This window comes from Paraburkholderia gardini, assembly GCF_907164545.1.
In the GTDB taxonomy this organism is placed as follows: domain Bacteria; phylum Pseudomonadota; class Gammaproteobacteria; order Burkholderiales; family Burkholderiaceae; genus Paraburkholderia; species Paraburkholderia gardini.
The window spans coordinates 1-114918 of record NZ_CAJQZB010000016.1 but is presented as its reverse complement, the minus strand read 5'-3'; the positions used below and the strand labels follow the sequence as shown (position 1 = coordinate 114918).

At 61.7% G+C, this 114918-nt stretch carries 107 protein-coding genes and 7 pseudogenes (1 of these 114 only partly in view); 42 read left to right on the top strand and 72 right to left on the bottom strand.

Annotated features, from left to right (window positions below; genetic code table 11):
- Nucleotides 1-195: the 3' end of a hypothetical protein gene (locus tag LPA37_RS13635; RefSeq protein ID WP_229012867.1), read on the top strand. The gene continues 222 nt to the left of window position 1, outside the view; only the last 195 of its 417 coding nucleotides appear in the window; the start codon falls outside the window, past its left edge; it ends in the stop codon at nt 193-195.
- A 167-nt stretch (nt 196-362) separates the two neighbouring features.
- Here LPA37_RS13635 and LPA37_RS13630 read toward each other — a convergent pair whose 3' ends face one another.
- The 10 genes from LPA37_RS13630 to LPA37_RS13585 form a co-directional block, all read right to left on the bottom strand.
- On the bottom strand, nt 363-671 hold the full coding sequence (locus LPA37_RS13630; RefSeq protein ID WP_229012866.1) for a hypothetical protein: 309 nt from the start codon (nt 669-671) through the stop codon (nt 363-365).
- 170 nt (nt 672-841) lie between these two features.
- On the bottom strand, nt 842-1309 hold the full coding sequence (locus LPA37_RS13625) for a hypothetical protein (protein ID WP_229012865.1): 468 nt from the start codon (nt 1307-1309) through the stop codon (nt 842-844).
- A gap of 73 nt (nt 1310-1382) precedes the next feature.
- A complete protein-coding gene (locus tag LPA37_RS13620; protein ID WP_229012864.1) occupies nt 1383-2324 on the bottom strand; it encodes a tyrosine-type recombinase/integrase in 942 nt (313 codons plus the stop codon).
- A gap of 14 nt (nt 2325-2338) precedes the next feature.
- Nucleotides 2339-3508, bottom strand: coding sequence for an IS4 family transposase (locus LPA37_RS13615; protein WP_229012863.1), 1170 nt, complete (start codon nt 3506-3508; stop codon nt 2339-2341).
- A 178-nt stretch (nt 3509-3686) separates the two neighbouring features.
- Complete coding sequence (locus LPA37_RS13610; protein WP_229012862.1) at nt 3687-4433, bottom strand: nucleoside 2-deoxyribosyltransferase; 747 nt, start codon at nt 4431-4433, stop codon at nt 3687-3689.
- 237 nt (nt 4434-4670) lie between these two features.
- Nucleotides 4671-7814, bottom strand: coding sequence for an error-prone DNA polymerase (locus LPA37_RS13605; protein WP_229012861.1), 3144 nt, complete (start codon nt 7812-7814; stop codon nt 4671-4673).
- A 5-nt stretch (nt 7815-7819) separates the two neighbouring features.
- Nucleotides 7820-9283, bottom strand: a complete 1464-nt coding sequence (locus tag LPA37_RS13600) for a Y-family DNA polymerase (protein WP_229012860.1) — start codon at nt 9281-9283, stop codon at nt 7820-7822.
- Nucleotides 9213-9908, bottom strand: coding sequence for a translesion DNA synthesis-associated protein ImuA (gene imuA / locus LPA37_RS13595; RefSeq protein ID WP_229012875.1), 696 nt, complete (start codon nt 9906-9908; stop codon nt 9213-9215). The genes LPA37_RS13600 and imuA overlap by 71 nt, the downstream gene beginning before the upstream one ends.
- Before the next feature lie 334 nt (nt 9909-10242).
- Nucleotides 10243-10884, bottom strand: coding sequence for a cation transporter (locus tag LPA37_RS13590; RefSeq protein WP_229012859.1), 642 nt, complete (start codon nt 10882-10884; stop codon nt 10243-10245).
- A gap of 609 nt (nt 10885-11493) precedes the next feature.
- On the bottom strand, nt 11494-12489 hold the full coding sequence (locus LPA37_RS13585) for a LysR substrate-binding domain-containing protein (RefSeq protein WP_229012858.1): 996 nt from the start codon (nt 12487-12489) through the stop codon (nt 11494-11496).
- A 105-nt stretch (nt 12490-12594) separates the two neighbouring features.
- Between LPA37_RS13585 and metC the strand changes: the two genes are divergently transcribed.
- The 8 genes from metC to LPA37_RS13545 all read left to right on the top strand — a co-directional run bounded on the left by metC (nt 12595) and on the right by LPA37_RS13545 (nt 19235).
- On the top strand, nt 12595-13767 hold the full coding sequence (gene metC, locus LPA37_RS13580) for a cystathionine beta-lyase (RefSeq protein WP_229012857.1): 1173 nt from the start codon (nt 12595-12597) through the stop codon (nt 13765-13767).
- Nucleotides 13764-14645, top strand: a complete 882-nt coding sequence (locus LPA37_RS13575; protein WP_229012856.1) for an ABC transporter substrate-binding protein — start codon at nt 13764-13766, stop codon at nt 14643-14645. Before metC ends, LPA37_RS13575 begins: the two co-directional genes overlap by 4 nt.
- Nucleotides 14646-14648: 3 nt before the next feature.
- The gene (locus LPA37_RS13570) at nt 14649-15299 is read left to right on the top strand and encodes an amino acid ABC transporter permease (RefSeq protein WP_229012855.1); all 651 of its coding nucleotides are present in this window, start codon (nt 14649-14651) and stop codon (nt 15297-15299) included.
- Between the two features lie 8 nt (nt 15300-15307).
- Nucleotides 15308-16066: an amino acid ABC transporter ATP-binding protein gene (locus tag LPA37_RS13565; protein WP_407672521.1), complete on the top strand. Its 759-nt coding sequence runs from the start codon at nt 15308-15310 to the stop codon at nt 16064-16066.
- Nucleotides 16067-16258: 192 nt separating this feature from the next.
- A complete protein-coding gene (locus tag LPA37_RS13560; protein WP_229012854.1) occupies nt 16259-17428 on the top strand; it encodes a porin in 1170 nt (389 codons plus the stop codon).
- Nucleotides 17429-17991: 563 nt separating this feature from the next.
- A complete protein-coding gene (locus LPA37_RS13555; RefSeq protein WP_229012853.1) occupies nt 17992-18276 on the top strand; it encodes a type II toxin-antitoxin system Phd/YefM family antitoxin in 285 nt (94 codons plus the stop codon).
- Nucleotides 18276-18617 carry a type II toxin-antitoxin system RelE/ParE family toxin gene (locus tag LPA37_RS13550; RefSeq protein ID WP_229012852.1) on the top strand — a complete coding sequence of 114 codons (342 nt, stop codon included), beginning with the start codon at nt 18276-18278 and terminating at the stop codon, nt 18615-18617. The genes LPA37_RS13555 and LPA37_RS13550 overlap by 1 nt, the downstream gene beginning before the upstream one ends.
- Nucleotides 18618-18965: 348 nt before the next feature.
- The gene (locus tag LPA37_RS13545) at nt 18966-19235 is read left to right on the top strand and encodes a DUF1488 family protein (RefSeq protein ID WP_229012851.1); all 270 of its coding nucleotides are present in this window, start codon (nt 18966-18968) and stop codon (nt 19233-19235) included.
- Nucleotides 19236-19382: 147 nt separating this feature from the next.
- Here LPA37_RS13545 and LPA37_RS13540 read toward each other — a convergent pair whose 3' ends face one another.
- From LPA37_RS13540 to LPA37_RS13530, 3 genes are all read right to left on the bottom strand, one after another.
- Complete coding sequence (locus LPA37_RS13540) at nt 19383-20798, bottom strand: ISNCY family transposase (RefSeq protein WP_229012873.1); 1416 nt, start codon at nt 20796-20798, stop codon at nt 19383-19385.
- Nucleotides 20799-21131: 333 nt separating this feature from the next.
- Nucleotides 21132-21605 (bottom strand): RES family NAD+ phosphorylase, encoded by a 474-nt coding sequence (locus LPA37_RS13535; protein ID WP_229012850.1) that lies wholly within the window; start codon nt 21603-21605, stop codon nt 21132-21134.
- Nucleotides 21602-22030, bottom strand: a complete 429-nt coding sequence (locus LPA37_RS13530; protein ID WP_229012849.1) for an antitoxin Xre/MbcA/ParS toxin-binding domain-containing protein — start codon at nt 22028-22030, stop codon at nt 21602-21604. Before LPA37_RS13530 ends, LPA37_RS13535 begins: the two co-directional genes overlap by 4 nt.
- Before the next feature lie 458 nt (nt 22031-22488).
- Here LPA37_RS13530 and LPA37_RS13525 point away from each other — a divergent pair, with 458 nt between their 5' ends.
- From LPA37_RS13525 to LPA37_RS13515, 3 genes and pseudogenes are all read left to right on the top strand, one after another.
- Nucleotides 22489-22644 carry a hypothetical protein gene (locus LPA37_RS13525; RefSeq protein ID WP_158380673.1) on the top strand — a complete coding sequence of 52 codons (156 nt, stop codon included), beginning with the start codon at nt 22489-22491 and terminating at the stop codon, nt 22642-22644.
- A gap of 362 nt (nt 22645-23006) precedes the next feature.
- Nucleotides 23007-23372 carry a hypothetical protein gene (locus LPA37_RS13520; RefSeq protein WP_229012848.1) on the top strand — a complete coding sequence of 122 codons (366 nt, stop codon included), beginning with the start codon at nt 23007-23009 and terminating at the stop codon, nt 23370-23372.
- Nucleotides 23373-23459: 87 nt separating this feature from the next.
- Nucleotides 23460-23765, top strand: a pseudogene (locus LPA37_RS13515) (transposase); the annotation flags it as partial.
- 21 nt (nt 23766-23786) lie between these two features.
- Here the strand turns inward: LPA37_RS13515 and LPA37_RS13510 are convergent.
- The 3 genes from LPA37_RS13510 to LPA37_RS13500 are packed head-to-tail and all read right to left on the bottom strand — an operon-like array spanning nt 23787 to nt 25764.
- Nucleotides 23787-24026 carry a hypothetical protein gene (locus LPA37_RS13510; protein WP_229012847.1) on the bottom strand — a complete coding sequence of 80 codons (240 nt, stop codon included), beginning with the start codon at nt 24024-24026 and terminating at the stop codon, nt 23787-23789.
- 33 nt (nt 24027-24059) lie between these two features.
- The gene (locus tag LPA37_RS13505) at nt 24060-25001 is read right to left on the bottom strand and encodes an electron transfer flavoprotein subunit alpha/FixB family protein (RefSeq protein WP_229012846.1); all 942 of its coding nucleotides are present in this window, start codon (nt 24999-25001) and stop codon (nt 24060-24062) included.
- A 13-nt stretch (nt 25002-25014) separates the two neighbouring features.
- Entirely contained in the window at nt 25015-25764 is a 750-nt protein-coding gene (locus tag LPA37_RS13500) for an electron transfer flavoprotein subunit beta/FixA family protein (protein ID WP_229012845.1), read from the bottom strand.
- Nucleotides 25765-26955: 1191 nt separating this feature from the next.
- Between LPA37_RS13500 and LPA37_RS13495 the strand changes: the two genes are divergently transcribed.
- From LPA37_RS13495 to LPA37_RS27910, 10 genes are all read left to right on the top strand, one after another.
- Nucleotides 26956-27870 carry a LysR substrate-binding domain-containing protein gene (locus LPA37_RS13495; protein WP_229012872.1) on the top strand — a complete coding sequence of 305 codons (915 nt, stop codon included), beginning with the start codon at nt 26956-26958 and terminating at the stop codon, nt 27868-27870.
- A 76-nt stretch (nt 27871-27946) separates the two neighbouring features.
- Nucleotides 27947-28432, top strand: a complete 486-nt coding sequence (locus LPA37_RS13490; protein ID WP_229012844.1) for a helix-turn-helix domain-containing protein — start codon at nt 27947-27949, stop codon at nt 28430-28432.
- Nucleotides 28363-28983, top strand: coding sequence for an IS630 family transposase (locus LPA37_RS13485; RefSeq protein ID WP_229012843.1), 621 nt, complete (start codon nt 28363-28365; stop codon nt 28981-28983). Before LPA37_RS13490 ends, LPA37_RS13485 begins: the two co-directional genes overlap by 70 nt.
- Before the next feature lie 104 nt (nt 28984-29087).
- Nucleotides 29088-29963 carry an FAS1-like dehydratase domain-containing protein gene (locus LPA37_RS13480; protein WP_229012842.1) on the top strand — a complete coding sequence of 292 codons (876 nt, stop codon included), beginning with the start codon at nt 29088-29090 and terminating at the stop codon, nt 29961-29963.
- A gap of 20 nt (nt 29964-29983) precedes the next feature.
- Nucleotides 29984-31144: an acyl-CoA dehydrogenase family protein gene (locus LPA37_RS13475; RefSeq protein ID WP_229012841.1), complete on the top strand. Its 1161-nt coding sequence runs from the start codon at nt 29984-29986 to the stop codon at nt 31142-31144.
- A 10-nt stretch (nt 31145-31154) separates the two neighbouring features.
- Nucleotides 31155-32333, top strand: a complete 1179-nt coding sequence (locus LPA37_RS13470) for a CaiB/BaiF CoA transferase family protein (protein ID WP_229012840.1) — start codon at nt 31155-31157, stop codon at nt 32331-32333.
- Nucleotides 32334-32357: 24 nt separating this feature from the next.
- Nucleotides 32358-33734 (top strand): MmgE/PrpD family protein, encoded by a 1377-nt coding sequence (locus LPA37_RS13465; RefSeq protein WP_229012839.1) that lies wholly within the window; start codon nt 32358-32360, stop codon nt 33732-33734.
- Nucleotides 33727-34554 (top strand): HpcH/HpaI aldolase/citrate lyase family protein, encoded by an 828-nt coding sequence (locus tag LPA37_RS13460; RefSeq protein ID WP_229012838.1) that lies wholly within the window; start codon nt 33727-33729, stop codon nt 34552-34554. The genes LPA37_RS13465 and LPA37_RS13460 overlap by 8 nt, the downstream gene beginning before the upstream one ends.
- 142 nt (nt 34555-34696) lie before the next feature.
- On the top strand, nt 34697-35428 hold the full coding sequence (locus LPA37_RS13455; protein WP_229012837.1) for an IS6 family transposase: 732 nt from the start codon (nt 34697-34699) through the stop codon (nt 35426-35428).
- A gap of 204 nt (nt 35429-35632) precedes the next feature.
- On the top strand, nt 35633-35776 hold the full coding sequence (locus LPA37_RS27910; protein ID WP_407672520.1) for a multinuclear nonheme iron-dependent oxidase: 144 nt from the start codon (nt 35633-35635) through the stop codon (nt 35774-35776).
- Between the two features lie 180 nt (nt 35777-35956).
- Here the strand turns inward: LPA37_RS27910 and catC are convergent, their stop codons facing one another.
- From catC to LPA37_RS13385, 14 genes are all read right to left on the bottom strand, one after another.
- On the bottom strand, nt 35957-36232 hold the full coding sequence (gene catC, locus LPA37_RS13450) for a muconolactone Delta-isomerase (protein WP_229012836.1): 276 nt from the start codon (nt 36230-36232) through the stop codon (nt 35957-35959).
- Between the two features lie 106 nt (nt 36233-36338).
- Nucleotides 36339-37157 (bottom strand): IclR family transcriptional regulator, encoded by an 819-nt coding sequence (locus LPA37_RS13445; RefSeq protein WP_229012835.1) that lies wholly within the window; start codon nt 37155-37157, stop codon nt 36339-36341.
- 75 nt (nt 37158-37232) lie between these two features.
- Entirely contained in the window at nt 37233-38162 is a 930-nt protein-coding gene (locus LPA37_RS13440) for an SMP-30/gluconolactonase/LRE family protein (protein ID WP_229012834.1), read from the bottom strand.
- 22 nt (nt 38163-38184) lie between these two features.
- A complete protein-coding gene (locus tag LPA37_RS13435) occupies nt 38185-39489 on the bottom strand; it encodes a TRAP transporter large permease (RefSeq protein WP_229012833.1) in 1305 nt (434 codons plus the stop codon).
- A 12-nt stretch (nt 39490-39501) separates the two neighbouring features.
- Nucleotides 39502-40104 (bottom strand): TRAP transporter small permease, encoded by a 603-nt coding sequence (locus tag LPA37_RS13430; RefSeq protein WP_229012832.1) that lies wholly within the window; start codon nt 40102-40104, stop codon nt 39502-39504.
- 1 nt (nt 40105) lies between these two features.
- Nucleotides 40106-41110: a TRAP transporter substrate-binding protein DctP gene (gene dctP / locus LPA37_RS13425; protein ID WP_229012831.1), complete on the bottom strand. Its 1005-nt coding sequence runs from the start codon at nt 41108-41110 to the stop codon at nt 40106-40108.
- Nucleotides 41111-41241: 131 nt separating this feature from the next.
- A complete protein-coding gene (locus LPA37_RS13420; protein ID WP_229012830.1) occupies nt 41242-41856 on the bottom strand; it encodes a cadmium resistance transporter in 615 nt (204 codons plus the stop codon).
- A 19-nt stretch (nt 41857-41875) separates the two neighbouring features.
- Complete coding sequence (locus tag LPA37_RS13415) at nt 41876-43207, bottom strand: MFS transporter (protein ID WP_229012829.1); 1332 nt, start codon at nt 43205-43207, stop codon at nt 41876-41878.
- 108 nt (nt 43208-43315) lie between these two features.
- Entirely contained in the window at nt 43316-44233 is a 918-nt protein-coding gene (locus LPA37_RS13410; RefSeq protein WP_229012828.1) for an SMP-30/gluconolactonase/LRE family protein, read from the bottom strand.
- Between the two features lie 181 nt (nt 44234-44414).
- Nucleotides 44415-45338 (bottom strand): alpha/beta hydrolase, encoded by a 924-nt coding sequence (locus tag LPA37_RS13405; protein ID WP_229012827.1) that lies wholly within the window; start codon nt 45336-45338, stop codon nt 44415-44417.
- Between the two features lie 66 nt (nt 45339-45404).
- A complete protein-coding gene (locus LPA37_RS13400) occupies nt 45405-46865 on the bottom strand; it encodes an NAD-dependent succinate-semialdehyde dehydrogenase (RefSeq protein WP_229012826.1) in 1461 nt (486 codons plus the stop codon).
- Between the two features lie 42 nt (nt 46866-46907).
- On the bottom strand, nt 46908-47816 hold the full coding sequence (locus LPA37_RS13395) for an NAD(P)-dependent oxidoreductase (RefSeq protein WP_229012825.1): 909 nt from the start codon (nt 47814-47816) through the stop codon (nt 46908-46910).
- Nucleotides 47817-47948: 132 nt separating this feature from the next.
- On the bottom strand, nt 47949-49175 hold the full coding sequence (locus LPA37_RS13390; RefSeq protein WP_229012824.1) for an alpha-hydroxy acid oxidase: 1227 nt from the start codon (nt 49173-49175) through the stop codon (nt 47949-47951).
- A 111-nt stretch (nt 49176-49286) separates the two neighbouring features.
- On the bottom strand, nt 49287-50525 hold the full coding sequence (locus LPA37_RS13385; RefSeq protein ID WP_229012823.1) for a porin: 1239 nt from the start codon (nt 50523-50525) through the stop codon (nt 49287-49289).
- A gap of 305 nt (nt 50526-50830) precedes the next feature.
- Here LPA37_RS13385 and LPA37_RS13380 point away from each other — a divergent pair, with 305 nt between their 5' ends.
- Nucleotides 50831-51211 carry a hypothetical protein gene (locus LPA37_RS13380; protein WP_229012822.1) on the top strand — a complete coding sequence of 127 codons (381 nt, stop codon included), beginning with the start codon at nt 50831-50833 and terminating at the stop codon, nt 51209-51211.
- 45 nt (nt 51212-51256) lie between these two features.
- Here LPA37_RS13380 and LPA37_RS13375 read toward each other — a convergent pair whose 3' ends face one another.
- The 7 genes from LPA37_RS13375 to LPA37_RS13345 form a co-directional block, all read right to left on the bottom strand.
- Nucleotides 51257-52135 (bottom strand): TauD/TfdA dioxygenase family protein, encoded by an 879-nt coding sequence (locus LPA37_RS13375; protein WP_229012821.1) that lies wholly within the window; start codon nt 52133-52135, stop codon nt 51257-51259.
- Between the two features lie 42 nt (nt 52136-52177).
- On the bottom strand, nt 52178-53095 hold the full coding sequence (locus LPA37_RS13370; protein WP_229012820.1) for an SMP-30/gluconolactonase/LRE family protein: 918 nt from the start codon (nt 53093-53095) through the stop codon (nt 52178-52180).
- A gap of 18 nt (nt 53096-53113) precedes the next feature.
- A complete protein-coding gene (locus LPA37_RS13365; RefSeq protein WP_229012819.1) occupies nt 53114-54421 on the bottom strand; it encodes a TRAP transporter large permease in 1308 nt (435 codons plus the stop codon).
- Complete coding sequence (locus LPA37_RS13360) at nt 54418-54978, bottom strand: TRAP transporter small permease (protein WP_229012818.1); 561 nt, start codon at nt 54976-54978, stop codon at nt 54418-54420. Before LPA37_RS13360 ends, LPA37_RS13365 begins: the two co-directional genes overlap by 4 nt.
- A 4-nt stretch (nt 54979-54982) precedes the next feature.
- Nucleotides 54983-56002 (bottom strand): TRAP transporter substrate-binding protein DctP, encoded by a 1020-nt coding sequence (gene dctP, locus LPA37_RS13355; RefSeq protein WP_229012817.1) that lies wholly within the window; start codon nt 56000-56002, stop codon nt 54983-54985.
- Nucleotides 56003-56046: 44 nt separating this feature from the next.
- Complete coding sequence (locus LPA37_RS13350; protein ID WP_229012816.1) at nt 56047-57267, bottom strand: alpha-hydroxy acid oxidase; 1221 nt, start codon at nt 57265-57267, stop codon at nt 56047-56049.
- A 316-nt stretch (nt 57268-57583) separates the two neighbouring features.
- Nucleotides 57584-58477, bottom strand: a complete 894-nt coding sequence (locus tag LPA37_RS13345) for an IclR family transcriptional regulator (protein ID WP_229012815.1) — start codon at nt 58475-58477, stop codon at nt 57584-57586.
- A 228-nt stretch (nt 58478-58705) separates the two neighbouring features.
- Here LPA37_RS13345 and LPA37_RS13340 point away from each other — a divergent pair, with 228 nt between their 5' ends.
- Nucleotides 58706-59416 (top strand): 4-carboxy-4-hydroxy-2-oxoadipate aldolase/oxaloacetate decarboxylase, encoded by a 711-nt coding sequence (locus tag LPA37_RS13340; RefSeq protein WP_229012814.1) that lies wholly within the window; start codon nt 58706-58708, stop codon nt 59414-59416.
- A complete protein-coding gene (locus tag LPA37_RS13335; RefSeq protein WP_229012813.1) occupies nt 59358-60428 on the top strand; it encodes a ketopantoate reductase family protein in 1071 nt (356 codons plus the stop codon). Before LPA37_RS13340 ends, LPA37_RS13335 begins: the two co-directional genes overlap by 59 nt.
- Nucleotides 60429-60453: 25 nt before the next feature.
- Here the strand turns inward: LPA37_RS13335 and LPA37_RS13330 are convergent, their stop codons facing one another.
- The 8 genes from LPA37_RS13330 to LPA37_RS13295 form a co-directional block, all read right to left on the bottom strand.
- Nucleotides 60454-61812: an Nramp family divalent metal transporter gene (locus tag LPA37_RS13330; RefSeq protein WP_229012812.1), complete on the bottom strand. Its 1359-nt coding sequence runs from the start codon at nt 61810-61812 to the stop codon at nt 60454-60456.
- 69 nt (nt 61813-61881) lie between these two features.
- Nucleotides 61882-62784, bottom strand: coding sequence for an NAD(P)-dependent oxidoreductase (locus LPA37_RS13325; RefSeq protein ID WP_267478175.1), 903 nt, complete (start codon nt 62782-62784; stop codon nt 61882-61884).
- Between the two features lie 31 nt (nt 62785-62815).
- The gene (locus tag LPA37_RS13320) at nt 62816-63136 is read right to left on the bottom strand and encodes a 2Fe-2S iron-sulfur cluster-binding protein (RefSeq protein ID WP_229012810.1); all 321 of its coding nucleotides are present in this window, start codon (nt 63134-63136) and stop codon (nt 62816-62818) included.
- A gap of 14 nt (nt 63137-63150) precedes the next feature.
- Nucleotides 63151-64392 (bottom strand): NAD(P)/FAD-dependent oxidoreductase, encoded by a 1242-nt coding sequence (locus LPA37_RS13315; RefSeq protein ID WP_229012809.1) that lies wholly within the window; start codon nt 64390-64392, stop codon nt 63151-63153.
- Nucleotides 64393-64461: 69 nt separating this feature from the next.
- A complete protein-coding gene (locus LPA37_RS13310) occupies nt 64462-65895 on the bottom strand; it encodes an aldehyde dehydrogenase family protein (protein ID WP_229012808.1) in 1434 nt (477 codons plus the stop codon).
- Nucleotides 65892-66293, bottom strand: coding sequence for a carboxymuconolactone decarboxylase family protein (locus LPA37_RS13305; RefSeq protein WP_229012807.1), 402 nt, complete (start codon nt 66291-66293; stop codon nt 65892-65894). Before LPA37_RS13305 ends, LPA37_RS13310 begins: the two co-directional genes overlap by 4 nt.
- A gap of 93 nt (nt 66294-66386) precedes the next feature.
- Nucleotides 66387-66740: a Rieske (2Fe-2S) protein gene (locus LPA37_RS13300; protein WP_229012806.1), complete on the bottom strand. Its 354-nt coding sequence runs from the start codon at nt 66738-66740 to the stop codon at nt 66387-66389.
- Complete coding sequence (locus LPA37_RS13295; protein ID WP_229012805.1) at nt 66730-67827, bottom strand: amidohydrolase family protein; 1098 nt, start codon at nt 67825-67827, stop codon at nt 66730-66732. The genes LPA37_RS13300 and LPA37_RS13295 overlap by 11 nt, the downstream gene beginning before the upstream one ends.
- Nucleotides 67828-68191: 364 nt before the next feature.
- On the opposite strand from LPA37_RS13295, the gene LPA37_RS13290 reads away from it, so the two are divergent.
- From LPA37_RS13290 to LPA37_RS13265, 6 genes and pseudogenes are all read left to right on the top strand, one after another.
- Entirely contained in the window at nt 68192-69076 is an 885-nt protein-coding gene (locus LPA37_RS13290) for a LysR substrate-binding domain-containing protein (RefSeq protein ID WP_229012804.1), read from the top strand.
- Nucleotides 69077-69239: 163 nt separating this feature from the next.
- On the top strand, nt 69240-70112 hold the full coding sequence (locus LPA37_RS13285; RefSeq protein ID WP_229012803.1) for an IclR family transcriptional regulator: 873 nt from the start codon (nt 69240-69242) through the stop codon (nt 70110-70112).
- A gap of 264 nt (nt 70113-70376) precedes the next feature.
- Nucleotides 70377-71663, top strand: a complete 1287-nt coding sequence (locus tag LPA37_RS13280) for an MFS transporter (protein ID WP_229012802.1) — start codon at nt 70377-70379, stop codon at nt 71661-71663.
- A 70-nt stretch (nt 71664-71733) separates the two neighbouring features.
- On the top strand, nt 71734-72615 hold the full coding sequence (locus tag LPA37_RS13275) for an amidohydrolase family protein (protein WP_229012801.1): 882 nt from the start codon (nt 71734-71736) through the stop codon (nt 72613-72615).
- A gap of 52 nt (nt 72616-72667) precedes the next feature.
- The gene (locus LPA37_RS13270; protein ID WP_229012800.1) at nt 72668-73447 is read left to right on the top strand and encodes a class II aldolase/adducin family protein; all 780 of its coding nucleotides are present in this window, start codon (nt 72668-72670) and stop codon (nt 73445-73447) included.
- Between the two features lie 43 nt (nt 73448-73490).
- Nucleotides 73491-73682, top strand: a pseudogene (locus tag LPA37_RS13265) (IS6 family transposase); the annotation flags it as partial.
- 92 nt (nt 73683-73774) lie between these two features.
- On the opposite strand, the pseudogene LPA37_RS27975 reads toward LPA37_RS13265, so the two are convergent.
- Nucleotides 73775-73870: pseudogene (locus LPA37_RS27975) on the bottom strand (IS6 family transposase); the annotation flags it as partial.
- A 62-nt stretch (nt 73871-73932) separates the two neighbouring features.
- Here LPA37_RS27975 and LPA37_RS13260 point away from each other — a divergent pair.
- Nucleotides 73933-74079, top strand: a pseudogene (locus LPA37_RS13260) (IS6 family transposase); the annotation flags it as partial.
- A gap of 71 nt (nt 74080-74150) precedes the next feature.
- Nucleotides 74151-75455 (top strand): annotated as a pseudogene (locus LPA37_RS13255) (ISKra4 family transposase); the annotation flags it as partial.
- Here the strand turns inward: LPA37_RS13255 and LPA37_RS13250 are convergent.
- Nucleotides 75409-77520 carry a TOTE conflict system archaeo-eukaryotic primase domain-containing protein gene (locus LPA37_RS13250; protein WP_229012799.1) on the bottom strand — a complete coding sequence of 704 codons (2112 nt, stop codon included), beginning with the start codon at nt 77518-77520 and terminating at the stop codon, nt 75409-75411. The pseudogene LPA37_RS13255 and the gene LPA37_RS13250 sit on opposite strands and share 47 nt — an antisense overlap.
- A 122-nt stretch (nt 77521-77642) precedes the next feature.
- Here LPA37_RS13250 and LPA37_RS13245 point away from each other — a divergent pair, with 122 nt between their 5' ends.
- Nucleotides 77643-78638 carry a site-specific integrase gene (locus LPA37_RS13245; RefSeq protein ID WP_229012798.1) on the top strand — a complete coding sequence of 332 codons (996 nt, stop codon included), beginning with the start codon at nt 77643-77645 and terminating at the stop codon, nt 78636-78638.
- A 33-nt stretch (nt 78639-78671) separates the two neighbouring features.
- Here LPA37_RS13245 and LPA37_RS13240 read toward each other — a convergent pair whose 3' ends face one another.
- The 3 genes from LPA37_RS13240 to LPA37_RS13230 form a co-directional block, all read right to left on the bottom strand.
- Nucleotides 78672-78932, bottom strand: coding sequence for a DUF6429 family protein (locus LPA37_RS13240; RefSeq protein ID WP_229012797.1), 261 nt, complete (start codon nt 78930-78932; stop codon nt 78672-78674).
- Nucleotides 78933-78999: 67 nt separating this feature from the next.
- The gene (locus LPA37_RS13235; RefSeq protein ID WP_229012796.1) at nt 79000-79746 is read right to left on the bottom strand and encodes a hypothetical protein; all 747 of its coding nucleotides are present in this window, start codon (nt 79744-79746) and stop codon (nt 79000-79002) included.
- Between the two features lie 93 nt (nt 79747-79839).
- Nucleotides 79840-81027: a 2OG-Fe(II) oxygenase gene (locus tag LPA37_RS13230; protein WP_229012795.1), complete on the bottom strand. Its 1188-nt coding sequence runs from the start codon at nt 81025-81027 to the stop codon at nt 79840-79842.
- On the opposite strand from LPA37_RS13230, the gene LPA37_RS13225 reads away from it, so the two are divergent.
- From LPA37_RS13225 to LPA37_RS13215, 4 genes and pseudogenes are all read left to right on the top strand, one after another.
- Nucleotides 80929-81867: a cytosine permease gene (locus tag LPA37_RS13225; RefSeq protein ID WP_324251881.1), complete on the top strand. Its 939-nt coding sequence runs from the start codon at nt 80929-80931 to the stop codon at nt 81865-81867. The genes LPA37_RS13230 and LPA37_RS13225 overlap by 99 nt on opposite strands.
- Nucleotides 81864-82193, top strand: a pseudogene (locus LPA37_RS27905) (creatininase family protein); the annotation flags it as partial. The gene LPA37_RS13225 and the pseudogene LPA37_RS27905, both read left to right, overlap by 4 nt.
- Nucleotides 82194-82287: 94 nt before the next feature.
- Entirely contained in the window at nt 82288-82674 is a 387-nt protein-coding gene (locus LPA37_RS27720) for a creatininase family protein (RefSeq protein ID WP_267478173.1), read from the top strand.
- Between the two features lie 327 nt (nt 82675-83001).
- Nucleotides 83002-83331 carry a hypothetical protein gene (locus LPA37_RS13215; RefSeq protein ID WP_229012793.1) on the top strand — a complete coding sequence of 110 codons (330 nt, stop codon included), beginning with the start codon at nt 83002-83004 and terminating at the stop codon, nt 83329-83331.
- 171 nt (nt 83332-83502) lie between these two features.
- Here LPA37_RS13215 and LPA37_RS13210 read toward each other — a convergent pair whose 3' ends face one another.
- The 5 genes from LPA37_RS13210 to psrA form a co-directional block, all read right to left on the bottom strand.
- The gene (locus LPA37_RS13210; RefSeq protein ID WP_229012792.1) at nt 83503-84189 is read right to left on the bottom strand and encodes an MgtC/SapB family protein; all 687 of its coding nucleotides are present in this window, start codon (nt 84187-84189) and stop codon (nt 83503-83505) included.
- 16 nt (nt 84190-84205) lie between these two features.
- Nucleotides 84206-85657, bottom strand: a complete 1452-nt coding sequence (phnY, locus tag LPA37_RS13205) for a phosphonoacetaldehyde dehydrogenase (RefSeq protein ID WP_229012791.1) — start codon at nt 85655-85657, stop codon at nt 84206-84208.
- Nucleotides 85654-86949 (bottom strand): phosphonoacetate hydrolase, encoded by a 1296-nt coding sequence (phnA, locus tag LPA37_RS13200; protein ID WP_229012790.1) that lies wholly within the window; start codon nt 86947-86949, stop codon nt 85654-85656. The genes phnY and phnA overlap by 4 nt, the downstream gene beginning before the upstream one ends.
- A 26-nt stretch (nt 86950-86975) precedes the next feature.
- A complete protein-coding gene (locus LPA37_RS13195; protein ID WP_229012789.1) occupies nt 86976-88280 on the bottom strand; it encodes an MFS transporter in 1305 nt (434 codons plus the stop codon).
- A gap of 179 nt (nt 88281-88459) precedes the next feature.
- Nucleotides 88460-89551, bottom strand: a complete 1092-nt coding sequence (psrA, locus tag LPA37_RS13190) for an iron-containing alcohol dehydrogenase PsrA (RefSeq protein ID WP_229012788.1) — start codon at nt 89549-89551, stop codon at nt 88460-88462.
- A gap of 30 nt (nt 89552-89581) precedes the next feature.
- Between psrA and LPA37_RS13185 the strand changes: the two genes are divergently transcribed.
- Nucleotides 89582-90547: a LysR substrate-binding domain-containing protein gene (locus LPA37_RS13185; protein WP_229012787.1), complete on the top strand. Its 966-nt coding sequence runs from the start codon at nt 89582-89584 to the stop codon at nt 90545-90547.
- Nucleotides 90548-90668: 121 nt separating this feature from the next.
- On the opposite strand, the gene LPA37_RS13180 is transcribed toward LPA37_RS13185, so the two are convergent.
- The 16 genes from LPA37_RS13180 to LPA37_RS13105 form a co-directional block, all read right to left on the bottom strand.
- Nucleotides 90669-92828, bottom strand: a complete 2160-nt coding sequence (locus tag LPA37_RS13180) for a phosphocholine-specific phospholipase C (RefSeq protein ID WP_229012786.1) — start codon at nt 92826-92828, stop codon at nt 90669-90671.
- 75 nt (nt 92829-92903) lie between these two features.
- On the bottom strand, nt 92904-93155 hold the full coding sequence (locus tag LPA37_RS13175) for a hypothetical protein (protein ID WP_229012785.1): 252 nt from the start codon (nt 93153-93155) through the stop codon (nt 92904-92906).
- A gap of 70 nt (nt 93156-93225) precedes the next feature.
- A complete protein-coding gene (locus tag LPA37_RS13170) occupies nt 93226-95307 on the bottom strand; it encodes a LamG domain-containing protein (RefSeq protein WP_229012784.1) in 2082 nt (693 codons plus the stop codon).
- Nucleotides 95308-96342: 1035 nt separating this feature from the next.
- Nucleotides 96343-97779: an aspartate ammonia-lyase gene (locus tag LPA37_RS13165; RefSeq protein ID WP_229012783.1), complete on the bottom strand. Its 1437-nt coding sequence runs from the start codon at nt 97777-97779 to the stop codon at nt 96343-96345.
- A 118-nt stretch (nt 97780-97897) separates the two neighbouring features.
- A complete protein-coding gene (locus LPA37_RS13160; protein WP_229012782.1) occupies nt 97898-98938 on the bottom strand; it encodes a nuclear transport factor 2 family protein in 1041 nt (346 codons plus the stop codon).
- Between the two features lie 110 nt (nt 98939-99048).
- Complete coding sequence (locus tag LPA37_RS13155) at nt 99049-100059, bottom strand: asparaginase (protein ID WP_229012781.1); 1011 nt, start codon at nt 100057-100059, stop codon at nt 99049-99051.
- 263 nt (nt 100060-100322) lie between these two features.
- Nucleotides 100323-101312, bottom strand: coding sequence for a nuclear transport factor 2 family protein (locus tag LPA37_RS13150; protein ID WP_229012780.1), 990 nt, complete (start codon nt 101310-101312; stop codon nt 100323-100325).
- 212 nt (nt 101313-101524) lie between these two features.
- Entirely contained in the window at nt 101525-102679 is a 1155-nt protein-coding gene (locus tag LPA37_RS13145) for a porin (protein ID WP_229012779.1), read from the bottom strand.
- A gap of 282 nt (nt 102680-102961) precedes the next feature.
- Nucleotides 102962-103639, bottom strand: a complete 678-nt coding sequence (gene otnC, locus LPA37_RS13140; protein WP_229012778.1) for a 3-oxo-tetronate 4-phosphate decarboxylase — start codon at nt 103637-103639, stop codon at nt 102962-102964.
- The gene (gene otnK / locus LPA37_RS13135; protein ID WP_229012777.1) at nt 103636-104961 is read right to left on the bottom strand and encodes a 3-oxo-tetronate kinase; all 1326 of its coding nucleotides are present in this window, start codon (nt 104959-104961) and stop codon (nt 103636-103638) included. The genes otnC and otnK overlap by 4 nt, the downstream gene beginning before the upstream one ends.
- Nucleotides 104958-105695, bottom strand: coding sequence for an alpha/beta fold hydrolase (locus tag LPA37_RS13130; protein WP_229012776.1), 738 nt, complete (start codon nt 105693-105695; stop codon nt 104958-104960). The genes otnK and LPA37_RS13130 overlap by 4 nt, the downstream gene beginning before the upstream one ends.
- A 10-nt stretch (nt 105696-105705) precedes the next feature.
- Nucleotides 105706-106521, bottom strand: a complete 816-nt coding sequence (locus tag LPA37_RS13125) for an HpcH/HpaI aldolase family protein (protein ID WP_229012775.1) — start codon at nt 106519-106521, stop codon at nt 105706-105708.
- An 84-nt stretch (nt 106522-106605) separates the two neighbouring features.
- The gene (locus tag LPA37_RS13120; protein ID WP_229012774.1) at nt 106606-107667 is read right to left on the bottom strand and encodes an ABC transporter ATP-binding protein; all 1062 of its coding nucleotides are present in this window, start codon (nt 107665-107667) and stop codon (nt 106606-106608) included.
- A 62-nt stretch (nt 107668-107729) separates the two neighbouring features.
- A complete protein-coding gene (locus LPA37_RS13115; protein WP_229012773.1) occupies nt 107730-108629 on the bottom strand; it encodes a carbohydrate ABC transporter permease in 900 nt (299 codons plus the stop codon).
- A 10-nt stretch (nt 108630-108639) separates the two neighbouring features.
- Complete coding sequence (locus tag LPA37_RS13110) at nt 108640-109536, bottom strand: carbohydrate ABC transporter permease (RefSeq protein WP_229012772.1); 897 nt, start codon at nt 109534-109536, stop codon at nt 108640-108642.
- Nucleotides 109537-109559: 23 nt separating this feature from the next.
- Nucleotides 109560-110927, bottom strand: a complete 1368-nt coding sequence (locus LPA37_RS13105) for an ABC transporter substrate-binding protein (protein ID WP_229012771.1) — start codon at nt 110925-110927, stop codon at nt 109560-109562.
- A 202-nt stretch (nt 110928-111129) separates the two neighbouring features.
- Here LPA37_RS13105 and LPA37_RS13100 point away from each other — a divergent pair, with 202 nt between their 5' ends.
- The 3 genes from LPA37_RS13100 to LPA37_RS13090 all read left to right on the top strand — a co-directional run bounded on the left by LPA37_RS13100 (nt 111130) and on the right by LPA37_RS13090 (nt 114519).
- Nucleotides 111130-112044: a LysR substrate-binding domain-containing protein gene (locus LPA37_RS13100; RefSeq protein ID WP_229012770.1), complete on the top strand. Its 915-nt coding sequence runs from the start codon at nt 111130-111132 to the stop codon at nt 112042-112044.
- A 131-nt stretch (nt 112045-112175) separates the two neighbouring features.
- Entirely contained in the window at nt 112176-113366 is a 1191-nt protein-coding gene (locus LPA37_RS13095) for a cupin domain-containing protein (protein ID WP_229012769.1), read from the top strand.
- 85 nt (nt 113367-113451) lie between these two features.
- Nucleotides 113452-114519, top strand: coding sequence for a LacI family DNA-binding transcriptional regulator (locus LPA37_RS13090; protein ID WP_229012768.1), 1068 nt, complete (start codon nt 113452-113454; stop codon nt 114517-114519).
- 268 nt (nt 114520-114787) lie between these two features.
- Here LPA37_RS13090 and LPA37_RS13085 read toward each other — a convergent pair.
- A pseudogene (locus LPA37_RS13085) lies at nt 114788-114918 on the bottom strand (IS5/IS1182 family transposase); the annotation flags it as partial.

The window sequence follows — 114918 nt, the reverse complement described above, 5'->3', positions numbered from 1 at the left end:
GCCGCTCGGACTGGCGTCACAATCATCCAGCCTGGTGGTCAGACAACACGAATACACGGCGCCTCGGCTGCCGTCGGAAACTCTGTGATCGACGTATTGTATGACGCAGAGAAAGGGACGTTCTCGTGGGTGGTTGACGGGTTCAACCGGACCGTCGATTGGGTGCGCCGGTTCCTGGACAACCGGCGCCGATAGCGCCGCATGCATGACCGGCCCTCGCTCACACCACGCGGGCATTGACGCACTTTCGGAACAATGCGTGTTCCGATGCGAGGGAAAAGCGCATGGGACTTACCTCATTGCCGGAGCATAGAGCGGTACTGCTTCGCCTGTGCCGACCGTCACCCTACCCGGAGTGGCTATTACTGCAACTTACGAACGGGATGTTTGGTGCTTTCTGGCACCAGGGCTTCGACGGCGATTTGTGCATAACGGTGGCCGAAGGCCGCTATCGTGACGGGTGTGCATATCGGTCCCGCGCCGAACAGCGAGTTTTGGAATGGATGAATCGGAATCGACTTGGATAAATCGGGAAGAGAACCATGCGCTACGTCGTTGTCAGTGGTGAACATACGAATAAGGCCGCGGATGCTATCGCCGCGCTTGAGAAGAGTGTCAACACGGCGATTCAGGAGGGTGCTACCGTCTCCGGGGGTGTCAGCGTTGTACATGGACCTTCTTCGCGAAACTTCGGGATGCCCGGCTACCAGGCGTTCCAGGCTGTGGTCTACCCGAATTAAAAAGCAGGAAGAGTTACGACTTGATTCGCAATATGGTTGCGGGAATCACGTAAGCGATATGCTCGGCCGTCGCAACGTTTCCATGGTCGCGACGGCAACGATTAGCCTAGAACGTGAGTCACCTCTTCCGACGCCGGAGACGGCGTAGCATGTACCGTCTGCACACGAGTTCGTCCCGCAATGATGCTCTCGGAACGAATAGAGATGCTTTCACGAACGCGCGAGCCTGCGGCCTTTACCTGGCCCGACTCGTACGGATTCCCCCGACGAATGTAATCATCGATGTCGGCCTCGATCGCGTACTCCACAGCGCCACGTGCGTCCTCGACGACGAGGCGCAGCGCGTTGACGGGTATGCCCGGCAATGCGCTGTCGACGATCCGGTTGAGGATATTGTCGCGCGCGATTGCAGAATCGACGGGACTGGTGAACTCAGGGTCCGTGTGAAGCAGATGAATCACAGCCAGGCGCTCGGTCGTATCGGTGAATGCGATCCGGTAGCGCAGCGCACAGGGCGCGCCGGTTTCGTCCGCGTAGACGAACTCGAAAAATGAAGTTCGAAACGGCATGAGTGCTCCTCATTGGTTGATGATGCCAATTCGGACGAACCGGCAAAATCAGCCTACGGAGCAGGACGGAAAGTCAAGTCGCGAGCAAAGCGTCAGAATTGACAGCGACCTCGGGCTGGATGGTCGCTCGAAGCCGAGTCACCGTGCGGTGGCTGACAAGTCCGAGCAGACGGCTCACATCCTCATTGCTGCGGCCGTCGAGCAGTTGCCGGCGCGCGTACGTGTTGCGCAGGATACGAGGGCTCATATCAGGCGCACGAAAGTCGATCGCATCTAACGCCTCACGAACGATGATTCCGAGGAGCATGTCGTTGATCGGCTTTCCACCCTTGGGAGCCGGGAATAGCAGATGTTCTTCGTCCCATTGCGACACGCGGAGCCATCGCTCCAGCACTGCGATCGAAAACCCCTGTAAGGTCACCTTGCGCTCGGCGCGCGCGCCGCGTTTGGGAATGGAAATGTGCGGTCGTATGTCGTCGATGACGAGGTGGCCAACGTGGGCAGCGCGGATCTCGCCGGCAGTGATACCCGAGCCCGACAGGAGCGCGACGATCGCCCGATTACGCAATTCACGATCGGTGTCCGCGGCCTGTGGCTGAACGTACGACAGGAGTCGTTCGTCGGCGGCCGGATCGAGAAAGAGCGGTTGCGGTTCGTCCTCTGGCCACTGTTCTTTCCGTACGAAGTCGGAAGCGGGATTGGTCCGGCGCACGCCAGATTCCACCAGATGTCGGCATAGCCGATCGACGAGCTTCGCGTAGCGGACGTGCGTCGTTGTCCCAAGCGAGCACCGGTTATCGACGTCAGCGAAAAATGCATCGAGATGAGCGGTGTCGAACGCGGTCAACGTCGTGCCTCGCGCGGTCAGATACCGCAGGAAGCGATCAAACATCGCGGTGTGCTGCACGACCGAACGCGCGGCGAAGCGTCGTCGATCCGCACCGGCGGCATCGTGCGCCTGCCATTCTCTATAGGCGGTGGCCGGATCGTCCAGCCAGTGAGATACCGTATCCATGCAGTAGTGTCCGGTTAAATATCGAACAAATTCATTTGGTTATCGGGTTGAGGCTGATCGGGGCCTGACGGATCAAGCCGCAAAGCGCTTGAAATCTCGGTTTTCTCGAACACAGAGACCGAAAGAATCTGTAGCAATGTGTAGAGTGAGGCATCGAGTTGAAGCTCCTTTTTGACGATGGCGATCAGCACGTAGGTGGAGACGGCGCACCAGATTTGCGTCTTCACTGCGTTCTCGCTGGTGCCGAGAAATCGCTTGATGCGCAGATGCTGCTTGATCCACTTGAAGAACAGTTCGACCTGCCATCGGTTGCGGTAGAGCGCGGCGATGGCCAGAGGTGGCAGCGTCGTGTTGTTGGTCAGGAAGATCAGGCTTTTGCCCGATTCGGGGTCCTTGAAGCGGATGCGCCGCAAATGCTCGGGATAGTCCTGCGCGGAGTAAAAGCCGTTCAGGGCAATGCGTTGATCGCAGATCACGCCGGTGCTGCGCTCGGTCGCCGTCGAATAGACGCGGCGCACGTTCATGTTGCGTTTGGCCCGCGTGACGAAGAACGCGCCCGCCTGATGCAGTTTGAACAGTCGTGCGAAATCCAGATAGCCGCGATCCATGACGTAAAACGCCCCGGCTTCGATGGGCATGAAGTCGAGCACCCCGACTTCGTGCATCTTGCCGTCGCTGATGTGGATGAAGGCGGGGATTGCACCACGCAAATCCAGCAGCGTATGCATCTTGATAGCCGCCTTGCTCGAGCGAAATGGAGCCCACTCGAACAGCGACAGGCACAAGTCGATGGTGGTGGCATCGAGGGCATAGACGGTCGCGTCCAGATCGATGTCCAGCGGCTCGGCTGCGTAAAGTGTTCGGGCACGGGTGATAAGCCGCATGGCCAGCCCGTGATAGATGCGCCAGTCCCGCAGGTTCAGCGCGTCCGACAAGGTCGAGCGCGCAGGCACGTTCTTCAGGCCCATGTGAAACAGCTTGCTCTGGTTCGCCGCCAGACAGGCCTCGATGTCGCGCAGCGATTCGCGCCAGGTCAGCTGGGCGAAGGCCATGATGCGGAACAGGTCGGCGCAGCCCAGCGTGCGCACACCTGCGTCGCCACGATGCCGCTCGATGATGCGGCCGAACGTCTTCCACGGCACAAACTCCATTACTTGCGCAAACAGCGTCTTGCCCACGTTCATGTGCTACCCCGGGTGACCCAAACCCCAAAGGATCGCAAATGCTGAATTTGAAATTCAAATCGTGGACACCCATAAAATCGCTGGAACCTATGTCAACAGGCCACCTCCGGCCTGTCGCATTCAAATAAACCGGACACTACTGGTATCCATGATAAGTTTATATACTGAATTAGCGACATCACCCCGTGCTGCGAATCTCCGATTCGCCGGCCTGTCTATAGGGAGAAGGGGTGCTTCCCATCCCATACTTCGTGGCGATTTCTGTGAGACAAGCCCCGACGTCGCCCGTCACGATACGTGCTGAACATGCGATCATAAGATTCTTTGACAGGCCGAAGTCCTCCACGAGAAAGCCTCGCTCACACACCTCACCGTGTGAAGTGAGCCGCGACGGCACCCGATCGAGGACCGTTCCTTCGTTGGTCGTGTATGCCCAAACGTCCTTTTGAAGGGCCGCGGCGAATCCGATCTCAAAAGCCGTCCCGGAATCCGCCTCGCCGGGCCCGCGGAAGTCGTCGACGTTGGCCATCACGATGTCGCATGCGCGAATAGCCTCGATGTTCGAACGATATATCCTCGCCGCGCGATCGGATGGAGACATGCCGTTCGGCACACTCGCATCGAGCGGATAGATGCCGTCAACACCAAACGACGCGCACAGATCCGCCAGGTAACGGCCGTACTCAACCGCGTTCGTGCGAAAAACGTCGAAGCCTGCGAGGTAAATTCGCCGGCGACTAGCGGCCCGTTCGATTGGCAGTGGGGGAGGGGAGAAATCGCCGCTGCGCACCTTGCGCTGGACCCGGGTCAGTTGTGCGCGGACGGTCCCCGTTGACGTGTTTATATTGGCTGATATTTCTTCGGGAGTCATTCCTCGATCTGCGAGTTCCACCAGACTGGCCTGCTTAACCGTTACGCGCGCCATTCAACCATCTCTCCGTCCCACTGTGCGATGAACGGATCTTAGCCGAAACGGCGCGAAGTCAAGTGTAAGCCGACGACAGTTTTGTGCGACCCGTCCGAGCAGCGTGTCTCCGATCGACCGCATCTGAACCAGGCGAAGCCGTCGCGTGCAACGAAATTTGCGTTGAAGCCATCTCGTTCCAACGCGCTCGCCGGACGCTACCCGGTGCGGTGGCTTCGGCATGCCTGTGTTCGCCCTTCAGCAAAAGCTCCGGCTCACGGTATGCAGCTTTCCGAGAAGTTCCGAGAGGTCGACCAGGCGGTGGGCGATGAGGTATCTCACCTCGCCCTGGCATTGCCATACGCCATACACTGCCAGGAGCGATGCCCCAAGCGCTTCACGCCGGAACTTCTCCAGCACTGACTCCCAGACGATGACGTTGACCGATCCGCTTTCGTCCTCGATCGTCATGAACATGACGCCGTTTGCCGTGCCTGGGCGTTGCCGCACAGTTACGATGCCGCATGCACGCGCCAGCTGACCGTTACGATATCGCGTCAGCACACTGGCGGCCATCAGCCGCCGTTCCAGCAGCCGCGGCCGCAGCAATGCGAGAGGGTGACGATTCAACGTCAGGCCGATTGAACGGTAGTCGCTTACGATATCTTCGCCCTCGGTAGGAGCCGTGAGTTCTGGTATCTCCTCGTCGCGCGTGGTGCCGCGCAGAAGATCCCGATCAGGCACGGCCGCAACCGCACTCCAGATCGCCTGCCGGCGGTTTCCGGCGAGCGCGGCCAACGCATTGGCGTCAGCGAGCACGTGCATGTCATGCCGATTGAGTTGGGCGCGGTTCGCCAGATCCTCCACCGTCGAGAATGCACGAACGGCGCGCGCCGCTTCAATGCGCGCAGCGGCTTCCGCGCGCATGCCGCGTACAAGTGACAGACCGAGCCTCACCGACGGGCGTGAGCTGTCGCCTTCGAGCGCCGAATCCCAGTTACTTACCGTCACGTCGACAGGTAGCACCCGCACCTTATGTCGCTTCGCGTCCTGCACGAGCTGCGATGGCGAGTAAAAGCCCATTGGCTGACTGTTCAACATCGCGCAAAGAAACGCTTCGGGCTCGTGCTGTTTGAGCCAGGCGCTCGCATACACGAGCAGCGCGAAGCTGGCCGCATGACTCTCCGGAAAACCGTATTCGCCGAAACCCTGAATCTGCGCGAAAATGGACTCCGCGAACTCGCGATCATATCCGCGCTCGAGCATGCCGTTCACGATCCGCTCGTGGTAGTTCTGCAGTCCGCCCTTGCGTTTCCAAGCCGCCATCGCACGACGCAGTTGATCAGCCTCGCCGGCAGAGAAGCCCGCCGCGAGCATCGCGATCTGCATGACCTGTTCCTGGAAAATCGGCACACCGAGCGTGCGGGAAAGGGCCTTCTCGACGTCCGGACTCGGAAAGGAAATGGGCTCCAGTCCCTGCCTCCGACGCAGATACGGATGCACCATGCCGCCCTGTACCGGACCCGGGCGCACGATCGCTACCTCGATTACGAGGTCATAGAAGACTCGCGGCCGCAGCCGCGGCAGCATACTCATCTGCGCGCGCGACTCGATCTGGAACACGCCGACGGTATCCGCGCGACAGATCATCTCGTACGTCGCCGGATCTTCGGCGGGTATGTCCTGCAACTCGAACGGCTCGCCGCGCTTTTGCGCGACCAGGTCGAGTGTGCGCCGAATCGCGGAGAGCATGCCGAGTGCCAGAATATCGATTTTCAGCAAGCCAAGGGCTTCCAGATCATCCTTGTCCCACTGGATCACGCTTCGGTCCGGCATCGACGCATTCTCGATCGGCACGAGGCGCGAGAGCTTGCCTCGCGCGATCACGAATCCTCCGCTGTGCTGCGACAGGTGTCGCGGGAAGCCGAGCAGCTGCGTGGCGAGTCTCGCCCAGTGCTGAACTGTCGGCACCTCGGGGTCCAAGTCACTTTCTGCAAATCGCGTGAGCAGGTCCTGACTCGAGTCGAACCAGTGATGCGCCTTCGCCACACGATCAACGATGAGCGGATCGATGCCAAGCGCCTTGCCCGATTCGCGGATTGCGCTGCGCGGGCGATACGTCGTGACGGCCGCCGCGATCGCCACGCGCGTTCGCGTGTATTTTCCGTAGATGTACTGGATGACTTCCTCGCGCCGTTGGTGCTCGAAGTCGACATCGATATCGGGCGGCTCGTCACGCTCCTTGCTGATGAACCGCTCAAACAGCATGCTGCTGCGCGCGGGATCGACCTCCGTCACCCCGAGGCAATAGCAGACAGCGGAGTTGGCCGCCGACCCTCGCCCCTGGCAGAGAATTCCCGTGTCACGGGCGAACCGGACAACGTCGTAGACGGTCAGGAAGTACGGCTCGTATTTCAGGTCGGCGATCAGCGCGAGTTCATGTTCGATCTGTTCCTGCACGCCGTGCGGGATACCTGCGGGAAATCGCCTGTGTGCGCCCGTATAGGTCTCCTGTCTCAGGTAGGCGGTGGGCGTCATACCATCGGGCACCAGCTCGTCGGGATATTCGTATCGCAGTTCGTCAAGAGAGAAGGAACAGCGCCCCGCGACGTTCAGCGTTTCAGAGAGCGCACGGCTCGGATACAGGTTAGCCAGCCGCAGTCGGGAGCGTAGATGCTGCTCGGCGTTCGGTGCAAGATCGAAGCCACATTCTGCGACTGGCCGTCCGACGCGGATTGATGTGAGCGTGTCCTGCAGGGGCTTGCGCGAACGCACATGCATCAGCACATTGCCAGTGGCCACGACCGGCATGTTGTGACGGTTCGCCACACTTTCGACGGTGTCCCGGTGAATATCGTCCATCGCCCGCGCGAGGAGTGTCAACGCTACCCACGCCCGTCCCGCGAACGTCGCCGATGCCCATTCAACCTGCGCATCGAGGCGCGCCTCGGTCGCCGGGAAATCAGGCAGGACGATGACCAGACAGTCAGGCAGTCCGCGCAGATGAGAATATGGCGGTTCGCCGTGGTCGAGATCGCGCGGAGTTAACAGGTAGGCGCCTTTCGTTGCACGCGTGCGGGCGAGCGTGATCAGTTCGGAAAGGTTGCCATACCCTTCACGGTTCTGCGCAATTGCGATCAGGCTGACGGCACGCGTACCATCGGCGTTGGTCAGATGAAAATGAGTACCGACGAGCAGTTTGATCCCCGCTTCCTTCGCTGCAACGTGGGCTCGCACGACGCCTGCGAACGAGCACTCGTCGGTGACGGCGATGGCGTCATAGCCCAGCTGAGCCGCACGCGCCGAAAGCTCCTCCGCATGCGACGCGCCCCGCAGGAATGAGAAGTTGGAGCAGCACTGCAGCTCGGCGTAGCCGGGCAGGCCTGGTGAAGCGGTATCCATGGTCGTTAGCCGAAAAGTCCATGCAGATACCAGCGCGCTTCCTGATCGTCGCGGCTGCCGACCCGTTCACGATAGATCCAGTAACAGACGAAGTCGTCCGATTCGGCAACGAAGTAGTCGCGCGTGACGAGTTCGCCCCCGAACCAGCCCGCCTCGAGACGCTCGCCTGGCGACATCATGCGTAATGGCGTGGCATAGAAAGGCCGGTGTGCCCGCACCAGCAGCTTGACGGGCTCCTCCAGCAGCCACAGCGGCCGCGGTGTGTCGCCGGGCGGCGGTGCCCACCGTGCCGCGTCGGTGAGCGGCACCCAGCGGGCGGCTGCTTCAGGTCGGTGATCATCCGCAGGCGCCGGACGCAGAACGTTTTCTGAACCCAGCCGCGCGACAAGCAACTCCATCAGGCGGGCATGGTCTGCGGGCGACCCACCTGGTTCGGGGAACAGCGAGCGGGATGCAGGAACGGCCGGCTGCACGTCGCGCGCGTCGATCCGGATGGCGATGACTGCGGCGGCCAGTTCGACGCGCGAAAGGCGCTCACGCAGCAGCCGCACAAGATGCTCTTCGTGCCACGTCGGTTCGGCCAGCGCGATATCGATCGTTGTAGGTTCAATTGCCGCGCGGCCGCGCTCGTGCTCAAGCTGGATTTCGAACCGCGCAAGGGCGAGTTGCTGGTTCACGAGCCAGCCGGTCATCTGGACGATGAGCCGACGCGCAGCAAAAAGACAGGACTCGGCATGTCCGATGCGGTCCGGCATCTCCAGCCGCGCGGAGAACGCCGGCGGCAACTCAAGCCAGTCGTATACCTCGGGCGCAGCGCCCGTTGCACGGTCAATCATGTCAAGCAACGCGATTCCGCAGCGCTTTTTTAGTCCCGCGCGCGGTAGCCGCATCAGCTCACCGATCGTCTGACAGCCCACGCCCGCGAACCATTCTGCATATTTTCGTGCGGGCGGCAGTAGCACGACCGGCAGTCGCGACAGTCTTCCCAGGAGTGATCGGTGAGAGAGCGCCCAACCACCGCGCCGGGCAAGCAGCCAGGCACCTTCTCCCGTTGGAGCTGCGGCGAACGATGCAGTCACACCTATTGCATTGGCGACGCCCCTCATGGCACGCAGCAAAGGGCGAATGCCCCCGAAAAGACGGAGGCTCGCCGACACGTCGACGAGGACAGAGTTTTCTTCGGCGAGCGTGATCTGGGGTGAAAACTGCATCAAGCTCGTGGCCAGCGCACTCAACGTGTCCCGCTCCCGATCGACGTCGCGTTCACGAACCTCAGCATCGGGCACAAGCGTCAGAACGCCGGAGCGCCGCATGCCGGCACGTACACCGGCCGCGCGCGCGGCGCCATCGAACGCGACGACCCGCTCCCGCTCGACAACGGCGAACGCCGCGCCGGGTTCAGAGGACCACATCGGCCGGAATACTTCGAGGCACAGCGACGGGAGGTGGACTCCGATCCACAATTGCATGTCGGTTCTGGTTCAGGATAGGCGAAGGAGTAAGCGGCACGAACAGGGGTTCATCGCGCCTCGGTCCGCGACGCTTCACGAATTCCACGTTGACGCCACCTCGTGCTGACCGCAGGGCCAGCCTTAGCGGTGCAGGCGAAGAGTCTGCCGCCGCCGCAAGCGGCCGTACCATTACAAAGAGGGTCTCCGCGGTCTGAGCGGCTAAATGCAGCCGGCGCAACGCCTCTGGCCTCGCGTGACTTTGCCAAAAGACAAGTACCGCGCACGTTCCCGCTCGCAGCACCTGCTCGGCAGACCAGAGGGCATCGGCCGTCGATGTCGCACGTAACACAGTGAGATTTTTCCCCGTCATCCCCCACCACCCGAATGCGCTCAACTGCAGACGATGGGGCGGCTGGATCAAAATGACCGGGCGTGCGTCACTTAGGGCCAGAGCTGGTCTCATCAGCCTCAACTCACCGCATCCGGCTTGTTGTACCAGCAAGTCTGTGAGCGCCCCGACTGGCCAACCGCCACCAGGCAACTCGGAGGCCATCGCATCGTTTCCGCACGGAATCACCCGCGTTCCGCCCGCAGCAAGCTGGGAGCCGCGCCAGAGCATTATTCCCCCCACGCCCGGATACATAGTCGCATCGACCAGAGCATCGATAGAACGTGTCCGCTCGTCTGGCGGGCATATCTGCGCGGTAACGGTGGCGGGGCGGGTCATGGCAACGGCTGGCTGAATACTGTATGGATATACAGTGATTCTAGCGCAAAATTCCAAAGCCGCTGCGGTATTGCGGGAAACGGAATTTGTTGGACTACCGCGCAGTTAGCCAGGGTCGAAGGTCAAAAATTGACTGGCCTGGCTGGAAAGCCCTCTTGCTTCTATGGGACGCCGTCCCCCAACCGGTAGCTCGTCGTCATGTGCGGCGAGCTCGGCGGTACCCGATCAACGCGATGCCTGGACAATCGAGTCATTGCTGCCCGGTGACATTGCTGCCTTCGCGCCAATGGGCCATCCCCTCCGTTATTGCGTAGTAGACAATGACCAGTCCAGAGAGCGGGTCAGCCCACCACCATCCTAGAAGGGCATTCAAGGCCACGCCGACGAGCACGGCACCTGCCAGGTAGGCGTCAATTACGGTCACGCGCGATTCGGCGGTCAAGACCGGATTGTCGAGTTGTCGTCCCGTGACTTTCTTACCCCAGGCCAGGAGCAGCATCGCAAGCACTGTCACGGCAAGCCACACGATGCCGAGAACAGACGGAGCTGGGCGACCACCTGCGATAAGGATGTATACGGTTTGAACGATGACATAGGCTGCCAGCGCGAGAAAGGCTACACCGATCAGGCGCAGGGCAAGCTTTTCGTTATGTCGCTTGCTCTCGGTGAGGTGCCAGACGACGACCACAGACGCAAAGATTTCGATCAGTGAATCGAGACCGAATCCCGCCAACGCCACAGAGCCGGCTTGTAGCGCGGCAACGGCGACTACGACCACACCTACGACATTCCAGCCAAGGGTGACGTATTCGAGGTTAAGGCCGCACCGCAGCAAGCCCGCGCGAGACTGGTTGCTTGCAGCGCAAACATTCGCGGTATCGGGATTGTTCATCGTGGAATCTTTCAATGGGTGGAGTGGCATCACGAATCAAACTGCCGAGACAGTCGATAACTCAGCCGGCCGTCAGGTTTGGAACGAAACTGCTTCAAGGTGAAGTTTGACTTGAAATTGTCTGACACGTGGCGGCTCAACTCTTGGGCTTCAACCTGATAGTTTCGGCTCCGGCGTACGAAAAAGTCCGTCTCTTGAGAGTACCCCAACATAATTAAACAAACGTAGGCATCCGAAATTTATCGGCGGCCGGAATCAATAACGCAACGACCTCTTCGGCAAGTGCTCCGCCTGAATCGCCCTCTATCCGGGAGATCGCCGGTCAGATTGGAGCGACGCTGCGGCGAGCGAAGAAATCGCGGGATAAAGGGGCGGATAGCCCGTCTGACCTTCATTCGGTGCTGTGCTGTGCGCACTGGGGGCGATCTCTTGGGCACGCGCCGGATTGACCCGATAATAACGAGGTACTGCATGTGACCGGCGGGCTGGAATATAGCAACAGTTTATTGACCAGATAGCTTTTGCTGGCGACTGAACAGTGTCCATTGTTTAATTTCTTGTGTTCCTGCCGAGCCGTTTTTGCTCGCCGCATGACGGTTCGTCGTCGTCCTATTTCTTCGCCGCGCTACCGCGCGACACGCTCTTGCGACGTGTCTGGTTCGAAGCGGGGGGCTTCTGTCCCGTCAGATCAGGAGCAGCCATCGCCACCTCCAACGCTTTCTGGTCAAGCCCGAGTTGCATCCGCATCTGACGTAGAAACTGCCTGGCGTTCTCGGCCAGCGGCGTGCCGGGCCTGAACACGAGCACGCCGGTGAAGACCGCTTCGATGTCGATCGGTTTGACGACCAGACCACGTTCAACAAAATCCAGTGCAACGATCGGATGTGCGAGACCGATTCCTACCCCAGCGAGCGCGAGTTCGCAGACCGTATGGGAGTAGGGCGTCTCGACCAGCGGTTTTAGCGCAATGCCCAAGCTGGTCAGTTGAGTTTCCAGCCGCAAGCGCGTGCTGTCTTCGGGATTGAGTGCGATAAACGGCGTATCTACCAACTCTGCCGCCTTGATGGACGATCGCCCCGCGAGCGGGTGTCGCGCGCTCATCACCGCCACGCCGGGCATTCTGACGAACGCGGAATGCTCGAGACCGGCCATGGACATCTCGTCTGACATCAGACCGAAATCCACCTGCCCTGCCGAGACTTTCTCGTGAACCTCGCGCGAGCTCATTACCTGTAGCGAGATCTGCACGTCGCGCGCGGCGGCGTCGAATGCTGCAATGACTCGCGGCAAAAATCCCGTGCCCAATGCGGGTAGCGAGGCAATCGCCAGCCGTCCCAAACCATACGAGCGAAGACTGCGGATGCGGTGCTCGATGACTTCAAACCCAAGGAAATACCGGTCGACGTCGCGCATCAACGCGATGGCTTCCTGGGTTGGCACGAGGCGGCTGCGCACACGCTCGAACAGCTTGAAGTCCGCCATTGTTTCCAGGCGCCGGATCGCCTGACTGACGGCTGGCTGCGAAATCTCTAGCAGACCCGCTGCCTTACTCGTGCTGCCGGCCGTCATGACCGCACGGAACACTTCGATATCGCGTATCCCCATATAACCCCTGCTTATCGACCTAATTATTTCTGATGTTGAGTCAAACCCGCAGGTAAGTAAACTTCATTTCATCAATTTCGCTTCCCAAGGCACTTCAAGACAGCTATGAAAGACATCGACCAGAACCCGCCCGCTCATCAGCCGTTTCGCAGCCTCTCGCCCGCAGTCATGCGCGCCTCGACCGTCGTGTTCGATTCGCTGGCCGACTTCGCGCGCCGCAAGGAGCGGCAGCCGGACGGTTTCAGTTACGGGATTACCGGCACGCCCACCGCGCGTGAACTGGAGCGCCGGATCGCGGCACTCGAGGGTGGGGCCCACTGCGTGGTCACGCCGTCGGGCCAGTCCGCGTTGATGACGACGGTGATGGGCTTCGTTCGAGGCGGCGACCATCTGCTCGTCTCAGCCGCCTGTTACGGTGCGCTGAAGACGTTCGCACAGAACTGGCTGGCCCGATTCAACGTCGACGTGGAACTCTATCCGCCGGCGATCGGCGCCGACATCGAAAAGTATCTCAAGCCGAACACGAAGTTGATCTGCATGGAGTCGCCCGGCACGGTCACGATGGAAATGCCGGACATTCCGGCAATCGTGGCAGTGGCGAAGCGTCATGGTGTGATGACGATGATGGACAACACCTGGGCCAGCCCGCTCGCTTTCCGGCCGCTCGATCACGGCGTCGACTTCAGTGTCGAGGCGGCTACCAAGCTGTTCGGAGGCCACTCCGATTTGTTGCTGGGTTCGATCAGCATGAACGACACGGGCTATTACGCGACGCTGCGTGAAACGCAAAGCATTCTCGGGCAGCAGACGAGCCCTGACGACTGTTTCCTCGTACTGCGCGGACTTGAGACGTTACAGGTGCGGTTTGCCGCGCAGAGTCGCACCGCGCTGGAGATCGCCGAAGCCCTGGAGCGGCAGCCGGTGGTCGACAAGGTATTGTTTCCCGCGCTGGCGTCGGACACAGGCCACGACTTGTGGAAGCGGGACTTCAACGGCAATGGCTGTCTCTTTTCGCTGATTCTCAAGCCCGCACCGGAGCCAGCTTTCACCGCCTTTTTTGACGCATTGCAGCACTTTTCCATCGGTGCAAGCTGGGGCGGTGTGCACAGTCTCGCGGCCTACTACCCGGCGCCGTTGCAGGCGGACCGACCGTTCCCGCTAACCGATCAGCCCATCATCAGGCTTTCGATCGGACTGGAAGCTCCCGGGTTGCTGTTGCAGGACTTGCAGGCGGCGCTCGATGCGTTCGGGCGCGTGGCAGACGGAGCCGGCGCATGACCACCGAACATTCAAACCGAACTTTGGAGGAGAGCAAGATGAACCGATTTAAAAATTGGGTGCGCCAGACCCGATCCGCCGCCTGGCTCGTACTCGGCTTACTGGCCGGTGCGGTCACCCAGGCTCAGGCGGCCGATCTCCTCGCGAGCGCAAAATCAACCGGCGTGCTTCGTGTGGCCAATACGCAAAGCAGTCCGCCGTGGAGCCTGCTAGACAACAGTAACCAGCCTGCCGGATACGACGTCGAAATTGCCAAGGAGTTGGCGAAGCGGATCGGCGTGCCGAAGGTCGTCTTCGTCGCCGACTCGTTCAAGAATTTCGTCGAAGGGCTGAAGTCGGGCAAGTACGACATCGTGATGAACGACCTGACTCCGACACCCGAGCGCAGCAAGCAGGTTGACTTTGGTCTTCCGTACGGCGTGGAAGACTTCCGCATTTTCGTGCGGGTGGATAACACTGACATCAAGGGTCAGCGCGACCTGAAGGGTAAGCGTGTTGGGGTCACCACCGGCTCCAGCAACGAGACCTGGGCGCGGACGCATCTCAAGGACTCGGATATCCGTAGCTACGACAATGGTGGTCTCGTTTTCAGCGATCTGGGCACCGGGCGAATCGACGCGGTGATCATTTCGCACTTCGGCGGCATGAAGTACGCGAACGTGAACCATCTGCCGGTGAAAGAAGTGGGCGAGCCGCTTATCTATCAGTTGTCCGCGCCGGCGCTCGCGAAAAACCAGCCCGCGCTTCTGGCGGCAGTGAATAAGGCTATCGATAACATGATGGCTGATGGAACGGTCGAGCGCCTGGCAAAAAAATGGGTTGGGCCGAACTACGACATGGTCGGCACGATCGCGAAAGCCAAAGAGCAGAAGGAGTAGTCGATGCTGGAACTGTTCGTTCGCTCGCTTCCTTTGCTCAAGAGCGCGGTGCTGATGACCGTTTTTCTGGGACTGAGCTCCTTTGTATTGGGGTCGACGCTCGGTCTGCTTGTGGCATTGGCGCGCATCTCCCGTTTTGCCACGCTGCGCGCTCTGGCCTTTGCTTATGTTTCCGTATTCCGCGGCACGCCGCTGCTGGTACAGATTCTATTGATGTACTTCGGCTTGCCGCGCTACGGGATCGTGCTTGATCCCGTGCCTGCCGCGCTGCTTGCCCTGACGTTGTTTTCGGCGGCCTATCTGAGCGAAAACTTCCGCTCCGGTATCAACGCGGTGGACCGCGGCCAATGGGAAGCGGCGATGTCGCTCGGCATGGGTTACTGGAAAGCGATGTCGCGGGTCATTCTGCCGCAAGGATTGCGCATCGCCATCCCGCCGGTCGGCAGCCGGATGATTGCGCTGATCAAGGACACGTCGCTCGCCTCGACGATCACTGTGGTCGAGTTGACGCGTGTGGCTGATCAGGTCGGTGCCTCGACGTTCCGCTACATGGAGATGTTCCTGATGGTCGGTTTCATCTATTGGCTTATCAACCAGATCCTGACGATTGTGCAAACGATCCTTGAGAACCGCGTGTCGAGGCGCTTCCAGTGAATAGAGATATCAATACGATTACCGTACGAGGGCTCGCCAAATCGTTCGGCACGAACAAGGTACTGCAAGGTGTGGATTTCAGCGTCAGGCAGGGCGAGGTAGTTGTCATCATGGGCCCGTCGGGTTCCGGCAAAACGACGCTTCTGCGGTCGCTGAATTTCCTGGAGATGCCGGACGTGGGGTCCATCACGGTGTGTGGCATTGAAGTCGTGCGTGACGGTACGCCGAAAACGTCGCGAGACGATCAGAAGAAGATCAAGGCAATCCGCCAGCGTACCGCGATGGTTTTTCAATCCTTCAATCTGTTCCCTCATCGCACCGCGCTGGAAAACGTGACGGAAGGGCTGGTCAGCGTCAAGCGCATGAAAAAAAGCGAAGCCGTCGAGCGTGGCATGCGCCTGCTCGACCGGGTGGGTCTGGCGGCGAAGGCACACGAGTACCCGGCGCGTCTTTCCGGCGGGCAGAAGCAGCGCGTCGCGATTGCTCGCGGGCTGGCGATGGAGCCTGAAGTCATTCTCTTCGACGAACCGACCTCCGCACTCGATCCGGCGCTTCGCGAGGACGTGCTCGTGGTGATGCGCGAGCTCGCCAAAGAAGGGATGACGATGCTCGTCGTCACTCATGAAGTGCGCTTTGCGCAGGACGTCGCCGACCGGGTCGTGTTCATGGACGGCGGGGTGGTCGTCGAGGATACGACACCTGAAGCTTTCTTTGGCGGCTCGGGCAGTCCCCGGGTGCGCCAGTTCCTGAATCTCATCGAGATTTAGCGGCCACTTCCGCAGATGCGCCGTCGCGGCCCCAGCGGCTGACGGCGCGCGGGAAAAAAACTGACTACTGGAGAACGACGCGCCGTCCGGCGCGGTGGTTCGTCACGTCCCGCGAAATCGAGTTTAAGCGGTACCTCGGGCAATAGCTCACGCAACACCATAAACAGCAATACGACTCCTGGAGAATCGAAGATGAAACGTACAGTCACATCGCTGATCGCCGTCGGCTCAATGTCGGTCGCGGCCACGGCGCATGCACAAAGCAGTGTCACCCTCTACGGGACCGTCGACGCCGGCATCGCCTACGTGCACAACGCAGCGGGAACGAATGGCGCGAATCAGAGCACATTGGTGAAGTTCTCCAGCGGCACGATGTCGGGCGGCCGTTGGGGGCTGCGTGGGACAGAGGATCTGGGCAATGGCCTGCTCGCGCTGTTTCAGCTCGAAAACGGCTTCAATGCGGGGACCGGCGTGCTGAATCAGGGCGGCCGTGAGTTCGGCCGCAAGGCGGTGGTCGGGCTGAGTGGCGCGAATTGGGGCACGGGTACGCTCGGCCGGCAATACGATCCGGTCGTGGATGTGGTTCAGCCGCTGACCGGCGATTCGTACTTCGGCGGCACCTTTGCGACGCCGGGTGACGCGGACAACTACGACAACAGCCTGCGTGTCAGCAACTCGGTCAAGTACATCAGTCCGACTTATCGCGGTTTGAGCTTTGAGGCTTTGTACGCGTTCGGCGGAGCGGCTGGCAGCGTGGCAGAGGGGCAGACCTACAGTGCGGGCGCCAGCTATACGCAAGGACCGTTTGCGCTGGCGGCCGGCTATTTCTATGCGAATGGCGGCCGTACCGCGACCAACGGTGTGCGCACGTGGACCAGCTCGTCCGATTCGCTGTTCAGCACCGTGGTGAATCAGGGCTATGCATCGGCCAGGTCGATCCAGATTGCGCGAGTTGGTGCGCGATACGTGCTGGGCGCGCTGACCCTGGGCCTGTCATACAGCAATATGCAGTATGGTCGCGACAGCCTGTCGACGTTCGGCGAGACCGAAAAATTCAACTCGGGTGCAGTGCTGGCCGCGTACCAGTTCACGCCGGCTTCACGCGCGGCGTTCGGGTACAACTATACGAAATCGGATGGCGCTGCTTCGGCGAGTTATAACCAGTTCAATATCGGCTACGACTACGCATTGTCAAAACGCACCGAGCTGTATGCGTTAGCGGGCTACCAGAAGTCCAGCGGGACAACGCTGAATAGCTCAGGCCGTGTGATCGCGGCTAATGCATCGATCGGATCGTACGGCGTCAATTCCGGCTCGGATACGCAGGCACTGGCCGCGGTTGGGATCCGCCACAAGTTCTGACGGAAGTGTACTGACGAGGTTCGTGCTACGGCCGCGCCGTCCTTCGAGGGGCAAGGTCGTTCGAACTCGTCTCTCGCCTGGATCGTCAATTCGTCGTGTGGGACATCGGCTTTGCATTGTGCCTCTGGCACCACCGTAGTGTGCCGGTGACAAAAAGCGAAGGCAGCGTGAAGCCGGTCATGATCATGGGGATACGTCGCTCCAGCCAGTTCTTAACCGCTACGCAGCGGATTTTAGCCCTCGAACACATCGGAGTCGTTCGCAATATCTCGTGTGCCTGCAATTGCACCCAAATAGGGGGCGAGTTCTAGCGACTAGACGTGGTTCGCCTGGACTGCGGACAGGTCCTGCCCGAGCAAGGTGACCCGTTAGGCGGGCGAAGCAGGATAGGGCGGCGCATTCTTGGCGACCAATGAATGGCGTCGAGCTGCAGCGTATTTTGTTGATGGGTAAATCGAGCCCCCAGGGGCAGTTCACGAGCGGCCCAGCCTGACTCAGGATTTTGCATAAAAACTGAATTTAGTCTATATTCGGTCTAACTGAGGCGACGAACGGAGGATCAGATGCGCTTGGCAGACCACGTAAAGCCAATCAGCTACCTGAAAAGCGACGCAGCGCAGATTGTCAAGGATTTGACGGCTTCTGGCGAGCCGCTGCTTATCACGCAGAATGGCGAAGCGAAGCTCGTCGTTCAGGACGTGCAAAGCTATGAGGACACCCAGCAAACGCTGGCGCTGCTCAAGATTCTGGCCTTGGGCCAGAAGGACATCGACCAGGGGAAATTCAGGGATGCAGACGCGTTTCTCGCCGAACTCGACGACCTTGACCGGAAGGAGCAGATACGCTGATGGGGCAGACGAAGTTCAAGCTCCTGGTTCTCGGCGAGGCGCAGGAGGATACGAAGGATTTGCGTCGCTACATCCTCAAAAGCTTCGGTGCCGAGACGTGGAAGCAGACGTCCGCGGAATTGACCGTCACGTTTAGCAATATCAGGCAGTTCCCACAGAGCGGTTATGTCCCGGCCGAGCTTGCAGATTTCGGCGGTCTGAATTTCCGGGAAGCCTCGAGCGGACAGAACCGGGTTATCTATGAGGTGCGCGACGACATGATTTACATTCACGTCGTCACCGATACGCGCCGCGATCTCCGAACGCTTCTCCAGAAACGACTATTGCGCTCCCGCTGGTAAATTCAGCCTTATGGGTGTTTTCACGTTGTAGTGTCGGACCACTCGCCAGATGGCGGCACACGCGTACTCCCGGAAAAGCTCACCAAAACGGGGAATGTTGATTTCCAATACGCGACTAACCGGCTATCCCGGCTACGTACACCACAGAACACAAACCCGTCTACAACACAACGGCCGCCTGAAAAATAACGAGCAGACACGTCGCCTGGCGATTAACGATAACGAATACCTGGCGAGGCTGAACCGTTGCGCCATTGACGATTGCGCTGCTTTCAACTTCTGGTAGATTTATCGCTGCGCGGCCCAGTACAAATAGAAACGCCGTGAATCATATCGTCGAGGTGCGTCATGGAAGTTCTTGATCGCGCGCCCGCCGTCTCGCCGGACGGACGCGCCGTGGTTTTCATGCTAGCGATCCGCGGCCGCGAGGTCGAAGGCGCAATTGCGCGTGACGCACTCGAAGAGCATTTCTGGCTACCGCGTAGCGCCGACGCGACGCGCACGCTCAAAACATTTGAAAGCGGCCGCAACCGCATCGTCGCGGTCGCACAAAGAAAGTTACTGGCGCGGCCCGATGAGCCGCTGCGGCTGACCGTCAACGATTTCCTGACCCGGTAACCCGACGTTGGCTGGCGATGACTGTTGGGTTGATGCGCGTCTGATGGCTGCATAAAAAAGCACGATCGTTCATGTCCATGTCGAGGCTGGTTTCAAATGTCCGGGTCTGGACTTTTTAGAAATGTCCGGTTCTGAGGTTCAGAAATCTTATCTGGAAGGGCTTTTAAACACCGAGCCTGCCCGCGTTCCGGCAGTTCTCAGGATCGCCTCATTCAGCTCTTCACGCGTCAGTTCCCGCTGCTTGCGGGTGCCCACCTTGCGCTCCTTCGGTCGCGGCGCTTCGCCCTGATTCGTCCTCGATGGCGAGCCCGATGCGCGCCGGTCATCACGCTGCGCCTGGATCACCTGCGCCATCTGCAACGTGTGTCCCAGCCGCTTGTTGTCGACCACCGCCGCCTGATCAATCTCCGAGAGCCGGTCATACGGCACACAGGGCAGGGCAGCGCCATTGACCCGGACCTCGATGCGCCCGTCCGGATACTCGAACACGTCCAGATAACTGTGAATGAGGCTGCGGTTTGCCACCGTGTCTTCAAGCAGATAGATCACCCGGTCGTACTGCACCGTCAGCACCTTCGACACGCGCCGCGGCACGCGACATGTCAGGATCAGGTCCAGATCGTCTTCCGCACGCAGTGGCCGGTGCGCATCGAATGTGCTCTTCGGAACCTTGCCGAACCGGCCATTAAAGTCAGCGATGAAGTGGGGCGCATAAGCGTTGGCCGCCTCCTTCGTGCTGATGCCGCGTAGCCGCAGTTCCTTCACGAGGCGATCCTGCAACGTCAGATTGGCGCGCTCGACGCGCCCCTTGGCCTGACTGCTGTTGGCGCAGAACGTATCGACATTCAGTTCATACAACGCCCGGCCGAACTGCGTCACGCCCTTGCCAGGCGTCACCGAATGGCTATTGCAATGAAACACGCTCGCCTTGTCGCTATACAGCGCGACCGGTTTGCCATGCTGTTCCAGGTAGCTACGCATCGCCTCAAAGTAGCTGAAGGTCGACTCGGTCGCCGTGAAGTGCAGCGCCATCAGCCGGCTGGTCGCATCGTCGATGAATACCAGCAGCGTGCACGCCGGCGCGCGCTCCTCGAACCAGCGATGATCGCTGCCGTCGATCTGGATCAGCTCGCCCAGGCAGGCGCGGCGGTTTCTCGGCTGGTGGAGTTTCGGCGGCCGCTGTTTGCGTGGGATCCATAGCCCGGCATCGCGCATCCAGCGCCGCACGGTTTCCTTCGCCAGCACCACGCCATGACATTCGGCCAGCTTCTCGCACGCCAGCGTCGGCCCGAAATCCGCGTAGCGCTCACGCACCAGCGCCATGGCCCGTGCCCGGACATCCACCGGCAGTTCGCGGTTACTCGGTTGCCCACGCCGCGCCGATACCAGTCCAGCCGGTCCTGCAGCCTCGTAGCGCCGCACCAGCCGGCTGACCTGACGCTCACACAGCTGCAGCCGCTCAGCCGCCAGCACGACCGTCAGCCGCCGCCGGACGACCGCGTCGATGATCTTCACACGCTCGAGCTCGTGCATGCTGATCGTGATGAATCCACGTCCGTTCATGTCCGGCTCCCGGGCTGTGCTCATGCCGCAGCATGCGCCACAGCCGCCGGCCCGGAGCCGGGAACCGGACATTTCTAATGAGCCAGAACCAGACATTACTAAAAAGCTCTGACATGTCCAAATGTTGATCATAAACATTATGTCAAATCAACCGGGGAATTTAAGAAAAACTGACAGCCGTGTCGGCTTTGGCAACCAGACATGGAGAATACAAGAAGACGCTGCACTGGCCATTGCGAGTGGCGATTGCGAACTAAACTGGAAGCCACGTCGCAGTCATTTCCGTTGAGGAGCAAAGTGTCGAGGCGAGGCTAGCCGAGCACCCATCGTAATCTAGGAGTGTCCGACCGTCGGCATCACAAAGAGGCGTTCATCCCACACCACGGGTTGCGGCTCGGTCACAACAATCCGCGTCGCGTCTGGGTGTGCGGGATTGACCAGCACGTTGAACTCTGCACGGACGACGACAGAAGGGACAATCAGGAGCGCGGTACGCGACTCGGTCAGCCAGGCGTCGCCGAACTCCCTTGCCGCCTGCAGTGCTGCCGCATCCCATCCTCCTGGCAACGATCCGGCCGAATGGAGTTCGACGCGAATATCGTCGGGAACCGCTGCTTCAACCCATCCGTGAGTCTTCGGTACCTTGCCGATGCGCGCATGAACAAGAACCTCGAGCATCGCACCGGCGAAGGTCGACGCGGCGTAGATGACCGGTCGCCCCGGACTATTGAAGCGGCCGCCCACCAGCATCGCACCGGTGCCGCTCCAGACCGTATGTCGAGTGTCGGCGATTCGAAACAACTTCACGCCGGCAATCCATAAAACAGTTTCCAGAGCAGCTCTTCGACCCGGCGCGCGCCGAGTTCGGTCAGCGCAACATCGAGTGGCGCCCGCCCTTCGAGCTCCGGGTGCGGCGTCGACAGGAATTCCCGCGCGTCCTCTTCGTCGTTCCAGACGTAGGCCGTCGTCGCTACGATCCTGGCCAGCCGCTCAGTCTTTTCCGATTCGTCTGGCGTCAGCCGATCGCGACGCCGCTTATAAGTCGCTTCGGGGATGATGCGGGCAAGTAGCGCACGCCGGGCGTCAGCGCCCTGCGTCGCATGTTCGACGCCCGCGCGCAGCGCGGACTTGGGCAGTCCGTCGCGGACAAGTGCTTCGAGTTCCGCGAGCGTGTGCGGGACCTGCCGCAGTTCCATGACTGCGGCCACTGCCTCAGGCGTAATCAGTGCCATGCGACTCCCGACAAAAGTATCAGTTGATACCTAATTATAGCGCAATTGATACTGTCCGCAAACCCGTCTTCAACTAGCAGGCTCCAGCGGCGAGACTGTCGAGACTGCTTCCTCGACATCGTCAATGCCTGCGAATCACCCACATAGCATGACGGCCCGTTACGGCCTGCAGAAGTCCTTCATACGCGAAATGCTCAAGCAATTAAGCATCTGCTCGCGACGGGATGTCGCACCGGGCATACGGATAAACCATTTATAGTGCACTGCACAAGCCCCTGTAATCGGTAGATGCGGTCTAATGGTTGTGTTATACTGCGCTGCACAAATTTCGTTCGGCAAGCGCGATTCGACGACCGCGTCGGGCGTTGCCGGGTTGCGGACCGAGATGCGCTGAAGTTGAGTCGACACTTCTGTCAGCTACGCCCAGTATCTGTCTACATCATCAAAATGAGGTCCTTGTGAAATACCTTACCCGCATCGCCGCGTCTGGAGCACTCCTGGTCGTCGCTCTCGGTATCGTCACCGTCGCCCAGATCAAGTTCGCGCCGCAATCCGCAGACAACAACCCGGTCGCACGGATCGTCCTGAACGTCGAATCGCAACTGAACGGTTGAGAGACTCCACCGCCGTATGTAGCTCGCGCCCGCAGGCAAAGAAAAACCCGCCAGGCTCCGGGCAGGTCGCCAATCGTCAATTCGAGACGCTTCATCGTGGCCTCGTGAGACAGGCAATCTTTCCCCTTCGACGTTTCGATTATCAGAAACTTGAAGAGCGTGTCGCCACACTGATCCAGCGCAAGCCAGCCCTCCCCGCCCTGCGCAAATTGTCACCTGAAGGCATGGGCGAATCCAGAATTTGTGCAGCAGCCTCCTGCACAAATTGAAGCCTCTTTGGCCCGGTAAACATAGGATTACGAATTAAACGTCGATCCCTTTAATTATGTCAAACCGTTTCGCGGAAGGAATGTGAGGCGCAGTTGGTTGAACGGTTAGGAAAAAACGATAAGGTCCGTGCAGAGTTGAAGGCGCAGCACAACGATCAGGCTTTCGTAGACGCGGCGTTCAATCGGCTGGACGTTGTGCGAGAGTTGGACGGGATGAGAGGATCGGCCTTGGCACGAGGCAAACTCGGCGCGTTTTTGATCGCCTGCAAGGTGCTGGCGATTAATGCAGCCGATCCAGATAACGATCCCATGATGCAGATGTTGTGCGCTCGCTTGTTGTCGGCCCGGTTGCAAAAGGCACGCTCGAATCCGGGTTTCTACGATGCGTTTTCGGGATACTTGGGCGAAGTGGAAACGTTGTTTCATGAGGCGATAGCGCGCAATCGCGGTGTCGCCTGAAGCTGCACGTGCGCGGATCATTGCCCGCTAACGCAACGGAAAAGCACTCGCGCCGGTAGCGGGGGCCACAGAGGAAAGTGGAGAACGGACATTCTCGAGCGCAAGCAAATCAATGTCGTCTCCGACATGCTGCAGCAGTGGTGCACCAACGTTATGCGTTCGAAGGTCGAACCGATGAAGGACGTCGTGCGATTGATTCGCCGACACTTCGACGGCATCGTCGCCTGGACCCAGACCCGCCAGACGAACGGCTTCATCGAAGCCATCAATGGACTGTTTCAGGCCGCCAAGCGCAAGGCACGCGGATACGCTCGCTTCGAAACCATGCGAACGGTCCTGTTTCTCATCGCAGGCAAACTCGACTTCTCCGCCTTCAACTCGCATGCCCGCTGAAGGCCGTCACCCACTCCGTTTTCAAAAGAGCCATAATTCTTGCGTGGCTTTCCTCGCGATCCGAATAGCATTGTCGAAGCTATTATCCGTGGCAAGGTGTCTGTTGTCGACGCTCACGAACCAGTTGTCACCGCTGCAGCACCAGCGAATTCGCTTCTCCTCAAGGAGCAGAGCGAACCACCGCCAAATTAAGGCATCTTCGGCGTTAGCGGCCAATGCCGCCACCGCTCGGATATGACCCATCTCGCTCAGATTGCTCACTTGCCACCTCTTTGGACGTTGATTTTTCCCGCACTACACTCGAGACAGTGTTGCCTCGAACTCCGGCACGACCGTGAAGAGATCGCCCACCAGACCGTAATCAGCGACGCTGAAGATCGGCGCTTCCGGGTCCTTGTTGATCGCCACGATCACCTTCGAGTCCTTCATGCCCGCCAGATGCTGGATCGCACCCGAGATGCCCACCGCCACGTACAGTTGCGGCGCCACGATCTTGCCGGTCTGGCCGACCTGATAGTCGTTCGGCACGAAACCCGCATCGACCGCCGCGCGCGAGGCGCCCAGCGCTGCGTTCAGCCTGTCGGCGAGCGGCTGGAGCACCTTCGTGTAGTTCTCGCCACTGCCCAGCCCCCGCCCGCCCGACACGATGATCTTCGCCGAGGTCAGCTCCGGCCGGTCCAGCTTCGTCACTTCGCGGCTCACGAACTGCGACAGGCCTGTATCGGCTGCGGCTTCGATCTTGTCCACCGTCGCGCTGCCGCCTTCTGCTGCAACCGGGTCGAAACCGGTCGTGCGTACCGTGATCACCTTGATCGCATCTTGTGACTGGACCGTGGCGATCGCGTTGCCCGCGTAGATCGGGCGCTCGAACGTGTCGGCGCTGTCTACAGCCGTGATGTCGCTGATCTGCGCGACGTCGAGCTTCGCGGCGATACGCGGCGCAATGTTCTTGCCGTAAGCGGTAGCCGGCGCGAGGATATGCGAGTAGTCCTTCGCGATGTTCAGCACCGTCGCTTCGACGTTTTCGGCGAGACCTTCAGCGAGTTGCGGCGCGTCGGCCAGCAGCACTTTCGAAACGCCCGCGATTTTCGCGGCTGCGTGCGCTGCCGCCTGCGCATTGTGACCTGCAACCAGCACGTGAATATCGCCACCAGTCTTCTGCGCCGCTGCGATCGTGTTCAGCGTCGCGGCCTTGATCGACGCACTGTCGTGTTCCGCTATTACAAGATTCGTCATTTCGTCGGTCTCCTCACAGCACCTTGGATTCGGCCTTCAACTTCTCGACCAGCGTCTTCACGTCCGGCACCTTAACACCCGCCGTGCGCTTCGGCGGCTCGGCCACTTTCAGCGTTTTCAGGCGCGGTGTGACGTCGACACCGAGGTCTTCCGGCTTGAGCGTTTCGAGCGGTTTTTTCTTCGCCTTCATGATGTTCGGCAGCGTGACATAGCGCGGCTCGTTCAGGCGCAGATCCGTCGTAACGACAGCCGGCAACGTGAGCGACAGCGTTTCGGCGCCGCCATCCACTTCGCGCGAAACCGTGGCTTTACCATCGGCGACAACCACTTTCGACGCGAACGTCGCCTGCGGCAAACCCGCCAGCGCGGCGAGCATCTGCCCGGTCTGGTTCGAATCGTCGTCGATAGCCTGCTTGCCGAGAATGACCAGTTGCGGCTGCTCCTTATCGACCAGCGCCTTGAGCAGCTTCGCCACCGCCAGCGGCTGCAGTTCTTCCGTCGACTCGACCAGGATGGCGCGATCCGCGCCGATGGCCAGCGCCGCGCGCAGCGTTTCCTGCGACTGCGTGACACCCGCCGACACGGCGATCACTTCCGTCGCCACGCCCGCTTCTTTCAGACGCACGGCTTCTTCCACCGCGATTTCATCGAACGGATTCATGGACATCTTCACGTTCGCGATGTCGACGCCCGTGCCGTCCGACTTCACTCGGACTTTCACGTTGTAGTCGACCACTCTTTTGACTGGCACAATAATCTTCATGGTTGCTCTCCAATCGGCTTGCACGCTAGTGTGCTTACTCGAACCGAGGGTTGGAATTTGGCATTCTGGAACACAGCATTTCAGCCAGTCGAATGCACGCGCCAGCCAATAGGGAAAGGTATGTGGGTGAATTCACGTGGGCCAAACCCGTTAACTCCAGCCTAATCGCGCATTCCGCAATCAGTAATTGAGCGACGACTTTTGCTGATGCACGCTATCACTCATCAAAGCACGGCAATCGATCAGCCCTGCGTGGCGCGACGGCTACCCGTTTTTATCAACCTACCAAAACTCGTCATCATGTCAGTCAACTGGCCGGGAAACAATCTTCGAGCACTTCAAAGCCGCTGACGTGCGGCAAGTGGCATACGTGCCCGCCGCGGGGCACAAACTTCTTATCGACCTCTGCGAGAGCAGACGCCGAAATCCATGCGGTTCCCTGACCACCGAAGAAGAAGGGGTGGTCATGATGGGGCGGCGCATGGGTCGGTAGCCAGCGCGGCGTACTGCTGCTGCAGTCGAGTGGCGTGGGTAATTGCATCAATATGCTCTCGCTGCAACACGAATGCCGCATGCCCATCGTGATGCTGGTCACCATGCGCGGAAAGTGGGGCGAATTCAATCCTTGGCAAGTCGCCATGGGCAAATCGACCCAGGAAGCCCTTGAATCGGCCGGCGTTAATGTCTGCCGCGCGGATGATGCCGCTGAATTTTACGGAGTTTTGCAGCCTCTTTCGAATTTCGAGTGGGTAACGCGGGTTGTCGGTCGGGAAAATGAGTGGGTCAATGGCGGACGGGACGTCCGGCGAAGCGAACCATTGACGCGCTCACTTTCCCAAACAAGCTCGAGGGCTTGGGGCTGGCAAAGCCTTGCTGCGCCGGCCCCCGAGCCCGTCCGGCGACGAGGACTTCCCCGCCTTGGGGCGGGGTTAGGGGTGGGGCATTGTCACCCACGCACCCCGGAGTGCTCAAAAAGTGTGCAAATTCTTACCCACTCCATTTTTGAAAGAGCCGTTTTGCATAATTAGTAAAATTAGTATCATGCAAGTCATCTGCAATATCCTGCCACTATTCCCGATTCCGATTCCGGAAAATATTTGTGAGAACATCGCAGATACTGATTTGCGGATTTCTGCGATTTGCTACATTCAATCTACGGGGCATCTTTCATTCGGAGCACGTATCATGGCCATGCATTTCGATCTGGTCGATCTTCGTCTCATCACATGTATTGCTGAGACGGATAGCTTGACACGTGGTGCCGAGCGGTTTCATATGTCCGTACCCGCAGCGAGCACCCGGATCAAGAATCTGGAAGAAAGCATGGGAGCCAAACTGCTGTATCGGACCAGCCAGGGAGTTACCCTCACGCCACCGGGTCAGGCGTTCCTTCACCACGCCCGGCTCGTCCTGTCGCAGCTCGAACAGTTGCGTGGCGACATGCAGGAGTACGCGCGCGGCATCAAAGGTCATGTCCGAATCTTCGCGAACACCACGGCTACGACTGAATTCCTACCTAACGACCTGCGAGACTTTCTCGCCGAACACCCCGACGTAAACGTCGAGCTTCGCGAACGGCTGAGCCATGACGTGGTGCGCGCAGTCAGTGAAGGCACTGCGGACGTCGGGATAGTCGCTGGCAATGTCAGGCCCGAATCTCTGCAAGTCCTGCCGTACCGCTCAGACCGGCTCATATTGGCGGTCTCGAATTCGCACCCCCTCGCCAGAATGACGTCCATTCCATTTGAAGAGGCAAGCGGTTTTGACTTCGTCGGAATGCCCGAAGCTAGCGCGATTCATACCTTTCTGAACCGCGTCGCAAGCGACATGCACAAGAAACTTCAGGTGCGAATTGAAGTAGGTAACTTCGAGGCGTTGTGCCGGATGATCGAGGCTAACGTCGGGATCGGGGTGTTGCCTTGCTCGTCAGCGATACGCTACGTCAAAACCATGAACATCCGGCTCGTTGAAATCGAGAACGACTGGGCGACGCGCAACCTGCTGATTTGCGTGCGCAACCTCGACCTGTTGCCGTCTTTCACGCGGGAACTGGTCGACCTCCTTACGCAGAAGTGCAAAACCGATCATGAGCCCCAACTGGCGTGAACGTCAGCAGTTAAACACGACGACATAAATATTGCAGCATGTATGATTGCATGGTCATTTCTTTTGAGAGACGACCATGCGCAAGCTGGAAATTGCAGATGCAGAAATCATGCAGTTGGCGATTCGGCAGGAAATCGAGCGGAGGGAGGAGTCGCGATATGACCATCGGCTGCACGGAGTGCTACTGGTCAGCAACGGGTACTCGTGCACCGAAGTGGGCCAGTTATTGGGTCAGGCCGCCACGACAGTGCAGCGATGGGTGCGACGCTTCGAGCAGGGCGGTTTCGACGGATTGCGGGAAGGCGAACGACCCGGACGTCCGCGTGCGTTGGACGACTCGCAATGGCATCGCATTGAGGCGGATCTGCGCAGGACACCGCGCGACTTCGGATTTGAAGCGGGCCTGTGGGATGGACCCGTCCTGTCCGAACATTTGCGCAAGCGCTACGGGATCAAGCTGGGCGTCGGCAGTGCCAGCGACTATTCAGGCAGATGGGTTTTCGGCTGCGCAAGCCGCGCCCGCAGGTTGCGCAGTCTGATCCTGTCCGCGTTGCGGCGGTAAAAAAACTGCGCCGGCTGGCAAGACGCGAAGACATTGAGCTATGGAGCCTGGACGAATGCCATTTCCAGCAACACGGATCGCGCTGTCGCATGTGGGTTGCGCCGGAGATCCACGATCCGGTGCTGCTGCATGCGCCGACGCGCAAATCGGTGGCGTGCTTTGGCGCCGTCAGCCTGAGCACTGGCCGCTTCGTCTGGCAGGTGTGCCCTGTGTTCAACGCAGAAACGTTTGCGTCCTTTCTGCGCCAGCTACTGCGCCATCGACGTCGCGGCAAGCGCATCGTCGTCGTGCTGGACAACGTCACGTACCACCATGCCATCCTGCTCAAGCCGTTACTGAGCAAGTACAGTTGCCACCTGACCTTGTTGTTCCTCCCGCCATACAGCCCGCAACTGGCGCCTATCGAACGCGTATGGAAGCTGACACGGCGCCTGTCGCGACATAACCGGTACTTCGCCACGCTCGCCGAAGTCCTCTCGGCGGTTGACGCCTGCTTCCAGCACTGGAAGAGACCAAGCGAGGTGCTGCGGAGACCATGCTGTATTATTTAAGACGCTGTGTTTAGTCTGCGTTTAAAGCCCTCTTCTCCAGACACAAATTGTAGTCAGCAGGCCGGTGCGTCAATCTAGCGTGAACGACGCTACCCGACGCTCCCATGACTGCTGAACTCAACTACCTGCGCACCTGGATCGGCCGCACACAGACCGAACGCGAATTCGTCTCGCCACGTCTTGCGCAACAACTCGCTGCGACGCTGAACTATCAGGACATCCCGCGTGTCGGCTCTCCGTTGCCTGCGCTGTGGCACTGGGCGTTGTTTCCTCACATTGTTTCGCAGTCACAGGTCGGCGCGGACGGACATCCGACACGCGGGGGTTTCCTGCCGCCGGTGCCACTGCCCAGACGCATGTGGGCGGGCAGCCGCGTCCAGTTCGAGCGTCCACTCGTGGTTGGCAGCGAAGTCACAAGGACGTCGCAAATTCTTGACGTAGCCGCCAAAGAAGGACGCACCGGAAAGCTCGTTTTTGTACGTCTGCGTCACGAACTGGAAGACCTCGAAGGTCCACTGGTCTCTGAAGAACAGGACGTCGTGTACCGCGAATTCGCGACGACTCCGTACACCGCGGCAACCGGCCCGGTCGCGCCGGCGGAGTTCACCTGGAAGAGGGAGATCGTGCCCGACCCGGTCCTGCTCTTTCGCTACTCCGCCGATACGTTCAACGGACACCGCATTCACTATGACCGCACCTATGCTCAGGAGCAGGAAGGCTATCCGGCGCTAGTCGTCCACGGGCCGTTGACTGCGACATTGTTGATCGATCTCGTCCGGCGCAGCCTTCCCTGTGAATCGATAGCTTCGTTCTCGTTCAAAGCGGTCAACCCGCTGTTTGACCAGGCTCCGTTTCATCTCTACGCGGCCCGCGCCCCCGGATCGGCCGAAGTGAAGCTCTGGGCAGCCAATTCCGATGGCGTGCTGTGCGTCGATGCTAAGGCGATACTCACAGCACCCGCGTATGTTTTTCAAAAATGAACTCTGAGGAGTAGAGACAAGTGCTGGCTAACGTTGACCCCTATCAGGACATTCGCGAAGCCGTTCGCGATTTGTGTTCCAACTTCCCCGCCGAGTATTTCCGCAAGATCGACGAGGAGCGAGCCTATCCGGAGACCTTTGTGCAAGCCCTGACCGACGCCGGTTGGCTGGCTGCCCTGATTCCCCAGGAATTTGGCGGCTCAGGGCTCGGACTGACCGAAGCTTCGGTGATCATGGAAGAGATCAACCGCAGCGGTGGCAATTCCGGCGCGTGTCACGGCCAGATGTACAACATGGGGACACTGCTGAGGCACGGCTCGGCTGAGCAAAAGGCCAGGTACCTTCCGGAAATCGCCAGCGGAAAGTTGCGGCTTCAGTCGATGGGCGTGACCGAGCCGACAACCGGCACCGACACCACCAAACTGAAGACGACTGCGGTTCGCAAGGGTGACCACTATGTTGTCAATGGACAGAAGGTCTGGATCTCGCGGGTTCAACACTCCGACCTGATGATTCTGCTCGCGCGAACCACACCAATCGATCAGGTCGCGAAGAAACCCGAGGGCATGTCAATATTTCTGGTCGACCTGCATCAGGCGATCAAACAAGGCATGACAGTCCGGCCTATCCCGAACATGGTGAATCATGAGACTAACGAGCTCTTCTTCGACAACCTCGAAATTCCGGCCGAAAATCTGATCGGTGAGGAAGGCAAAGGGTTCAAGTACATCCTCGATGGCCTGAATGCCGAGCGAACGTTGATCGCCGCTGAATGTATCGGCGACGGCTACTGGTTCCTCGACAAGGTCGGTAAGTATGTCAAGGAACGCGTCGTCTTCGGTCGCCCGATCGGACAGAACCAGGGCGTGCAGTTTCCGATCGCCCGCGCGCACGTCAACGTCGAAGCGGCGAGCTTGATGCGCTATAAGGCCTGCGAGCTCTTCGACGCCAAACTACCGGCCGGCGCGCAAGCCAACATGGCTAAGCTGCTTGCCGCGGACGCTTCGTGGGAAGCCGCGAACGCTTGCCTGCAGTTCCACGGTGGCTTCGGGTTTGCGAACGAATACGACGTCGAACGCAAATTCCGCGAGACACGGCTCTATCAGGTCGCGCCGATCTCGACCAATCTCATTCTCTCGTACGTAGCCGAGCATCTGCTCGGGCTGCCACGTTCTTTCTAAGGGGAAGGACATGAAACCGCTGGACGGCGTGAAGGTCGTTACTCTCGAACACGCGATTGCAGCACCGTTTTGCACCCGTCAACTTGCGGATCTAGGCGCACGCGTGATCAAGATCGAACGCCCAGGCGTCGGGGACTTTGCGCGTGCCTACGATGACCGCGTGCATGGCATGGCCTCGCACTTTGTATGGTGCAACCGCTCGAAGGAGAGCCTCACGCTCGACGTCAAGGCCCCGCAGGCGCAGGCGATTTTCGAACGCCTGCTTGAGGATACCGACGTGCTGGTCCAGAACCTTGCACCCGGCGCCGCGGCGCGGCTGGGGCTGTCGTATGAGGCGTTGCAAGAGAAGTATCCCCGCCTGATTGTCTGCAACATCTCCGGTTACGGATCCGATGGTCCCTATCGCGACAAGAAAGCCTACGATCTGCTGATCCAGAGTGAGTCCGGGTTCCTTTCGATTACCGGCGGTCCGGACGCACCGGCAAAAGCCGGCTGCTCCATTGCCGACATCGCTGCAGGGATGTATGCCTACACGAACATTCTCTCCGCGCTTCTGCAACGATCAAAAACCGGCTTGGGACGGGAAATCGACGTCTCCATGCTCGAAAGCATGGTGGAGTGGATGACGTATCCCCTCTACTACGCGTTCGATGGTGCATCGCCGCCACCTCGCGCAGGAGCCGCTCACGCGACCATCTACCCCTACGGTCCCTTTCCCGCCGGCGATGCAAAGACCGTCATGCTGGGATTGCAGAACGAGCGTGAGTGGGGAGCCTTCTGCGCGCAAGTTCTGCTGGAACCTGAACTCGCCATCGATGCTCGCTTCAGTTCCAACTCGAAGCGGGTGGCAGCGCGCGAGGAACTGCGCGAAATCATCGCTGCCGCATTCAGCAAACTGACTTCGGAAGAGGTCATCAGTCGGCTGGATAACGCGCAGATCGCCAACGCGCGAATGAATGATATGCCCGACGTGTGGTCGCATCCGCAGTTGAAGGAACGCAATCGCTGGGTGAACATTGATTCACCTGCCGGCTCCATTCCTGCATTGCTGCCGCCAGGCATCAGTACCGCATCCGATGTTCGACTGGACGCCGTGCCCGCGTTAGGCCAGCACACCGAAACCCTTTTGAATGAACTGGGCTTTACGACCGATGCCATCCGCGAGCTTCGCGAAGCCGCCGTAATCTAACTTCCCAGTCAAGGTAATCCTGTTATGAGCAATACTAAGATTCTCGCGTCGTTTGCGGCCAATCTCAAGTTTGAACAGATCCCCAAGGACGTGGTGGCACGCACGGAAGATCTCTTCCTTGACTGGTTCGGATCAGCGCTGGCTGGCCGCGAAGCGCGCCCCGTCGAGACGATCCAGAAGTACGCATTCGAATTCGGACCACAATCTGGTCCCTGCGAAGTACTGATCTCCCGCCGAACCACCAGCGCGCTCTTCGCGGCAATGATCAACGCCGCCGCATCGCACTTCGCTGAACAGGACGACCTTCACAACAGTTCGGTCCTGCATCCGGCAACCGTTGTCTTCCCCGCAGCGTGGGCCGCTGCGCAAGCGCTTGGCAGAAGCGGCAAAGAGTTCATTGCTGCATCTGTCGCAGGCTATGAAGTCGGCATCCGTGTCGGCGAATTCCTCGGCCGGGAACACTACAAGATTTTTCATACTACCGGCACGGTTGGTACGATCGCAGCAGCCGCCGCGGTCGGTAATCTTTTGCGGTTGAGTGACGCGCAGATGGTAAATGCGTTTGGCTCTGCCGGCACCCAGGCAGCCGGACTCTGGGAATTCCTGAAAGACGCCGCTGACTCCAAGCAACTGCATACGGCCAAGGCGGCGGCAAACGGTCTTCTTGCAGCCTACCTCGCAGCCGACGGCTTCACCGGTGCGAAGGACATCTTCGAGGGTGCGAAAGGCATGGGGGCGGGCATGTCCACGCGGACGCATCCGGACAAACTCGGCGAGGCGCTCGGCGAGCGCTGGGCGCTGATTGAAACGTCTTTCAAATATCACGCTTCCTGCCGGCACACTCATCCGGCCGCCGATGCTCTGCTGCAGGTTATTCAGCGCGAAAACCTCATGCCGGATAACATCGAGACAGTGGTGACTCATGTTCACCAGGCCGCGATTGACGTCCTCGGACCGGTAGTCGATCCCCAGACGGTCCACCAGGCAAAGTTCTCCATGGGCACCGTGCTCGCGCTGGTGGCGGAATTCGGCCACGCGGGCGTACGTGAGTTCGACGGCCATTACAATGCAAGCCGGATCGCCCATTTCAGCAAGAAAGTCTCGATGGTCCTCGACCCTGAAGTCGACACTGCCTATCCGTCACGTTGGATTGGAAAGGTCATCGTTCAGACGAAGGATGGCCGCGCCTTCGCGGGCCGCGTGGATGATCCCAAGGGCGATCCCGGCAACACGCTTACGCGTGCTGAACTCGAACACAAAACAAGCACGCTGGGTTTGTATGGCAATGCGGCCACCGAAGACGAACTCAAGCGTTCAATCGCGTCGGTATGGACGATTACCGCTGCAACCGTTGTACCCAGACTGCTCCCCGAATCGAAACTGGAGGCCCAACATGGCTGACCTTGCACCCCGCTCCTATCTCTTCGTTCCTGGCAACCGGCCGGACAGGTTTGCCAAGGCGGCTGCGTCGGGCGTCGATGTTGTCGTGATCGATCTGGAGGACGCCGTGCCGCCCACCGAGAAGAAGATCGCGCGGGCGGCTCTCGCCGAGTGGCTGTCGACAAACAGCACGCCGGTGGCGGTCCGCGTGAACGACGTGAACAGCGAATGGTTTCGCGACGACATCGCCGTATGTCGTGCGCCATCCGTCGCCGCCGTCATGCTACCCAAGACGGAACGCATCGACGATATCTTCCTCTGCGAGTTTGCCGGCAAGCCGACCGTTATCCTGCCGATGATCGAAACGGCCCAAGGGTTTCGGAATGTGGTCGCTATCGCCCAGCACCGGCTGACCACCCGACTCGTATTCGGCAATGTGGATTTCCAGCTCGACCTCGGCATTGACGGCGACGATGAGCAGCTTCTGTACTTCCGCTCACAGATCGTCTTCGCCTCGCGCATCGGCAACCTGCTGCCACCGGTGGACGGGGTCAGCACCACGCTCGACGATACAGAGCAAATCACGCGTGACACGATTCGTGCCAAACGACTCGGCTTTGGCGCCAAGCTCTGTATTCATCCGAGGCAGGTGGCTGCGGTCAATGCCGCGTTCATCCCCAGCGAGAGAGATGTCGAATGGGCGCATCGGGTTGTCGAAGGCGCAGCAGCATCCCACGGCGCGGCCGTTGCTGTGGATGGCCGCATGGTAGACCGGCCGGTCATTTTAAAGGCGCAAGAAATCCTGGCCGAGTCCCAGCGACGTCTGCCCGTTGGCGCCTGATTCCATATCAACTGGAGACGAGAGTCAAGCAACGATTTGAGATGTATATCAACGGCGAATCTTGCCAGTCGACTTCGGGCGAATGGTTCGATACAGAGAACGGCAATGTCAACTTGAAGGCGGGACTAGGTAAAATGGCGAGATGAAAAAGAATACCTCGCCGTATCACGGTTTCCGTTTTTCATCCGCAGTCATCAGCTGCGCGGTGCGCTGGTATTACCGCTTCAATTTGAGCCTGCGTGACATTGAGGAATTGCTGCTCGAACGCGGTGTAGTGGTCACATACGAGTCTGTGCGCAACTGGTGCGACCGGTTTGGTGCGATGTTCGCCTGCCGGGCCAAAGCAGTCCGGCCGCGATCGGGCACGACGTGGCATCTCGATGAAGTGTTCGTGAAACTGCGCGGAGAGCCATACGTGCTGTGGCGCGCGGTGGACGAACATGGGACCGAACTGGATGTGCTGTTGCAGAAGAAGCGCGACAAGGCCGCCGCAAGGCGTTTCTTCAGGAAGGTGCTGCGCTCGCACCCGGTGCCCCGGAAGATCGTCACCGACCAGTTGCGCAGCTACCCGGCGGCAAAGGCCGAGGTGCCACAGCTGGCCAATGTGAAACACGTGTTCGTGAAGGCGTCGGCCCGGGTGAACGACTGGGCAGAAAACAGCCACCAACCGACGCGCCGGGGTGAGCGTCAGATGCAGGGGTTCCGTGATCCACTATGCACACAGCGCTTTCTCTCGAGCTTCGGACCGATCCGGCAACACTTCGCCTTACCCCGTCACCGCATGGACGCTGCTACTCACCGTGCCCAGCTGAAGCAACGTCTCGACAACTGGTATGGCTGGAGCGCAATCGATCTGGTCAGCCACACCCGGTAATCAGAAGGAATCCTACGCACTGCAGATTCGAACGGCCTTCTGCCTTCAAGTTGACAAAGCCGTCTGGTCACCTGTTCCGCGAATGCACCATTCCCGCCGCGGCGATATCTGGGGTATCGCGGGTGGAACGCAGCCACCTAGCGTGGTGACCCGTTAAACCTTGGGCGAATAACCAGCGGGCCGACGGTTTATTGGTGCACTCGTATGAGCCGCCGCACGGGTTGCGGCGTGCAGGTCGATATCAACAATCTTTGCCTGAAAGAATGCAACCACTACGAAGACACGTGGCTCACATTGGCTGCGCTGACGTCCAATATGATTTTCGAATTGCATTTGGGCCTGTCATGAAGTCGATGGCGACGGCGTCGTCGATCACCATGGCGCGCCCGTCGCCGAACCGTTGTGAAAGCTCTGCTCGGAAGCGTTGCGCCGGTGCCGACACGGATCGAACGGCACACGCACTAAAAACGTCGCCGAATCGTTCTGACTCCGCGAAAGGCCCTTCTCGCAATCGTGCTCCAATCGCACTTAGAGAGCCGATGGATGGCGCGCGAGCGGCGTGACCTGAATCGACATGAACGGAAACAGCGGCAGCGACGACAGCAATTGATGCAGCTCGTCGTTGCTGTCGACGTCGAAGATGCTGACGTTCGCGTGCTGACCGACCACGCGCCACAGATGTGGCCATTTGCCCGATTTCTGTATCTCTATCGCCCGTGCCCGTTCGGCCGCTTTGATCGCTTCGACCGTGACGGCATCGAGCGGATCGGGAATGTTGATTTGCATCTCGACGCAATAAAGCATTCACCGCCCTCCTTCGTGATTAAACAGACTGGCTTGTCGAAACCTGGGTCGAGACCGATAGCGAGACCCGCGTCGACTACGTGCCCCTCGCGGCTTCATCACCGCATCACAAGCCGCATTCGTGCGCCGCGGCTTCGAGGCGGGTCTGCACGGCGAGCAACGCGCCATGCACCTCCTCAAGACGTTCTTCGCCATAAGCTTCGGGCGTACCGATGATGCAGACCGCGCCGAACGCGGCGCCGTTCAAGCCTCTGACCGGCACCGCGAAGGCATAGGATTTCGGCACCACATAACCGAAATTGACGCCGAAACCATGACGCTCCGAGCGATCGCGCATCTTCTGCAGCGACGTGAGCCGCGACACGCCATGCCGCTTGATTTCCTGATTGACGTTGTCAATCAGGATCGCGTTGGCCTCCTCGGGCGGCAAGGTCTGCAGGATCGCGATGCCGCCAGCCGACGTGAACAGCGGCCGGCGCCCGCCCGGATAGACCATTGCGCCGGTCATCTGCACGGTGCCCGCGCGGATCGCGCAAACGAAATCGCTACCGCTGCGCAATTGCAGCAGCGCGATGCCACCCATACGCAACGCGAACTCTTCGACGATCACGTCCGCGCGTCGCTGAAACGCTCCGTACTGCGGCAGCGCAAGCCCCAGCTCGTACATGAACGGACCCGGCAGATAGCGGCGATCGCTCGCGCGCTGCTCGACCAGACGTTCCTCGACGAGACAGGCCAGCATGCGGCGCACGGTGGCCTTGTCCTGTCCGCAAGCAATTGCCAGATCGGTGAGTCGCCAGCCGACCTGCGGTCTGGTCGCGATCGTGCGCATCAGGCGAATGCCTCGCGCGAGGCTCTGCGTGCCGAAACGCGAAGACGTGCCCTCATTGCAAGGCGTGATGGAAGCCATGTCGGCGAGGTTCATCTTCAGTTCTCCTTGTACACGGTAGCGCAGCCTGCCCGATGCGATTGCGCGTGTTGCGTGGGCATTACATGGACTTTACGCAGGATTGATTGCCGTATGCGAATACATCTGCCGGCCCGCAACCGGCAGACGCGCGGTGAACACCGTGCCGGTCCGCGATTCGAGCATGTAGAGCGTATGATTGCCCTCCCCGCCGTACGCGCAATTGGTAGTTGCGAGCCCTTCCGGCGCATCGATACGGTAGAGCGGTTCGCCGCGCGGGCTGAACAGCCACACCGCGCCGAAACCGACATGGCAAACGGCCAGTCCGCCCGCCGCATCGAGCGCGATGCCGTCGGGCCCGCCGCCGCCCGACATCTGGATGTACGTGCCGACCTTCGTCGCCGTGCCGTCGTTCAGCAGCGGCACGCGCCAGATCGCGTTGGCGCGTGTGACGGCCAGATAGACGGCGGTTTCGTCGAGATTGAGCACGAGGCCGTTGGGACTCGGGATACCGTCCAGCACCAGGTCGAGCTGCCCCGAAGTCCGCAGGCGAAAGAGCCGGCCGGTCGGATCGTGCAGTCCCGTCTGCCCCTGATCGGTGAAATACAGGTCGCCGTTGGACGCGAAGCACAGATCGTTGCAGCCCTTGAAGCGTTCGAGCCGCGCGCGTTCGAGCAAGGGCTCCACCGTGCCGCGTCGCGGGTCCATCACCATGATGCCGTGGCGATAGTCGGCGATGAATGCCCGCCCGTCCGGATGAAACTTCAGGCCGTTCGGCTCGCCGTCGTACTCGAGCGCGAGCTCGACGTTACCGCGTTTGTCGATGCGAAAAATCCGGCCCCACGGGATATCCGTCACCCACAGATTGCCGTCGAGATCGAACGACGGCCCCTCGATGAACAGGTTCGCCTGTGCGCCATGCAACTGCGTTCGGGTCCAGTCGCAATGCCGGTCCTTGACATGAAAATTCTCGGGAATGCGGGTGAAAACGTCCGCTTTCAATTTTTCCGGTGGTGCAAACATGCGCGTCTCCAAAGACCGGCGTTCAGCCGGCAGCCAGATGGTTGGGCAGCCATAGCGCGAGCTGCGGCCAGAACATGAGCAGGATCAGGAGGACGAACATCAGCGCGTGAAACGGCACCGTGCCGGCCACGACATCGGATAGATTGCCGCGCGAAATGCCCTGAATCACGAACAGATTGATGCCGATCGGCGGCGTGATCTGCCCCATTTCGATGAACATTACGACGACCACGCCGAACCACACCGGGTCGATTCCATAGCTCGCCAGCAGCGGATAAAGCAGCGGCACGGTGATCACGATCATGCCGAGGCTTTCCACCAGCGCCCCCAGCAGCGTGAAAAGCACGAACAGTGCAATGAAGAAGCCGGTCCGGCTCAACTGCAACGAAATGATGAAACGCGTGATCTCTTCACCGACGCCTGCAAACGTCATCGCGTACGAAAAGACGAACGCGGCGTACGTGATGAACAGGATGTTGCTGACGGTCAGCATCGAACGCTTGAGCGCGCCGTGAAGGACCTGCCACGTCAGCGTGCCGAATACGCGCGCGATGACGAGGGCAAACAGACAGCCGGCGGCAGCAGCTTCCGTCGGCGTGGCGATGCCGGTATAGATCGCGCCCATGATGCCGGCGATCAGCAACATGAACGGCAGGATGTCGAACAGCGCCCGCAGCGCGGTGATCGATGGCGCGTCGCTTCTGCTCGCGTCCGGCGCGATTTGCGGACGCAACAGCGCGGCCACCATCACATAGGCCATGAACATCAACGTCAGCACCACGCCCGGGACGACGCCCGCCATGAACAGCTTGACCACCGACGTATCCGTGAACGACGCATAGACGATCATGCCGATCGAGGGCGGCACCAGAATGCCGAGCGTCCCGCCCGCCGCCAGCGAGCCGGTCGCCACGCGAATATCGTAGTTGCGCGCTTTGAGTTGGGGCAACGCGACCTGCCCGATCGACGCGGCCGTCGCGATACTCGATCCGCTCACCGCCGCGAACACCGCGCAGCCCGCGATATTGGTCTGCAACAAACCGCCCGGCACGCGCCGCACCAGCCGCGCGAGGCCGTTGTAGACCCGCGCGCCGAGCCCGCTGCCTTGCAGGATTTCGGCCATCAGTACGAAAAGCGGAATGGCGGTCAGCGTGTAGCTGTCCATGCTGCCCCAGCTCGCCATGCCGAGGCCATTCAGCGCGGACCAGCCGCCTTCCATGAACAGATAGAACACGGCGGGCAGCAGAATGGCGAACGGCACGGCCATGCCCGCCGCCAGCAGTCCGATGAAAAGAATGAAGACAGTAACGATCAATACACCATCCATGAATGATCTCCTTCAACCGCGTGACGGTTCGACATGGGCCGCGTCGCGCAGCCGGCGCGCATCGGCAACGAGCGTGCGGATCAGCGCGCAGGCGAGACCGGCGACGCCGAGCAGCATCGACACGCGAGGCAACCAGAGCGGCGTCATCAGCGAAGTGGCCGCGACGTCGCCCGATTGCCACGTCAGCAGTTCGAAGCGCACCATTTCCCCCAGCAATATGCAGGCGACCAGCAACGACAGCGCGTCGAACAGCAGCTTCAGGCGCAGCCGCGCTGCGGGGCCAAGCCAGCGGTCGACGAGCTGCACGCGGTGATACGCGTGCAACGATTGCCCGGAAGCCAGCGACAGAAAACAGATCGCCACCAGCGCGTAGCCGCCCACCTCGTTGCTGATCTGCAGCGACATGCCGAGCACGGCGCGCACGAACATCTCGCCCCACATCATCGCGAGCAGACCGATCACGACCGCGTGAACGACCCAGCGCAGCGATCGCTCGACGAGGCCTTCGGCACCGTGTGCTTCTTCGTGAGCTTCGTGCCCGGCCGCATAGTCCCCGTTGCCCTGCGCGGCGGCCGCGCTGACCACGGCCGTCAGCGGCTTGCTGATTTCTCGCATATCACCTCCCGACCGCGCTGCGCACTTTCTGCAGCGCGTCCTGCAAGTCGGGACGCCGCTGGCCCCACTGCGTCCAGTATGGGCTGATGAGACGCTCGGCCTGGGCGAGATCGGCGGCGGACGGCTCGGTAATCACCATGCCGGCGGCCGCAAGCTTCCTGGTCAGTTGCTCGTCTTCGCCCACCATTTGCGTCGTGATGAGCGCGGTGTATTTATCGACCGACGCCTGCACCTTCGCGCGCACTTCCGGCGTCAGCTTGTTCCACGCCTCCTCGTTGACGAGGATCAGCGAGTCGATATAGCTGACGTTGAGCCGGTAGCTGTATTTCAGCAGGTCGCGCCAGACGTAACCGTATCCCGAAGTCGCGGTTAGCACGCCGTCAATCACGCCGCGATCGAGCGCCGGCGCAACCTCCGCCGGGCCGAGCGTGATCGGAATGCCGCCGAGCACCTTGATGAACTGCGCCTGCTCCGGCGAGATCACGCGCACTTTCTGACCTTGCACGTCTGCTAGCGACGTGAGCTTGTGCTTCGACCACATCACGTTTTGCGGGTAGATATAGCGGCCCAGCAGCACAATGCGCTTGGCCCGCAGCTCGTCGCGCAGATACGGCGCCTCGATGCTCCACGCCTTCTCGAAATCGGCACGTGTGCCGAGTAGCAACGGCAAGCGCACGAGGCCACCCACCGGCAGATTGCCGACGAAGCCGGCGTCGTCGCCCATCTGCACCATGTTGTCGGCGACGGCCTGGGTGATGTTGCTCTCGGTGATCGGCAGCGTGCCGCCGACGTTGAGCCGGATGTTCAGTTGTCCTCCGGTTTCGCCCCGAATCTCGTCGATCATCGCCTGCATGCCCTTCACCGGCGTCACGGTCGCCACCGCGTTGTACGTGTAGGCGCGCCAGTTTTCCGCGGCGTGCGGGGCACCCGTGCAACCCAGGGCCAGCGCGAGAAAGGCGGCGTGCGTGCGCCATTGGCCGAGGCGGCCGCGCAGGGTGATCGTCATCGTTGTCTCCGGTTATTGAAATCGAGTCCGTCGCTATCTGTCGACGGTACAAGCTAACGATAGCCCCTTCACGGAGGCCCGATAACGGCTCGCACGAGCGAAGTTTCGAATGTTGAAACTGTGCGTGAGAGTCAGAAAAACGACGCCGCGAGCGCCTTCATGCCGATGAACATCATCAGGTAAGGCACGACGGCGTCGGCCCGCAGGCGGCGCATCCGCAACGGCACACGCAGGCGGCTCGACATGAAGGCAAGCGCGCAGAGGAGCAACGTCATGGGCAGCACGATGGCGATGGCGGGCACGATCGCGGGCCGGTTGCCGTGCGTGAACAGCGGGATGTAGAGCGCGATATTGTCGAGGCTCGCCGCGAGGAGGATGGACAGCAGACGGGCGAAGCCGGGCGCGGCGCCGTGCGGGCTCGTGCGTGCATAGCCGGGTGCGGCCTCACGGGTCGCCGTGTCTGTGTCGGCCGAAGATGCCGTACGTGCATCGATCAGCCGCTTCACGCCGAGCGCCAACGGCACGAGCCCCGCGATTCGCGACAAGGTCAGCGGCAGCGCCAGGCAGGCAATCGCCAGCGCGATGCCGGCGACAAGCGAGAGCAACGCGCACACCAGCTTGGCCGCGGTGATGCGGCGGCTGCTCGCTTGCCAGTCCGCGTACAGGCAGGCGAGCAGAACGAAGTCGTCGAGGCTCGACGTGACGAACGCGAGCAGGATCGATGCCGCGAGGCCGCCTAGCGCCATGCGCGTCCTCCCGGCAAGCTCAGGAGTCAGTCCAACGTGTGCCCGCCGTACCCAGCGAGTGCTCGCCGGACTCGCGCGCCTCGCTGCCGCGCATGAAGCACGCGCACACCGCCCCGAGCAAGCCCATACCGCCGACGTACACGGCGATCGGCGTCAGGCTCCCGTACTGCGTGGTGAGCTGCGTGGCGATGATCGGCGCAAGTCCGCCGCCGACGGCCGCGCCCAGCTGGATCGCGAGAGACAGTCCCGAATAGCGCAGCTCGGCCGGAAACTGCGCGCTATAGAACGCGGCTTGCGGCGCATACACGAGCGGATGCACGACGCCGAGCGACAGCGAGAGCGCGAGCATCAGGTAGAACGGATCGTGCGTGTCGACCAGCACGATCAGGGCGGAGATGGATAGCGCCATCGCCACGCCGCCGACGCAGGCCACGATCCGCCCACCCACTTTCGAGCACAACCAGCCCGCGACGATCGTGCCGGCCACCTGACACATGGCGCCGACCAGCAGCGCGTGCAGCGTATCGGCCTTGCTGAAGCCGAGCTTGCTGGCGTACGAGATCAGGAACACGGTCACTGTGTAGTAGAGCGTCACTTCGCCGAGCTTGTTGCCGATCGTGAGCAGCAAGCGAGTCCAATGCTCGCGCAGGATTTCGAGCGATGGCACCTGCGCCGTCCGGCGTTGCTTCTGCACTTCGAGAAACTCGGGGGATTCGGGAATCGACGAGCGGATGTAGTAGCCACCCGCCACCAGCAGGATGCTGGCAATGAACGGCAAGCGCCAGCCCCACGCGAGAAAGTCGCTGTCCGGCAGTCGCGTGACGACCGAAAACGACAGCGCCGAGATCACCAGCCCCATCGGTACACCCGCGAGCGGCAACGCGCCGAGTATGCCTTTCCAGCGCGGCGGCGCATGCTCGACCGCCATCAGGATCGCGCCGCCGAATTCGCCGCCGAACGCGACGCCCTGCGCCATCCGCAACAGCACGAGCAGAATCGGCGCGGCGGCACCGATCGCGTTGTAGCTCGGCACGAGGCCGATGCCGAGCGTGGTGAGACCCATCACGATCAGACTGATCGACAGCATGGTCTTGCGGCCGACGCGGTCGCCGTAGTGGCCGAAGATCACGCCGCCCACCGGTCTCGCGAGAAGCCCCGTCGCGAAGGTCGCGAACGATGCGATGGTCGCCGTGGTTGCATCGAGATTGGCGAAGAACACCTTGCCGAAGACCAGCGCGGAGGCCGTACCGTAAGCGAGAAAATCGAAACCCTCGATCGTCGAGCCCGCCACGGCGGCCACACAAACGCGCCAGAGCGCCGGCCGCTCGCGGCCGTAGTTGGTCGTATTCATTCACGTCTCCTCATTCTCGCCCCGTTACGAGGTCGAGCCGGTATGAACCGGTTGATATGAATCGATACTGCGAGGCAGCGGGCGCGACTGCTCGTGCCGACGTTGAAACTAGGCGTTGAAGTTCAGTTCGAGACCCGGTGCATCCCAATCCAGTTCGATCAGCCGCCCGGTATGCGAGAGCGTCACGTAAGCCTTTCGTCTGTCCGGTCCGCCGAAGCAGATATTGGTCGGATACGCCTCGGGCATCGCCACTTGCCGCAGCACCTGCCCGGCGGGGCTGATCACCGTGATGCATCCTGCGATCAGCGTGCCGATGCAGAGGTTGCCGTTCGCCTCCAGCGCGAGGCTGTCGAAGCGTTGATAGCCAGGCAGCCCGCAAACGAGCCGCCCGCCGTTGGGCGACGGAAAGCCGTCCTTCTTCACGCAGCCCGGCTCGACGATCGAAAACGCCCAGACGCGCGAGGTTTCCGTTTCGGCGACATACAGCGTGCGTTGATCCGGCGAGAGACCGATGCCGTTGGGATTCGCGAACGGATGCACGACCTCCCTGATCGAACGCCCATCCGGCAACGCGTAGTAGATGCTGCCGACGTCGCGGCTGCGCTTGCGGATCTTGCCGAAGTCGGTGAAGTAAAAGCCGCCGGCGGCGTCGAACACGATGTCGTTCGGCGCGCTCAACGCGACGTCGCCGCAATGCGTGTAGAGCGTGGTCACCTCGCCGCTCGCCGGGTCGACGCGCTGAATCGAGCCGGTCACGTAATCGGCCGGCAATTCGCCGTGTATCACGTGCGTTTCGCCGTCGACCTCGCGCGTCAGAAAGCCGCCGTTGTTGCATACGTAAAGCGCGCCATCGGGCCCGGCGGCGAGACCATTCGGGCCGCCACCGGTGCGCGCGAGCTCCGTCACCACACCATCCGTGCCGACCCGCGAGACGCGGCCGCCGGCGATTTCGACGAAACAGATCGAGCCGTCGGACATCGCGACAGGACCTTCGGGGAATTTCAAGCCTTCTGCTAATACCTTCATGGAAGAGATGCCTCGGCGCGGGAAGAGTGGAAGACGTAGTCAGGCGAAGTGCCGCGATTTAAACGCGGCAAATGTGAAATCGATATTAGCTGTTTCCTTACATCGCACACGCCGTTGCTACGGGCCGTTGTTTCACATGTTGAACTGTGGCCGCCGGGTTGGCGGCTTGCCGGATCGCCGGTCACGAAAGCGAAGCGGCGAGGATCGTTTCGGTCTGCTGCAGCACGAAGTCGCCGATATCCGCGATCGCGTTGGCGGTGCCGGCCGAATCGAGCTGCTTCGTGATGAAGCTCTCCGCCTCGTTCGCGTAGAGACGCAGCGTCAGATTTCCACCCGCGCGCTGCCAAGCCGTCACGAACCGCTCCAGTTGCGCGCGCGGATGCACGATGTCGTCTTCGCCCTGCAGATAGAGCACCGGCGGCATGTCGAACGGCTCGCCCCGCTCCAACGCGATGGCCGGGCTGCCCTCGGCCATCGCGTCCTCGGTGAGCCAGTATTTTTCCTGGTCGGGGATCACGCGGTCGATGGCCGGCGGATACGGTTTGCCGCTCGACTGCAGCGCCTTCGCGTACAGATAGCGGCCGAGCGGATCGATCACCGGCCAGCAGGCCACAACGAAGGCGGCGCGTGCGTCGATGTCCGCGTTGAGGCCAGCATCGGTTTGCGCGAGTGCTAATGGCAACGGCTCGACGGCGAAGAGCGGATCGCGCGACCGCATCGCCGTGACGATCGCCTGATGGCCGCCGCTCGATACGCCGAGCAAGCCCACCAGTTCCGGCCGCGTGCGCCATTGCGCGGCCGTTGATTTGACCCAGCGCATCGCGAAGTTGATGTCGCAAAGCGAGGCGGGATAGCTGGCCGCGGGCGGCATCGTGAAATCGATGGCAGCCACCGCGATGCCGCGTTTGGCGAGCGCCTCGTTGAGGGTGTGCTCGTCGAGACGGCTGCCCCGGCACCACGCGCCGCCGTGAATTTCGACGATCAGCGGAAACGGTCCCTCACCGCGCGGCAGATACATGCGTGCCTCGAGGGGCGCACCGGCCTTGTCCAGATAGACGACGTCGCGAATCTCGACGTCGAACGATTGATTGGCTGCTTGATTCATGACGAACTCCGATAGTGTCCATGCGCGGCCCGGCGTACCGGCCCGCGCCCGCTCGGCACGCGGCGCTCAGGCCGCGCCGCCGTGACAGATGTATTTGCTGTCGAGATACTCGTCGAGCCCGTAGAACGAGCCCTCCTTGCCGAATCCCGATTCCTTGATGCCGCCGAACGGCGCGACCTCGGTCGAGATCAACCCTTCGTTGACGCCGATGATTCCGTATTCGAGGCCGCGTTCGAGCCGGTGGCAGCGATGCACGTTCTGCGTGTACACGTAGGCGGCGAGACCGTAGCGGGTGTCGTTTGCGAGCGCGACGGCTTCCTCTTCGGTCTCGAAGCGGGTGATCGCCGCGACCGGCCCGAAGATCTCCTCCTGGGCGATGCGCATCGACGGCTGCACCTGCGTGAGGATGGTCGGCGGATAGAAGCTGCCCGACTCGCCGGGTGCGCCAGTGGCCGCGACGGCGAGCTCGGCCCTCGCGCCCGCATCGAGTGCGTCGGCGACCAGCCGCGTCACCTTGTCGACGGCCGCGCCGTTGACGAGCGGCCCGATGGTCGTGCCGTCCGCGCAGCCATCTCCGACGCGGAACGTCGCCACCGCCGCCTTCAGTCGCGCGACGAACTCGTCGTGGACGCCCCGTTGCACGAAGAAACGATTGACGCACACGCAGGTCTGCCCGGCGTTTCTGAACTTCGAGGCCAGCGCGCCCGCCACCGCCGCATCGAGATCGGCGTCGTCGAACACGATGAACGGCGCGTTGCCGCCCAGTTCCAGCGACAGCTTCTTCAGCGTGCCCGCCGCGTTCGCCATCAACGACTTGCCGACTGCCGTCGAGCCGGTGAACGAAATCTTGCGAATCAGGTGACTGGAGCAGAACACCTCGCCGATCATCCGCGCGTCGCCCGTCACGACCGACAACACGCCCGCCGGCAAGCCGGCGCGTTGGGCGAGCACGCAGAGCGCCAGCGCGGAAAACGGCGTCTGGGGCGCCGGCTTGAGCAGCACGGTGCAGCCGGCGGCGATCGCGGGCGCAACCTTGCGGGTGACCATCGCCGACGGAAAATTCCACGGCGTGATCGCGGCGCAGACGCCGAGCGGTTCCTTGATCACCTTGATGCGCTGGCCGCGCTTCGGCTCGGGAATCGTATGGCCATAACCGCGCTTGGCCTCCTCCCCGAACCACTCCAGAAAACTCGCCGCATAGACGATTTCACCGCGCGCTTCCGCGAGCGGCTTGCCCTGCTCGGCGGTCATGATTTGCGCGAGATCGTCGGCGTTTTCCAGCATCAGATCGGCCCAGCGGCGCAACACGGCCGCGCGCTCCTTGCCCGTGTGCTGGCGCCATTCGCGAAACGCCGCCTGCGCCGACTGGATCGCGTGCTCCACTTCGGCGCGCTGGAGCCGCGGCTGTTCGCCGACGCGCTCGCCGTTGGCGGGATTGATTACGGTGTCGCCGTCGTTGCGGACCGGCCGCCAGGCACCGGCGACGAAGGCGGCTTCACGCAGCAGTTCAGGGTCTTTGAGCTTCATGTCGGATCTCTCGCTGGAAAACAAGCCCAGGTGAACGCCGGCTCAACGCGCCGGCGCCGCTTTGCCGCGCACTTCGACGCCGGCCCACTGTTCGATGGTCTTGACGATCGTCGTGGTGTTTTCGTTCGGGCCGATCTGCAGCACGGTCTGCATCCAGAGCCGGTCGACTGCCGTGGCGACCCACAGCGGCACCTGCAGCGCTTCCGCCATCTCCATGCAGAGCTTGACGTCCTTGCGCATCAACGCATTCGCGAAGCCGTTGTCGAAACTGCGCGTCAGCACGAACTTCGGAAAGCGCTCTTCCGTCGAGGTATTGCGCCCCGAGCCCTTGTTCAGCACCTTGAGCATGGTGTCGGGGTCGAGCCCGGCCTTGACGCCCAGCACCATCGCCTCGGCCGTGATCGCCATATGCGTGGCGGACAGTACGTTGTTGATCAGCTTCAGGCTCTGCCCCATGCCCGGTTTGTCGCCGACGACCTCGACCTGCCCGAGGTTTTCCAGCAGCGGCGCGACCTGGGCGACGGTTTCCCCGGCACCCGACGCCATCAGCACGAGCTTGCCGATCGCCGCGCCCGCGACGCCGCCAGTAACGGGCGCATCGACGACGCCGACGCCCGCGCGCGTCAGCCGCTCGGCGACTTCTTCGGATGTCTTCGGGCCCGTCGTCGACAGATCGACGTAGATTTCGATTTTTTCTCCATCGCACAGCCCGCCTGGCTCGGTCGCGACCTTTCTGACGACGTCCGGCGTGGGCAGGCTCACCAGCACGATGCGCGCAAGATTCGCCACTTGCCGCGGCGAATCCGCGACCGTCACGCTACGGCCGGCAAAGCGTTCGAGCGCCTCTGCCCGCGTGTCGTAAATCACCAGACTGTGCCCGGTATCGAGCAACCGGGATGCAATCGGACCGCCCATGCTGCCCAGACCAATAAAACCGACAACCTCTTTCATTTCAGCCTCGCGTGTTGAGTACCTGCTTGTCTGTCACGCCATGCACGTGGTTTCGCGCATGGCCCTTTTAACCGATGAATAGTCATCCAAATTGATTTGAAAATGAACCCGTTCAGCGTTGCCGTGCAATAGTCAGGCGGCAGCGCCGAACCTCTCCGTCAACAGTTGCGACAGGTCCTGATCCATCGCGTGCGCCGCCGTCTCATGAGCAGCGCGCCACAAATAGCGCGAGTCGAGCTGGCTGAACGACGCACAGCCGATCTGCGCGAGCACCATGTCGATCTCGTTGCGCATGATCTGCAACGCCCGCGCGACGCCCGCCTGCCCCGCCGCCGCCACACCGTACAGCGACGGACGGCCGAACACCGCCGCGCTCGCGCCCAGACAACCCGCGATCACGAGGTCCGAGCCGCGCCTCACGCCACTGTCCAGAATCAGTTGCACGTCTTCGCCGACCGCCGCGCGAATCGCCGGCAGCATCTCCAGCGGCGACGGCGCGGTATCGAGCTGGCGCCCGCCGTGGTTCGACACCACGAGCCCATCGGCGCCGATCCGCACGGCTTCCAGCGCATCCTCGGGATGCAGCAGGCCTTTGATCACGAGCGGGCCGCTCCACGCATCGCGGATGCGGTGCAGATGGTCCCAGCAGACTTCCGGCGCGGGCGTGAGCGTGCCGAAAAGATCGGCGACCTGTGCCGCGCTGGCGCCTTCCGGTGCGTACGGTTGCCAGTTGCGCATCATCGGAATGCCGCCGGTGCGCAAGTAGCGCAGCACCCATGCGGGATGGCCCAGCGCTTCGAGCACGACCCCGGGCGTCATGCGGAACGGCCGCGAAAAACCGTTGCGGCGATTGCGTTCGCGGTTCGCGTTGACCGGTATGTCGATCGTCACGACCAGCACGCGCACGTTCGCGCGGGTCGCGCGCCGCACGAAGTCGGCGTTGATGTGGGCGTCGCGCGTGCAGTACATCTGGAACCAGACGTTGTCGGGCGCGAGCGCCGCCGTCTCTTCGAGCGATGCATTGCTCGAACTGGAGAGCAGAAACGGCACGTTTGCTTCGCGGGCGGCGGCCGCCTGCATCAGATCCGCGTCGGGGCGCCACAGTCCCGCCAGCCCGGTCGGCGAAATGCCGATCGGACTCGCGTAGGTGTGGCCGAACAAGCGCACGCTCTGGTCGCGCCGGCTGACGTTGCGCAGATAACGCGGCACCAGGCGATAGCGCGAGAAGGCGCCGCGGTTGCGCTGCATGCAGAGCTCGTCATCCGCGCCACCGTCGATGAAGTCGAACGCGATGCGCGGCAGCTTGCGTCGTGCCTGCTGGCGCAGGTCTTCGAGATTGATGGCTGTCTGGTTCTTCATGGTCGAAATCCAAAGGGGCGCGTCTTTACGTTATGTGCGCGAGAAGGGGATGTGAAGCCGGGCGCGGGTTGAAGGTTTCACATGTTGAACCCAACGCCCGGTTCGCGTGCATCAGAAGCGATGGCTGATGCCGAGCCGCACGCCGACCTGGTGATTGGTCGCGGACGGCGTTTGCCCGGTGATATATGCGACGGCCGGCTGATTCAGCGAATCGTGTCCCGACGCGCGCTGATAGGCGACGATCGCGTAGACATCGGTGCGCTTCGACAGGAAATAGTCGGTGCCGGCCTGGACCTGGTTGTAGCTCGCGCTGCTCGCGTTGCCCGCGCCGGAATTGTGCGTGTACACGTAGGCGAGGCCGGCGAGCAGCGCCGGGGTGATCTGGTAGCGCAGGTTGACTTCTGCGTTGTTGAACGTCGCCATCCCCGAATAGCCGAACGGGTTCGGCCCGGACGAGGAGCCGAGCCCCCTGAACTGGACGTTCGAATAGATCAGACCGAGCGAAGCCTGCCCCAACTGATACGACGCGGCCGCGCTGGCGATCTGCGTGGTCGATGCGGAAGCATAGCCCGCATAGATCGGATTGGATTGCGGCGACGTCGCCGAACCCACGCTGCCGAGGTTGTTGGTGGCGGCCGTCGTTCCCGCGTTGGGGTTGGTGCCGTAGAACGACAGGTTCGGATTGCGCGCATTCAGATACGCGGCCGCCAGCGCGACGGCGCCGGTGCGATAGCTCAAACCGGCGGACCATACCTGGTTGTGGCCGACGCTGCCCGGCACGCCGCCAAAGCTGTACAGACCGCTGAAGCGGAAGCCCGCGTAGTCGAGGCTGGTGAACTTCACCGAGTTGTTGATGCGGCGCGTGTTCAACGTATTGTCGACGTCGCCGGCATGCGCGCCGAAGTAACCGGCCCACGCGGCGCCGGACAGGAACGGCTGGATGAAGTCGACCACCGAGTCGTACTGGCGCCCGAGCGTTGCCGTGCCATACGAACTTTGCATGCCGACATAGGCTTGCCGCCCAAATTCCGCGCCGCCCTGCGCGAACGTGCCGTTGCTAATCGAGAAGCCGTTCTCCAGCACGAAGATCGCCTTGAGCCCACCGCCAAGGTCCTCGGTACCGCGCAGACCCCAGCGGCTGCCGCGAATGCCGCCGGTCGCGCCGTCCTGAAACGAGTACTGTTGACTACCCTGCAAACCGGAGGCCGAGCGGCCCGTCTGCACGTTGCTGATGTAGTTCAAACCCGCGTCGATGACGCCATACAGCGTAACGCTGCTCTGCGCGTGACTCGACGCCGCGACAAACAGCAGGCTCGCTCCGGCGAGCCGGGTAATAGGACGGGCATTCATAGGTGTCTCCTGGTGGTTTTAGATTGGATAACTTATTGCTTTACCGTCAGTATCGATGGCCTGCTGTTGCTTCGTCCGTCGATCTCACCGGTCAAAGATATCGCGACCACCTGTTCAATAAAAGGCCGCCGCGTCGGTCGGTTTCACATGTTGAATCTTTCCATCCGTCACGGTTGCGCGACGCCGCCGCCCGCGACGTGTATTGCAATGTGAACTTTCGATCGACCGTCGCCGCCGGCCCCGACGAGCCGCGCGATAGACTCCTCTGACCTGGATCGTCCCTTATGTACTCGCGCGAAATCTCCATGTCAGACCAAGATTGCTTTCGTCACCAGTTGCAGGTGACCTTCATGTGCGAGAACGACGATGCGTATGCATCGCTTGAACGCATAACAGGCTGGGCGAGGCGTAGCGGCGTGGCGCTCATGTCGCTGCGGATCACGAGGCGCGCGCTTCATAGCCACGCGTGGCTGAGAGTGGGAGCGGACAGCCGCGACGCCATCGAGCTGTTCACGAACCGGCTCGGCACGGTCATTGGACTGGAGGATCTGATGTGCTGTGCCGATGACAGGCGCGCGGAACAGCGTGAGGAAATTCGCCCTGGAATTCGCGCGGCAATGCGCACGAAGCAAACCGGGCGAACGGAATGGACGGAACACGAAGAACACACGGAAGACGGCGGCTAGCGCGCGGCGCGCGCTAGCCGATCCAGCTTTAGCTCCGTTCCGACTTTAGTACGGCACGCAGTACTTCGCCGCCGGCAGCCTGAAGGTGGTCCGCTTCATCAGGCGCGGCTGTTCGAGTGTCATCACGTCGCGCCGATGCATCGTGCAGCCGTTGTCCCACATCATCAGATCGCCGGACAGCACCTTGTGCCGATAGACCGCCGACTCGTCGCCACCGGCCTCGAACAGCAACCGCAGGATGCGCGCGTTCTCTTCTTCGCTGAGCCCGTCGATCGAGACCAGCGTAGTGGGGTCCGCGTAGAGCGCCTTGCGGCCCGTCAGCGGATGTTCCAGCACCACCGGGTGCCGTACGTCCGGCGTGCGCGAGAGCTCGTCGAATTTGCCCTTCAGTTCGGTGGCGTTCATGATCGCGAGTCGCTTCGCGTAGCGGTACGTGCCCATCTTCCCGTCGATCTTGCTGCGCACGTCTTCAGGCAACAGCGACCACGCGCGATACTGATCCGCCCAATAGATGTCGCCGCCGTCGCGCGGTACTTCGACGCCGTAGAGAATCGCGCCGGTCGAAGGCGCCGGCCGGAACGTCTGATCCGAATGCCAGTCGACATCCTCGCCGCCCGCGAAACCGCCCAGATTGCGGCCGTCCGCGTAACGCAGCGTGCTGAAGTAGATGACCTTGTCGGAGTAAGGCGACAGAATATCTTTGCGGCTCACGGCTTCGCACTCGCCGAGCAGCGACGAGAAAGCAACCAGTTCTTCCTCGAGCAGCGCCTCGCGCCGGAAGACCAGTACCGGATGGCTCCGCCACAATGCTTCCAGTTCTTCAATTGGCCGCGCGCCGGTCAGAAACTCGTTCACTCTCACGCCCACCTCGAATGCGACACCGTCCTTCAGCGGCGTGCCGTCCAGCCTGTCCAACGTTTTCATTGCGACGCTCCGTTTTGATGATGGGTTTGGCCCGGGCCCGCTTCACCCGGCATGGGAATACATGGGCTTGCCGGCCACCGGCACCTCGACCTTGAGGATGCAACCGGCGCGCGAGTCGACGATGTAGAGGTCGCGGTTCCCGGGGCCGCCATACGCGCAGTTGGTGGTGGTCAGCGAGTACGGCGAGTCGATCCGGTACAGCGGCTCGCCTTTCGGGCTGAAGATCCACACCGCGCCGAATCCGACATGGCAAACCGCGAGACCGCCGTCCTTGTCGAGCGCGATACCGTCAGGGCCGCCGCCGCCCGACATCTGCAGATAGACGCCGACCTTCGTCGCGGTGCCGTCGGCCAGCAGCGGCACGCGCCAGATCGCGTTATCGCGCGTGACCGCGAGATACACGGCGGTCTCGTCCGCGTTGAGCACGAGGCCATTGGGGCTCGGCACGTTGTTCAGCACGCAGTCGAGCCGGCCGTCCGTGCGCAGCCGGTAGAGACGACCGGTCGGGTCGTGCAGGCCGGTCTGCCCCTGGTCGGTGAAGTACAGGTCGCCGTTCGACGCGAAGAACAGGTCGTTGCAGCCTTTGAAGCGTTCGAGCGTGGGCCGCTCGAAATACGGTTCGATCTTGCCGGTCGTGGGATCGAAGACCATGATGCCGTGCCGGTAATCGGCGATGAACGCGCGTCCGTCGCGATGAAACTTGAGTCCGTTCGGTTCCCCGTCGTACTCCAGTTCGAGCGTCACGTCGCCGCGCGGATCGATCCTGAAGAGTCTGCCCCACGGAATGTCGACGACCCACAGATTGCCGTCGCGATCGAACGACGGTCCTTCGAGAAACACGGGCGTCGGACTGCCATGCTGCTGCACCTTGACCCATTGCGACGCGCGCTCGCGCACGTGCAGATGCTCGGGAATTCTGGCAAACAGCTCGGGCTTGAGTCTTTTCGGTGGATCAAACATGAATGCGTCTCCAGGATGTCATGCGCCGATCATGCGCGTCGGCAGCCACAGGGCGATCTGCGGGAACGCCATCAGCAGCGCGAGCAGCACGAACATGATGAGGTGAAAAGGAATCGTGCCTTGCACGACTTCGGTGATCGATCCTTTAGAAATACTTTGGATAACGAACAGATTGATGCCGATCGGCGGCGTGATCTGCCCCATTTCGATGAACATGACGACGACCACGCCAAACCACACCGGATCGATGCCGTAGCTCTGCAGCACTGGCGCGAGCAGCGGCACGGTGATGACGATCATCCCCAGGCTCTCGATCAGCGCGCCGAGCACCGTGTAAAGAATCAGTAGCGCGATGAAGAACTGGGGCTTGCTCAGATGCATCCCGACGATAAACGACGTGATCTCTTCACCGACCCCGGCGAAGGTCATGGCGTAGGAGAAGATATACGCGGCGTAGGTGATGAAGATGATGTTGCCGACGATCAGCGTGGCCCGCCGCAATGAGGTGGCGAGCGTTTGCCACGTCAGCGTCGCGAATACGCGGCAGATCACGAGAGCCGCGACGCAACCCACCGCCGCGGCTTCGGTCGGCGTGGCGAGGCCCGCGTAGATCGCACCCAGCACGCCGCCAACCAGCAGGCCCAGCGGCAGCACATCGCACAGCGCGCGCACGAGGATCGCGAACCGCGTCGGCGTCTCGTCCGGCGCTTCGACGAGTTCCGGCCGCATCAGCGCGCGCACCGCGACGTAGATCACGAACAGCGTCGTGAGCAAAACGCCGGGCACCACGCCGGCCATGAACAGCTTCGCGACCGAGGTTTCCGTGAACGTGCCGTAGACGATCAGCGCGATGCTCGGCGGAAACAGAATGCCGAGCGTGCCGCCAGCGGCCAGCGAGCCAGTGGAGAGCTTGCGATCGTAACGGCGTGCGCTGAGCTGCGGCAGCGCGACGTTGCCCACCGCTGCGGCGGTGGCGATGCTCGATCCGCTCACCGCGGCGAACAGCGCACAGCCGATCAGGTTGGTCTGAATCAGGCCGCCCGGCATGCGCCGGAATAGTCGCGCGAGACCGCCGTAGACCCGGTAGCCGAGGCCGCTCGCCTGAATGCACTCAGCCATCAGGATGAAAAGCGGAATCGCGGTGAGCGTGTAGCTGTTCATGCTGCCCCAGCTGGTGAGCCCAATACCGCTGAACGCCGCGACGCCGCCCTGCATGTACAGGTAAGCGAGCGCCGGCACGAGGATGGCGAACGGCACGGCCATGCCCGCGCCCAGCAGCCCGAGAAAGAGCAGAAACGTTACGGCCAGTTCGAGATGCGCGATCATGCGTTTCTCCTTTGCAGCAGGTTCGCAATGGACAGCCATTCGCGATACAGCGTGCGCAGCAGCGACAGGCACAGGCACGCGGCGCCGAAGCACATGATCGCGCGCGGAATCCACAGCGGGGTCAGCAGCATGGTGGCCGCCACGTCACCCGATTGCCAGCTCGTCAGCGTGAACAGCACGAACTGCCAGCACAGGATCGCGATCGCACCGAGGCTGATGGTGGTAAACACCGCCCGCAGGATGGCGCGCGCGAGCGGCCCGAGCTTCGCATCGAGGAAATGGACGTGGTGGAACGCCCCCTGCGCCTGACACGTGGGCAGGCTGACGAAGGTCACGATGACCAGTGCGTAGCCGCCCAGTTCGTCGGTGACTTCGAGCGACAGACCGAACACGCTGCGTGCGATCACTTCGGTCGCGATCATCAGGATCAGCGCAATCACCGCAAGCTGGGTGATCCAGCGGCACAACCAGTCGATGCAGCTCTCGCCGGTGTCTTCGGCGTCCGACGCGAGTTGCGCGGTCTCGGGGGCTTCCCCCATCACGATGTCTACTTTCATCGGCTCACCTGTCGATCGCGGTGCGTACTTTCGACAGCGCCTGCTGCGCCGTCTCGCCGCGCGCGGTGGCCCACGAATCCCAGTACGGCGAGATCAGCCGGCGCGCCTGCGCCATGTCGGCGGCCGTCGGCGTCGTCACGGTGATGCCGCTGCTGCCGAGCTGGTTCGTCAGCCGGCTCTCTTCTTCGGCCATCGCGTCGGACATGCGCGCGGTGGCCGCATCGATGTCCTGCTGGACCTTGGCCTGCATCTGCGGCGGCAGCGCGAGCCACGCCTGCTTGTTCACCAGGATCAGCGAGTCGATAAAGCTCACGTTCAGGTTGTAGCGGTACTTGAGCAGATCGCGCCAGATGTAGCCATAGCCCGAACTCGCGGTCGTCACGCCGTCGATCACGCCGCGATCGAGCGCCGCCGCGACCTCCGAGGTGCCGAGGGTCACCGGAATGCCGCCGAGACGCTTGATGAACTCGGCCTGCTCGGGCGAAATCACGCGGATCTTCTGCCCAGCGATATCGGCGAGCGACGTGAGCTTCTTGCGCGACCAGATCACGTTGATCGGAAACGTGTAGTGGCCGAGCAGCACGATGCCCTTCTTGTCGTAAGCCGCCTTCAGGTAAGGCGCTTCTGCGGCCCAGCCGCGATCGAACGCGGCGCGGTCCGAGATCAGCATCGGCAGACGCACCGTGCCGCCCACCGGCACGCTGCCGACGAAGAACGCGTCGTCGCCCATCTGCACGACGTTGCCCGCCACCGCCTCCGTGATGTTCGTCGCGCTGATCGCCAGCGTGCCGCCGAGATTGAGCCGGATCGACAGCGCGTTGTCGGTGTCGTTGCGGATCTGCTCGAACAGCGCGTTGAGCCCCTTCACCGCCGTGACGGTGGCGGCCGCGTTGTACGTGTACGCGCGCCACATGACGGCGGCGTTCGCGCACAACGCGGTGAAAAGCACGCAGACCGCGAGCGTAGCGCGCGCGTACGGCAGGCGCGAACGCGCTTGCGTGGGCTGTTGCGTTGAGTTTTTCACAGGTGTCTCCTTGATCTGTTTTGGGGACTGCGGCGCAGCCGTCGCTAATCGACGTTCAGTACGGGATCGCCGTCGTGACGCAACCACTCGCGCCGCAGAAACTCGCCGTCGAGCGGCCATTCATGCAGATTGGCGGGGCCGAGTTCTTTCAGACTGGTGCAGCCGATCTGCGCCATCACCACGTCGATTTCGCGGCGCACGATCTCGATCGCCTTGCGCACCCCGGCCTGGCCACCGGCGGCGGCGCCGTACAGCGTCGGCCGGCCGAACGTCACGGCGCGCGCGCCGAGGCATAGCGCGATGATCACGTCGGTGCCGCGTCGCACGCCGCTGTCGAGTAGCAGTTCGACGCGCTCGCCGACCGCCTCGCGGATCGCGGGCAGCATCTGCACCGGCGACGGCGCACCGTCGAGTTGCCGGCCACCATGATTCGACACGATGATTCCGTCGACGCCGGCCTGCATCGCCAGCGCCGCATCGCGGTGATGCAGGATGCCCTTCACGACGAGCTTGCCGGGCCACAGGTTGCGCACGCGTTCGAGCGAGCGCCAGGTGGTGGCCGGCGCGGGCGTGAGCGTGCCGTACAGATCGGCGACGTCGCCGGCGCGCGCGCCGTCGGGCGCATAGTTGGCCCAGTTCTTCATCATCGGCATGCCGCCGCTGCGCAGGTAGCGCAGCACCCACAGCGGGTGGCCCATCGCCTCCAGCATGATCGCGGGCGAAAGTTTGAGCGGGCGGGTAAAGCCATTGCGGCGATTGCGCTCGCGGTTCGAATTGACCGGCACGTCGACGGTCAGCACCAGCGTTTCGAGCGCGGCGTCGCGCGCGCGGCGCACCAGATCGTCGTTGATCCTGTCGTTGCGCGTGCCGTAGATCTGAAACCAGGTGTTGTGCGGCGCCACCTTGGCCGCTTCCTCGATCGAGTCGGTGCTGGCGCTCGACATCAGATACGGAATGTTCGCTGCCGCCGCTTCGGCCGCGAGCATCAGGTCGGCGTTGGGCCGAAACAGACCCGCGAGACCGGTGGGCGAAATGCCGAACGGGCTCGCATACGTGCGTCCGAGCAAGGTGCAGGACTGGTCGCGCCGCGACACGTCGACGAGATAGCGCGGCACCAGTTGATAACGCTGGAAAGCTTCGCGGTTGCGCGCGAGGCACTGTTCGTCGTCGGCGCCGCCTTCGATGAAATCGAAGGCAATCCGCGGCAGCCGTTTTTTGGCCAGGCGCCGCAGATCGTCGAGATTGATTGCCTTCTCGATGTCCATGCCCGTCTCTCTCCGCTGTCCTGTTGATTCATTGTGTCGAGTGTTCAGGACAGCAGCAATCGAGTGACGGCTTCGCGTTTTGCAGTGTGAACTTTTTTGCGCTGCGCAAGCGGCGGCTTGCGTGACGACTCCGGATGGCTCACGGCGACTCGCGATGCGGCCACGGTGAGTGACCACACGTACTGCGCATTCGTGATGGGGAAGGAGATGGAATGCAGAGGCCGCGTGGTGCCGCTGGAAGAGAGGCGGCCGAGCGGCGGCTCGAATGTGGGTTGAATGCGGCCTGAACGCGGCCTAAGCGCGCGCTAGCACGTCATCACGCAACGTCGGCGGCGCAACAGGCCGCGGCCGCCGGGGCTTCGGCCATCAATGCCTCGCAGGCTTCGTCCACGCGTGCCTCGGGCAGGCTCTGGGACCAGGTCATCAAGCACAGCGACGCAGCGGGCTTGCCAGGACGGCTGAACACGGGAACGCCCACGGCGTGAATGCCCGGCACGACGTCGCCAAGGTTCACGCCGTAACCGAACGCCTGCGAGCGCCGATACATCTGGCCGAGGCTCTTCAGACGCACGTCACCACAGCGCGAGATTTCCTGGCGGACGTTGTTTTCGCGGATGCGTCTGGCGTCCTCTTCGGGCAGCGCGAGCAGGATCGACACGCCGCCCGCCGAGGTGATGAGCGGCCGGCGCGTACCGGTCTCGACGGACACGGCACGCAGTTCAGTCTGTCCGGCGCGCATCGCGCAAACGTATTCGTTGCCGCTGCGAAGCATCAGGAACACGAGCCCGCCGAAGCGCTTGCCGACACCGGCAAGCCGCTCGCGACAGATTTCGGGTGGCGCGCCACGGGCCGGCGCCGACAGCGCCAGTTCCCCCAGCAGCGGCCCAAGCTGATAGCGGCGGTCGGACGCACGTTGCTCGACCAGACGCTCGCGAATCAGACAGGCCAGCAGCCGATGCGCCGAGCCTTTGTCGATACCGCAACGGGCGGCCAGTTCGCCGAGCCGCCAGCCCGCGCGGTTGCGCGATGCCAGCTCGCGCAGCAGACCGATCGCGCGCTCGAGGCTCTGGGTGCCCGAGCGCGGCCGCGACGGGTCGTCCGGCGCAGCGGGTTCGTCCATCAATGCGGCATGCGCGGCGAGACTGCCCGCGAGCACCTGGTGAATCGACGCTGCGGGTATCGTGCCCGTGTCAAACGTATCGAATGGCATCGCGTGTCCTCGCGTGGTCGATCATCGATCCGAAGCCTCTAGCCGCCTGATGCGGTCATCGATAGTAGCGCGCGGACGGCTTCGGCACCGCTAGAGAAATCCCGCAAACGGCGATGCATATCGATGCACGGCGGCGTCAACGGTTCACATTGCAAAACGGCCGGTATTCGCCGGCTTGTTCGCGCCGGGCGGGCGCTCCAATATCGGAAGCCCCACGAGGAGGATGCAATGGCAATTTCGAAGGTCTATACCCAGGTCGAACGCATTCCGGCCGCGCTGTGCGAGCGCGCCGTCCAGCTCAGCATCGCGGACATTCACGAAGCGATGGGCCCGAACGCCCGCAGCGGTCTCATGACGCCACGCATGCGCCCGCTCAATCGCGGGCTGACGATCGCGGGTTCCGCTATCACGGCCACCTGCGCGCCCGGCGACAATCTGATGATGCATCGCGCGCTCTATCTCGCGCAGCGCGGCGACGTGCTGGTCGTCGTCACGCATGCGGAAAGCTCCGGCGCGCAATGGGGCGACGTCGCCGCCAACTATGCGGCGGCCAAGGGGCTCGCCGGCGTCATCGTGCAAGGCTGTATCCGCGATACGAATACGCTGGAGAGCATGCGCTTTCCGGTGTGGTCCACGCTCATTTCGCCGGCGCGTCCGCTCAAGGCAGGGCATGGCGCTGTCAACACCCCGGTGTCCTGCGACGGCGTGCTCGTGCACCCCGGCGATCTCCTGATCGCGGACGGCGACGGCGTGGTCGTGGTGCCGCATGCCGACGCGCACGCGGTCATCGACGCCGCGTGTCGCCGCATGGCGCGCGACGAAGCGGCGATCCGCGCGATCGCGGAAGGCGCGCATCCGTGGCACACGAGCGGCGCCGCCGATGCCTACGCGCAACTCGACGTCGAGGAAATCGACACGTACTGCCCACGCGGCGCGTGAGCGCACGATGAAGATCGCCGTGTTCGGCGCCGGCGCGGTCGGCGGCTATCTGGCCAGCCGTCTGCTGGCGAGCGGCGGCCACGAGGTCTCGATCGTCGCGCGCGGCGCGCACCTGGCCGCGATCCGCGCGAACGGACTCACGGTCCTCGCCGAGACGGGGCAGGACGTCACGCATCCGGCCGCCGCGACCGACACGCCCGCCGATCTGCCAGCCCAGGATCTCGTGTTCGTGACCCTGAAGGCGTTCGCCCAGGCCGACGCCGCCGAGGCGATCGCGTCGCTGCGCGCGGCCGGCGGGTGGATCGTGTTCGTCGCGAATGGCATCCCCTGGTGGTGGCATGGCACGCGCCAGATCGTGCGCCAGCACGGCCCGTTGCCGCTCGTCGATCCCGGCGGGCGTCTGTGGACCACCGTGCGGCCCGAGCACGCGCTCGGCTGCGTCGTCTACTCGGCCAACGAGATCGTCGCGCCTGGCGTAATCCGCCACAGCGGCCAGAACCGCTGGCTCGTCGGCGAGCCCGGCGGTCACATCACGCCGCGCCTGCAGACCACCGTCGCGCTACTCGCGCAGGCGGGACTCGCGTCCGTCGGATGCGCTGACCTGCGCCGCGAAATCTGGATGAAAGTGGCGCGCAACGTCCCGCTCAATGTGGTCTGCGCACTCACGCGGCTGCCGATCGATGCGCTACGCAGCGTGCCCGGCCTCTGCGAACTGTGCATTCAACTTGCCGAGGAAGTCGCGGCGATCGCGCGTGCCTGCGGCGCGGAGATCGGCGATGCCGCCGCGCGGATTCGCGTTGCGCTGGACACCGGCGGGGCGCCGCCAAGCTCGCCGCACTGGCACGGTGTCAAGCCGTCGATGTTGCAGGACGTGCTGCGCGGCGCGCCGATCGAAGTCGAGGCGATCGTCGGCCAGGTCCGGCAACTCGGCGAGCAGGCCGGCGTAGCCTGCCCCGCCATCGCCACGGTGCTCGCGTTGCTGCGCGGGCTGGCGCTCGCTCAAGCCGATTGATCTGATCGTCCCGTTGCGCGCGTGACTACCCCGCCACGACCTGCCAGAGCAGCGCAAGATTCAACCCGACGACGAGCGCGACGCACATCCAGGCAAGCGCGAGCGCGACACCCTTCACGCGAAAGCGCCCCATCAATCCCGCATCGGACGCGAAGCATACGAGGGGAATCACCGCGAACGGCAACTGCATGCCGAGCAGCACCTGACTGGCGACCAGCAATTGATTCGAGCCGTGCTCGCCAAACGCGCTGACCGCGAGCAACGCCGGGCCGATTGCGAGCAGCCGGGTCAGCAACGCGCGCGCCCACGGCGCGCTTCGCATGCGCAGAAAGCCTTCCATGACCGTCTGTCCGGCGAGCGTGCCGGTGACCGTCGCGTTCAGTCCGCACGCGAGCAGCGCCGCCGCGAAAATGACCCCGGCCCAGTGGCTGCCGACCAACGGCGCAATCAGGCGATGCGCTTCGGCGAGATCGTTCACGTCGACGTGCCCCGTCGCGTGGAAGGTGGCTGCCGCGACGATCAGCAGCGCGGCATTGACGAGAAAAGCCAGACCGAGCGATGCGAACGTATCGACGTTGACGCCCCGGATTGCGTGCGCGATTGCGCGGTCGTCGCCACTCTGCGCGTGCTTCTTGACGAGCGCCGAATGCAGGTAGAGGTTGTGGGGCATCACCGTCGCGCCCAGCATGCCGGCGGCCAGCCAGATCATGCCGGAGTCGCGCAGCAACCCGAGCGGCGGCGTCATGCCAGCCAGCGCGCGATGCCATGACGGATGGGCCAGAGCCAGCTCGGCCACGAAGCAGAACGCGACGAAAAAAATCAGCGCGGTGACGACGATCTGCAACGGACGCTGGCCGCCGCGCTGCAACGCCAGCATCGCGAAGGTGCCGACCGCCGACATCATCACGCCGACGTCGAGCGACACCCCCAGCAGCAATTGCAACGCCACCGCGCTGCCCACCACCTCGGCAACGTCGCAGGCGATGATCGCGATTTCGCAGCCCGTCCACAAAGCAATCGCGGTACGGCGGCTGTAGCGCTCGCGGCACAGCTGCGCGAGGTCCTTGCCGGTGACGACACCCACCTTCGACGCGAGCCATTGCAACAGCATCCCCATCAAGCTGGCAGCGAACACGACGCTCAGCAGCTGGTAGCCGTATTTCGCGCCGCCCGCCAGCGCGGTGGCCCAGTTTCCCGGGTCCATGTAGCCGACCGCGACCAGCGCGCCCGCGCCGAGAAACGAAAACCAGCGCGCGCGCAGGCGTGGCAACGCGTCGAGCGGGAAGCCGCGCCGCCGCGTGTACCCGTGCGTATGCCGGAGCGGCTCGGCCGACCGCGGCAGCGCGGCGTCGGTCTGTGGCAGAGGAAGCGAGCGGCTATTCATGCGATGTCGAGGTGGCGTCCGTGAGTGCGTGGTTCCTGCTTGATCGCGTGGCGTAGGACGAGCATCGACTCACTGCGCGGCGCCAATCCGAACGCCCGCCATCTGTTCGACGACCACGGCGATCGCGGTGTGATCCATGTCGCCGTGGCCTTGCTCGACACCGAGCTGCCAGAGTCCATGCACGGCTGAGGAGACCTGCGCGGGAGAGTTCGCGTCGCGCGCCATCGCGAGGGCAATGCCGACGTCCTTGCACATCAGCGCCATCGAAAAGCCGCGCTCGAACTTTCTCGACAGAACCTGCTGCGGAAACTTGGTTTCGCTGGACGCGCTGCGGCCGCTGCCCGCGTTGATGACGTCGAGCAGAACCTGCGCATCGACCCCGAGCTTCACACCTAAGGCCATCGCTTCCGACGTGATTGCCAGCGTCGTCGCGGTGATCAGATTGTTCAGCGCCTTGGTGGTGTGGCCGGCGCCGATCTCGCCGACGTGAAAGATCTGCGTGCCGATCTCTTGCAGCACGGGCAGCGCTTTCTGAAGCACCGCTGCGTCTCCGCCGACCATGATCGTCAGCGCGCCCACCTCGGCCTTTTGCACGCCGCCGCTCACCGGCGCGTCGAGCATCCGGATGCCGGCTTGCGCCAGCGTACTGGCGATGTCCTTCGTGACCGACGGCACCGAACTGGTCATGTCGATCAGCAAACTGCCTTGGGCCAGGCCGCCCGACAGGCCGCCCTCGCCGAGCACCACCGCTTTGACAGCCGACGCATCGGGCAGCACTGTGAGTACCACGTCGTGCCGCGCGGCGAGACTGTGCAGGTCCGTGTAGGACGTGGCACCCAGTGCCGCGAGGTCCGCAGCCCGGCCCGGGTCCGTGTCGAAGACCCCGATCTTGTGGCCCTGTTGCACGAGCCTTCTGGCGATGCGTCCGCCCATTTGCCCGAGCCCGACGACTGCGATGCGTTCGTTCATGATTGTCCGGAGATGAATTGGATAGTGGGCGTCGTCAGGCTTGCGACGACGGCAATCTGATCAGCAGGCCGTCCATACTGTCGGTCACTATGATCTGGCAGGTCAGTCGCGAGGTCTCTTCGCGCAGGTACGCAAAACCGAGCATGTCGACTTCCACGTCGTCGGCGGGCGCGATCCGCTCCTGCCACGCGGCATCGATATAACCGTGGCAGGTGGCGCAGGAACAGGCGCCGCCGCAATCCGCGTCGATCCCTCTGACGCCGTGCTGAACCGCGACTTCCATCACGGACTGACCGACGTTCGCCGCGATTTCCCGTTGCTGGCCGTCCGGTTCGATAAAGACAATAGTGGGCATAGCGTGCTCCCGCTTTAATTGATGAATGCGTGTTCTTCGGACAGCGACACCGCCTGCAGGCCGATCGTTGCATCAGCGATTTCGGCGGCGGCGGGACTGCGCCTGGTGGCGAGCCACTGCTTGCCGGTCATGAAGGCCTTTGCGTCGTTGATCGCATCGACGGCGATAAAACGCGGGCCACCGTAGTACCAGATGGACAGCGCCGCCCCCGTTCCCTGGCGAACGACCACGTGCGTGTAGCCGAGATTCAGGCCGGCGATCTGTAACCGCGTGGCGTACTGATCCGACCAGAACCACGGCACCGACCGGTATTCGACGGGCTCGCCGACGATCGAGCGCGCGACGATCTCCGCCATGTCGACCGCGTTCTGCACGGACTCGAGCCGGATCAGCAGGCCCTCGTACGGAAAGCGCGCGCAGTCGCCGGCCGCATAGATGGCGGCGTCGCTGGTCCGTCCTGCGTGATCGACCACGATGCCGTTGTCGACCCGCAAATCGGCCTGCTCCGCGAGAGCGGTCTCCGGCGTCACGCCGATACCGACCACCACGACGTCCACTTCGATCGCGGTGCCATCCGACAGATGCGCGACTTTGACCGCGCCCGTGTCGTCACATTCGAGTCGCGTCGGACTCACGCCTTCCAGAATCCGCACGCCGCTTTCCTGGTGAAGTCTCCGGAAATACGCGGCGGTATCGGCGGACGCCACACGCCCGAGAATCCGCTCGTCGCGTTCGACGACCGTCACCTGCATGCCGAGGCCTCTCGCCACCGCCGCCGTTTCGAGCCCGATATAACCACCGCCGATCACGAGCAGGTTCGCGCCGGGCGTCATGTCATGGCGCAGACGGTCGGCGTGGGACAGGGTACGGAAGGTGTGGACGTTCGGCGCACCGCCCCCGAGTTCGGACGGCTGGCAGCGAGGCCGTGCGCCCGTCGCCAGAATCAGCGCGTCGTAAGCGAGCGAGGCGCCGTCCGCGAACACGACGCGCTTCGTGCCGCGATCGATCGCGACGACGCGACGATCGATGAGCAGCTCGATCCGCTCGCGCTCGTACAGGGACGGGTCCTTGATAAAGAGCCGCCCGGCATCCGCCTCGCCGGTCAGATACTTCTTCGACAACGGCGGCCGGTGATACGGATGAACCGGCTCCTCGCCGACCAGCGTGATCTTCCCGCCGTAGCCGAGCGCGCGCAATTTGAACGCCGACGACACCCCGGCCTGTCCCGATCCGACGATAACGACGCTTCCATTCATTCGGGTTTCCTCTCCACAGCAATGATGCGCAAGCGAACTGCCGCGACAGGAATCGCCGCGCGGCGCCATTCACGTCCCGAACCGGTTCACGATGGTCTTGGTCGTGGTGAATTCGTCGAGTGCGTGGAAGCCTTTTTCGCGGCCATAGCCGCTCTTTTTGCGGCCCCCAAACGGCAGCTCCACACCGCCGCCCGCGCCATAGCAGTTGATATAGACCTGCCCCGCGAGCACTGCGCGCGCGAGCCGCTGTTGCCGCGCGCCGTTCTCGGTCCAGATCGCCGCGACGAGTCCGTATTCGGTGGCATTTGCGAGTGCCATCGCATCCTGTTCGTCGTCGAACGGGATCGCCGCGAGCAAGGGCCCAAATGCCTCGGCATTGGCGAGTTCGTGATCGCGAGGAACCGGGCCATAGAGCATCGGCGGAATAAAGAAGCCGCCTTGCGGCACATCGGCCACCTTGCCCTGCGCGATGCGCGGCACGCCCGAGGCATCGAGGCGTTCCAGCAAAGCATTGAGCCGGCGGAATTGCGCCCTCGTGATGATCGGGCCGCAATCGGCCTGCGAGTCGGGCATCCCGGTACGCGTTTTCGAAATCGCCTCCGCGACGCGCTGCACGACCTGCTCGTACACCGGCCGCTGAATCAGAAGACGGCTGCCGGCGGAACAGGTCTGCCCGGTGTTCTGCACGATTGCGCCGACGATCGCTGGCACCGCTTTCTCCAGGTCGGCATCGGCGAATACGATTTGCGGTGACTTGCCGCCGAGTTCGAGCACGCACGGCACGTTGTTCGGCGCTGCGCCGGCCTGGATCTGCGCGCCCACGGCCGGCGACCCCGTGAACGTAATCAGGTCGATACCCGGATGGCTCGCAAGCGCGGCGCCCGCTTCGTTGCCGTAGCCCGTCACGATGTTGAGTACACCATCGGGCAAACCCGCCTCCTGCATCAGGCGCGCGATGAACAGCACCGACTGACACGCTTCTTCGGACGGTTTGACGGCGAGCGCGTTGCCCGCCGCCAACGACGGGCACGCGGTGCGGCCAAACATCTGCGACGGATAGTTCCAGGGGATGATGTGCGCGGTGACGCCCAACGGCTCGTGAACGACCTGAACGTTGAAGCCGTTCAGATAGGGGATCACTTCGCCGTGGTGCTTGTCGGCGGCGGCGCCATAGAACTCGAAATAGCGGGCCAGCACGGCGATGTCGTTGCGCGCGAGGTGAAGCGGCTTGCCCGTATCGCGTGATTCGATCTCGGCGATCTCCTGCGCGTTGGCGTGGATCTGTTCACCGATCCGCGCGAGGAGTCGTCCGCGCTCGGTGGCGCTCCAGCGGCTCCATTCGTTGACGTACGCGTTGCGCGCGGCGCGCACGGCCGAATCGACGTCGGTGGCGGTGGCTCGACTGAGCTGCGTGAAGACTTCGCCGCTCGCCGGATCGTCCACGTCGATCGTGCGGCCATCGTCGGCCGCGCACCAGTCGCCGTTGATCAGGAGCGTCTTCATGCCTGGCCCGACGCTTCCATTTCGCCGATCACTTCCTGCACCACGCGGAAGCTATCGACTGCTGCGGGCACCCCGCAATAGACCATCACCTGCATGAACACTTCGCGCAGCTCTTCCTTATTCCAGCCATTGTTGATCGCGCCGCGCACATGCGCTTTCAATTCGGTCATGCGGCCGAGTGCGGAAATCATGCCGAGATTGAGCAGCGACCGATCGCGCCTGCTGAGTCCGGGACGATTCCAGATTTCGTCCCAGCAGTATTCGGTGACGAGTTGCTGCATCGGCCAGTTGTATTCCGTCGCTTTATCGAGCGCTTTCGCGACGTATTCATCCCCGAGCACCGCGCGCCGCGTGGCCAGGCCGCGTTCGAACTTTTCGGTTTGCTTTGCTTCTTTCATGATGGACTCCTGAGTTTTAAAGCTTTTTGCCAGGCGATGGGATCGCCGCCCGCGCTGATTCGATCGAGTGGAAGGCCGCGTCGGCGGCGAGCTTTAAACGTCGATGTACACGTCGCCGTCCCGAACGGAAACCGGATAGGTTTTGATCCGGCTTTCGCTGACGTCGAACAGACACTCGCCCGTTTCGATATCGAATTCCCAGCCATGCCACGGACATTTGAGAACCTGCCCTTCCATGCCATAGAGGTACTCGCCCGCGCAGGGTGTCGGCAGCATGGTGCCTTCGAGAGTCCCCAGCGCAAGCGGCGCGCGCTTGTGCGGACACAGGTTCTTCACCGCGTAGACCTTGGCGCCGACCTTGAACACGCCGATGGGGCGTCCATCCAGATCGAGCGTCAACGCGTTGTTTTCGGGAAGTTCATCCAGGTGGGCGACTTTATGCTCCATTGCTGACTCCAGAGTCGATAGTGGATTTCAGGCTGAACAGTTCCGCCGCGTTATCGTGGAAGATCCGTTGCTTCAAGGCCGCGGGCAAGCGCTGAAACGTGGTTTGCGGATAATCGGTATCCCAGTGCGGGTAGTCGGTGCTGAACAGAATCGTCCGTTCCGCGTGGACCATCTCCAGAATCTGCAGCAGGAACTCGTCCTTTTCCGGCTCTTCCAATGGCTGGCTGGTGAAGCGAACCCGATCGAGCACGTAACTGCTGGGCTCTTTCTCCAGCCAGGGGACTTCGCGCCGGAATTGCCGCCAGTTCTGATCGAAGCGCCAGAGCATATGCGGCACCCAGCTGAAGCCGAATTCGGCGGCGAGGATTCGCAGCCTGGGAAAACGCACGAACGCTCCTTCGAATAGCAGGCTCGTGATGTTGCCCATGGCAATTTGTGGGAAGCACGAATGCCGCTCGATATAACTACTGGGCACGCCGCCCGCGAACGACACGCTAGTCTGGAATGCGCCTTCGGTGCCGGTCGGGTGAAGAAAGATGGGCAAGCCGAATTCTTCGGCAGCTTCGTAGATGGGGTAATAGTACGGATTACCCATCAAGGTATTGATCAGCGGTAGAAAGACCGCGACGACGTCTTTGCGTCCACCAATTCGGCGGATTTCTTTTGCGGCTTCTATCGGGTTGTGCGCGGCAACGCACATAGCGAGACGAAAGCGCTCGTCGACACTCAGCCATTTGTCGATGAAATAGTCGTTGAATGCGCGAGCCAATACGACTGCTTCTCCCGCATTCGGCAAGGCCACGAGCTTGCCGGCCTGGATCGACGACAGTACTGCGTATTCGATGTCGAGTTTGTCCAGATGATCTTCGCGCAGGAAGTACGGGTCGGAACCGCCGACGCCGCCGCTCGGCGTCATCGTGTCACGACGGATCGAGGTGGCGCCTGCCAGCGGCGGACGCAGTGGATGGTCGGGCAGGATCGCGCGCTTGCCTTCGAACTTCATCTGCCAGTTCCTGCTCATATACGGCTTGAGTCCTTCGACATCGCCAGGGACCCAGGGGTGAACATCCGCATCGATGATTTTCAAACCCGAATTCATCATTAGTCGTTCCGTTTTGGTGGGCACCGTCAACGCGTGATGCGGCGCTTGCTTGCGCTCGCCGACGGCTTCGCGAGGCCCGCTTGTTTTCCGCGCGCCGAGCTTGAAACCGCGTTGTCCGGTACCGTTGGTGGGGATGGTTCGGTGATGCTAATATGGGCCGCGTGTTCGAAGAATCTTGCATTTTGGGGACCAGGCTTCGGCAAAACCGAACGCCGGAAAACCTGAAAGAGCGACCCTCGCCGCCTGTTTTGTGCCCGCATCCGTATTTGCCCGTAGTGCCTCGTAGCGCCTCGCATTGCTCTTAGCGCCCGTTCGCGGGCGTCGCTGTGTCGACAGGACATAACCCTGAATGCACTTTGATCTCTCCGATATCCGCGTCTTCATTCACGTAGCAGAATCGTCGAGCGTGACCCAGGGGGCGCGGCGCGCCAATCTGTCCGCGGCGGCGACCAGCGCGAGAATCAAGACGCTGGAGAGTCAGCTCAACGCCCGGCTGCTCTATCGCGATAGCCGGGGCGTGACGCTCACGCCAGCCGGCGAGAAGCTGCTGAAGCACGCCAGAGTGATCATGCGTCAGGTCGATTACGTGAAAAGCGAGTTCGCCGAATACGGGAACGGCTTCTCCGGGCACATCCGGATATTCGCCAATACGACGGCGGTCACGGAGTATCTGCCGGAAGTGCTGGCGCGCTTTCTCGCCAGCCGTCCGGCCGTCACGGTCGATCTTCAGGAGCGGCTGTCGCGCGAAATAGTCAGAGGTGTACTCGATGGATCGGCCGACCTCGGACTCATCGCGGGTCCGGTCGAAGCACAAGGACTCGAAGTCATTCACACCAGTACCGACCATCTTCTGCTCGCGCTGCCGGAAGGCCATATGCTGGCCAGCAAATCCGCCGTGACGCTCGCCGAAACGCTCGACTATCCGCACATCACCTATCGCGAAGGCAGTACCTTGTTCGACCTGGTGACGGCCCACGTCCAGGAACTCGGCCGCACCCTGCCGATGCGTATTCAACTGTCGAGTTATGAGGCGATTTGCCGGATGATCGAATCCGGCGTCGGGATCGGCATCATCCCGGAGTCGGCCGCCGTGCGTCATCGTCAGACCATGCGGATCGTCACCGTCCCGCTGAAAGAACCGTGGGCGATCCGCGAGCGCAGTCTGCTGGTTCGCGAGCTGGAAGGCATGCCGGGCTGCGTTCGGGATCTGATGGAAACGCTCAGATCGACGTGAATGGAGGCTTCGTTATCGCAGCAGTAATGGGGACCAACGTCATTCTTACCGTTAGTATTTTCCATACCCCACGCGCCGATTAACAAATACGGTCAGCCAAAATAGAATCGTGGATGGTTTTTCGCGCTGTCGAGCCACAGCCCCTCCTATTCGGAGACCTATCATGCGAGCCTGCGCCCGCGAATCAGAAGTCAAGCCGACGAGAGGAGCGATACGCGAGCCTCGTCCTTCCGCCGGTACTCAAGGTCCCGAAGTATCGAAAGCGCCCGCGCGGCCCGGTACGCGTAGTCTGACGCGCGGCCTCAAGGTGCTGCGCATGGTGGCGAGCCGGCCGGAAGTCGGCTGGCGGCTGTGCGATCTCGCCACCGCGTGCGACGAAGACCGTGCGACCGTGCATCGGGCGCTGGCGCGTCTGGTCGACGAAAGACTCGTTCGCCAACGTCCTGGTGATCGTCACTATCTGCCGGGCCCGATGCTCTTCGAACTCGGACTTTCTCTGCCGGAGCATGCGCAGTTTCAGCGCAGCGCCGAAACGATCCTCCGCGTTTTCGCTCACGAAATGACGTGCGTGGCGATGCTGTTGCTGCGCAGCGGCAACGATTTCGTCTGCACGGTGCGGGAAGGCACCGCGCCGCACACCGGCACGATGATGCATCCGGGAACGCGCCGTCCGCTGATTACGTCCGCGGGCGGCGTCGCGATGCTGCAAACCTTGCCGGACACGGAGGTGAGCCGGATCGTCGCCGAAAATACCGATCAGGAAATCAAGCGACACGGCACCGACCGGCTAACCGGGCTGCAAAGAATGAGAGAGCGGTCGGCGCATTACGGAATGGGCCTCAATCTCAGCGACCTCGTGCCCAATTCTTTCGCGTACGCGCAGCCCGTGCGCAATCGTGCGGGAGACGTTTTCGCTGCGGTCGTCATCACCGGCAAGCCCGAGCAATTGCCGGAGTCGCAAGTCGAGGATCTTCGGGTCAGGCTTCGCCGCATTGCCGACGCGCTGGAAATCGAAGCGGCCGCCCTGGAAGCATGACAGCTCAGCGGGCGAGCCCACTCGCCGCGCCGGCACGCCGCCGAAAACCGCGCGGCACGAACGAATTTCAACCCATGAACTATTGCTCCACCACGAGAGTTGTCGCCGCGTGAAATCCGTATCATCGATTTCACGTGCCGACGACTCGACTTCTCTCCCCAAAGTTCTGCGACGGCGACGCACAACCCGCGCATAGATCGAGGTCGCAAACGCGTCGGGTTATTTAAAAAGCGCTCCCGAAAGCGCACGCCCATGGAGACAGGCATGTGGTTAAAGAACCTTAACAAGACCGAACGCAGCACGATGACAGGCTGCTTTCTCGGTTGGACGCTCGATGCGCTAGACGTTCAGATCTTCAGTTTTGTCATCCCCACTCTTTTACTGACCTGGCATATCAGCACGTCGCAAGCAGGCTTGCTGGGTACGGTCACGCTGCTTCTTTCCGCCATTGGCGGATGGATCTCCGGTTTCGCCGCCGATCGATTCGGCCGGGTACGTGTGCTGCAAATCACGATCTGCTGGTACGCGCTCTTCACGTTTCTCAGCGGCTTCACGCAGAACTACGAGCAGCTCTTCATCTGTCGCGCGCTTCAAGGCCTGGGCTTTGGCGGCGAGTGGGCGACCGGCGCGGTGTTGATCGGCGAAGTGGTTCGCAAGCAATATCGCGGCCGCGCCGTCGGTCTCGTGCAGAGTGGCTGGGCAGTCGGCTGGGGTCTCGCGGCACTGCTGTTCGGGCTGTTCTTCACGTTCATGCCCGAAGAAATCGCGTGGCGCGCGCTGTTCTGGATCGGCCTCGCGCCCGCGTTGCTGGTCTTCTGGGTGCGCCGGCATGTTCCCGAATCGCATCTCTATCTCGCGCAGGAACGAAGCGGCGCGGAGAAAGCCGGGATGGGTGGCCTCCTCGCAATCTTCCGCGCGGAGTACCTCCTGACGACGCTACGGGTTTCGGCGCTGGCAACCGGCTCGATCGGCGGCTCGTACACCTTCCTGATCTGGCTGCCCACCTATCTGAAAACGACGCGTGGTCTCTCGGTCATCGGCACGACGGGCTACACGTTTGTGATGATCTCGGGCGCGTTCGTCGGTTTCGTGCTGGGCGCCTATCTGGCCGATCTGATTGGCCGCAAGAAGACCTTTTTCGTGAGCGCGGTGAGTGCGGCGATTCTTCTCGCGCTCTACATGCTGGTGCCGTTTGGCAACGGCACGATGCTGTTTCTCGGCTTCCCGCTCGGGCTGAGCGCCTTCATGATGTTCTCGCCGATGGGACCGTATATGACCGAGTTGTTTCCGACTCGCATCAGGGCCACGGGTCAGGGCTTCTGCTACAACTTCGGACGCGGCATCGGTGCGCTTTTTCCTGCGCTCGTCGGCCGTCTGACCGCCGAGGTCGGACTGGGCCACGCCATTGCGATATTCGGCGTCGGTGCATATGCGGTGATGATTCTGGCAATCCTGACGCTCCCCGAAACGATGGGCCGCAGCTTGCCGGAAGATCAGGACGCGGACGTCGCGACAAGCCACAACGACGCAAAGAGCGGTTTCACCGTGTGAACGCGTTGCCCTCGCCGCATTCCATGCGGAACCCGCTTACTCGCTCACTCGCCACAAGGAGTCTTTCTCGATGTCTTCCGAAGTAATCGCGCCGCCCGTGTGTCAGGCCGCACGGAAATCGATTACCCATCCCATGCAAAAGGCGCCATCGAAGGCCTGCGACTGCCATATTCACATCATCGGTCCGCATGACGAGTTTCCACTGAGCCCCGGGCGAGCCTACACGCCGCCTGAGGCGTCGATCGGGCAATACGAAAACGTTCAGCGCGTGCTCGGAACCGAACGGGTGGTGATCGTGCAGGCGAGCGTCTATGGCACCGACAACCGCTGCACACTCGCGGCACTCAAGCATTTCGGGCCACAGCGCGCGCGTGGCGTCGCGGTGATCGATCCGTCGATCAGCGATGCCGAGCTGCATACGATGCACGACGCGGGCGTGCGTGGCATCCGGGTCAATCTGGTGACGCCCGGCGGCCCGCCGGTCTCGCATCTGACCACGCTCGCAGAACGCATTGCACCGTTAGGTTGGCACACGCAGGTCTTCGTGAACGGCACGGCGTTGCCCATGCTCGCGCCCACCCTGCTCTCGCTGCCCACCGACGTCGTGATCGATCATCTCGGTCATGTTCCGGCCAACTGGGAACTGAGCCATCCCGCCTTCGACGCACTGTGTGCGCTGCTCGATAGCGGCCGCGTGTGGATCAAGGTGTGCGCGTACCGCTCGTCGGTCGCCGGGTATCCGTTCCACGACGTCGATGCCGCCGCCACGAGTCTGATTGCCCACGCGCCGCAGCGCTGCGTCTGGGGCACCGATTGGCCGCATCCGTCGTTCGAAGGAACGCTGCCCGACGATGGCGAGCTGCTCGATGCGTTCATGCGCTGGGCACCGGACCCGTCGATCCAGCAGCAGGTACTGGTGGACAACCCCGCGCGTCTTTACCAGTTTTCCTGAGTTTTTTCGAATTTCTTCCAGAGTCGCACTCATTGCTTCAGGGACCATTGCCATGTTGATCAAGACCGATGCACTTTCGAAAGTCCGTGACCTCGTATCCGAAGAAGAATGGGCCACACGCGTGAATCTCGCCGCGTGCTACCGCCTGATGCCTCTTTTCGGACTCAGCGATCTCATCTACAACCACATTACCGCGCGCGTACCCGGCGACGAGGAGCGCATTCTCATCAACCCGTACGGCTACATGTATGAAGAAGTCACCGCGTCCAGCCTGTTGACGATCGATCTGGAAGGCAACGAATTGCTGAATCCGCTCGAAGGCACCTACGGCGTCAATCGCGCCGGATACGTGATCCACAGCGCCGTGCACGCAGCGCGTCCCGACGTGAAGTGCGTGATTCACACGCATAGCCGCGCGAGCATGGCCATCGGTGCGCTCAAATGCGGTTTGCTGCCGTTGACGCAGACCGCGATGCGCTTCGGCACGGTTGCTTACCACGACTATCAAGGCGTGGCTGTGCATCTTGATGAGCGCGAATCGCTGGCACGAGACCTGGGGGACGCCGAGGTGATGGTGTTGCGTAACCATGGGCTGCTGGTCGCGAGTGCGTCGATTGCGCAGGGGTTCAACGCAGCTTACTGGTTCGAGAACGCATGCCGTGCCCAGGTCGATGCGATGTCGTGCCAGCAGGCACTTCATCTCCCGACCGACGACGTCATCGAGAAGACCAACCACTTGTACAAGCCGGCCACGCGGCGGCCTTACGGCGAAATGGAGTGGCCGGCCATGCTGCGTTTTCTCGATCGACGCGATCCGTCGTATCGGAACTGACGGCACTGTCAGGTTTACGGGAAGCCAACGTTAGAATGATGTGATGAAGAAAACGAAATCGCTTTATCACGACCATCGCTACGCTGCCGTCCTCATCTGATGCGCGGTTCGGTGGTATTTCCGGTGCATCCTGAGCCTTCGCGACGTCGAGCAATTGCTGCTGGAGCGCGGCGTGGTGGTCACGTACGAAACGGTCCGTTGCTGGTGCGACAAATTCGGCGCTGAATTCGCCCGGTGCGTCAAAGCAGCGAGGCCCAAGCCAGGAAGGCTTTGTCAACTTGAAGGCAGATGGCCGTTCGAATCTGCAGTGCGTAGGATCCCTTCTGATTACCGGGTGTGGCTGACCAGATCGATTGCGCTCCAGCCATACCAGTTGTCGAGACGTTGCTTCAGCTGGGCACGGTGAGTAGCAGCGTCGGCTCTGGTGCAAATAGCGCGGTGGCGAATCGGTTAAGGTGTCGGGCTGACCGAATTGAGAGCCGACGATGAGCAAACTGAAGAGTCTGGACGAACTGTTCGCAGGCCGTCACTTTGACCGCGAGGTGATCATTCTGTGTGTTCGCTGGTACCTGCGCTACAAGCTCAACCTGCGCGATCTGGTGGAAATGATGGCGGAACGGGGGAGTGCAGTTAAAACCGGAGGCAGCCAGCAAGGTAGGGGAGCGATATATTTGTTGCCTTGCGATCAATTGCGGAGGCTGTCATGCGGATGATCATTGAGGCGCGAATTGACGACGCTGTCGGCGGCGGCGAGGCAATACGATTGGCTGAATTTGAACGACTCGAGGGGGATCTGAAGAAGCAACTGGGCCTAAACTTGGCTGAAGGCAGAAGCCTGTTACACGAAGCACAGCGTGCATTGGTCTGCGCACAGACTCGTGTTGTTGTTTCGGCCTCCCTGAATTGCCCGCAGTGTGGCAGGGCATTATCGATCAAAGCGACCCATGCGATCCGATACAAGACGGTTTTCGGCAAAGTAACGATCGACAGTCCGCAGGTGCGCGTGTGCAAATGCGCTCAAGACCAAAGCGCAAAATCGTTCAGCCCGCTCGCACTAGCGATGCCTCTGCGTGTTAGTCCCGAGCTCGAATACTTGCAAGTCAAGTGGGCAGCGCATCTTCCCTATGCCGTAGCGACGACGCTGCTGAAGGAGGTTTTGCCCGTCGATAAAGCGATCTCCACCTCAGGATTGAGGAATCGCGTATTAACGGTTGGCCAAGAACTCGACGATTGCGCCGAAAGCGCGATTCGCGGTGAACGAGACTATCCGCCGGCCGATAGCAACGTCAACATAACCGCTCTTGCGGTGGATTCTGCATGGTTGCGCCACCGGCCTTCTCGAAAAGAACAGGATGAAGCCAAGCTCTGGCAGTATTTCCCTTCAAAGCGCCCACCGTCTACCGGGCGACACGTGAACATCATCGCGGGCCGTGCGGTTCGCGACGATGGCTGTTGCAAGGTTTATGGATACGTCAATCGCGAAGTCACGTCGGCCGCGACCCGACTTGATCATTTTCTCTCGGAGCAGGGCGTCGCGAGCGATCAGAAAATCACGATCGTCTCTGACGGCGCAGGCGAATTTGAGAAAGCCGTCGATGGATCCAAAAGGCCGTTGAGCCGGATTTTAGATTGGTTTCACATTGCCATGAAGTTTCGGGCGATCGAGCAATCGGCACAGAAATTTCCTGATCTCCTGGCGCCAAACGGGATGCCTGTGAAAGACGAAGTCGCGTCGGCGAAATGGCTGACATGGCACGGCAAGGGTTCCAATGCCGTCGAAAGGCTCAAGCAAATTCATGACATGTTCGGACTTGTACCTGAAGACTCGGCGCACATGGCGTTGTGGTGGAATCTTCGTGGGACGTATTGGTACTTGGAATCCAATGGCCGATACCTGGTCAACTACGGATGGCGCTATCGGCGCGGCATGCCAATCAGCAGCAGTATCGCGGAATCGGCGGTCAACGAAGTCGTGAGCTTGCGCTGTGCGAAGAAGCGGCAGATGCGCTGGACCAATAAGGGCGCGCACCTGCTCGTTCAGGTCCGGGTCGCCGTGCTAAACGGGGATCATAAAATGCGGGAAATGCCGCCACCACCACAATTACCCGTAGAGCGGAAACGTGACGATCGCTGCCAACGTGTTGCCTAGCCCTGCCTCCGGTTTTGACTGCACTCTTTGACAGCATGTCGACTGCGGCGGTGAGCCTTTGCGGGAAGACCTCGAGCACCTGCGGCGCGCTCGCGGCTGCGCGTGCCGCATGCCGGATCGGACCGCACAGCATGAACATCACGGGTTGCTGGCTGTCACGGCGCACGGGTGTGGCGGTCAGCCCCAGCACGTATCGCGCATCGACGGTCTTGAGCACCGCCTCGAACGAGTCGGCAGAGACATGGTGGCACTCGTCGACAATGACATGACCGTAATGCCGCAACAGCTCGCCGCGTGGACCGCCGGGCGCCACCGACTGCAGCATGGCGATATCGATCTGGCCCGTCGCCTTCAGCTTGCCTCCGCCGATCGTGCCAATACTGCGTGGGTCGAGCGCGAGAAACGACTGCAGGCGCTCGCGCCACTGGTCGAGCAGTTCCCTGCGATGGACGAGCACGAGCGTATTGACGCCACGCCGCGCGATCATCGCGGCCGCCGTCACGGTCTTGCCGAAGGCCGTCGGCGCATGCAGGATGCCGGTGTCGTATTGCAGCAGATCATCCACCGCTGCCTGCTGGTCGGCGCGAAGCGTGCCGGCGAAGGCCACCGTGACAGGTTCGCCCGTACAACGCTCGTCGCGCATTTCGCAGGCGACCTTGTTGTCGCGCAGCAGCGCCATGACGTCATCGAGGCACCCACGCGGCAACGCAATGTGGCGCGGGCAGTTCTCGGCGCGACCAATGATGCGCGGCTTGTCCCACACGCTGAAGCCACGCGCCTGGGCCCGGTAGAACTCCGGATTCTGGAATGCCGCCAGCCGGATGAGGCGGTTGAGCAGCGATTGCGGGAGTTGCGCCTTCTCGAAATAGAGCTGGTTCGCAAGCGTAAGGATCAGCGATGCCGGCATTGGTCCGCCCAGCTGTTTCGGCAAGGCCGGCGGCGATTTCCAGGGTTCTGCCTGATCCTCTTCCGTGATGAACGCCACATCGAGCGGATGGACGCCGCCGGTGGCGCCGAAAATTACGCCCTCGATATCGCGACCGTCCATGGCCTGGATCGATGTCAGGCACGCCCATTGGTCGGCATAGGGTTGAAAATCGTCATCGACAAATACGCTGCAACCCCGCTCGCGCGGTTGCTTCTGCAAGGGCAAGGCGATCAGGTTGCCGAAGCCGCCCTTGGGAAGCACGTCCTGGTTGGGAAAGAGCCGGTCGTAGGACGACAGTTCGAGCTGCCGGGTTCGGGCACAGGTGTGGCTGATGATCGCCGAGCCCAGCCGCCGTGCGTCGCGGGCGGCCACAGCCGAGGTGAAGAAAATCCACGCGTGCGCGCCGTTGCCCGAGCGCGAAATTTCGAGCGACACCGGGACTTCCAGTTCCCGGCAGGATTGACAGAAGGCACTCGCATCTTCGCGCCAACCCTCCTCATCGAAATCAACGGCGAGAAGGTAGCAGGTGCCGTCGGGCATCAGCGGATAGAGCCCCACCGTGTAATCGCCTGCCAGGTGTGCGTAGATGACCTGATCGTCCAGCGGCAGCAGCAGCCGGTGGTTGCAGTCTGAGCACTTGATGCGGGGCTTGTCGCAAATCCCGGCCCGCCACTCGTTCGCGCAGGCCGGTGCGTAGCCCGATTTTCCAGAATTGCGGCTTTCCCAACGCAGCGGATAGACGTCCGTGCGACCGTGAAAGAGCCGCCGGAAAAGCTGGACTTTCTGCTGCGTTGACAGCACTGGCGCGTCGGTGTTTCGTACTGCTGGCGATGGTTTGTGCTGAACCAGTTGCACGGATTCGCCCTGCAATGGAGGAAGCGCTGGCAGCAACGCGGTCAGCCTCGCGTTGTCGGCCTGCAGGCGCGTCAGTTCCGCGAACAGTTCCTCCCGGGTGAGGTTATCCCAGCCTGGGTGCGGCAGTTTTACTCCATTCATTACGTCATCCATCAGAATCACGTCCGGTGTCGTCAGCTGGCTGGCACACATGTGCGGGCTGTTGCAGGGGATATCCGATATCATCGTTCCCCATGTTGATAACCTGATTGTACTCACGAGCCATGCCTGCCATCGATCGCTATCTCGAAGCTGCGACACGTGAAAATACGCGGCGCAGCTACCAGTCGGCGATCCGTCATTTCGAGATCGATTGGAGCGGCTTCCTGCCGGCGAGCGCCGATGCGATTGCGCGATACCTGGTCGACCACGCGGAGTCGCTTTCGGTGAACACGCTGCGTTCGCGCCTTGCGGCGCTCGCGCAGTGGCACCAGACACAGGGTTTTCCGGACCCTACGAAGACGCCGCATGTGCGCAAGGTGCTCAAGGGCATCGCGGCACTGCATCCCGCGAGCGAAAAGCGCGCGAAGCCGCTGCAGCTTGCACAACTCGAACGGCTGACGGCATGGCTCGATGAGCAGATCGCGGATGCCATGGCGATGGGCAATGCACGAACCCACATCACGCATGTCCGAAACAAGGCGCTGGTCCTGCTCGGCTTCTGGCGCGGGTTTCGCTCCGACGAACTGAGTCGCCTGCGAATCGAACACATCACAATCGAGCCCGGCCGCGGCATGACGCTGTTTCTGCCTCGTACAAAAGGCGATCGTGCGCAGCTCGGCACGACATTCAGGGCGCCGGCGCTTTCGCGCCTGTGCCCGGTAGCCGCTTACGAGGCGTGGATCGCGGCTTCGGGCCTGACTGAAGGACCGGTGTTCCGCAGCATCGATCGCTGGGGGCACATCAGCGATGAAGTGCTGCGTGCCGGCAGCTTCGTGCCGCTGCTGCGCGCACTGTTTCGCACGGCCGGCGTGCCGGCTCCCGACAGCTACAGCAGTCACTCACTACGGCGAGGCTTTGCAACCTGGGCCAATTCGAACCAGTGGGATCTCAAGATGCTGATGGAGTACGTCGGCTGGAAGGATGTACGTTCGGCAATGCGCTACATCGACGCCGCCGACCCATTCGCGCAGCACCGGATTGAATCCGCGCTGACGGCTGCACCGACGCCTGTGTCACAGCAACTGGCGGTCGCGGCGCCTGCGAAACCATCGCCATAGACCGATCTGCTCACCAATGCGTACGGGAACTGGTCACGCCGGTTTGTCATCGTCCAGCTTTCGGTCATGGGAGCGGACGAAGTACTGCCTGAACAACCGCTCGGCTTCGTGCAAGCCCTCTTCGGTCAGCACGACGGATTTCGCACGGCTGACCGGATTGTGGATGAAGCCTCTCTCATGCAGGCGATTCATTGCCTCCCAGTCGAAGCTTTTCCAGGCATGGTTCTGATCGCATAGATTCAGGTAAAGCAGAGCCAAGACCACTTCGTCGACTGCCCCGGTATCGATATCCATCGCACTTCCCTCAAATGCAAGTTCTCATGGCCTTGTCACCCGCCTGGGCCAATACATCGCCGACTTGTCATCCGTGTTCCGAAAGGACATCAAGCCGCTCCGCGTTTCGCAGATCGTCCTTGCGTTGTCGCGCACGCCGTTCATAGCTCGCCTGATTTTTTGTGCATATCAGGCTGTGAGGACTACCGACCCTGCGCGTCGCACAGTCCAGATCGCAACCGTGCTGCCTGATGGCACTCTCGACGTGACTGCGGGAGTGCTGGGCCGCCTTTAACGCCCATTCCTTGCGCCCGGGATCGACCAGAAACCGGCCGAGCTCAGCGCAATGGACGCAGCGGCAACTGACGGTATTCACACGCGCGAAATCGGCTGGTGGTTCCAGGGGCTCGGCGATACGACCGTGCAGATGGGCCAGGCATGCGGCACGCAGGCGCTGGACCGACGCGACACTCAACGTCGGCGCCCATTCAGTCAAACCCAGGACGGCAGGAACGATGATGGCGTCCATGCCGAAAGAGGCCGGGTTTCCCAACACGTGTTCGACAACACGGTCGGCGAGTAATGGCGAGTCAATCCGGTCAAGAGCTGTCAGCAGGCCGACAATCAGGGTGGGTTTGATTGGGTCTGGCCGTCGCAGGCAATCAGGGCGGGAAGCGCTCGAGCGTTGTCCCAGAAACGTTTCGACCAGCGACGTGGCAACCGGGTGAAGGAGCGCCGGGGGACAGGCGGGCGGAGTACCTTCACTGGTCCGGGCCAGCAGGCCGGCGCAGGCTCCCGGCATCATCTGCGCGTTCGCAGAGATAATCTGCTCCATGAGTTCAGCCGTGCGCGCTGGCGCAAGAAGCCCGAACGCACGTGTCAACGCTTCATTCTCGCTGTCGTGATAAAGCCCTTTGGCGGAAATCGCTCACAAAAAGGTATCGACGTGTACGGCGTCGTCCAATTGCGTCAGGCTGGACAATATGCTGATGACCTCGTCCGCGTGCCTGACTCCAAAGTAACCGGACGACGCAGGCCAGTCGCGCAGCATATGCCCGGCGAGCGCGTGCGCCTCGTCCCACGTGGGCGACTGCTGACTTTCGCCACTTTGCGTCCAGCGCTGTGCCAGATCCTTCAGGTAAGGCAAAGTCACCCCGAGGCCAGCCTGATTGAGCACGGCAAGTCGTCGTGCCGAAGGCCACAGCACAAAAGCGGCTCGCCGGTAGGTCCGCTCAAACGACGCTCCTTCGTTGCCGGTGGCCTCATGAAAATGTTGCTCGTCGGGCTCCAGCCCGTCGAAGCTTCCGGGTGGGCAAAGTTCCCTTTCCTCAAAGGGCACCTCATTGATTGCGGGTTGGCGGCCATCGGGCCGTCGCCAGTCCGATACGGTCAGCGTGCGCTCAATGATCTCGCCAACCTCGAAGTCGTCGTACTCCTCATCACCGTCATCATCTCGGGCACGATGCCACCGGCTTCGTCTGCGCGAGGAGTAACCGCTATATTCGGCGCTCCCGGTCTCGTCGATCGATACCAGCGCCAGGTGAAGGTCACAGGTGGCGTCCTCAGCAGCACGAACAAGCACCGCGGCAGCAGCCGCATCGGCGCTTTTCAGTGCATCGAACGACAGTTCTGCCGGGGTATAAGCGTATTCCAGCGGGTAGATGAGTTTTTCGGGCGAGCTGTCATCTGGCGCATCCCTGTTCGCTGCCCAGCCTCGCAACAATGCCGTGATGGCCGTCTGCTCCCTGTCGTACTCCGGAGGTGCTGCGGGTTGACGATGACCGCTGCGCGTCAGGTTATAGACAAGCGTCAACCTGAAGCCCGACGTGACCGGGCGGACCTCATGCACACAATCGGCATAGAAAGCAGCGAAAGACATTTCTGCCGAATCGGAGCAGTTCAGGTCAAGGCAGACTTCATGTCCCCGGTGGCGAACGATCAGTTCACCGCCATTACAGGCCGAAGGCAGAACGACCACCAGGGTCGCGAACATCCCCGGAATTTTCTCCGTGTCTCGATGCTCAACGAAAAAGCTGCCCGCATCGTAGACCAGAAGTTTGTACTGGTTGTCATGGTCGTGATGACCGTGCTTGCCTTCACCCATGTCGATATTCACTGGCACGTTTCAACCGCGCGCGGTATCGGCAAGCTTTCGGCTATGAGCAAGCTGATGACCGCGATCGGAATCGGCTGGGGCATTTCCTGGCTCGTCTATGCGTCGGATTACACGCGTTTCACGAAGCTGACGTTGAGCAACGGGCAGGTATTTCGCGCGACGTCGCTCGGTATGTTCGGTCCGACTGTCTGGCTCGCTTTTCTGGGAGCTGCGATCGCTTCGGCGGGAAGCGGCGCCGATCCCACCCAGCTCATCATTGTCGTCTTCGGTGCGATGGCATTGCCCGTCCTGCTCGTGCTCGTCCACGGTCCAATCGCAACTAACATTGTCGTCATCTACTCGGCAGCACTCGCCACGCTGTCGCTCGACGTGCATGTTCCCCGCTGGGTCGTCTCCGTCGTGTCCGGCATTGCCGGCCTCCTGATTCTTTATCTATTCCTGCATTCAGGCGCGTTTGCCAACACCTTCGAGGATCTGATGGTCTTCTTCGTCGTGTGGAACGCACCGTGGGCCGGAATCGTACTCGTCGATTTCTTTCTCGTCCGGCGCGGCAGGATCGATGTCGGCGCGCTTTACCGTCGCCACTCGATGAGTGAATGTGGGGACGTCAAGTGGTCCGGCATCGCGGCGCTGGCGTTGGGTGTCATCGCGGCCTGGCTCTTTCAGGTCGGCAGCATCGAGTCGATGCAGGGATCCGTCGCAATGGCGCTGGGCGGTATCGACCTTTCATGGCTCGCTAGGCTCGGCGTCGGCGGCGGGAGCTACTACCTCTTCCATCTCGCGCGACGCGACACCCGACCGGATCAGATATCTCTCGTTGACAACAGGAGTTCGACATGAACAGCGTGCGCATGGACAACATCAGCTGGGTCGAGTACGAGCAACGCGTAAAAGCCGGATCGATCGTATTTCCCCCGTGCGGCGCGACGGAACAGCATGGGCCTCATCTTCCGCTTGGAACAGATGCCTTGCTGGCAAGCGCGATCAGCGAAGATGTTGCCCGTGAGGTGGCGGGCATCGTGGCATCTGCGATTTCATACGGCTACAAGTCACAACCCAGGAGCGGCGGCGGTCAGCATTTCTGCGGTACCACGAGTGTCGACGGCGCGACGTTGAGCGGAACGATCCGCGACGCGGTGCGCGAATTTCATCGTCACGGCGTCAGGCGTCTTGTGATCGTCGTCGGGCATTTTGAAAACCAGTGGTTCGTCACCGAGGGTGATCGAACTCGCGATGCGGGACATAGGCGAGAGCAGCGGGATGGAAGTCATGCGTGTCGAGCATTGGGAGTTCTGTCGCAAGGAAACGCTCGATGCAATTTTCCCGAACGGGTTTCCTGGGATTGCGCTCGAACATGCCACCGTGATCGAGACGTCGATGATGCTCCACTATCACCCGCAACTGGTGTCGCTCGATAGCATCGCGGAGCAGGAGCCCCTCGAATTCCCGCCTTACGATATGTACCCTGCGCGCACCGCCTGGGTTCCATCGAGCGGAGTGCTGTCGTCAGCGAAAGATTCGAGCAGCGAAAAGGGACGCCTGCTGGTGACGGATGTGGTCGACGGAATCGCAACAGCGGTGCGTCGTGAATTCAGACTGTCTGGTTGTGTGTCGGCAATGTCGTCGCAGCCGCAGGTCGTCGATTGAAGAGATTGCAGGACGCTGAAGCGAATTGCGGTGTGGGCAGGTATGCCGATCGTCGACACCGCACACTCACCGCTTCAACTCTATTAGAAGTTTTTCATTGTCCCCGATATCGAGCAGTCATGTTGCGATAACCGCCAGTTATCAATCTCGTGAAATTCAACGCTCCATGCCGGCCGCCGCTCCGCCAGGTGCGGACGAAAACCGCTCGCTGCGACCCGCATGGACTCGGCGCGAGCAAGAGTGCGAGGCACGGTGATTGCTGCATTCCCTGGTCAAGCAGGCGATAACCGTCTGTGTCCACATATTCCGATCAAGGAGGGACTGATCATGAGCAAGGCAACCAGCACATTAATCTCGGCCGTCGCCGCACTCACACTGTCGGGCGGCGTGTATGCACAGGCAGCCGGAGGCACGAGCGGCAACGGTTCACCAGGCAGCACGGCGGGCCCCGCGAATCAGGTGAACCAGATGAACGGTGCAGCGGGCGGCTACGGCACGCCAGGCGCCACCAACTCGGACAGCGGCATGGCCGCGAGGTCGCGGAACTCGGGTCTGCCGGGCACCCCGAACAGCAGTTCGACATCTGACACCAGCGCTCCCAAGAGCAACAACACGCTCGCGACCCCGAGCGTAGTGTCGCCGGCCGTCGGCAAATAAAATATTCTCTTACTCGACCGCAGCCATCTTGCATGGGGACCAGAGTAACGCGTTAAAGCGCGAACTCTGGTCGACAAAAGAGACGCAGGCCAGCTATCTTTCCGTGACTCCCGAGTCGGCGTGCCGGTGCGCGTGCAAAGCGAACCGGTCGCCACAAGAAGTCATTTCCGGTCAGTGCACTTCGATCTCCTCGACCTCGCGCACACCGATCAGTTCGCAAAGCATGTTGCGATAGGCCATGAATTCGTCGGTGGACATTCGCGACAGCGAAATCGTGATCAGTTCATGCTGTTCGTTGTCATCGTCGGCGCTTACGCTAATCTGCCTGATACGCGGTCCGTCGTCGCCGAACACGCGGCACAACACCGGTAGCGTGATCGCTCCCCGGTCCACCTGAAGGCGCAGTGCCCGACGCAATTTCCCTTTGGTTCGCAACTGGCGCGCCACGGGTTTGACCCACGCGAGTGTCATCAGAATGATCGCCGTTGCCGCCAACGCCAGCACGTAGAGTCCGCCGCCCGCCGCGAGCCCGATACCCGCGACGGCCCAGACGCTTGCCGCGGTCGTCAGCCCTCGCACTACCTCCCCGCGCAGCAGGATCGCGCCGGCACCGAGAAATCCGATACCCGACACGACCTGCGCCGCCACACGGGATGGGTCGAGCGCGATGTTCGGCATCGAACGGGTGTCCTCGAAACCGAACGCCGACACCATCATCACCAGCGAGGACGCCACGCACACCAGCATATGCGTGCGCAGGCCAGCCGGAAACGCAAACCGCTCCCGCTCGAAGCCGATGGCGCCGCCCAGCACCGCGGCAAACAGCAGCCTCGAGATCAGTTCGATATTGCCTGGCATCGCGCCCCCTCCGGTTTCAACCCCATGGCAACGTAAAGGTCTTCACGTTCGTGAAGCTCTTCATCGCTTCCTGGACGCCTTCCTTATGACCCAACCCCGAATCCTTGATACCGCCGAACGGTGTCAGCTCGATCCGGTAGCCGGGCACTTCCCAAACATTGACCGTCCCCACGTTGAGCTCATTCGCGAAGCGCGTGATGTTCTCGAGACTGTCCGTACAGACGCCCGAAGACAGGCCATACGCTGTGCCATTGGAGATACGGATGGCGTCATCGAGATCGTTGAACGCAATGATCGGAGAGACCGGCCCGAACGTTTCCTGCGCGACCAGTTCCATCGATGGCGTGACGCGGTCCAGCACGGTCGGCGGATACAGCGCGCCCTCGCGCTCGTTGCCAGTCAACAGGCGCGCGCCTTGCGCGATTGCCTGATTCACGCGCGCCTCGAACAGCGACGCGGCCGCTTTGTCGATGACCGTGCCCATGTCGTTGTTGGGATCGGCCGGGTTACCGCACTTCCACGCCCGGGTTTTCTCGACCACCAGTTCGGTAAAACGATCCGCCACCGTCCGCTGCACCAGAATCCGTTTAACCGCGGTGCAGCGTTGCCCGGAGTTCTTGTACGAACCGAGTACGGCGAGGTCCGAAGCGCGCTCGAGATCGGCGTCGTCCATCACGATCAGCGGATCATTGCCGCCTAACTCGAGGATCACGCGTCGATAGCCTGCGCGCTCCGCGATGTATTTGCCGATGGCAACGCCGCCGGTGAACGTCACCAGCGCGACGTTCGGGTTCGTGATGAGTTCGTCGGCAATCTCGGCCGGGTCGCCCGTCACGACCTGCAACATCTGCGGCGGGAGCCCCGCTTCATAGAGCAGATCCGCCAGGTAACAGGCGGACAGCGGCACCTTCTCCGATGGCTTCAGTACGGTGCGGTTATTGGTGGCGATCGCCGGCGCGATCTTGTGCGCGACCTGGTTCATCGGGTGGTTGAACGGGGTGATCGCCGTAATGACGCCGAGAAGCGGTTCGCGCTGCGTGATCACGCGGCGCTTCTTTCCGTGGGGCGTGAGGTCGCATGAAAACACCTGACCGTCGTCGCGCAACGCCTCGCTCGCGGAGAAGTTGAGCACGTCGGCTACGCGCCCGATCTCGTAGCGCGAGTCCTTCATGCACAGGCCCGATTCGAGCGTGATCAGGGAAGCCGCCTCTTCGGTCCGGTTGCGCAGCAGTTCCGCGGCGCGGTTGAGAATCGACGCGCGCTCGAAGCGCGACAGCTTCGGCCTGTATCGCATGGCTGCTTCATACGCCATGCGTACGTCGTCAATGGAAGCCTTCGGCACGGTGCCCACCACATCCCCCGTATAGGGATTGGTCACTTCGATCACACGGTCGCGCGTCAGCTTGTTGCCGTCGATGCGCAGCGCCTCTTCGCGGAACTGCTTCGGTTTCAGATCGATATGGTTCATGCGTGCTGCTCCGGAAGATGTGCGACGGCAGGCTGCTCCTGAAGTGCGTTCAACGCGATATCAAATACGTCGAAATTCCGCAAGGTGCGCCCTTCGAGTGTGCCGGCAAGCGGACGGTTGAACAGCAGCGGTACGGTCTGCTCCGACAGGCCGCCGTGCGAACGCAGCGGCACCGTCAGTCCCGAGAGATCGTGCGCCGCGGCGCTGCTGCCGAGCACCCAGGATTTGTCACCGATCACAACGAGGTCGCCCACGCGGTCGGGGGGCAATTCGAAGCGCGTACACGCTTCTTCGCGGGTCAACACTGCCTCGATATGGGGCAATTCCGCCAGCCGCCTGCGCAGCGCGACACCGTCCTCACCAGCAGGCAGATACACCGTCGCGTACGAGCCGAGCGCGCCGTGGTGGCGCACGTAGGGGTCCGTGATCGGCAGGATCACACGCGCACCGCCCGCCTCGACGCCGCGCCCGAGCCAGTCGTCGAGCAGATCCTGCAGATAGATGATGTTCGGCTCACCCGTCTTCGGATCGTGCTTGGCGTTCATCCCGTGATCCGCCGTGATGCCTAGTACGGCGCCCAGTTCGTGCAGGCGCGCCAGATACCGGTCCATCATCGCGTAAAACGCGTTCGCGCCATCGGTGCCCGGAGCAAACTTGTGCTGGACGTAGTCGGTCGTCGACAGATACATCAGATCCGCACGATCGTTTTCGAGCAGCCACACGCCGGTCGCGAAGACAAATTCGGAAAGCTCGGCGCTGTACACCTCGGGCAGCGGCATCTTCACGCGCTCCAGCACCCGGTCTATGCCATTCGCTTCCACGGTCGCTTCGTTTGCCTTTTCCGCCGACAGACAGATGCCGCTCAGGCCGTGGCCAAGCAGCGCGCGCAACTTGTCTTTCGCGGTGACCACCGCCACCCGGGAGCCTGCTTCGGCGGCGGCGGCCAGCAAGGTACCGGCCCGCAAATAGCGCGGATCGTTCATCAGCACCTCGCGGCCACGGCCTTCATCCGCATCGCGATCATAGAAATAGTTGCCGCAGATGCCATGCACGGCCGGCGGTGCGCCACACACGATCGAAAGATTGTTCGGGTTGGTGAAGGAGGGCATCACGCATTTCGCGGAAAGCGCCGTGCCCTCTTCGAGCAGTCTGCGCAGGAACGGCGTGGCGCCCGCTTCCGCCGCCCGGCGCAGATAGTCGTATTCGCACCCGTCGATACAGACGATAACCGTGGGCCGGTTCGGCAGGCGATAGCGTCGGCCGTTGACTGCGATGGTTGAAACTGCATTCATGTCAGGTTCCCCTGGAGGTCATATATTCAGAACGTGCGTCGCATGAAGTACGTACAAATCGAGCTGAGCAACCCGACGCTCGCGATGTAGAGCACAATCCACCACGGCTGCAGATTGCCGTAATGCAGAAGCCACGTTGCGACGAGCGGCGTGATCGAGCTGGAGACGATTCCCGATACCTGGTACACGATCGAGATGCCGCTATAGCGCACCCGCGTATCGAACAGTTCGCAGAAGAGCGCCGCCTCGGGTCCGTAGACGAAGGCGTAGATCACACCGATGACGATCACGATGGTGGCCGTCACGGCAGTGAGACTGGTCGAGTAATGAAAGACCGCAAAGGCTGGCCACGCGCTCACGCCGCACGCGAGCGCCCCCCAGCCGAACACCTTGCGGCGGCCAATCCGGTCCGACAGGCGCGAGGCGACTGGAATCATGAACATCAGCACCAGGGCGGCCAGCGTCACGGCCACGAGGATCGCCGACTTCGCATAGTGATGGACGCCGATCAGGTAGCTCAGAGAGAACACCGCATAGGTGTTGAAAATCACGCCGTCGATATAGCGCGCGCCCCAGCCCAACAGCACGTTGCCGCGGTAGTCGGAGAGCACTTCGCTCGCCGGTACTTTGGCAACCGCGTGCGAGTCGCGAATCTTCGTGAATGCGGGTGTTTCGACGATACGCAGCCGGATAAACATGCCCACCGCGACAAGCAGGATGCTGGCCATGAAGGCAGCCCGCCAGCCCCACTGCAGGAAAGCCTCGGGCGTGAGCCAGGTGGTCAGTGCAGCCACCGCGCCGCTGCTCAGGCACAGGCCGATTGCGAGCCCGATCTGCGGATAGGACGCGTACAGGCCGCGGTCTTTGCGGGGCGCGTATTCGAAAGCCATCAGCACCGCGCCACCCCACTCGCCGCCAAGGCCAATGCCCTGCAGCAACCGCAACAACAGCAGGCAGACAGGCGCCCAGATGCCGATCGACGCGTAAGTCGGCAATAACCCGATCAGGAACGTGGACACGCCCATGATGGAAAGCGTGAGCACCAGCAGCGGTTTGCGTCCGAACCGGTCACCGAAATGGCCGAAGATCACGCCGCCGAGCGGCCGGGTGACAAAGCCGACTGCGTACACCGTATAGGCGAGCATGGTGGAAACGAAAGCGTTTCCCGTCGGAAAGAAAAGCTTGTCGAATACGAGTCCGGTGATCGTGCCGTAGAGGAAAAAGTCATACCACTCGACTGTCGTGCCGATCAGACTGGCGAGGGCAACCGACTTCACAGACCTGGCGTCGACGTTGACTGCCGGGCCTCCTGCAATATCCACTGCTTCCATTGCTTGTCTCCTGATAGTTGCCGGGCCCGTGACGTCGCCTGACGTCCGCTGCCCCGACACTTGCCGTTCATGCGGCTTCTGTTGTGCTGCAAGGTACGCCGGTGCGAAACCGGATGTCTCTTTTCCTCCTCTGTCACCGTTCGGTGATGCTGATCCGTTGCCTCGCTACTGCCAGAATTTCAGACCGCCGCCGCGATGAAATTGCGTCCGCGCGGCCCGCTCAATGCGTGCGCGATCATTCGATCCGATTCCTCCTCGCTCACCCCGTAGCTTGAAAACGACGTTCGCACGCCCAGTGCCTCGAGGAAATCCGTCAGGTAGTTCCGCGCATCAGCCAGTGGGCACGGAAACACCTTCGCGAGTACGGCATCGCGCGCAGCGCTTCTGCCAAGCGCGAGATCCAGCACCATCGGCAGCGTGAATGAACACGCGATGCCATGAGGCAGGCCGTGATGAATCGTCATCTCATACGAAATGGAATGGGCCAGTGCGGTCTTCGTGTTTGAGAACGCGAGCCCGGCCTTGAGCGCCGCTAGCGACGCCCGCTCGCGAAGCGTCCGGTCCTGCAGATTCGCGACGAGCGCGGGCAGCGTGGCCAGCATGTCGCGCGCGGCGGACACGGCGAATTCGTCGGAGATCGGGTTTGCATTGACATTCCAGATGGCTTCGAGCGCATGCGAGAGCGCGTCGAGACCGCTCTGCACCGTAACCGAATGCGGCAGAGAAAGCGTGAGGTCCGGATCGACGATCGCGGCCTCAGGCCACGTTTGCGGGAGCTGAAGCGAATACTTGCGCTGCTTGATCGTGCGGTCCCAGATGGTCGCCCACGGCGTCACTTCGCTGCCGGTGCCCGCGGTCGTCGGCACCGTGATCAGCGACTTCACGCGCGGCGGCGTGAACGGCTTGCCCGTGTCGAGCAACGTCAGCAGTTCGTCAAACTCATTGCTTTGCGTTCCGACCATCAGCGCTTTCGCTGTGTCGAGCACGCTGCCGCCGCCGATCGCGACGACGACCGGGCAATCCGCATGCTTTCGCCAGAAATCGCGATACAGCCCGGCGAGATGGGTGACGTCCGGGTTCGGCTGCACGTCATCGATCACCGCGACCACGCTATCGCCACACAGCTCGCGCACACGTTGCACAAGTCCGATCTGCGCTGCCTCTGCGAACGTCACAACAACGGCGCTGCGGCCGTCAAGAATTTCGGGCAGCCGCTCGATGCAGCCGGGGCCGAAATTCACCTCTACAGGATTCCAAAAGACACTGTTCATCGTCTCCCCTCTTTTGTTGGGCTGCACGGTATGGATGAATTATGGGAAACATCGATGTATAGTAAAAATACAAATATTTCTGTCGATGTATTCATCCAATCTATGCGACTCACTCAATTGCGCTCGTTTTACGCCGTCGGCAAGCACGGCAGCGTGACCGCCGCCGCTCGGGCGCTGCACGTCAGCCAGCCGACTGTCACCACGCAGGTGCGGGATCTGGAGGAAAGCTACGGGGTGGAGCTGTTTCATCGCAGCGGCCGTCGGATCGTGCTCGCGGCGGCGGGGGAAACGTTGTTCGCGATCGCCCAGCGGATGTTCGGCAACGAACAGGAGGCAATCGACTTTCTGAAGGAATCGGCGGGCCTGAGCACCGGAATCATCCGCGTGGGCGCGGTCGGGCCGCTGCATGCCATGGAGATCGTCGCGGCGTTTCATCTTCGCTATCCAGGATTGCGCGTATCGATCCGGCTCGGCAACTCGGAAGAAACCGTGCGCGGCCTGCTGTCGTACGAAACGGACGTTGCGGTGCTGGCTCAATACGGCGCTAACCCTCTGCTTCACTACGTGCCCTATCGGCAGCATCCGCTGGTCATCATCGTGCCGGCGGCCCATCGGCTGGCACGCAGGCGCAGCATCCGCCTGGAAGAACTTCGCGACGAGCCCATGATCATGCGGGAACCGGGCTCCACCACTCGCAAGGCGCTGGAAAACGCACTGCGCCAGCACGGCATCGAGCCGAACTTTTCGCTGGAAGTGGGCAGCCGCGAGGCCGTGCGCGAAGCGGTCATCCTTGGGCTCGGTATAGCGGCGGTGTCGGAGCGGGAGCATGTCGACGACTCGCGACTGCGCAAGCTGACGATCCACGGCGAGCAGGTGCTAACCCACGCGCACGTGGCCTGTCTCGTCGAGCGTAAGGCTGCGCGGCTCGTGCAGGCTTTTCTCGACGTGGTCAATCAGGTGTTGATTGAAAAGGACGCCGGACGGCCGCCGGCTTAGCACACTGGTAATGCAGCGATCCTTTGCCACTGCCGTGACACGCACACTTTCACCGTTGTCTGCCAGTGCGTGTTTCAGGCGCTGACGGAATTTATCGCCACGGCGCATCCCGGTACTGAACTCAGGACGCTCCCATCACCGGATCGCTGATGCTGTCTTTGCCGGCCTCGACTCGTCCGGCAAAGCGCCGGACGAAGCCGCCGTCCATCGTCAACGTGAAGTCGTACCAGCTGCTGGATTCACTGAGCGTCCAGTACGGTTCGACCTGCATGCCCGGCGGTACCGAGTAGGTCCACGGGCCGTCGTTGCGGTAGGCATTCGCGGCAACTGTGACGTTGGCTGTCGCGTTGCCGGTATTCATGATGGTCAGGTAGACCGCGTTGTTCGGGTGGTCGTAACACACGCGCACTTCGGGGTTGGGGCCGTTGGCCACCGCCGTCACGTTTCCCTCGAACAACCGGTGGAAGCCATTCGGGCCGAGCACCCAGAGGCTGTACTGACCCGCCGGAGTATTCGCGGCCGCATTCCATGTATCGGACAGCTGTTTGCCCGCCTCGACCGTGTAGCGGCGCGGGATGTTAGCGAGGTTGAGCTGGTCGTACACGTGAAACACGGCCCCTTGGGTGCCGGTATTGCTGAACGTCAACCATACCACCCCGGCCTGCGCGTTGGCGCTTGCACTCGTATGTAACGCATAGGGTAATGCGCGCGAGGGCCGCGCCATGAGCGCCTGCTGCGGCAGCGGCACGGAGCCCGCCACCGGCACCGGCACGCTGGCCGCGGCCGCCTGCTGCGCATACGTCGCGTTGGCGGCCGCCTGGGTCGGAGCATCAGGTAGCGCAGGCGTACTGGTATTCGGATTGCTGAAGTTGAAGCACGACAGCATGTCTCCGAACACTGCGCGACGCCATGGACTGATGTTGGTCTCGGCGACGCCGAAGCGCTGTTCGAGGAAGCGCAGCGTCGAGGTGTGGTCGAACACCTGCGAGTTGACCCAGCCGCCGGTGCTCCACGGCGAGATGACCAGCATCGGCGTGCGCACGCCGGGTCCAAAACAGTTGCCGTCCGGCGAGTAAGGGCTCCTGGTACCCGTCGGGTTGGGCATCGTGAAGTATTCGTACGTTGTCTCGACGGTCGACATGCCGGCGTAAGTGCCGTCCGGGTTCCGTGACGGCGGGTCGGGCGGCGGCATGTGGTCAAAGAACGCGTCGTTCTCGTCGTAGTCGATGAACAGCACGGTCTTGCTCCAGACCTCCGGGTTGGCCGTCAGCATGTCGAGTAGCGTCTGGATGTACCAGGCCCCCTGATTGGGCACCGAGAGGAGCGGGTGCTCGCTGTAAAGCGCCGGCGCGACGATCCAGCTGACCTGGGGCAACTGCCCGGCGGCGATGTCGGCCGCGACGGCTGCCAGGTAACCGCCGTCGGGCATCGTGTTGGCGATGCCTTTGAGCAGCGGCGATATGGCCTCCATCGAGGTTGTGTAAGGCGTGTTGAGCGTTTCGCCCGTGGCCGTAAGGGCCGCTGCGGCCTGGCGATAGCTGGCGAATGCACCCAGCTGGTTGTTGTTGCTGCAGTTGGTCGGGTTGCAGTAGACCTTCCAGCTGACGCCTGCCGCCTGCAGGCGCTCAGGGTAAGTGGTCCAGGTCAGGCCGGTGCTGGCTGCGCCAAGCGGGACAGTGAGGCCCCACTGGTCGTTGCTCATCACCCCCTGATCGATTACGTTCGAGCCGTTCGTGCCGCTCCACAGATATAGCCGGTTCGGGAACGTCGAGCAGCGCATCGAGCAATGGTAGGCGTCGCAGATCGTAAACGCATTGGCGAGTGCGTAATGGAACGGCATATCGCCTTCCTGCAGATAACCCACCGACGCACTGAGGCTCTTGGCTTTCGGCCAGCTCGCCATACGGCCATTGTCCCATCCGGCCTGCTGGGTCGCCCAGGAATGATCGCCGCCGATGTAGAGCCCGTTGCCCAGGGCGGGGTCGAGATAGTACGGCTGCACGGTGCCAGATTTACCGTTTTGCATCCAGACCGGATTACCTGACGCCATCGGAATCGTGAAGCGATCGCTATAGCCACGCACGCCTGGCATGGTGCCAAAGTAATGATCGAAGGAGCGGTTCTCCTGCATGAAGATGATGACGTGCTCGACGTCGTTGATCGTGCCCGTCGCGTTGTTGGCGGGAATGGCGAGGGCGCGCTGAATGGACGGCGGAAATATGCTCAGCGCGGCGCCGGCCGCAGTGGCGCGCAGGAATTTGCGGCGATCCATATTGGTCATGGTGGACTCGATGTCGGTGTTATGTCTGTCGCGTGGATCAGATGTCCTCTGCCCCGCCGGGATTGCGATTGACGCTCAGGGCGCGCAGTCGATCTGCGAATTCAGACCCGGCGCCTGAAGCGCCGGCGTGCCCGAAGCGGCACACGGCCCGGAGGCCGGCAGCGCGACGATTGGAACCGGATCGCCCGCACCGCCGGCACCTGCGGGTGCGGCGCTGCCATTAACGGCAGGCCGCTGGCTTGCCGCTGCATCGCTACTGCCATCGCTGCTGCCGCCGCAACCGGCGAGCAATCCGCACACGGCACAAGCAATCAAGCCGCTCAACATGGCGCGCCAACCCGCACTGCACCGATATCGGGCAATAAGGAAGGTCAATTTCATGTCTCTTGCTCCGGTGTCAGTGGGTGGGGGTCAACAGCCCGGACAACGGTTTCTTCGATCCGAAGATCGATTGCAGTTCGGATTCAGTCAGCACGCGGTTCCACATTGCAATGTCACTGAACGACTGCTGGTAGGTCGCCGATACCGATCCGTTCGTGCAGGTGCCTGGCGTGTACGGATTAACTGGATCTCCACACTTGTTGACTTCGTACATTCCTGTGCCGTCTTCACCCACTCCGAACTGGCCCAGCCCGGCCAGATTTGCCAGATTGACCGAGCCGGTCGCTACCGTACCCGTTGCCTCGCCAAGGACCGGATCGAAGCGGTGCCAGGTCATCGTCTTCGCTGCGGAATCCACGGAGATCGCGAGATACATCCACTGGTTCGCCGTGTATGGCGTGTACGGAGACGTCGGGCCGTCCGCGCGCACTCCGCTTCCAGAACCGATGTTGAATGCAATCCCAGCCGGGAACAGGCCAAATGCGACCCCCGCGTTACCGCCGGACACATAGTTCTTGTTCGCGAAGATCGGCACGTCGCCCGTCGTGATGCCAGGCGTCTTGAACCAGAAGCCGATCGTGAACTGGGCGTCCTTCGTCACATCGTTCGTCTGCACGAGCTTGTAGCCGTCGTAGCCGGCCGGGTTCGCGACGGCCGTATTGATCAGCAGGCCCTGGCCACCGAACGGATCGGGCGTGAGCGAGCCACTCTGGTAGCCGTCGGCCCACGGGCCCAGCGTACTGTCTGGTGTCGTGCCGGTCACAATTTCATCTAACGCCGGCACAGCGAAGGTTGGCAGCGCTGAACTGTACGATGACGACGGGTAGTAGGTAACGAGACCTTGCGTCAACGTCGTTGCAAGGGGCGGCGGCGGTGGCGGCGGAGGAACGTACGCGATCGTCACAAGATCGGAGACCGATGCCGAGCCCGTCGTCACCGTGTAGTTGAACTGATAGCTGCCGGCGGTTGTCAGGCCCAACTGGCTGTCCGTATAGGTCGTCGTGCCAGCGGGCAGATTCGCTATTACCTGACCGCCACGCAGCACGGTGATGGCGCCGCTTGCCGGTGCAGCCCAGGTCAGCATGATGCTCCGGTTGTCACTGCCGGTGACGCCCCTCAGTTGTGAAACCGGTTGTGCGCCGACCAGCTCACCGCCGTCCATCGCATAGTTCGCCGGCGTGGGCAACGCACTCCGATAAGAGAGCAAGGTTGGCGTCACGTCAGCGATGCTCGCGTAGGCATACAGATCGTTAAGCGCCGATGGCACTTTCGCGTTCACGCCCTGCGTTCCGTTATTCGCCGGCTGGTTAAGACCGATGAAGGTTGTCGCCTCGGGCAGTTCCGGAAGTCCGTCCGCGCCCCCGGCCGGGTTCAGGCCGTGGCTTGCGGTCACGATGACCAGCCAGTGCGGATACTTCGCGGTTTCGGTGAGTAGCGTGCCGACTGCCGCGTCCAGTTGCGCCAGCGTGTGCATGTAGTTCGAGGATGAAAGCCCGTAATTGAGCGCTGCATCTTCAGCGGAGTGGTACTGCGCGACCACGGTGGCGTAGCCGCTATCGATCATCTGAAGGGTCTGCCGCGTCACGCATGCATCCCCACCCTGCTGCGCGCAGTTGGTAAGCGTATCGAGGTAGCCGGCGCTTTGCTCTGGCGTCAGCAATTGATCGAGGCTGGTTGATTCGACCACCGCGCCGTTCAGGCCTGTGCTGACGGCCTTCGTCATGGCGAACACCGAACTGCTCTGCAGCGCCTGATTGGGCGCGTCCGACATTACCTCATTGCGCAAGGCCCACGTACCGGTCAGCAAGCTTGCCCATCCCGGCGTATCGAGGTTTGGTTGCTGGGTGGTCGTGCCAACGACACCACCGCTGTAGGCCAACTGGATCTGAAGTTTCGCGAGGTTGGGCAACGTCCCCGCGGCGATGCCGCTTTGCACGGCGGTGTACGTTGCGCCGTCCAGACCGATGACCAGCGTTCGGTTTGCGGCCGGGTGGCCAGGCTTGGTACCGTCAGCGGATTGGGTATTGCCGGCTTGCTGCGAACCGCTTGCTGACGCCACGTCAGCGGTCTGGTTGTTGCCGCCGCCACAGCCACTCAACAATGCGCCTGCGCATATAAGCACACAGAGGAGTCCCCCTGCGCGTGGACACTTGATGCCGTCTTTCTTGTGGGAGCCACGAGGTATATCGGATCCGCCGGACCCGGGCGCCGCCCGGGAAATGGTACATGCCTGCAGTCCCCGACCAGAGGACAGGAAAAAGCGCTTTGCTCGCATGCTCTCACCCGCAAAGAGAAATGTAGTGAACAAGACCGGCTTTGCTTCGTGACATACCCACTAGCGCACATCTCTATCGCTGCTTCCGTCGATAGGGGCGGCTTCGGGAATTCGGACAGTTCATTGAATGCGCAAGCCAGAACGACAGTTACCCGCCATGGTGGCGTCAATTAATCAAGGATAACGAATCAACACCGGCTGGCGTACGCACCGGCGTTCAAGGCAAAGGCGGCATCTATAGCATTTTCGACGTGCAAGCGGACACGACGCCGACCACTGTGGCTCAATGGTTTCAATGTCCATTCCAGCCAGTTCAGGAGTTGCAGAAACGACTTCCGGCGCGCGTCTTTTCCGATGTATTGAAGGCGTGATGAGATAAGAACGGGGGTACCACATGGTGCCGCTACTCGACACCGATTTGCGCAGACTTCAAGCATCACGGCAGCGGTAGCGGCCGATAATTTTGAGCAGATGCCGGGACAGCCGGATCCAAAACCTGGATCTGCATGGTTCTGAAAGGCACCGTTCATCGTGTCTCCTTTCCGGCGGCGCATCTAATGCGAATGGATTATGGTGAATGTTGATCCGCAGTAGAAATATAATTTTTCCTGCTTATCTATTCAAAAAATCTATTCGACTCATCAACCATGCTCGTGTTGTGCGAAAGCACTCACGCACATGCTGATGCTCGCGGCCTGCTTACAGGACGCGCGACGGCAAACCCCGCGAGGTTCAACAATGTTTGGGCAGATCTGCCTGTTATTTTCCGACGCCGGTAGCGCGCATGAACGCGCGCGTCACACTTAACGTATGTGCAGGCGTCTCGCAAATTCACCCCGAACTCGCGAGCGCCATTTTCTAGGCCATCTTTGCGTCAAACAGCGCGCGGAATTTCTCCGGAGAGGTCAGTACGGCCGGATCGAGATAGCGTCTTGCATCCGATGCGCTCATGATCCCGCTTTCCACCACGACGGCCTCGATGGTCTTGCCTTCGTCTGCGGCACGCTGTGCGACGGTACTCGCCCGCTCGTAGTCGAACAAGGTGGCCAGTACGGTTGAAAGTGCAAGCGAGTGTCCGGCATCGCGTGCACAACGTTCGGTGTCGGCACGAATGCCGCGCACACATTTCTCGCCAAGCAACGGCAACGCAGCAGTGAGAAGCGTGGCAGATTCACCGATGCAATTGAGGATCAGCGATTCCCACACGTTGAGATCAAGTTCACCCTCGCATGCGCGCGTTACAGCGGCGTCATTGCCAAGTACACGGAAGTAAATCTGCATCACCATTTCTGGCATGACCGGGTTGACCTTGCCGGGCATGATCGACGATCCCGGCTGGACCGCCGGCAACGTGATCTCCGCAAGTCCCGCGCGTGGTCCAGAGGACATCAGGCGCAAATCCGCGCAGAACTTGCTTAGCAGCAAACCGACTGCCTTGAGGGTGCCCGAGACCGACAACCAGATATCCGCGTTTTGCAGCCCGTCGAAGAAATTCGGCTCTGGAGCGTAGGCAACTCCGGTCATCGAACCCAATGCGCTGTATACCGCGCTTTTGTATCCGGGGAATGTGCCGAATTCGGTGCCCACGGCCGTCGCTGCAAGCGGCAACAGCACGCACGTTTCACGCACGCGCGCCAATTCACCCAGTTGACGTTGAAGCCCTTCACGATAGCCGCTGAATTGCTGGCCGAGGGTAATGGGCAACGCATCCTGCAGGCAGGTTCTGCCGAGTTTAACGACCGTCGCAAACTCCTGCTCCTTCTCGCCAAGCAGCGCGATAAACTCCCTGAGCGCATGCTCCAGACCGGCCAACAGCCCATATGCGGTTATCTTCATTGCCGCGGGTATCACGTCGTTCGTCGATTGCCCCATGTTGACGTGCGTGTTGGGGTGGACGGTATCGCTACTCTTCCTTCCGGTCAGGATTTCGTTCGCGCGTATCCCGATTACTTCATTCAGATTCATGTTGGCGGACGTTCCACCACCGCCATGATAGATATCGACAGGAAAAGCTTCGGCATTCTGATGGGCAATGATCTCGTCAGCCGCTGCGACAATGGCCTGAGCCATCTCCACCGGCAGGACACCGATTTGCCGGTTGGCGATCGCCGCAGCTTTCTTGATCTGCGCGATGCTCTTGACGAAGCCGGGGATGTCGGCGATTGTCGTGCGCGAGACGGGGAAATTTTCCCGGGCCCGCGCGGTTTGAATGCCATAATCGAGCGTATCGGAAAGGGTCAGCGTACCAAGTGCATCGTGTTCTTCGCGCGTAGCGCTCATGGCTCTGGTATCCATTGTGTGTTCCTGCAGGAGGCTGTCGAAAGGGCCGTCTCCAGCGGATCGACGTTCAGAAGGATGGGTGTCGTAATACAAGGGGGCCGTGAATCAGGTTCACCGAAAGGCCCCCTCCGCGTTACTCAGCCATCGGCTCCTGCCCGGCTCTGATGATCTGTGCCATGACCGCGATTTCGTCGAAGATCCGCACTTCACGGATGATCTTGCCGTTGCGGATCTCGAAGTGCGACGAACCGAGAATATTCACGGGTGCGTTATTCGTCGGCCCATACACGGGGGATCCGCAATACGTACCGCGCAACAGCCAGACTGTACCGACGCGCAGGCCCAGGTCAGTCGACTCGTGTACCGCGAAGTCACGAATCTCCACTTGAGCATCCGGCACGGCGGCCAGCAGGCTCATCAACTCCATCTGATAGGGCGCGATGCCCATCACGCGCCGCAGGCGCACGGTCTGGCAGACGATCGTATCGCTGAAATAGCGCGGCACCATGTCGAAGAAACGGCCGTTCCAGACATTCCCGAACATCTCCGCGATCATCTGGCATTCGGCGACATAGCGGTCCGGCCGCACCCCCGAGATACCCGCCTTGACCGGATTTGCAATGCGACCAGCGAAAGGTGCGGCTTCGGCATCTGCCTCGATGGCCTTGCCGAGAACCGGCGAATGGGCGGCAAGTTGCGCCGCAACCTTGAACGGATCGAGACCGAGGTGTTCAAGTACTGCGTACTCGTCGCGAATCACCCATTCCTCGACCACCTTGTTGTCCTGCACGACGCAGTGCGCCATCCCGCGGTTCACCCAATCCTTGCCCGTCGGCGGTCCGTACGTCCAGTGACCCAGATGGGTCGCATTATTGAAGACCCGGTGTGCACTGACAAAACCGTTCGGGCCGCGCTGCTCCCATATGACGTCGTCGTGACCACCGCCGCGATTGGGAAACGCCACCATCTTCTGCAGCGAATTCTTCATCACATCTTCGAACCCGTAGGTCTCGCCGTAACAGGTATGAACCTTTACATCAAGCGCGTAATGATCTTTCAGATGCCCCAAGCCGCGTGTGATCCAGATTTTGTCAGTCCAACTAGTGATGTATTCGCGCGGATCGCGATACGGCGCATAAGCGGCAGGATTGATGGCCGTCAGTTGTTCATTCATTTAAACGCTCCTTCGTAAAAACAATTAGATGTGACGCGGGTATGTCGTGGTTTGCACCGCAGGACGCGATCACAAGACGGTAGCTTTCCGCCGTGGGCGTGCAGGGTTGCTCAATAAATCCCGAACGCGCGGCGCAACGCTGCAGTGTCCATGGCGTGCGCGAGTCCAAGCATCAGCAGGATGCGCGCCTTTGGCGGGTTCAACGTATCCGCCGCGATCGTGTCATAACGCGCATCGTCGGCGCACTCACTGACTGCACCAGCGGCCACGCGGCTCGAGCGGACGACCGCCACGCCATGTTCGCGTGCGAGCAACGCCCCGGCTTTCGCCGCTTCCGACAGGCTGCCGTTGCCGGTCGCGGCGAAAACGATGCCGCGCGCGCCGGCTTCAATGGCCGCGCTGAAGAAATGCGTTCCGGCATTCTGATAGCCGTAGACGATGTCGACCTGCGGGAACGTCTCGACGGCCGTGAGATCGAAGGACGTGCTACATGTGTGCTTGCGCAGCGGGAATGCCGCGAACCGGACCTTGCCACCACTGAGCGCGCCGAGTTCGACCGAATCGGATGCCCTGAAGGCATCGGTGGCGCTGGTGTGCGATTTCATCACATCACGGGCCGACACCACACGCTCGTCGAGTACGACGAGCACGCCCATACCGGATGCGTCCTCGCTGATCGCAACGCGAACCGCGTTATACAGGTTGAGCGGGCCGTCCGCACTCAGGGCTGATGAAGGACGCATTGCGCCTGTGACGACCACGGGTTTTCCGCTCTTCACGACAAGGTGCAGAAAATACGCTGTTTCTTCAAGCGTATCGGTGCCGTGGGTGACGACAACGCCATTCACTGTCGGGTCGGCGAGATGCTCATTCACCCGCCTCGCCAGTCGCAGCAACACCGCGTTGTCGATTTCGTGGCTCGCGACGTTCGCCACCTGCTCACTGCTGATGTTCGCGATCTCGCTAAGTTGCGGCACCTGCTTCAGAACCGTGTCGAGCGTGCCTGTCAGCTTGTAGTCGTGCGTCTGCGTGGCGCTCGCCGCCGATGCGGCGATCGTTCCACCGACGCCGAGTATCACAACCCGGCGCAGGGTGTTCGGAGTCCTGCTTGAGCTGATCATCGAGCCTGCTTCCTTACTGGGTTCAAATCTGAACAGATTTTCGACAGGTCCGTAGCCGGACACACCATTTGGGCTTTCCATCTTGCGTCAGCCGACTGCAGCACGAGTCGCGAAAGGCTTCATGTTGACTGCCCGCACAATCCAGCATGAGAACGCTTGCCGTCCAGCGCTTCCTTGCTGCTATTTCTGGAGCTGGAATCCACATCTCACCGGTGCTCCAGCGCAGAACAGCGATCAGAATCGGCCAGAGGCGCCGGTGCCTTTCACGCGCCGGCCTTGCTCTCGACATGGGCGAATATCTGCTTCCAGATCGATACTTCGTCAGTCACCATGTATTCCACCATGACCTTGTTGCCGGTCATGTTCGCGTGACTCATGCCCATCACGTACACAGGCGCGCCAGTCGGTTCGCCGAAATGGCCAAACCCGCTATGCGTACCTGTCAGCGACCATCGGATCGCCACACGCACCGGTTGTTCGGGGTCGCGGTTGACCCGGGCCGTTTCGATTTTCAGAACGGCGTCGGGAAACGAGGCGAGATAGCCGAGCGCAAACGTGTCAATGTCGCTGTGACCATACAGGACGTGGCCGCCGGGCGCGTGAAAGGCTGCACCGTGGAAATACAGGTCGCGGATCGCAGCCGTTTCCTTGTCGTGCCAGAGGCGGTGAAACTTCTTGCAATAGGTATCGACGTCCGGGTCATCCTGAATGGATGCGTGGTAGCGGCTCGGCTTGTCGTGCGCCGGCACAAAGTAGGAGATGGGTACGCCGCTCCGGATTTCCCGATCCGTCATGTCGCGGGCGAGTGCGCGGGGCTCCATGCCGAGGCAACGGGCAAAGGCGGCCTGGTCGCGTACCAGCCACTCTTCGACCACGACCTGGTCACGCACCCAGCAGTCAGCGATGATGCGGCTGCGCACCATGCGGCCTTGCGCCTTGCCGAGGATACCGTCACCGGTATGTCGCATCACCGAGGTGAGGCGATGCGATGACAGGAAAGTGCCGTCATCGTGCGGAGTCCAGATTACATCTTCGCCGACCAGTTGCCGATCGGGGAACTGATGCAAAGTCTGAAGGGTTTGCGCAGTAACGCCTTCGTTACTGCCGGTAAAGCCAGTGGCTGCGCGTAACAGGATTTCCGGCGCATAGTACTGCTGCAATTTCCCGCCGATGCCGCGATCCTCCCAGATCTCACGCGTGATGCCGTAAATAAAATCAGGTACGTCCTTGTAAGGGCCAAGATTGATGTTCATGTCATTCTTCCCGGTTGAATTCGATACACGTCAATGCGGATGCACAGCGTCCGCCGCTTGTCATGTCTAAAACTCGACTGCACTTCAGCTGGTCGGCCTGTCGAAACAGAACCTTCCCGAGTACGATCAATGTAAGGTAATCCTTTGGATCCTCCGGACGTCGGGTGCAATCACGTCACCCCCAATATCCCCCACGAAAACCCGCTTACTACTCAGAAATGATGCCTGAGGCCAGCCGCGACACCGATCTGCCGGTTATTGGATGAAGCTGCGGTAAATGCGAGTTGCGCCACTGCCTGCTGCCCGACCGAGTTCGTCCCGCTTGCCGACTGCCCATAGCCGAAAAGATAGACATCGGTGCGCTTCGAGAGCAGATAGTCCGTTCCCAGATTGACCTGCCGATAGTTTGCACCGGGGGCGCCTCCTGCAGAATTCACTCGCGTATAAATGAATGCGGTGCCCGCCATGAGCGCAGGTGTGAACTGATAGCGATAGTTCAACTCGAAACTGTTCAGCACACCCGTGCCCTGATAGTCTTGCGGATTGGGGCCTGAGCCACTGCCGAGACCTTTGAATTCAGTGTTGCTATACGTACCGCCAATCGTCGAGCCACCGAACGTGAACGATGCACCGAGGGCGGCGATTTGCAGCGTGCGCGCCGAGACAAACCCGGAAAAGCTCAGTCCGGACACGTTTGTCCCCACAGTGCTCGACGTCCCGTCAAACACCGATGTGTTCGGACTGTTGATATGCGACAGCGTGCCGGCTATGGCGAACTGTCCGCCCGTATAAGTCACACCGACGCCCCACGTACTGTTGGTCGACGGCGAGCCCGCCACGCCACCGAGCGAATAGGTCGCACCCATTCTCAGGCCGCTGAAGTTTGCACTGACGAACTTCAACGCATTGTTCAGCCGGAAGCTGCCATTGAAGTCGTTGTGATCACCCGGTTGCGTACCGGGACCGCCGGACCATGCATAGCCTGATTCGAACGGCCCGATGAAATCGGTGGCCAGATCGTACTGGCGGCCAAGTGTGAAGTTGCCTGCCGGCGCGGCTATGCCAACCCACGACTGCCTTCCAAACAGACGTCCGCCCTGCCCCAGCTTGCCGTTATTTACGTTGAAGCCATTTTCAAGCGCGAATATGGTCGCGTAGCCGCCGCCCAGATCTTCGCGTCCCTTGAAGCCGAAGCGGCTCGCGCTGAGTGTGCCGCTTTGCATCTGATAGGCGTTCGAGCCGCCCTGATTGCTGGTATAGAAAAATCCCTCGTCGATGATCCCATAAAGCGTGACGCTGCTCTGTGCATGCGCGGTCGCCGCCGCGGCGCAGCACGTCAACGATAAAAGTACGCGTGTCCCTTTCATTTCCTGTCCTCCTCATGATTGTTTCTATCCCACCCGGTGGCCATCACGTCACGCAGCCACTACCTGCCGGTCTCCCGGATCCGCGCTTCGCCTCCCCGAAACTACGTCGCTCCATCGGGATGGAAGGCACTTCCCATTTTAATCAGCCAGAATTCCTTTCAATAAGTTATCCTTATTTCATCTTTTAATATCGCAAACATTCCCGTTATCAATAGCCTGATGAATCTGTGTGGTCGATGCCGATCGTTCGACTATCCGTCCTCGTTGCGACAGTCTTGCGCGCTACCACCTGATCCCGAACGCGTCGTCGAGCGCATCGAGATCGGTCTGAGTCAATGAGGTGGCGAGTTCCCCGGACATAAAGCGCAGCCGCGCCGTTTCCTCGAGTTCTTCGAGCACATAGGACGCGTGCGAAACCGAGCGCTCCCATACCACCGGACCAAGCCGCTCCAGCAGGACACCGCGCACCTGACATGCGAGCGCTGCCACCTCTGCAGCAACGGCCGGATCGCCCGGCCGACGGTAACGGATCAGCGGAACGTGGCCAACCTTCATCACGTAGTACGGCGTGAGCGGCGGCATAACATCGTCTTCGCACCAGACGCTTCGAGCGTTTCCCGCATTCGCAAGAGTGAGCGCGACCAGATGCGTCGAATGCGTATGCACAATGCCGCATGCCTCGGGATTGCTGTCATAGATCGCGCGATGCAGCACGATTGTCTTCGATGGCTTGTCACCCGAGACCCACCGGCCGTCAAAGTCGACCTTCGCGATGCGGGCAGGATCGAGGCGGCCCAAGCATGCGTCGGTCGGCGTGATCAGCCATCCATCCTCCATGCGCGCGCTGATGTTGCCGGCCGTGCCCACGGTGTAGCCGCGCGTGTACAGGCTTGCACCGACCTCGCAGATTTCGTCGCGGATCGCACTTTCGCTGCTGCCTGCAATGGCGTGCGGCGTCATGACATGTCCCCATCGCGATGTTCGAGCGCTTTCAAAAAGAAATCTGCTGTGCCGAAGTTGCCCGACTTCAGCGCGAGTGCAAGTGGTTCGTCACCGGTACTGACAGTGGCGGGAACGCCCGGGGCGATCTGCGCACCGATGCGCAATGCCTGCACGCCGAGCGCCTGAACAACTGCGCCAGAGGTCTCACCGCCGGCGACCACAAACTTGCGCACACCGAGCATGCGCAGCTCGCGCGCGATGGTCGCCAGCGCCTTTTCCACAAGTTGTCCCGCCCGGGCCACGCCCAGTTCGTGCTGGACCGCCTGCACCTCCTCGGATGAGGTGGTCGCGTAAATCAGCACGGGCTGCGGACGCTCACCTTTCAAATGCTCGCGCGCAAACGCCACAGCCTGTTCAACCACAGCTTCGCCCCGCGCGATCGCAAGCGGATCGATGCGAAAGCTCGGCTTGTCCACGCACCACGCGGCTACCTGTGCGTTGGTTGCCCGCGATGCACTGCCGGCCAGCACGACCGCAGCCCCCTCGACCGTGGGCAGGCGGCTGGCATGTCCGGCCAGCGCGAGCAGACCCGCGCGCTGGAAGTTGGCAGGCAGTCCGAGCGCGACGCCGGAGCCGCCGGTGATCAGCGGCATCTCAGCGCAGGCCTCACCCAGTGTGCGCAGATCCGCATCGGACACTGCATCGGCGATGGCAATGCGCACGCCTTCATTGCGCAGTGCATCGACCACAGTGCATACGGCGTTCGGCCCCTGCGCAACGACGTCAAAACGCACGAGGCCGACTTTTGAACGCGTCTGCCGTTGCAGCACGTGCACAAGGTTGGGGTCGGTCATTGGCGTAAGCGGGTGGTTCTGCATGCCTGATTCGTTGAGCAGCACGTCGCCCACAAACAGGTGACCGCGATAGACCGTGCGGCCATTTTCAGGAAAGGCCGGACATGCGATCGTGAAATCGCCGCCGGGCAAATCCTTCAACGCGTCGAGAAGCGCGCCGGTGACCGGTCCAATGTTGCCGGCATCGGTTGAATCGAACGTTGAACAGTATTTGAAGAAGAACTGCCGGCATCCCTGGGCGCGCAACCAGGTGAGCGCGGCAAGCGATTGCGCGACCGCATCAGCGGCGTCGATCGTGCGCGACTTCAGCGCGACGACGAGCGCGTCGGCATCGGCGGCCGCGGACATGTGCGTGTGGGGCACGCCGATGGTCTGGACCGTGCGCATGCCGCCGCGCACGAGCATGTTCGCGAGGTCGGTTGCACCCGTGAAGTCATCGGCGATGCAGCCGAGCAGCGGTCCCGTTTGCTTGCCTGAGGCCGTCATAGCGTTGCCCCCGCGCCAGCAGGCTGCTCTGTGGATGCGCCAAGCCAGCGCGCGAGGGCAGCGTTGCACACAGCAGGCGCCTCAAGCAAAACGAAGTGTCCGCAGGCAGGGACCGCGTGCAGCGTCGCATGAGGTATTGCCCCCGCCATCTCCAGTTGCCGCTCAACCGGGCAGACGCGGTCATCCTCGCCGTACAGGATCAGGACCGGCACGTCGATTGATGGCAGAAGTGGTCGTGCATCCGGTCGCCCGCACGCATACTCGACCTGATGCAGGAAGCGCGCAGCGGTCGCCTCCGCCATCGCGCTGATCTCGCCCGCCAGCGCATCGCTTCGTCCGCACGCGGGCGACAGATAGTTCGGCAGCAACTCGTCCCGCAACACGCGGCCCAGATCGCCTGCCGCAACACGCGCGGCAAGCTGCCGGCGCGGGGCGTAATTCACTTCGATGTCGGCACGCGCGTTCGTCGCGATCAATGCGATCCGTTCGATACGCTGGGGGGCCTGCCGGTAGAACTCAAGGGCGGCGATGCCGCCGAGCGAAAAGCCCGCGAGACTGAAGCGTGGTGGCAGCGTCGCGAGCAACGACGCAACCTCTTCAGAAAGCGTCGCCTTGTCGCCGAGCATGCACACGATGATTTCCCGCTCGCCGGACAGGGCGTCGATCTGCGCGCGCCAGACCCGTTCGTCACACAATGTGCCGGGCAGGAGTACCAACGGGGAGATGCTGGTCATTTCCCGAGCCTCAATAGCCATTGCCAGCCGCGGCGGTCTTGCCACCACGGGCGGCCATCAGACGCGCGTTGCAGCCCGTCGCAAGCGCGTTCGCGTCATTGCCGGGGGTCACGAGATGGAAACCCTGCTCCAGCCGCCGACAGGCAGCATCGCCGTCGCTGCAGAACATACCGGCGAGCAGACCGCGTTTACGGACGGCAGCAAGAATGCGTTCGATGGCGCGTTGTACTACTTCCGCCGGTTCGACGGTCGGCGCCACTCCAAGGCTCAGCGCAAGATCGTTCGGCCCGATGTAGACGCCATCGAGGCCAGGGGTATCGAGGATCGCATCGAGATTGTCGAGCGCGGCCTGCGACTCGATCATGGCCAGCGCAAGCACCGTGTCGTTCGCGTGAGCGAAATAATCGGCACCGCCGTAGAGCACTCCGCGCGCCGGACCGAATGAGCGCGTACCGACGCCTGGGTAACGGCACGCGGCAACAAACTCGCGGGCCATCTCAGGCGTGTCGATCGAGGGGCAAATCACGCCATAGGCGCCGGCGTCAAGCAGGCGCATGATTTCCGGGCCGTTCAGTGATGGGCAACGCACCAGGGGTGTCGCCGACGTAATGCTGATCGCCTGCAGCATGCCAAGGGCGGCGTCAAAGCCAACCATGCCGTGCTGCAGGTCGACCGTGACCGAGTCGAAGCCCTGGGTCGCGACGATTTCGGCGGCATAGCTGCTCGGAATGGACAGCCACGCATTGACGACCGGCTCACCGGCGAGAAACTTCTTTTTTACAAGATTGGGACGCATATTCTGACTAACTCGTCGTTCGTACTGCACTCGTTCAGATTTATCCAGCGAACCGTCGATCGGCAGACGCTGTTAGCGCACCTGCACCTTCGTGTGTTCGCGCAGACATCGGGATCAGGTGGCGCCCAGGCGCACCCCGCTCGTGCCGTCAAACCAGAAAATCCGGGACGGCTCCGGCCGCACGCCAATCCGGTCGCCATCCGCGTAACGGACCGCCTTGTCGCCCTTCACGACAAAATGCTGACCGCCGAGCTTCAGCGTAATCAGCGTGTTATCACCCAGCAGTTCGAATGCGAAGATGTCCGACGCAAAGGCACCCGGCGTCGCGTCGGAACCGATCACGATGTCTTCCGGGCGCACGCCGAGCGTGAGCGGTCCGTTGCGCGGCGGCACGATCGGCAGGGCAAGACCGTCGGGCAGCACGAACTGCTGGCCCCGACCCTCGCCGTGCAGCAGGTTCATTGCTGGCGCGCCGATAAAGGCTGCCACGAACGCATTCGCGGGTTCGTTGTAGATGTGCTCGGGCGTGTCGATCTGCTGCAACACGCCGTCTTTCATGATGGCCACACGCGACGCGAGCGTCATTGCCTCAACCTGGTCGTGCGTCACATATACCGTGGTCACGGCAAGTTCACGTGCCAGGTGCTTCAGCTCGGCGCGCATGGTGCCACGCAGTTTCGCATCGAGATTCGACAACGGCTCGTCCATCAGGAACACGCGCGGGCGCCGCACGATCGAGCGCGCCAGCGCCACCCGCTGGCGCTGGCCACCCGAGAGTGCAGCGGGACGACGCGCGAGCAGATGGCCGAGCTCAACCCGCTCCGCAGCGCGTTTGACCTCACGATCGCGCTGCTCGCGCGACACACCGCGCAGCTTCAACGGATACGCGATGTTGTCGTACACGCTCATATGCGGATAGAGGCCGTAGTTCTGGAACACCATCGACACGTCGCGCTGGCGAGGCGGCACGCCGTTCATGCGGTCGGAATCGAACAGCAGTTCGCCGTCAGTCGGGTCCTCAAGGCCGGCAATCATCCGCATGGTGGTGGTCTTGCCGCAGCCCGACGGTCCGAGCAACACCAGGAACTCACCTTCGGCAACAGCCAGGTCGAGGTTTTTTACCGCCTGGAAACCACCCCAGGTCTTGTTGATGCGATTTAATGTGACGGTAGTCATGAGCTTCGCCGTGGTAAGGGTTGGGCGTCGGGAATCCGGAGCAAATCTGCGATGCGCGCCGCTCAGCGCACTGCGCCCGCCGTCGTGCCGCGGATCAGATAGCGCTGCATGTACGATGCAAAAAGGAACATCGGCACCATGATCAGAATCCCGGTCGCGGACAGCAGTTGCCACAGATCGCCCTCTTCCCGGTTGAACATACTCATGGCCACCGGCAATGTCACCGCGTCTTCGGAGGTAAGAATCACGGCGATGATGAAGTCGTTCCACGACAGGATGAAACAGAAGATGCCGGCGGTTACGATGCCTGGAAACGCGATCGGCATGATCATCTGGTACAGCACCTGCAGGCGCGTCGCACCGTCGATTCGTGCCGACTCCTCGATGTCGATCGGGATCTGGTCGATGAAGCCCTTGATCATCCAGATCGCGAACGGCATCACCATCGCGGTCTGCACCACGATGAGCGCGGTGCGGGTGTCGTAGAGGCCAAGACTGCGAAACATCAGGAAAAACGGCAGAACGATCACGACCGGAGGCAGAAATTGCGTGGCGAGCACGGCCACCATCAGCGACTTGTGCGCGAACAGCCGGAAGCGCGAGAACGAGTAGGCAGCAGCTGTCGCGACCGGCAAGGTAATCGCAACGGTCGACAGCGACACGATCAGCGAATTGACCAGCTTGTCCTGGACGCGAAACGGCTCGCGCATGATTTCGACGAAGTTGCCAAGTGTCGGTTTAAACGTGGCACGAAGCTGATAGATATCCACGTAATGCTTGAATGCGGCCGACAGGATCCACAGTAGCGGCAACAGGATGATGACTGCGACGAGCGCCAGCGCGATGGCGCGGCCGAACATCGCGAGCCGCACGCGCACTGCGCTCGGCGCGCGATAGACCGACGCCGGTCGGGAGTGGGTCGATGCAGGCGACAACCCGTCTTGCATTGGTTTGGCGGTCATGGCCGGCTCCTTATTTGCCACGCTGGGTGAGCCGCACATACAGCACGGTCAGCAGCATCATCGGGATCACGAGCAGCCAGCCGAGCGCAGACGCATAGCCCATGTTCAGGTACTTGAAGCCCTGGAAATAGATGAAGTGGGTCAGCGTCTGTGTCGCCTGTCCCGGACCGCCGTTGGTGATCATCACGATCTGGTCGAACACTTTCAGTGCGAAGATCGCCTTCAAAACCACCGCAACGGCCAATACCGGTACCAGCTGCGGAAGAGTGATCGAGAAGAAGACCCGCAACGGACTCGCACCGTCGACCTCGGCGGCTTCCTGGGTTTCCTTCGGCACCGAAGCGAGCGCACCGATGAAGATCAGCGCGAAGTACGGCGTCCAGTGCCACACGTCGCTCGAGAGCACCAGCCAGAAAGCCGCCGTCGGATTGCCGAGCAGGTTGACGTCGTGCAGATGGAGTGCACGGCCAATTGCACCTGCCAGCCCAAAATCGGCGTTGGCCATGAACCGCCACAACGCGCCGATGAGAGCCGGGCTCATCGCGAACGGCAGGATCAATATCGAGCGAAGCGCAGCGCGCACGATGCCGCCGCGAAACAGCAACACCGCAATCGCGAGCGCGAACCCCACGGTCAGCAGGGTGGACGCAAGCGTGAACCGCGCCGTCACCCACGCGGAATTCCACATCGCCGGATCGGTCACCGCGCGGGTGTAATTCTCAAACAGATAGCCGATCTGGGACCAGCCGTCCGACGGCGCCCAGAGCGATTTCGATTCGTTCGCGCGCCCGAGATTCCAGTCGCGAAAGCTGAGATAAAAGGTGGTGACAAGCGGATACAGCGCCGTGCCGAGGACGATCAGGATCCCCGGAGCCACCATTCCATATTTGGCAAGGCGTTCAGACATGAACCATTCTCCCGGGAAAGTGCCTAGCGAAGCTCACGCTGGACGACAAGGTGTGCGCGCTCGCTTGCGTCTCTCATCAATGTGTCGATATCTCCGCCCGACACCGCCTGATTAATCGCGATCGATGCCAGATCCGCCACTTCAGGCCAATAAACGACCTCTGGCATAGGCGCCGCGTTGCCCTGCAGTGCTTCGGCCTCGGCGGTCTGGACGTGTGAGTTGGCTGCATTGACCCGCGGATCCTTAAGACTCGACCATCGGTTCACTACGTTGTTGCGCACCGCAAAACCATCCACGTTGCGCTCGATCGCATTGCGTTTGTCGAGATCCGGGTTGGCGAGCCATTTCAGGTATTCCCACGACGCCGCCTTGTGTTTCGAATACATCGAGATCGACATCGGCATCGTGTTGACCACCGTGGTCGGCGGGTCACCGGGCTTGTAGGCAGGCATCGGCGCGAAGCCCACCTGTTCAGGCTTGAGGATCGAATCTTTGGGATTGGTCACAGCGGCATACGCCCACTGCCAGATCGGCAACATCGCGACCCGGCCCTGCTGGAAGGCAATCCGCGCGTCCTGTTCCACATTTGAAGTGGCGCCTGGACCGCAAAGATTGTGCTTTGAGTAAAGCTCGACGTATTCGCGCGTGGCCTTCATTGCTTCGGGCGACGTCCAGGCCGGATAACCCCGGTCGTCCAGAATCCGTCCGCCAGCCCCACGCACGAAGTCAGCCCACACGAACAGGTTCTGGCGATTGCCGTCCGCACCGTAGTAGCAGGCGAGCGGCGCGACGTCCGGATACGCGGCGCGGATCTTCGGGCCCGCGCTGATCACGTCCTGCCAGGTGCGCGGCGCCTTCAGATGCAGTGCGTCCAGAATGTCCTTGCGATAAAGGAACATCTGCACGTTGCTGCGCACCGGCATGCCGTAGAGCTTGCCGTTATGGGTCACGGACTTCAGGAATGCGGGCGGATAGTCAGCGAGATCGAAACGGTCCTGCGTGATGAGCGGATCCAGCGGCTTCAGCCAGTGCGCGTAGGATGCGCCCCACTGGTCGAGATAGTTGACGATGTCGACGTTGCCATTGGCGGCCACACCCACGCTCGTGACTTTTTCCTGCAGTGCTCCGAACGGCACGAACAACCATTTAACGACGATGCCCGTATCGTCTGTGAACTGCTGCGTGCGCTTTTGCAGTGCCACGAACTGCGGTGTGTTGACGGCCATCACCTTGATTGTCTGACCGTTGTACGGCTTGCCGGCCTTCAGCCCATAGGGCAGTGTCGCGGCGGTTGCGCCGCTGGCGGAAACGGGAAGTTCTGCCGCTGTTGTGACATTGCCGACGGCGATGAGCGATGCGCAAACCACGGCGCGAGCGATACGGCCATACATGGTTGTCTGTCTCCAGTGGTCGCAACAGGAACGCTTCGACCTACGTGTCTGCGCGTTTGCCGCGCTGAGATTCCTTCAACGTTTCTTCTCCAGCGCGGCGATCTGCCGGGCGCTGGACGTTGTGTGAAGCAAATTTGAACCTGTCAATTTGTTCTGTCCAATATATTATTCGTTGTAATTTCATATGTTTTAGGAATGAAATATGATCGATCTGCGTCAGTTGCGCTACTTCGTGACCCTCGCCGAAGAGCTGAATTTCGGACGCGCGGCAACGCGCCTGCACATCACCCAGCCGCCGCTCAGCCAGCAAATCATGCAGCTCGAGGCCGAACTCGACACTCCGCTGTTCATCCGTGGCAAGCGACCGCTGCGACTTACCCAGGCAGGCGTCGAACTGCTGGCGGGTGCACGGCGACTACTCGCCCAGTCCGAGGTGGTAATCGAGCACGCGAAGCTCGCCGGACGAGGCGAGCGCGGGCGCCTGGGAATTGCGTTCATTTCGGGCTCGCTGCCGAAAGTGCTGCCCGAATGCATCGGCGCGTTCCGTCAGCGCCATCCGGATGTGCGGCTCGACCTGCGTGAAGGCGTAAGCTCGACGCAGCGCGAAACAATCCTCGCCGGCGAAATGGATGTGGGCTTTGTTCGGCCGGTCGGCAACGACACCGACGAACTGACCAGCCGCATGCTGCTGAGCGAACCGATGATGCTCGCCGTGCCCGACCAGCATGCACTCGCTCTCGTCGAACGCGTGCCGGTCGGCGCCCTTGCTGCCGAGCCGTTGATCCTCTTCAACCGGCAACACTCGCGATATTTTCACCGGATCGTGTCCGACATCCTGCAGCGCGCGGGCGTGACTCCGGAGGTTGCTCAGGATGCGACCCAGCTCTATACCGTGGTCGCGCTGGTGTCGAGCCGGCTCGGCGTCGCGATCGTGCCAGCCTCCGCGCGGCACATGCGTTTTCCGGGTGTGGTGTTCCGTCATCTCGAACTCGACAGGCCCGTAAGCGCTGTGCTCGAACTCACGTGGCGAACCGGCGACACCAATCCGGCCCTGCTGAACTTCATCGACATCGCTGTCGCCGAAGCTGATCGCTATTCACATTCGTCCGCGCTTTAGCCCACTATTTTTTCAACTCGTTCTGTCTTTTCGCGGCTTCCTGTACTATTCTATGCATTCGAATGCATAGCGGGGCTGGCGAGGTTAACGCAAGGGCCCGCAGGTGCATTAACTTTTTTCTGGAGACGAAAGTGACAACCGGCAACGCCCCCACGAGTGAAAATCCTTCCCTGACAGACGAAGAAGTGCGCACGCGCCTGATCAGAAGATCCGATATGGTGCCCTGCAAGATTGCGTTCATCGACTGCAAGATGAAGGGGTCGGATCTCAAGGAAAATTACTCGCTGATTGGTCCCGGCGTCACCCAAAGCGCCGATCAGGTGGTGAACCTGCGCGAACCGCATGGGTTCAGTCTCGGTGTGGCGGCGATGCCACCCGGTGTCGTGAATAATCTTCATGTTCACTACACGGCCGAGGTGTTCATGATTTTCAAGGGCCGCTGGCTCTTTCGCTGGGGCGCGAATGGCAACGAAGGCACCGTCATCGGCGAGCCGGGCGATGTGCTCAGCATCCCGACGTGGATCTTCCGCGGCTTCAGCAATGTCGGCGACGACGACGGCTGGATTTTTTCGGCTCTCGGCGGCGATGAAACCGGCGGCCTGATCTGGCATCCGTCGATCCTTGAACAGGCGGCGCAACACGGTCTTTATCTGACGAAGGAGTCCGTTCTGGTGGACACCGCCGCCGGCGCACCGATGCCCCCCACCGACGCGCTGCTGGAACCGATTGACACCGCTACCGCCGAAAGCCTGCGTCACTACTCACCTGACGAGATGCGAAAACGGCTGGTGAAGGTCGACGATCGCAAGTGGTCATCGCGCGCGCTGCTGGACAGCGTACTGCCGGGACATCGCAGCGAGATGGCGCCCGTGGTCGGCTTCGGCATGATGCAGGACCGCGATCAGGAACCCGCCGTCACCAATCCGCACGGCTTTTCGATCGAGTGGCTGCGCATTGCGCCCGGCGAGCAGGTCGGCAAGTACATGCTCGATGCGAAGCAGGTCCTGATCGTGTTCGAGGGGACAGCTGAGGTCACATTGAACGACACGGGCAAGGAAGTCAGCGCCAGAGTGGAACGCCAGGATCTGTTTTCAGCACCAGCGAATACGTGGCGTTCGATCCGCGCAGTCGGCGATGTGTCATTGCTGATCGCCGTCATGACTGCAGGGGACGAGAAGAAAACCATCACCTGGGCCCCGGAATTCGTCGTGGCAGCTGCGAAGGCCGGGTTTGGCATCGACCACAATGGTTATGTCGCGCCGCTGCGACTGCTGCCGTTTGAGACCCGTCAGGCCGCCGCCGCTCTCATTGCAGCAGGGTAGCGCCTGGGACGATCTACCGCGATCAGCGGTGGATCGTTTAGAATCGCTGCTCATCCGCCGATCACCTGATTCCGCCCCGCTCCTCATGACCGTGCTGCCCCCCGCGACGAAACGCCGTCCAGATCGGTCGACCGGACTATTAGAGTCCGAACCGGTTGCGCAGCGCGCGACATCCTATGATGTTGCGATTGCCGCCGGCGTCGCCCAGTCGACGGTGTCGCGGTGTTTCCAGCCGGACAGTCCAATTTCGCCGGAGACGCGTGCGCACGTAATGGCGATAGCCGGCCGGCTCGGCTATCGGCCAAATGCGCTCGCACGTTCACTCATCCTCGGGCGCTCGAACGTGGTCGGGGTCATCGTCACGCGATACACGTTGCGCTACAACCCGGAACTCCTGTACGCACTCGGCGAAGCGCTCACCGCGCAGAGCATCAAGCTGCTGCTGATTGCCGTCGACAGCGACGACGCGGTCCATCCGACGTTGCGCGATGCGCTGGAGTTTCCGCTCGATGGTCTGATTTCCTGCGCGACGATGACAGACGAGGACATCGCGGGATTCCGGCGGCATGGCGTACCGGTCGTGTTCCTGAACCGGTGTGTAGCGTCGGATGGCGTGGATTGCGTCGCGACCGACAATCTCGACGCAACGCAACAGATCGCAGACGCGCTCCATCGCGCAGGACATCGGCGATTTGTCTGTATCGGCGGTCCACACGGCGCGCCGGTAAGTGAGGAACGGGTAACCGGCTTCGTCGGTCGTCTGCGCAGACTTGGGGTAACAGAGGTGGTCACGGTCGTGTCCGACTTTTCCTATGATGGAGGGCGCGCGGCGCTCCTCGCACACGCGTCGAAGTCAACGGACAGAATCGATGCGGTGTTCTGCGCGAACGACCAGCTCGCGCTCGGTGCGCTTGACGCTTGCCGGTTCGATCTCAAGCTTGCGGTACCCGACGACATTTCGATTGTCGGCTTTGACGACGTTGCGGAGGCATCGCGACCTGCCTATCAGTTGACCACTGTCCGACAGCAGATTGAAGAGCTCGCGGCTCAAGCCGTTCGTCTGCTGGGCGAGCGGCTTGCCCAGCCTCGCATCGAGTCGCGCACCATACTCATGCCGGGCGTGTTGATCACGCGGGCGTCGGCGCGAATTTGAGCCGGGCGCCGTCGCCCATCCATGTGGACCGCAAAACCGGCCGGTGAATTGATCATCCTTTGAACGGCGCCCGTATGGCTCGCGGCCGTCGGCGTCTTTTGCATCACGAGTGCGACGTTACGCCTAACGCCGTTTTCCGTTCCACCGCACCTTCCCCTTATTGCAACTGTCGTCTCGGCAACAAGCATGAGACGCCTGCGCGCGAAGATCACTCAGAACCGTCGGTCCGACGTTACTGTCGATGGGTGTTGGAGATCATTAGAGCGTGTTAGGAACTTTGGATAATCGGCGCAGCATGAACGAGCATCAACATGGCGAAGACGACGAAGTGCAGACCTGCCAAGGTTTCGGGCAGGCGCTCGTAGTCGCGAGCCAGTCGCCGGAACCGGTTGAGCCAAC

Bases quoted from the DNA above. Each gene is read 5' to 3' on its own strand.
- LPA37_RS13630 (WP_229012866.1), bottom strand. From the start codon at position 671: ATGTACAACGCTGACACCCCCGGAGACGGTAGCACCCTCCTGAATCGC.
- LPA37_RS13625 (WP_229012865.1), bottom strand. From the start codon at position 1,309: ATGCCGTTTCGAACTTCATTTTTCGAGTTCGTCTACGCGGACGAAACC.
- LPA37_RS13620 (WP_229012864.1), bottom strand. From the start codon at position 2,324: ATGGATACGGTATCTCACTGGCTGGACGATCCGGCCACCGCCTATAGA.
- LPA37_RS13615 (WP_229012863.1), bottom strand. From the start codon at position 3,508: ATGAACGTGGGCAAGACGCTGTTTGCGCAAGTAATGGAGTTTGTGCCG.
- LPA37_RS13610 (WP_229012862.1), bottom strand. From the start codon at position 4,433: ATGGCGCGCGTAACGGTTAAGCAGGCCAGTCTGGTGGAACTCGCAGAT.
- LPA37_RS13605 (WP_229012861.1), bottom strand. From the start codon at position 7,814: ATGGATACCGCTTCACCAGGCCTGCCCGGCTACGCCGAGCTGCAGTGC.
- LPA37_RS13600 (WP_229012860.1), bottom strand. From the start codon at position 9,283: ATGCAATTGTGGATCGGAGTCCACCTCCCGTCGCTGTGCCTCGAAGTA.
- imuA (WP_229012875.1), bottom strand. From the start codon at position 9,908: ATGTATCCGGGCGTGGGGGGAATAATGCTCTGGCGCGGCTCCCAGCTT.
- LPA37_RS13590 (WP_229012859.1), bottom strand. From the start codon at position 10,884: ATGAACAATCCCGATACCGCGAATGTTTGCGCTGCAAGCAACCAGTCT.
- LPA37_RS13585 (WP_229012858.1), bottom strand. From the start codon at position 12,489: ATGGGGATACGCGATATCGAAGTGTTCCGTGCGGTCATGACGGCCGGC.
- metC (WP_229012857.1), top strand. From the start codon at position 12,595: ATGAAAGACATCGACCAGAACCCGCCCGCTCATCAGCCGTTTCGCAGC.
- LPA37_RS13575 (WP_229012856.1), top strand. From the start codon at position 13,764: ATGACCACCGAACATTCAAACCGAACTTTGGAGGAGAGCAAGATGAAC.
- LPA37_RS13570 (WP_229012855.1), top strand. From the start codon at position 14,649: ATGCTGGAACTGTTCGTTCGCTCGCTTCCTTTGCTCAAGAGCGCGGTG.
- LPA37_RS13560 (WP_229012854.1), top strand. From the start codon at position 16,259: ATGAAACGTACAGTCACATCGCTGATCGCCGTCGGCTCAATGTCGGTC.
- LPA37_RS13555 (WP_229012853.1), top strand. From the start codon at position 17,992: ATGCGCTTGGCAGACCACGTAAAGCCAATCAGCTACCTGAAAAGCGAC.
- LPA37_RS13550 (WP_229012852.1), top strand. From the start codon at position 18,276: ATGGGGCAGACGAAGTTCAAGCTCCTGGTTCTCGGCGAGGCGCAGGAG.
- LPA37_RS13545 (WP_229012851.1), top strand. From the start codon at position 18,966: ATGGAAGTTCTTGATCGCGCGCCCGCCGTCTCGCCGGACGGACGCGCC.
- LPA37_RS13540 (WP_229012873.1), bottom strand. From the start codon at position 20,798: ATGAACGGACGTGGATTCATCACGATCAGCATGCACGAGCTCGAGCGT.
- LPA37_RS13530 (WP_229012849.1), bottom strand. From the start codon at position 22,030: ATGGCACTGATTACGCCTGAGGCAGTGGCCGCAGTCATGGAACTGCGG.
- LPA37_RS13505 (WP_229012846.1), bottom strand. From the start codon at position 25,001: ATGACGAATCTTGTAATAGCGGAACACGACAGTGCGTCGATCAAGGCC.
- LPA37_RS13500 (WP_229012845.1), bottom strand. From the start codon at position 25,764: ATGAAGATTATTGTGCCAGTCAAAAGAGTGGTCGACTACAACGTGAAA.
- LPA37_RS13495 (WP_229012872.1), top strand. From the start codon at position 26,956: ATGCATTTCGATCTGGTCGATCTTCGTCTCATCACATGTATTGCTGAG.
- LPA37_RS13490 (WP_229012844.1), top strand. From the start codon at position 27,947: ATGCGCAAGCTGGAAATTGCAGATGCAGAAATCATGCAGTTGGCGATT.
- LPA37_RS13485 (WP_229012843.1), top strand. From the start codon at position 28,363: ATGGGTTTTCGGCTGCGCAAGCCGCGCCCGCAGGTTGCGCAGTCTGAT.
- LPA37_RS13480 (WP_229012842.1), top strand. From the start codon at position 29,088: ATGACTGCTGAACTCAACTACCTGCGCACCTGGATCGGCCGCACACAG.
- LPA37_RS13470 (WP_229012840.1), top strand. From the start codon at position 31,155: ATGAAACCGCTGGACGGCGTGAAGGTCGTTACTCTCGAACACGCGATT.
- LPA37_RS13465 (WP_229012839.1), top strand. From the start codon at position 32,358: ATGAGCAATACTAAGATTCTCGCGTCGTTTGCGGCCAATCTCAAGTTT.
- LPA37_RS13460 (WP_229012838.1), top strand. From the start codon at position 33,727: ATGGCTGACCTTGCACCCCGCTCCTATCTCTTCGTTCCTGGCAACCGG.
- LPA37_RS13455 (WP_229012837.1), top strand. From the start codon at position 34,697: ATGAAAAAGAATACCTCGCCGTATCACGGTTTCCGTTTTTCATCCGCA.
- LPA37_RS27910 (WP_407672520.1), top strand. From the start codon at position 35,633: ATGAGCCGCCGCACGGGTTGCGGCGTGCAGGTCGATATCAACAATCTT.
- catC (WP_229012836.1), bottom strand. From the start codon at position 36,232: ATGCTTTATTGCGTCGAGATGCAAATCAACATTCCCGATCCGCTCGAT.
- LPA37_RS13445 (WP_229012835.1), bottom strand. From the start codon at position 37,157: ATGAACCTCGCCGACATGGCTTCCATCACGCCTTGCAATGAGGGCACG.
- LPA37_RS13440 (WP_229012834.1), bottom strand. From the start codon at position 38,162: ATGTTTGCACCACCGGAAAAATTGAAAGCGGACGTTTTCACCCGCATT.
- LPA37_RS13435 (WP_229012833.1), bottom strand. From the start codon at position 39,489: ATGGATGGTGTATTGATCGTTACTGTCTTCATTCTTTTCATCGGACTG.
- LPA37_RS13430 (WP_229012832.1), bottom strand. From the start codon at position 40,104: ATGCGAGAAATCAGCAAGCCGCTGACGGCCGTGGTCAGCGCGGCCGCC.
- dctP (WP_229012831.1), bottom strand. From the start codon at position 41,110: ATGACGATCACCCTGCGCGGCCGCCTCGGCCAATGGCGCACGCACGCC.
- LPA37_RS13420 (WP_229012830.1), bottom strand. From the start codon at position 41,856: ATGGCGCTAGGCGGCCTCGCGGCATCGATCCTGCTCGCGTTCGTCACG.
- LPA37_RS13415 (WP_229012829.1), bottom strand. From the start codon at position 43,207: ATGAATACGACCAACTACGGCCGCGAGCGGCCGGCGCTCTGGCGCGTT.
- LPA37_RS13410 (WP_229012828.1), bottom strand. From the start codon at position 44,233: ATGAAGGTATTAGCAGAAGGCTTGAAATTCCCCGAAGGTCCTGTCGCG.
- LPA37_RS13405 (WP_229012827.1), bottom strand. From the start codon at position 45,338: ATGAATCAAGCAGCCAATCAATCGTTCGACGTCGAGATTCGCGACGTC.
- LPA37_RS13400 (WP_229012826.1), bottom strand. From the start codon at position 46,865: ATGAAGCTCAAAGACCCTGAACTGCTGCGTGAAGCCGCCTTCGTCGCC.
- LPA37_RS13395 (WP_229012825.1), bottom strand. From the start codon at position 47,816: ATGAAAGAGGTTGTCGGTTTTATTGGTCTGGGCAGCATGGGCGGTCCG.
- LPA37_RS13390 (WP_229012824.1), bottom strand. From the start codon at position 49,175: ATGAAGAACCAGACAGCCATCAATCTCGAAGACCTGCGCCAGCAGGCA.
- LPA37_RS13385 (WP_229012823.1), bottom strand. From the start codon at position 50,525: ATGAATGCCCGTCCTATTACCCGGCTCGCCGGAGCGAGCCTGCTGTTT.
- LPA37_RS13380 (WP_229012822.1), top strand. From the start codon at position 50,831: ATGTCAGACCAAGATTGCTTTCGTCACCAGTTGCAGGTGACCTTCATG.
- LPA37_RS13375 (WP_229012821.1), bottom strand. From the start codon at position 52,135: ATGAAAACGTTGGACAGGCTGGACGGCACGCCGCTGAAGGACGGTGTC.
- LPA37_RS13370 (WP_229012820.1), bottom strand. From the start codon at position 53,095: ATGTTTGATCCACCGAAAAGACTCAAGCCCGAGCTGTTTGCCAGAATT.
- LPA37_RS13365 (WP_229012819.1), bottom strand. From the start codon at position 54,421: ATGATCGCGCATCTCGAACTGGCCGTAACGTTTCTGCTCTTTCTCGGG.
- LPA37_RS13360 (WP_229012818.1), bottom strand. From the start codon at position 54,978: ATGAAAGTAGACATCGTGATGGGGGAAGCCCCCGAGACCGCGCAACTC.
- LPA37_RS13350 (WP_229012816.1), bottom strand. From the start codon at position 57,267: ATGGACATCGAGAAGGCAATCAATCTCGACGATCTGCGGCGCCTGGCC.
- LPA37_RS13345 (WP_229012815.1), bottom strand. From the start codon at position 58,477: ATGCCATTCGATACGTTTGACACGGGCACGATACCCGCAGCGTCGATT.
- LPA37_RS13340 (WP_229012814.1), top strand. From the start codon at position 58,706: ATGGCAATTTCGAAGGTCTATACCCAGGTCGAACGCATTCCGGCCGCG.
- LPA37_RS13335 (WP_229012813.1), top strand. From the start codon at position 59,358: ATGCCTACGCGCAACTCGACGTCGAGGAAATCGACACGTACTGCCCAC.
- LPA37_RS13330 (WP_229012812.1), bottom strand. From the start codon at position 61,812: ATGAATAGCCGCTCGCTTCCTCTGCCACAGACCGACGCCGCGCTGCCG.
- LPA37_RS13320 (WP_229012810.1), bottom strand. From the start codon at position 63,136: ATGCCCACTATTGTCTTTATCGAACCGGACGGCCAGCAACGGGAAATC.
- LPA37_RS13315 (WP_229012809.1), bottom strand. From the start codon at position 64,392: ATGAATGGAAGCGTCGTTATCGTCGGATCGGGACAGGCCGGGGTGTCG.
- LPA37_RS13310 (WP_229012808.1), bottom strand. From the start codon at position 65,895: ATGAAGACGCTCCTGATCAACGGCGACTGGTGCGCGGCCGACGATGGC.
- LPA37_RS13305 (WP_229012807.1), bottom strand. From the start codon at position 66,293: ATGAAAGAAGCAAAGCAAACCGAAAAGTTCGAACGCGGCCTGGCCACG.
- LPA37_RS13300 (WP_229012806.1), bottom strand. From the start codon at position 66,740: ATGGAGCATAAAGTCGCCCACCTGGATGAACTTCCCGAAAACAACGCG.
- LPA37_RS13290 (WP_229012804.1), top strand. From the start codon at position 68,192: ATGCACTTTGATCTCTCCGATATCCGCGTCTTCATTCACGTAGCAGAA.
- LPA37_RS13285 (WP_229012803.1), top strand. From the start codon at position 69,240: ATGCGAGCCTGCGCCCGCGAATCAGAAGTCAAGCCGACGAGAGGAGCG.
- LPA37_RS13280 (WP_229012802.1), top strand. From the start codon at position 70,377: ATGTGGTTAAAGAACCTTAACAAGACCGAACGCAGCACGATGACAGGC.
- LPA37_RS13275 (WP_229012801.1), top strand. From the start codon at position 71,734: ATGTCTTCCGAAGTAATCGCGCCGCCCGTGTGTCAGGCCGCACGGAAA.
- LPA37_RS13270 (WP_229012800.1), top strand. From the start codon at position 72,668: ATGTTGATCAAGACCGATGCACTTTCGAAAGTCCGTGACCTCGTATCC.
- LPA37_RS13250 (WP_229012799.1), bottom strand. From the start codon at position 77,520: ATGAATGGAGTAAAACTGCCGCACCCAGGCTGGGATAACCTCACCCGG.
- LPA37_RS13245 (WP_229012798.1), top strand. From the start codon at position 77,643: ATGCCTGCCATCGATCGCTATCTCGAAGCTGCGACACGTGAAAATACG.
- LPA37_RS13240 (WP_229012797.1), bottom strand. From the start codon at position 78,932: ATGGATATCGATACCGGGGCAGTCGACGAAGTGGTCTTGGCTCTGCTT.
- LPA37_RS13235 (WP_229012796.1), bottom strand. From the start codon at position 79,746: ATGGAGCAGATTATCTCTGCGAACGCGCAGATGATGCCGGGAGCCTGC.
- LPA37_RS13225 (WP_324251881.1), top strand. From the start codon at position 80,929: ATGCTCAACGAAAAAGCTGCCCGCATCGTAGACCAGAAGTTTGTACTG.
- LPA37_RS27720 (WP_267478173.1), top strand. From the start codon at position 82,288: ATGGAAGTCATGCGTGTCGAGCATTGGGAGTTCTGTCGCAAGGAAACG.
- LPA37_RS13215 (WP_229012793.1), top strand. From the start codon at position 83,002: ATGAGCAAGGCAACCAGCACATTAATCTCGGCCGTCGCCGCACTCACA.
- LPA37_RS13210 (WP_229012792.1), bottom strand. From the start codon at position 84,189: ATGCCAGGCAATATCGAACTGATCTCGAGGCTGCTGTTTGCCGCGGTG.
- phnY (WP_229012791.1), bottom strand. From the start codon at position 85,657: ATGAACCATATCGATCTGAAACCGAAGCAGTTCCGCGAAGAGGCGCTG.
- phnA (WP_229012790.1), bottom strand. From the start codon at position 86,949: ATGAATGCAGTTTCAACCATCGCAGTCAACGGCCGACGCTATCGCCTG.
- LPA37_RS13195 (WP_229012789.1), bottom strand. From the start codon at position 88,280: ATGGAAGCAGTGGATATTGCAGGAGGCCCGGCAGTCAACGTCGACGCC.
- psrA (WP_229012788.1), bottom strand. From the start codon at position 89,551: ATGAACAGTGTCTTTTGGAATCCTGTAGAGGTGAATTTCGGCCCCGGC.
- LPA37_RS13185 (WP_229012787.1), top strand. From the start codon at position 89,582: ATGGATGAATTATGGGAAACATCGATGTATAGTAAAAATACAAATATT.
- LPA37_RS13180 (WP_229012786.1), bottom strand. From the start codon at position 92,828: ATGACCAATATGGATCGCCGCAAATTCCTGCGCGCCACTGCGGCCGGC.
- LPA37_RS13175 (WP_229012785.1), bottom strand. From the start codon at position 93,155: ATGTTGAGCGGCTTGATTGCTTGTGCCGTGTGCGGATTGCTCGCCGGT.
- LPA37_RS13165 (WP_229012783.1), bottom strand. From the start codon at position 97,779: ATGGATACCAGAGCCATGAGCGCTACGCGCGAAGAACACGATGCACTT.
- LPA37_RS13160 (WP_229012782.1), bottom strand. From the start codon at position 98,938: ATGAATGAACAACTGACGGCCATCAATCCTGCCGCTTATGCGCCGTAT.
- LPA37_RS13155 (WP_229012781.1), bottom strand. From the start codon at position 100,059: ATGATCAGCTCAAGCAGGACTCCGAACACCCTGCGCCGGGTTGTGATA.
- LPA37_RS13150 (WP_229012780.1), bottom strand. From the start codon at position 101,312: ATGAACATCAATCTTGGCCCTTACAAGGACGTACCTGATTTTATTTAC.
- LPA37_RS13145 (WP_229012779.1), bottom strand. From the start codon at position 102,679: ATGAAAGGGACACGCGTACTTTTATCGTTGACGTGCTGCGCCGCGGCG.
- otnC (WP_229012778.1), bottom strand. From the start codon at position 103,639: ATGACGCCGCACGCCATTGCAGGCAGCAGCGAAAGTGCGATCCGCGAC.
- otnK (WP_229012777.1), bottom strand. From the start codon at position 104,961: ATGACGGCCTCAGGCAAGCAAACGGGACCGCTGCTCGGCTGCATCGCC.
- LPA37_RS13130 (WP_229012776.1), bottom strand. From the start codon at position 105,695: ATGACCAGCATCTCCCCGTTGGTACTCCTGCCCGGCACATTGTGTGAC.
- LPA37_RS13120 (WP_229012774.1), bottom strand. From the start codon at position 107,667: ATGACTACCGTCACATTAAATCGCATCAACAAGACCTGGGGTGGTTTC.
- LPA37_RS13115 (WP_229012773.1), bottom strand. From the start codon at position 108,629: ATGACCGCCAAACCAATGCAAGACGGGTTGTCGCCTGCATCGACCCAC.
- LPA37_RS13110 (WP_229012772.1), bottom strand. From the start codon at position 109,536: ATGTCTGAACGCCTTGCCAAATATGGAATGGTGGCTCCGGGGATCCTG.
- LPA37_RS13105 (WP_229012771.1), bottom strand. From the start codon at position 110,927: ATGTATGGCCGTATCGCTCGCGCCGTGGTTTGCGCATCGCTCATCGCC.
- LPA37_RS13100 (WP_229012770.1), top strand. From the start codon at position 111,130: ATGATCGATCTGCGTCAGTTGCGCTACTTCGTGACCCTCGCCGAAGAG.
- LPA37_RS13090 (WP_229012768.1), top strand. From the start codon at position 113,452: ATGACCGTGCTGCCCCCCGCGACGAAACGCCGTCCAGATCGGTCGACC.